This window comes from Burkholderia anthinoferrum (assembly GCF_002925705.1).
Classification (GTDB): Bacteria; Pseudomonadota; Gammaproteobacteria; order Burkholderiales; family Burkholderiaceae; genus Burkholderia; species Burkholderia semiarida.
The window spans coordinates 111,364-224,905 of the sequence record NZ_LFZP01000019.1 but is presented as its reverse complement, the minus strand read 5'-3'; the positions used below and the strand labels follow the sequence as shown (position 1 = coordinate 224,905).

Genomic DNA, 113,542 nt, shown 5'->3' with positions numbered 1-113,542 from the left:
CGCGGCCGCGCTGCTCGCGGGCATCCTGTTCGAGATCGGCATCGAGATCTTCCGCGCCGCGCAGTTCCAGACCGCGCTCGTGCTCGCGATGTTCTTCACCTACCTGATCGTCAAGCGGCTCGCGCCGCGCTATGCGATTCCGACGACGCTGATCGTCGGCACGGCGGTGGCCGGCGGCCTCGGGCTGCTCGACTTCAGCCGCTTCCACATCGCGCTCGCGCAGCCCGTGTTCACGATGCCCGCGTTCTCGATCGCGTCGATCGTCAGCATCGGCATTCCGCTGTTCGTCGTCGCGATGGCGTCGCAGAACGTGCCGGGCATCGCGGTGCTGCGCGCGGACGGCTATTCGACGCCGTCGTCGCCGCTGATCGCGACGACCGGCCTCGCGTCGCTGCTGCTCGCGCCGTTCGGCTCGCACGGCGTGAACCTCGCGGCGATCACGGCCGCCATCTGCACGGGCCCGGAAGCGCACGAGGATCACGCGAAGCGCTACACGGCCGCCGTGTGGTGCGGCACGTTCTACCTGATCGCCGGCGTCTTCGGCGCGACGATCGCCGCGCTGTTCGCGGCGCTGCCGAAGGCGCTCGTCGTGTCGGTCGCGGCGCTCGCGCTGTTCGGCTCGATCATGAGCGGGCTCGCGAACGCGATGCAGGACGTGAAGCAGCGCGAAGCGGCGCTCGTCACGTTCATGGTCACGGCTTCGGGCCTCACGCTGCTGTCGATCGGCTCCGCGTTCTGGGGGCTCGTCGCGGGCGTCGTCACGCAGGTGATCCTGAACGCGCGGCGCCCCGCGTGACGCGGCTCGCAGCCTGCCGCGGCGCGCGCCCGGCACGCCAAAACGTGCCCGACACGAATCGGGCCTAAAATGATGGATCGGAAGCGGCGCCCGGCGCCGCTTCGCTTCGCCGCCGCGCTCGCGCGGCCCGTGAGAACCCGGCGCCCCGCGCTCTTCTTCCGAATCGCCATGACTACCGCACTCGACCAGCTGAAGCAGTACACGACCGTCGTCGCCGACACGGGCGACTTCCAGCAGCTTGCGCAATACAAGCCGCAGGACGCGACCACGAACCCGTCGCTGATCCTGAAGGCCGTCCAGAAGGATGCGTACAAGCCGATCCTCGAGAAAACCGTCCGCGATCACCGCAACGAAAGCACCGATTTCATCATCGACCGCCTGCTGATCGCATTCGGCACCGAAATCCTGAAGCTGATCCCGGGCCGCGTGTCGACCGAGGTCGACGCACGCCTGTCGTTCGACACGCAGCGCTCGATCGACAAGGGTCGCGAGCTCATCAAGCTGTACGAAGCGGCCGGCGTCGGCCGCGAGCGCATCCTGATCAAGCTCGCGTCGACGTGGGAAGGCATCCGCGCGGCCGAGGTGCTGCAGAAGGAAGGGATCAAGTGCAACATGACCCTGCTTTTCTCGCTCGTGCAGGCCGCCGCGTGCGCGGAAGCCGGCGCGCAACTGATCTCGCCGTTCGTCGGCCGCATCTACGACTGGTACAAGAAGCAGGCCGGCGCGGAATGGAATGAAGCGAAGGACGGCGGCGCGAACGATCCGGGCGTGCAATCGGTGCGCCGCATCTATACGTACTACAAGACGTTCGGCTACAAGACCGAAGTGATGGGCGCGAGCTTCCGCACGACGAGCCAGATCACCGAGCTCGCCGGCTGCGACCTGCTGACGATCAGTCCCGATTTGCTGCAGAAGCTGCAGGAGAGCAACGAGACGGTCGCCCGCAAGCTGTCGCCGGACACGCTGCAGGACAAGCCGTCCGAGCGCGTCGCGATCGACGAGGCATCGTTCCGCTTCCAGTTGAACGACGAAGCGATGGCGACCGAAAAACTCGCCGAAGGCATCCGCGTGTTCGCCGCCGACGCGGTGAAGCTCGAGAAGCTGATCGACGCGCTGCGCTGAACCGCGCGTGCGTGACGGCTGTCGGTTGATCTGTCAGCAAGACTGACAACAGCCGTCAACAGACACGACGAACGGCCGCGAACTGCATGTTCGCGGCCGTTTTTATTTTTCATTCCATCGTCGAGCACGCGCACTACAATCCACGTCACGAGTGCGGCGGCCGCATCCCGTCGCGCCCGTCCCGGTCAATCCCCGCAGTACCCGAGCCGGCGCCGATCCGCCTGCCCGACCCACAGGAGACAACGATGCAAGTTCAACCGTACCTGACGTTCTACGGTCGTGCCGACGAAGCCCTTCAGTTCTACGAAAAGGCGCTCGGCGCGAAGACGGTGTTCAAGATGCACTTCAAGGACGCACCGCCGAATCCCGATTACCCGATGTCGCCGGAGATGGCCGACAAGGTGATGCACGCGAGCTTCACGATCGGCGACTCGATGATCATGTGCTCGGACGGGGACTGCAGCCAGCCGGCCGGCGCCGCGCATGCCGGCTACTCGCTGTCGCTGAACCCGGCGACGGTCGACGAAGGCCTGAAGCTGTTCAATGCGCTCGCGGACGGCGGCGAAGTGACGATGCCGTTCGGCAAGACGTTCTGGGCGCTCGGCTTCGGGATGGCGAAGGATCGTTTCGGCGTGCACTGGATGGTCAACGTCGAGGACCTGTCGCAGCGCGAGGAACTCGCGAAACGCGCACAAGGCTGACGCAAGAACGAACGCCCGCCACCTCCCGGTGGCGGGCGTTTTCGTTGCCGCGCGGCGCGAGCGCGGCACGCCGCCGCGCTCGGCCCGCATCAACCCTCGACGACGTCGAGATAATCCTCCGGCCGCGTGCGATCCTCCGCATGCGCCATGCCGATCGCGCGCACCAGCACGCTCACGACCACCGACACCACCAGGTTCACGACCAGCGACCACACGGCCGCGTAGCCGGGAATCGCGAGGCCGAACAGGTGGATCGTGAAGATCGAACTCGCCAGCTTCAGCGAGATCGCCATCCACGTGCCGCAGACGATGCCGGCCGCCCAGCCGGCGAGCAGCCCGCGATGGTCGAGCACGCGCGTGTACAGGCCGAGCACGATCGCCGGCAGCGTCTGGATGATCCAGATCCCGCCGAGCAGTTGCAGCTGGATCGCATAGGTCAGCGGCAATCCGAGAATGAACGCCACCGCGCCCACCTTCACGATCAGCGACACGAGCTTCGCGACGTGCGTTTCCTGGTCGTGCGACATGTTGCGGTTCACGAACTCGCGGTGGATGTTGCGCGTGTACAGGTTCGCGGCCGCGATCGACATGATCGCCGCCGGCACCAGCGCGCCGATGCCGATCGCCGCGAACGCGACGCCGACGAACCACGACGGGAAGTACTCGAGGAATAGCGCGGGCACCGCGAAGTTCGGGCCGAACGCCTTGAAGTACGGCGCGTATTGCGGCATGTCCTTCACGCCGGAGGCGAGCGCCATGTAGCCGAGCAGCGCGAGCAGGCCGAGCACGAACGAGTATGCGGGCAGCATCGCCATGTTGCGGCGGATCGAGTTGCCCGACGACGACGACAGGATCGCCGTGACCGAGTGCGGATACAGGAACAGCGCGAGCGCCGAGCCGACCGCGAGCGTCGCGTACGCGCTGTAGCCGTTCAGGCTCGCCGCGTCGGGCGCCTTCAGCAGCAGCTTCGCGGGCGGCACCGCGGAAAAGATGTGCCCGAAGCCGCCGAGCTTCGCGGGAATCACGATGACGGCGGCCGCGATCGTGATGTAGATCAGTACGTCCTTCACGATCGCGATCATCGCGGGCGCGCGCAGCCCCGACGTGTACGTGTACGCGGCGAGGATCGCGAACGCGATGATCAGCGGCAGGTCGCCGACGAAGCCGGTCGTGTCGAAACCGAGCGCGCCGATCACCACCTCGATGCCGACGAGCTGCAGCGCGATGTACGGCATCGTCGCGAGGATGCCCGTCACCGCGATCGCGAGCGCGAGCATCCGGCTGCCGTAGCGCGCGTTGACGAAATCGGCGGCCGTCACGTAGCCGTGCCGCTTCGCGATGCTCCACAGCTTCGGGAACACGACGAACGCGAACGGATAGATCAGGATCGTGTACGGCAGCGCGAAGAAGCCCATCGCGCCGGCGCCGAACACGAGCGCGGGCACCGCGACGAACGTATAGGCCGTGTAGAGATCGCCGCCGAGCAGGAACCACGTGACGATCGTGCCGAAGCGGCGTCCGCCGAGGCCCCATTCGTCGAGATGGGCGAGATCGCCGCGCCGCCAGTTCGCGGCCAGGAAACCGATGATCGTGACGCCGATGAACAGCAGGACGAAGACGAAGGTCGCGCCGAGATTCATTGCGCACCTCCTTGCGTGCCGCTCGCCTTCCACGCGTTCTTGGTCTTGAAGTACACGAACGCGGTGATCACCGCGCTGATGAAGACCCAAAGCAACTGGTACCAGTAGAAAAACGGAAAACCGAGCCATTGCGGCTCGATCTTGCTGTACGACGGCACCCAGACCATCGCGATCAGCGGCAGTACCAGCAGCCAGAGCCAGCGCTTGGCGGCCCGGTTGGCGTCGGCATCGTGAGCCATGACGTCTCCTCTTCTATCCCGGTTATCGATCTTGTTGAGCGGGTACGGCGCCGAGAGGAGCGGCAACACGGGTAGGCTGCGGCTCCCCTGGCTTCGCGCCAGTATAGGAGCCGCGAGCACGCGGTCAAGCGGGGGCGAACCCGAGGTGATCCGCCCCTTGTCGCGTGGCTGCACCGGCCCGCGCCGGTGCCTCCGGCGTCAGATCGCGAACGACGTGTCGCGTGCGCCGGTCGTTGCTTTCAAAGCTTTCACCCACTTGCGCGCGGGCAGCTTCAGCGTGTCCTCGATCAGCTTCGCGCGGGCGTCGAGCTGCGCGAACGGCACGTCGAGCGCCGGGCCCGAGAACGCGATCGCGATCCGGTTGCCGTCGTGCACTTCCGGCAGCGCGATCACGCGGTGATCGAACGCCGCGTTCAGGTGCTTCATGTTGCGCACGAAGCTCGGGTGATCGCCGAACAGGTTGATCGTCGCGATGCCGGCATCGGCCAGACAGCCGCGCACCGCGCGGTAGAACGCGACGCTGTCGAGCACGGGGCCGCGCGCGGTCGCGTCGTACAGGTCGATCTGGATCGCGCCGGTCGTGCCGCGGTTGGCCGCATCGTTGACGAAATCCCATGCGTCGGCTTCGTGCACGACGAGGCGTGCGTCGTCGGGCGGCAGCGCGAACATCGTGCGCGCGGCGACGATCACGGCCGGGTTCAGCTCGACGGCCTCGACCTTCGCGTGCGGCAGGAAACGATGCGCGAACTTCGTCAGCGCGCCGGTGCCGAGCCCGAGCTGGACGATCCGCTCGGGCGTTTCGAGGAACAGCAGCCACGCCATCATCTGCTGCGCGTATTCGAGCTCGATATGCAGCGGCTTCGAGATCCGCATCGCGCCCTGCACCCACTCGGTGCCGAAGTGCAGGAAGCGCACGCCGCCTTCTTCGGAGAACGTAACGGGCGCGAAGCGCGGCTTGCGCGGCGCTTCGAGCACCGGCACGTCGTCGTGTTCGTCGATGTCCGGGCGGCGCTTCACGCGCGGCGGCTGGAGTTTTTCGGAGCCGTTGTACGCGGACGGCTGGCGTTGCTTGAACGCGCGCGCCTCGGCGGACGCACGCTTGATCAGTCGGGTCATGATGGTTGAATCTCGCTGGGTGATGCTGGGTGATGCTGGATGAGCGGACGAGAGGATAGCATTGGTGGGGGTCAGGGCCGCCGGTGGCGAGAGCGGTCGGTCGACTGGCCATTCGGGCGACTTGCAGGCGACATGGGCGTACGGGATAATGTATCGCAATTGCGATGCAAAAGAGACCATCGCGATCGGCGTCATCGCGAGTGCCTGGCTCGTGCCGCCGCATCGGTCGCCGGTGGTGTACGCCACCTGCCTCGTGGTGCTGGTCGCGCTGCTGACTGCGGTGTGCTGGCTCAAGGGCGAGCAGCCCCGCTGGCGATGGGGCAACGACGACTGAGCGTCGACGCGACACGCAAGCCCATGCGTCGCGGTTCGTCAGCCACGCCCTTCCTTCCGCCATCGATGCGCCGCGACGGCGCTCTGTCGAACGGCTGAATTGTCTCGACTCTCCACGCGACGCAACAATGTGAAGCAACGGCCGCCCGGCCGGGCGTTCACATCGCATTTCCCGTCGGCAGCATCCGATTGCTGAACCGCCACCGCCCGTCGGTGGCCACTTCTCGCCTGCCCGCTCCTGACACCGCATTCGAACGGCCGCGCCGAATGCCTGCGCGGCCCTTGAAAATATACCCAAATAGGGATAAATTCATCGATGGATCCATACATCAAACCGCTGTACTGGCTCGGTTCGGCGCGCAAGGATTTGAAGGTCATGCCCGAAACCGTGCAGGACACGTTCGGCTATGCGCTGTATCTCGCGCAGACAGGGCGCAAGCACGATCAGGCCGAGCCCTTGACGGGATTCGGCTCGGCCGGCGTGCTGGAGATCGTGGAATCGGAAGACAACGGCACGTACCGCGCGGTCTACACGGTGAAGCTTGGAAACAGCGTCTACGTGCTGCACTGTTTCCAGAAGAAATCGCCGAGCGGCATCGCGACACCGAAGCCGGACAACGATCTGATCCGCGCGCGTCTGAAAGCAGCCGAAGCACACGCAACAGGAGAAAGGCGATGATCGAAATCGAACAGGGCAGCGGGAACGTCTACGCGGACCTGGGCATGCGCGATGCCGATGAAATGCGGGTGAAGGCCCAACTCGCCGCGAAGATCGCGGAAATCATCAAGGCACGCCAATGGACGCAGCAGCACGCGGCCCGGCTGCTCGGCATCACGCAGCCGAAGCTGTCGAACATGCTGCGCGGGCAGTTTCGCGGCGTGAGCGAAACGAAGATGCTCGAATGCCTGGCGAAGCTCGGACGCGACGTGCGGATCGTCGTCGGGCCCGACCGTCGGTCGGAAGCCGAAGGGCACATCGAAGTCGTATTCGCCACCTGACGACAGCGTCGTTTCGATCGCTCCGATGCGCGGGCCGTCCAGGCTACCGGCAGCGCCGGCCGATCAAAGCACGATTCGCCGCCAGTGTTCGAGCTTCTGCTCGAACGACAGCATCGCGTTCGCCGGGCTCGACGAAGGCAGCACGAGCGTCTCGTACCCGGCCCGGCCGATCACGTCGGCGAACCGCCCGGCCGTCTTGCCGTTGAAGCACACGCGCTTGAGCAACGGCGCATGCGCGCGCAGCGAATCGAAGTCGTTCGGCTTCGCGTTCCTGATCGCGGAATCCAGACTGCCCTGGCGATGGCACGCATCGAGGACGTCCCAGATGCCGATGCCGTGCGACAGCACGCGCTCGAGCCGCGCGTCGTACGGCAGTTCATGCAGCGTCGGTTCGCCGAGCACCGCGCCGAGCAGCCGCCAGAACTGGTTGGTATTTTGGTCAATTTGACATCTGGCCCATCACGGCTCGCCGTGGCCATCACCAACGTCTCGCGATATCCCTGCTATCTAGATCCGCCGAAACAGTCGCTCATCGAGCTAAAATTTGGCTCGATCGTGCTAAATTCTGGCTCGATCGTGCTATTCTCACGGCTTATGACAAAGCTCGGCGACGCCCTCTTTTCCAGTGCACAGCAACCCATTCTGGCCTGCCTGTTTGGGCAGCCCGAACAGTGGTTTCACGTCAAGGAGTTGATCCGGCTGACCAGTCTCGGTAGTGCCAGCGTCCAGCGTGAACTGAATCGTCTCGAAAAAGGTGGCCTCATCGAAACCAGACGCATCGCCAATCTCAAACAGGTGCGAGCGTTCGCCGGCAGCCCCATTTTCAGCGAGCTGCGTCTCATCATCCTCAAAACCTTCGGGGTCGTCGAAGTGCTCCGCGAAGCGCTGTCACCGCTGACCTCAGAGATACAACTCGCCTTTGTATACGGTTCGGTTGCCCAAGGCAGCGACCATGCCGGTAGCGACGTCGATGTTATGTTGGTCAGTGAGACGCTCAGCTATGGACAAATCATGGCCGCACTCGAATCGGCTGAAAGACAGCTCGGCCGCTCGGTCCAGATCACACAATACACTCACGAGGAATTTCTCGAACGGAAACGCAAAAGTCATCCGTTCCTCGCGGAAGTGCTGCGCCAACCGAAGCTGATGATTATAGGAACCGAGGACGACATTGACCGCATTGGATAACCTCGTACGCATCGGAAAACTCAAACCCCTTCCGGCGAACCGCGGCGAATTCGAGCATCTGCTCGGCTCGCTCGGACCTTGCTCGATACCGTCACAAGCAGCAACGGAATGGCAACGGAGAGCCAGTTCATCCTCGCCTACGATGCCGCTCACGCCGCGTTACGGGCTCACGGATACCGGAGCGACGAGCGATATCTGGTCTTTCAGTGTCTCGAACACACGATCGGCTGGCCGACCGAAAAATGGCGCGTGCTCGATACCTGCCATCGCAGGCGCAATGCGGCCGAATACGAGGGCAACATAGATCTTCCAGCGAGTCTGACCGCCGAGTTGGTTCGGCTCACTGCTGAACTCATTGAAACCGTATCTCTACTCGACCACCTGCTGCCGTCCACCTGATACTGCTTCACGGGATACTCTGAATCCAACGAGTTTCAGGGACGAATCCCGCGCCACTGCTCCAGCTTCTGCTCGAACGACAGCATCGCATTCGCCGGGCTCGACGAAGGCAGCACGAGCGTCTCGTACCCGGCCTGGCCGATCACGTCGGCGAACCGCCCGGCCGTCTTGCCGTTGAAGCACACGCGCTTGAGCAACGGCGCATGCGCGCGCAGCGAATCGAAGTCGTTCGGCTTCGCGTTCCTGATCGCGGAATCCAGACTGCCCTGGCGATGGCACGCATCGAGGACGTCCCAGATGCCGATGCCGTGCGACAGCACGCGCTCGAGCCGCGCGTCGTACGGCAGTTCATGCAGCGTCGGTTCGCCGAGCACCGCGCCGAGCAGCCGCCAGAACTGGTTGCGCGGATGCGCGTAATACTGCGCGGCGTCGAGCGACGCCTCGCCCGGAAAACTGCCGAGGATCATCGTGTGCGTATTCGCCGCGACGACCGGCGGAAAGCCTTGCAGCATCACGCGTCTCCGTACGACCCGACGGATCGCGGCCCGTCGCCGTGCGCGGCGAGATGGCACCACAGCGCCGGCAACATGCACTCGGTCACCATCAGCGGCTTGCCGTGACGCTGGAACACCGAGCGCCGCGCAACAAACGCATGCGGCGCGCGCGCACCCTGCAATGCATGGCTCGCGAGCGCATACAACGGATGACCGGCGATCACGCGCCGGCTGACGAGCGCCGAGCGCTCGACCTGCGGATCGCTGTACAGCAGTTCCGCGAGCGGCCGCGTGCGCAGCCGCCGCATGGCCTGCCACACACCCTTGCTGGCCGCGAGCGGCGCGATGCTGTGCGCGGCGACGTACGGCGTGCCGTCGACCGACAGGATCACCTCGCGCACCCACATCGGCGCGCGCGGCGAACTGGCGAGCGCGTCCGGCTCGTCGAACCACGGACAGTCGACGGCCTCGCGCGTCACGCGCACGTTCACGCGGCCGAGCCGCGCGAGATGCGCGGTCAGCGATCCGCCGCGCGTCAGCCAGTCGCGCTGGTCGAGCGTGCAGCCAGGCCGCGGCGTCTCGCGCCAGCCGGCCTGCGCGCCGTCGAATCGCATGCGCGCGTTCACGCGGCGCGCGACAGCAGCAGCGCGTTGGTCCGCTTCACGAAGCTCGCCGGATCGTCGAGCATGCCGCCTTCGGCCAGCAGCGCCTGATCGAACAGCAGATGGCACCAGTCGCCGAAATCGGCGCTGTCGGCATTCAACTGCTTCACGAGCGCGTGCTCCGGGTTGATCTCGAGGATCGGCTGCATCGCCGGCGCGTTCTGGCCGGCCGCCTTCAGCATCCGCTGCAGGTAGCCGCTCATGTCGTTGTCGTCCGCGACGAGGCACGACGGCGAATCGGTCAGGCGGAACGTGACGCGCACTTCCTTCACCTTGTCGCCGAGCGCTTCCTTCATCTTCTCGACGACCGGCTTGATCGCCTCGCCGGCCTGCTCCTGCGCCTTCTTCTCCTCGTCGTTCAGCTCGCCGAGATCGAGATCGCCGCGGGCCACGCTCGCGAGCGGCTTGCCGTCGAACTCATGCAGGAACGACAGCATCCATTCGTCGACGCGGTCGGTCAGCAGCAGCACCTCGACGCCCTTCTTGCGGAACACTTCCAGATGCGGGCTGTTCTTCGCGGCCTGCCACGTATCGGCGGTCACGTAGTAGATCTTGCTCTGCTCGGGCTTCATGCGCGACACGTAGTCGGCGAGCGACACGTCCTGCGCGTCGGTGTCGCCGTGCGTCGACGCGAAGCGCAGCAGCTTCGCGATGCGCTCGCGGTTCGCGTGATCCTCGCCGACGCCTTCCTTCAGCACCTGGCCGAACGCGCGCCAGAACGTCTTGTACTTCTCCTTGCCGGCGTCGTCTTCCGCGTTCGCGAGTTCCTCGAGCATCGACAGCGCGCGCTTGGTCACGCCTTCGCGGATCGCCTTCACGTCGCGGCTTTCCTGCAGGATCTCGCGCGACACGTTCAGCGGCAGGTCGGCCGAATCGACGACGCCCTTCACGAATCGCAGATATTGCGGCAGCAGCTGCTCGGCGTCGTCCATGATGAACACGCGCTTCACGTACAGCTTCAGGCCGCCGCGATAGTCGCGGTTCCACAGGTCGAACGGCGCGCGCGCCGGCACGAACAGCAGTTGCGTGTATTCGCTGCGGCCCTCGACGCGGTTGTGCGTCCACGTGAGCGGATCCTGGTGGTCGTGCGCGATGTGCTGGTAGAACTGCGTGTACTGCTCGTCGGTGACGTCGCTCTTCGAACGCGTCCACAGCGCGCTCGCCTGGTTGACGGTTTCGTCCTCGTCCTTCAGGACCATCTCGCCCTTTTCCTGATCCCACTCTTCCTTGCGCATCAGGATCGGCAGCGCGATGTGGTCGGAGTACTTCTGGATGATCGACTTCAGGCGGTGCGACGACAGCAGGTCGTCCTCGCCTTCGCGCAGGTGCAGCGTGATCGTCGTGCCGCGCTGCGCGCGCTCGATCGCGTCGATCGTGAAATCGCCCTCGCCGGCGCTTTCCCAGCGCACGGCCTCGTTCGCCGGCAGGCCGGCGCGGCGCGTTTCGACGGTGATCTTGTCCGCGACGATGAAGCCCGAGTAGAAGCCGACGCCGAACTGGCCGATGAGCGCCGCGTCCTTCTGCTGGTCGCCCGACAGCTTCGTGAAGAATTCCTTGGTGCCCGAACGCGCGATCGTGCCGAGGTTCGCGATCGCCTCGTCGCGGCTCATGCCGATGCCGTTGTCGTCGATCGTGATCGTGCGCGCGGCCTTGTCGAAGCCGATGCGGATGCGCAGGTTCGGATCGTTCTCGTACAGCGCGTTGTCCGCGAGCGCTTCGAAACGCAGCTTGTCGGCCGCGTCGGACGCGTTCGACACCAGTTCGCGCAGGAAGATTTCCTTGTTGCTGTAGAGCGAATGAATCATCAGGTGGAGGAGTTGCTTGACCTCTGCCTGAAAGCTCATCGTTTCGTGTGCCATGGATGCTGTTTCCTCTTACTTGAACGGGAAAGGGGTGACGCCGGCGCCCGGCGCGCGATGCCGGCGGACCCATGAAGGACGACCGCCTGGCGCCAGCGGTTTGCGCGCGTATCTGGGGACGGCACGCGGCATTTCAAGAGCCGGCCTGCCGCGCCGCGTCACGACGCGCGCCGCACCGCCGAGTCGATGTAGCCCGCCAGCAGCCCCGGCAACGCCGGATCGCCGCAATTCGCGACGTTGAAGCGCATCCACGTGGACGGCGACTGCTGCGGCGAGAACAGGCTGCCCGGCGTCAGCAGGAAGCCGGCCTCGTGCGCGACCGCCGCGAGCGCGTCCGAATCGACGCCCGTATCGGCCCACAGGAACATCCCGGCCGCCGGCATCGTGAAGAGCCCGAGCCCCGTGCGCTCGAGCATCCGCGCGGTCTTGTCGCGCACGCCGTCGAGCCGCGCGCGCAGCCGCTCGACGTGGCGCCGGTAATGCCCTTCGGTCAGGATCTTGTACAGCACGCGCTCGTTGAGCTCGGGCGTGGTCATCCCGACCAGCATCTTCTGGTCGGTCACCGCCTTCGCGATTTCCGGCGCGCAGGCCACGTAGCCGACCCGCAGGTTCGCCGCGAGCGTCTTCGAATAGCTGCCGAGATAGATCACGCGCTTCAACTGGTCGAGGCTCGCGAGGCGCGTGGCCGGATAGCTTGGCGGGCACAGGTCGCCGTACACGTCGTCCTCGACGACGAGGAAATCGTAGGCCTCCGCGAGCTTCAGGATCCGGAACGCCTGCGCGGCCGACAGCGACGTGCCGGTCGGGTTCTGCAGCACCGAGTTGATCACGAGCATCTTCGGCCGCCACATCTGCACCAGGGTTTCGAGCGCGTCGAGGTCGGGGCCGTCGGGCGTATACGGCATCCCGACGAGTTGCGCGCCCTGCGCCGCGAAACGGCCGAACATCTGGAACCATGCCGGATCGCCGACGATCACCGCGTCGCCCGGCCGCATGTAGATCCGCGAAATCAGGTCGATCGCCTGCGTGATGCCCGACACCAGCACGATCTGTTCGGGCTTCGCGCCGATCTCGACTTCGGCCAGACGCGTCTGCAGTTGCTGGCGCAGCGGCAGGAAGCCCTGCGCGGTGCCGAAGCCGAGCATCTGCGCGCCCGACTGGCGCCCGAGCGCGCGCAGCGCACCGGTGATCAGCTCGCCGTCGAGCCAGCGGCCCGGCAGGTAGCCGAGGCCCGGGCCCTTCTCCGGGCTGACGGTGTGCAGCATGTTGCGCAGCAGCCAGACGACGTCGATCGTGTTGTGCACGGGCGCGGCCTCGGCCACGCGCGCGACGCCGTCGGCCGGCTGCGGGCCGGCGCCCGTGCGCTCGCGCACGTAGAAGCCGGAGCCGCGCCGCGAGTCGAGGTAGCCCTGCGCGACGAGGCGCTCGTAGGCCTCGACGACGGTGAAGCGCGACACGCTCTTGTCGAGCGCGAGCTTGCGGATCGACGGCATGCGCATGCCGGGACGGAACACGCGTTCGTCGATCCGCCGCCGCGCCCACTGGACCAGCTGGTCGACGAGCGTGAGCGTGGCCGTGTCGTGCGGCGCGGGAATCTGGGCGAGTGGGACGGTGGACATGGGCGGCGGCTCCAACTGTACCGAAGGCTATCGCGCCGATTGTACCGTTACTGTGCCGGTAGCGACGATTACAGTTGACCGGAATGGCGATCGTGCGGCCGCCGTTCCGGCCGCGCCATACCAGGCGCCGCGCCCGCCGGCCCGCATCGCGGCCGGTGCGCCGGCCGGCCCGGCCCCCGCCCGGTACGTGGTCCGCCTACCATGACACTTTCGCTTCCCGACCGACGCTCATGCCAGCCCGCTCCCTGACACTCGACCATCTCGTGATTGCCGCGCGCACCCTCGACGAAGGCGTGCGCCATGTCGCCGACGCGCTCGGCATCGAACCGGCCGGCGGCGGCCGCCACCCGCTGATGCGGACCCACAATGCGCTGTTCGGCGCGTGGGGCGGGCTCTACCTCGAAGTGATCGCGATCGACCCCGATGCGCCCGCGCCGGGCGACGATGCGAAGCTGCCGCGCGCGCGGCTGTTCGGGCTCGACGATCCGGCGATTCAGGCTCGGCTCGCGCAGGGCCCGTTTCTCGCGCACTGGGTCGCCCGCGTCGACCGCCCGCGCCAGCTTGCGCTGTGGCAGCGCCAGTACCCGGCCCGCATCGCGCCCGTCGTCGCGATGCGGCGCGGCGACCTGAGCTGGGGCCTCACGGTGCCCGACGACGGCAGCTTCCCCGCATGGCAAGGGGCGGGCGACGGCCTCGTGCCGTCGCTGATCCAGTGGGACAGCCCGCGCCATCCGGCCGACTCGCTGCCGAACGACGGCGTCGCGCTGAAGGCGCTCAAGGGCGCCCATCCGCGTGCGGATACGATCCGCGAGCAACTCGACTGGCTCGGCGCCGCGCACCTGCTCGACGTCGAATCCACCGACGGCCCGCCCGCGCTCGTCGCCGAATTCGACACGCCGCAGGGCACGCGCACGCTGCGCTGAGCTCGCTGACGCCCGTTCCATTACACACACCCAGCAAGACGGAGACACCCACGAATGAATTCGCGCGAAACCCGCGGCATGCTGCTCGGCCTCATCGGCGTGATGATCTTCAGCCTGACGCTGCCGATGACGCGGATCGTCGTATCCGAACTCAATCCGCTGCTCAACGGCCTCGGCCGCGCGCTCGCCGCCGCCGTGCCGGCCGGCCTGCTGCTGTGGTGGCGCCGCGAGCCGCTGCCGACCCGCGCGCAACTGAAGAGCCTCGCGATCACGTCGGCCGGCGTGATCATCGCGTATCCGGTGTTCTCCGCCTGGGCGATGAAATCGGTGCCGGCCTCGCACGGCGCGGTGGTCAACGGGTTGCAACCGTTGTTCGTCGCGCTGTACGCGGCGTGGCTGTCGCACGAACGGCCGTCGAAGGCGTTCTGGGCCAGCGCGGTGGCCGGCAGCGCGCTCGTGATCGCGTTCGCGCTGCGCGACGGCGGCGGCACCGTGCAGGCCGGCGACGCGCTGATGCTCGTCGCAGTCGGCATCGGCGCGCTCGGCTATGCGGAAGGCGCGCGCCTCGCGCGCCAGATCGGCGGCTGGCAGGTGATCTGCTGGGCGCTCGTCGTGTCGGCGCCATTCCTCGTGCTGCCGGTCGGCTGGCTCGCGTGGACGCAGCACGCCGCGCATCCGGGCCCGCTCGCCCTGCGCACCTGGCTCGCGTTCGGGTACGTGACCCTCTTTTCGCAATTCATCGGCTTTTTCGCGTGGTACGCGGGGCTCGCGATGGGCGGCACCGCGCGCGTCGGCCAGGTGCAACTGCTGCAGATTTTCTTCACGATCGCCTTTTCCGCGCTGCTGTTCGGCGAAACGGTCACGCCGTCCACGTGGCTGTTCGCGGCGGCCGTGATCGCGACCGTGGTGCTCGGGCGCCGCTCGGCGGTGGCCACGGCACCGCGCCCCGCTCGCGCCGGCTGATGAGGTGCGCCATAATGGACGCTTTGCCTGATCGGTATTGCCTACCCAGCCGCGAAGGCTTCATCGTGCTCGCGCTCGCCCACCCGGCGGCGTCGAAGCGATCCGCCCGAACGACCTTTCTTGACTGACCACGATATCCGAACGAGGAGACTATGAATCCGAGCGACCTGCATCCGCCGCACTGGCAGCTTTCCGAACGCGCCCGCAAGCTGACGAGCTCTGCGATCCGCGAGATCCTGAAGGTCACGGAACGCCCCGAGGTCATCTCGTTCGCCGGCGGCCTGCCCGCTCCCGCGACGTTCCCGGCGGAACGCATGCGCGCCGCCGCCGACCGCGTGCTGCGCGACGCGCCGGCCGCGGCACTCCAGTACAGCGCGACCGAAGGCTACCTGCCGCTGCGCGAGTGGATCGCCGAGCGCTACAGCGTGCGCGTGTCGCAGGTGCTGATCACGACCGGTTCGCAGCAGGCGCTCGACCTGCTCGGCAAGGCGCTGATCGACCCGAACAGCCCGATCCTCGTCGAAACCCCGACCTACCTCGGCGCGCTGCAGTCGTTCTCGCTGTATGAGCCGCGCTACGTGCAGGTGCCCACCGACGAGCAGGGCCTGCTGCCGGCAGGTCTTACCCCCGAACTCACGCAAGGCGCGCGCCTGCTGTACGCGCAGCCGAACTTCCAGAACCCGACCGGCCGCCGCCTGCCCGTCGAGCGCCGCCGCGCGCTCGCCGCGTTCGCGCAGTCGAGCCCGTTCCCGGTGCTGGAGGACGATCCGTACGGCGCGCTGAACTACCAGGGCGAGCCGCTGCCGACGATGCTGTCGATGGCGCCCGACCACGTCGTGCACCTCGGCACGTTCTCGAAGGTGCTCGCGCCGGGCCTGCGGATCGGCTACATCATCGCGCCCGAGGAACTCCACTTCAAGCTCGTGCAGGCCAAGCAGGCCACCGACCTGCACACGCCGACGCTCACGCAGCGCATCGCGCACGAAGTGATCAAGGACGGCTTCCTCGACGAGCACATCCCGACGATCCGCGAGCTGTACAGCGCGCAGTGCGACGCGATGCTCGGCGCGCTCGCGCGCCACATGCCGGAAGGCGTCACGTGGAACCGCCCGGAAGGCGGGATGTTCATCTGGGTGAACCTGCCCGCGCAGATCGACAGCATGAAGCTGCTCGCCGCGGCCGTCGACAACCACGTCGCCTTCGTGCCGGGCGCGCCGTTCTTCGCGGAGAACGCGCAGCAGAACACGCTGCGCCTGTCGTTCGTGACGGTGCCGCCCGAGAAGATCGAGGAAGGCGTCGCGCGTCTCGGCAAGCTGCTGCGCGAGCGCCTCGGCGAGCGCCTCTGATCCCCCTTTTTCCCTGTCACGACTCTCTACGAGGAATCGAACGCATGGCTAACGTCTACGACAAACTGAAGTCGCTCGGCATCGAGCTCCCGACCGCCGGCGCGCCGGCCGCCGCCTACGTGATGAGCGCGCAAAGCGGCAACACGGTCTACCTGTCGGGCCACATCGCGAAGAAGGACGGCAAGGTCTGGGCCGGCAAGCTCGGCGCGGATCTGCAAACGGAAGACGGCAAGGCGGCCGCCCGCTCGATCGCGATCGACCTGCTCGCGACGCTGCACGCGCACACCGGCGACCTGAACAAGGTCACGCGCATCGTCAAGCTGATGAGCCTCGTCAACTCGACGCTCGACTTCACCGAACAGCACGTCGTGACGAACGGCGCATCGGAGCTGATCGCCGAAGTGTTCGGCGACGCGGGCAAGCATGCGCGCTCGGCGTTCGGCGTCGCGCAGATCCCGCTCGGCGCGTGCGTCGAGATCGAACTGATCGCCGAAGTCGCGTAACGCGCGCGTCGCGATGGCCGGCCGTCCGGTTCGCTTCAAGCAGGTCGACGTGTTCACGTCGGCGCCGTTCAAGGGCAATCCGCTCGCCGTGGTGTTCGACGCCGATTCGCTCGGCGACGACACCATGCTCGAGATCGCCCGCTGGACGAACCTGTCGGAAACGACGTTCCTCTGCACGCCGACCGATCCGGAAGCCGACTATCGCGTGCGGATCTTCACGACGGGCGGCGAACTGCCGTTCGCCGGCCACCCGACACTCGGCACCGCGCACGCGTTCCTCGAAAGCGGCGCGCGGCCGCGCACGCCGGGCCGGCTGATCCAGCAGTGCGGGGTCGGCCGGGTCGCGCTGCGCGAGCAGGCCGGCGGCTGGGCGTTCGCCGCGCCGCCGGCGCGCGTCACGCCGCTCGACCGTTCGGACTACGCGGCACTGGCCGCCGCGCTGCGCAGCGACGCGCTCGACCTCGATGCCGAGCCGTGCGCGGTGGACAACGGCGCGCCGTGGCTGGTCGTGCGGCTGAAGTCGGCCGACGCGTGCATCGGCCTGTCGCCCGATCCGGCCGCACTGGCGGCACTGACCCGCCGCTACGGCGTGGACGGCCTCGCCGCCTATGCACCGCACGCCGAAGGCGGCCCCGCGACGTTCGAGATCCGCTGCCTGATGACGGGCGGTACGTTCGGCACGCCCGGCGAGGATCCCGTCACCGGCAGCGCGAACGCCGCGCTGGCCGGGCTGCTGACGCGGCAGGAACGCCGCCCCGGCCCGTCGTATACGGCCCGCCAGGGCACGGCGATCGGCCGCGACGGCCGCGTCTTCGTCCGCTACGACGAAGACGGCACGACCTGGATCGGCGGCCAAGTCGTCACGGTCGTCGACGGCACGTTCCGTTCACCCCACTGACATTTCGCGATGTGCGATGGTACGGGCGCGTCCGGCGCCCCGCGCTTTGCCCAACTATCGCAAAAACGTTCCAACCAGTAATATCGGGCCTAATCCGTTGTTTCGGAGGTCTGTCCATGGTTGCGCGTCCCGCGAACGAACAGACGTCGGGACAATCCGAACCATAGCCGGCCATCCAGACGGATGGCGCACGCGAGCAGGACGCCACCCTCTTCGATGAGCTCCGCCCGGTCCAACCACACGCCGCCGAACCGGCCGCTGCGCGCGCCGCGCAAGTCGCGCCGGCGTGCGCTGTTTGCCATCCCGCTGCTCGGGATGCTGGCGCTCGCGCTGCTGTGGGCCGTGATCATCGCGCGCCTGTCCGTTGAAAAGGACAGTGCGTACAAGGAAGCGGCGGCTTCCGCGGCGATCCTGTCGTCCGCGCTCGAGCAGCATACGGTCAAGGCGATCCACCAGGTCGACCAGATCACCCGCTTCGTCAAGTTCGAATTCGAGAAATCGCCGGCGCGCTTCAATCTCGCGAGCGCCGTCGAGAAAGGCGTCGTGCCGAGCGATACGCTGATCCAGGTGTCGCTCGTCAACGCGAAAGGCATCCTGTTCGCGAACACCGCCGAACTCCATCCGCAGCCGATCAACCTGTCCGACCGCGAGCACTTCAAGGTCCACCTCGCGCACAACGACGATCGCCTCTTCATCAGCAAGCCCGTGCTCGGCCGCGTGTCGAGCCACTGGACGCTGCAGATGACGCGGCGCCTGAACAATCCGGACGGCAGCTTCGCCGGCATCGTCGTGGTGTCGGAGGACCCGAGCTACTTCACGAACGATTTCTACAACAACGCGGCCATCGGCAAGGAAGGCGTGATCGCGGTCGTGTCCGACACGGGCGCCGTGCTCGCGCGGCGCACGGGCTCGGTGAACAACGCGCCGGGCGCGTTCTCCGCGTCGGGCGTCTACCCGATCGCGGAGCGCGTGACCGGCACGATCATCGATCCGATCGACGGCGTGACGCGCATCGTGTCGTACCGCCACCTCGACGGCTACCCGCTCGCGGTGATGGTCGGGCTGTCGCAGACGGAAGAGTTCGCGGACTACACCCACACGCGCAACGTTTACCTGCTGATGACGAGCTTCATCACGCTCGCGATGCTCGCGTTCTTCGGCGTCGCGACCGGCCTGATCGGCAAGCTGCTCGGCCGCGAGCGCGAAATGACCCAGCTTGCCGAATACGACCTGCTCACCGGCCTCGCGAACCGCTATGCAACGCTGCGCGGGCTGCGCAACGACGTGTCGATGCCCGCGAGCATGTCGCGGCTCGGGCTGCTGTTCATCGATCTCGACAACTTCAAGACCGTCAACGACACGCTCGGCCACAACGCCGGCGACATCGTGCTGCAGATGACCGCGTCGCGCCTGGCCGATGCGGTCGGCGACGAAGGCTCGCTCGCGCGCATCGGCGGCGACGAGTTCGTCGTCGTGATGAAGGGCGACGACGTCGAGCGGCGCGCGGTGCGGCTCGCGGAAGCGATCATCCGGATGTTCAGCGAGCCGTTCGACGTACGCGGCAGCTCGTTCGTGCTGCATGCGAGCATCGGCATCGCGCTGCACACCGTCGCGAACGAAAGCGAGATCGACCTGCTGAAAAAGGCCGACCTCGCGATGTACAGCGCGAAGGACGCCGGCAAGAACTGCTACCAGTTCTATGCGCCGCACCTGTCGCATCGCGCCGACCACCTGATGCGCTGGGAACAGCAGTTGCGCGTCGCGCTCGCCGAGGGGCAGCTGTTCCTCGCGTACCAGCCGAAGATCGACCTCACGCACCGCATGATCACCGGCTTCGAGGCGCTCGCACGATGGGACCATCCCGAGCACGGCGTGATCTCCGCGAACGAATTCATTTCGATTGCCGAATCGACCGGCCTGATCGTGCCGATCGGCGACTTCGTGATCCGCACCGCATGCGAGCAGATCGCGCGCTGGCGCGACGAGGGCCACGACACGCTGACGCTCGCGGTCAACATCTCGCCCGTGCAGTTCTGGCGCGGCGACCTGATCGAGACGATCTCGCAGGCGCTGCACGACACCGGCATCGACGCGAACCGGCTCGAGATCGAGATCACCGAAACCGCGATGATGGAATATCCGGAACTCGTGTCCGAGAAGATCGTCGCGCTGAAGAAGCTCGGCATCCGGATCGCGCTCGACGATTTCGGCACCGGCTATTCGTCGCTGTCGTACCTGCACCGCTTCTCCGTCGACACGCTGAAGGTCGACCGCTCGTTCGTGCAGGCGATTCCGAACGATCGCAGCGTGTGCGTGATGGTGTCGTCGATCGTGCATCTCGCGCGCTCGCTCGGACTGACCGTCGTCGTCGAGGGCACGGAGACCGAGGAGCAGATCACGTGGCTGTCCGCGCTCGGCGAAATCGAGGCGCAGGGCTTCCTGTTCTCGCGCCCGGTGCCGGCCGACGCGATTCCCGCGCTGATCGCACGCTTCGGCGTGCGCGGCGAGCGCCTGAACGTCGTCGCGCAACGCGCGACCGGCAGCACGGGCAGCTGAACACCACACCGCTGCCGCCGCGACGCGGGTTGCGCGCCGCCGCAATTGTTACGTTTTCCGATCCGATCGTTTAGTTCATTAACTAGCGTTTTCGCGCATGGTAGTGTCACGATGCGCGGCGGACAATCGGGAGGGCCGACGTGTCGGCGGGCCGCCGGCGCGGCCATACGCGAGAGATCCGGCCCTGCGCCAACCACACAATCATGACAACCGTCGAAGTCGAAGCGACCGCGCGTGTCGAAGAGGCACCCGCATCCCTATGGGCCTTGTTCAAGGTCGTCGCCGGCATTTCGGCCGTCTCGTGGGGCGGACTTTCGATGATGGCGCAACTCGAACGCCACTACGTGGAGCGGCTGCAGCGCATCGAGCCGCACGTCTTCGGCGATCTCGTCGCGCTCGCATGGCTCGTACCGGGCCCCGTCGGCTGCAACGTCGCCGTGCAGGTCGGCCAGACGCTGCACGGTCGCGCCGGCGCATGGGTCGCCGGCATCGCGAGCGTGCTGCCGTTCTCGATCCTGATGACGCTGTTCGCGATCTTCTATCAGACGCCGCTCGTGCGCTCGCTCGCCGCGCCGATGCTGATCAATCACTTCGGGATGGTGCTCGCCGCGCTGATCGGCGTCACGTGGGTCAAGCAGGTGCGCTCGCTCGCGCGCACGCGGCTCGAACAGACGATCGCCGCGCTATCGACGATTCTGCTCGCTTTCGCGCATAGTCCGGCCGCTTTCGTCGGGATTCTGTTCGCCGCGTTTGCAGCAGGCTGGCTGACGGGGCCGTCGCAACGCGACGCGGTCGATTTCACGTTGTCGAAACGCGACCGCGGCCTGCTCGTGCTGCTCGGCGTGCTCGTCGTGCTGTTCGCGGTGCCGCTGCCGGGCGATTACCAGGCGGACCTGCTCTGGCCGCGCCTCGCGGGCGCCGGCATGACGCTGTTCGGCGGCGGCTTCTCCGCGCTGCCGGTGCTCAAGACGCTGTTCGTGTCGCCGGCGACGGGCATCTCCGATCACGACTTCACGCTCGCCTTCGCGCTGTCGCCGGTCGCGCCGGGGCCGCTGCTGAACGTCGTGCCGTTTCTCGGCTACCTGACCGACGGCTGGATCGGTGCGCTGCTCGCCACGGCCGCGCTGTTCATTCCGTCGGGATGCCTCGTCGTATTTGCGCAGAACCACCTGCTCCGGCTCAAGCGCCATTCGCGCTTCGAGCACGGGATGCGCCTGCTGCGCGCGGCGACGACGGGCTTTCTCGTCGTCGCCGTCGTGAAGATCCTGCATCGCGAGCCGGCCGATCCTGTTTACTGGCTGACGGGCGCTTTCGCGACGCTGTGCTTCACGCGCTTCAAGGTGCCCGTCTATGCCGTGTACGGCGCGGTCGCCGTCGCATGCAGCGTGTGGCTGTGGGCCGCGCACTGACGGGCGGCGGCCATCGCCCTGCCCGGCGCGGCCCGCGTTGCCGCTTCAACCGGCCTGCACGGCGACCCGGCGTGCCATCCAGCGGGCGCGCAGCGCGTCGTACGCGAGGTTGAAGCAGAACGTGTAGGGCAGGAAGAACAGCACGATGCCGAGGTCGAGCAGCAGCGCCTCGACGAGGCTCACGTTCAGCCACCACGCGGCAACCGGCACCACCATCGCGACGAGGCCGAGCTCGAACGTCACCGCGTGCGCGATCCGCATGCCGAGCGTGCGCGACAACCCGGCGCGCCGCTCGAAGCGGTCGAACAGCGCGTTGAAGGTCATGTTCCACGCCATCGCGATCAGCGACACCATCACCGTCAGCACGCCGACGTGCGACACCGGCATGTCGAGCAGCCACGCGCCGATCGGCGCGCACAGCGCGATCGCCACCAGTTCGAACGTCAGCGCGTGCAGCAGGCGCTCCGTCACCGTTTTGTTGATCTGTTTCATGATGCGCTCCCATGCGTTAGCTGATCCATGCCGGCCATTCTGATCGGCGATACCGTACCAATCCAGTTTGATATCATCGGTTTTACCGATATAACGCTGCCCGGAGCACCGCATGCACCACGCCCCCGAAGCCCTGCTCGCCTTCGTCGAAGCGGCGCTGCTCGGCTCGTTTACGGCCGCCGCCCGCAAGCTCGGCAAGCGTCAGTCGACGGTGTCGGAAGCGATCGCGAATCTCGAAATCGATCTCGGCGTGCAGTTGTTCGATCGCTCGACCCGCGCGCCGACGCTCACCGAGGCCGGCCGCGCGCTACTGCCGCAGGTGCAGCGCGCGCTCGAGGCCAGCGCGGCGATCGATCGCACGGCCGCCCGGCTCGCGCGCGGCGAGGAAGCGCGGCTCACGCTCGTCGTGTCCGATACGTACCAGTCGAAGCGCTACGAGGAAACGTTGATGGCGCTCGAACGGCGCTTTCCGGCGCTCGAACTCGAATGCCAGATCGCCGAGCACGACGACGTGCTCGACCTGATCCAGCAAGGCCGCGCGCAACTCGGGCTGATGGCCGCGCGAGCGGCCTACCCGGCCGATATCGGCGCGGCGACGGTGGCGGAGGAATCGGAGATCGGGCTGTTCGTCGGCCGCACGCATGCGCTCGCCGAATACGGCGACGCCGAAGTGCCGCATGCGGCGCTGCGCGACGTGCGCGAACTGCGCCTCAATACCTACGTGACGACCGAAGGCCGCGGCACCGACGACCGGATCGTCGTCGGCACGCAGCACTGGCTGGCGCCGAGCTACCTGATGCTGCTGGAGATGGCGGTGCTGGGGTTCGGCTGGGCGGAGCTGCCGCGCTGGATGGTCGAACACTTCGCGCGCGACCGCCTGTGCGAGCTGCGTGCACGCGGGTGGCCGCGCCGCGTGCGGGTGGATGCGGTCTGGTCGCGCAACCGGCCGCTCGGCCCGGCCGGTTCATGGCTGCTCGATGCGATGCTGGCCGCGTAGCGGCGCGTGCGCCGGGCCCGCGGCTGAAAGCAGCGGCCTGACGCCGGCCGGTCAGAAGCCGCGCGACAGCACGGCCGCGCCGATCGTGACGACGCCGAGCACGAGATTCACGACGACGAGCAGGCGCATCGCGTTCACCGCGCGCGCGCCGTCCGGCCAGTTTTGCGCCTGCACCGCACGGCGGATGCGCGGAAACAGCGCGAAGCGGATGTGCCCGAAGATCAGCATCATCACGACGCCGAGCCCCGCCATCGCATGCAGCGACCACGTCGCATGCGCGCCGCCGAAGCTCATCAGCAGGAAGCCGCCGGACAGCAGGATCACGATCACGGCCCCTGAAACCCAGTTGAAGAAGCGGCCGAACACGCCCTCGATCAGCGGCAAGCGCAGCTGCGGCGACAGGTCGGACAGCGCCGGGCGCAAGCAGAAGTGTGCGAAGACCATCCCGCCCACCCACACGGCGACGGCCAGCAGATGAAGAAACAGCGCGACGGCAACGGCGTGGGACATGAGGACGATCCTGTGATGAGTGGGGTGCAGCGAACGGCCGCGTCGCACGCGGCATCGAGCGACGTTCGACCCGCCAGCCGCGCGGCGGTTCAGGCCCTCGGCGCGATTTCACACTATTTTGCAAATTCCGCGTGACAGCGCCACGCTTGCTTACCCGAATCCCTCGCCCAAAAGAAAAAGCCGCACACCCGCCGAAGCGGACGTGCGGCCTGCGACCGCGGCCGAACCGGATGTTCCGGACGAACCGGACGACCGCGCGACGTCAGCCGAGCAGCGGACGCAGCTCGGTGACGACCTTGAGCTTCGTGTCCGGCGCGCGGCCCTTGCGAGCGCGCTTTCCGATGTGCGGCGCGAGCCCCGCGTACGACAGCGTCTCGTCCTGCACCTTGCCGCCGCGCCCCGTGCCAATCAGCACGACGCCGGCCGGATCGATCGCCAGCGCCTGCACGAGCGTTTCCTTGTCGTCGAGCGCCATCAGGATCACGCCGCGCCCGCCGCCGGACAGCGTCTTCATCTCGTCCATCCCGAACACGAGCAGCCGCCCGCCGCTCGACAGGCACGCGACCTGCGTCGCGTTCGGCAGCACCGGCATCGGCGCGAGCGGCACCGCACCTGCATCGATCGTCATGAACGACTTGCCGGCCTTCACGCGGCTCACCATGTCGCCGACCTTCGCGAGGAAGCCGAAGCCGTTGCTCGACGCGAGCAGCAGTTGCTGGTCGGCCGGCGCCGCGTAGTAGTGCATCAGGTGCGAGCCCGATTCGAGCTCGATCAGCGACGTGACCGGCACGCCGTCGCCGCGCCCGCCCGGCAGCACCGCCACGTCGACCGAGTACACGCGGCCGCTGCTGCCCCACGCGATCAGGCGATCCGGCGTGCGGCACTGGAACGCCGCGTACAGGTGATCGCCCGCCTTGAACGTGAAGCCGGCCGGATCGAGCCCGTGGCCCTTCAGCGCGCGCACCCAGCCCTTCTGCGACACGACCACCGTCACCGGCTCGTCGACCACCTTCGCCTCGAACGTCGCGCGCTTTTCCTGCTGGATCAGCGTGCGGCGATCGTCGCCATACTGCTTCGCATCGGCCTCGATCTCCTTGATCATCAGCCGCTTCATCGCGCTTTCGTTCGCGAGCAGTTCCTCGAGCTTCGCCTTCTCGTCGCGCAGCCCTTCGAGTTCCTTCTCGATCTTGATCTTCTCGAGCCGCGCGAGCTGGCGCAACCGGATTTCGAGGATGTCCTCGGCCTGCCGCTCGCTGAGGCCGAACGCACTCATCAGCGCGGCCTTCGGCTCGTCAGACTCGCGGATGATGCGGATCACCTCGTCGATGTTCAGGAAGACGATCATCCGCCCTTCGAGGATGTGGATGCGATCGTCGACCTTCGCGAGACGATGGCGGCAACGGCGCGTCATCGTCAACTGGCGGAACTTCACCCATTCGTCGAGGATCGTCAGCAGGCCCTTCTGGCCCGGCCGGCCGTCGGCGCCGATCATCACGAGGTTCAGCGTCGCGTTCGATTCGAGGCTCGTGTACGCGAGCAGCGTGTTCACGAATTCCGTCTGGTCGATCGTGCGCGACTTCGGCTCGAACACGAGCCGCACGGCCGCTTCCTTGCCCGACTCGTCGCGCACCGCGTCGAGCAGGTCGAGCATCGCCTTCTTCGTGTTCAGCTGCTCGGGCGTCAGCGTCTTCTTGCCGAGCTTGAGCTTCGGATTGGTCAGCTCCTCGATTTCCTCGAGCACCTTCTGGCCCGACGTGTTCGGCGGCAGCTCGGTCACGACGAGCTGCCACTGGCCGCGCGCGAGATCCTCGATCTTCCACTTCGCACGCACCTTCAGGCTGCCGCGGCCCGTTTCGTACGCCGCCGAGATTTCGGTGTCGCTCGAGATGATCTGGCCGCCGCCGGGGAAATCCGGGCCGGGAATCAGGTTCATCAGCTCCGCGTGCGTGAGCTTCGGATTGCGGATCAGCGCGACCGCCGCGGCCGCGACTTCGCGCAGGTTGTGCGACGGGATTTCGGTGGCGAGGCCGACCGCGATGCCCGATGCGCCGTTCAGCAGCACGAACGGCATGCGGCTCGGCAGTGTCTTCGGCTCCTCGAACGAACCGTCGTAGTTCGGCATGAAGTCGACCGTACCCTGGTCGATTTCGTCGAGCAGCAGCTTCGAGATCGGCGTGAGCCGCGCTTCGGTGTAACGCATCGCCGCCGCGCCGTCGCCGTCGCGCGAGCCGAAGTTGCCCTGCCCGTCGATCAGCGGATAGCGCAGCGAGAAATCCTGCGCGAGCCGCACGAGCGCGTCGTACGCCGACTGGTCGCCATGCGGGTGGTATTTACCGAGCACGTCGCCGACCACGCGCGCCGACTTCACCGGCTTCGCGTCGGGCCCCAGGCCCATTTCGTTCATCGCGAACAGGATCCGGCGCTGCACCGGCTTCTGGCCGTCGCACACGTCGGGCAGCGCGCGGCTTTTCACGACGCTGACCGCGTAGCTGAGATATGCCTGCTCCGCGTAGTTGCCGAGCGTCAGCGCGTCGCTCTCGGGCGCGTCGGGGCTGGCGAAGAGATCGGAAGTGTTGTCGTCCATCTGAATTCCGTATTCGTAAGTGGCGTGAGGCCGGGCCGGGCGTCATGCCCGGCCGCGCGGAAGCGGCGGTGCAGTGTTCGATGTCAAGCGGTGCTGATGCGCCAGCGGATGCGCGTTTGCGACGCCGCCACGGGCGCGAAGCCGCCGCGCATCAGTGCCGATTGGCGTCGAACACTGCACTAAATGTCCGCTTCGACTTCGTTGCCCTTTTCCTCGAGCCAGCCGCGCCGCGCGGCTGCCTCGCCCTTGCCCATCAGCATCGTCATCCGCGCGACCGTCGCCTCGTAGTCGAGCTCGCCGAGCTTCACCGGCATCAGGCGGCGCGTGTCGGGATTCATCGTCGTGTCCCACAGTTGCTCGGCGCTCATTTCGCCGAGGCCCTTGAAGCGGCTGATGCTCCACTGCGTGTCGCGCACGCCGTCCTTGCGCAGCTTGTCGAGGATCGCTTCGAGCTCGCCGTCGTCGAGCGCATAGAGCTTCTGCGCGGGCTTCTTGCCGCGCGCGGGCGCATCGACGCGAAACAGCGGCGGGCGCGCGACGTACACGTGGCCGCGCTCGATCAGTTGCGGGAAATGCTTGAAGAACAGCGTGAGCAGCAGCACCTGGATGTGCGAGCCGTCGACGTCCGCGTCCGACAGGATGCAGATCTTGCCGTAGCGCAGGTTCGACAGGTCGACGGTGTCGTCCGGGCTGTGCGGATCGACGCCGATCGCGACCGAGATGTCGTGCACCTCGTTGTTCGCGAACAGGCGGTCGCGCTCGGTTTCCCACGTGTTCAGCACCTTGCCGCGCAGCGGCAGGATCGCCTGGTATTCCTTGTCGCGGCCCATTTTCGCGGAGCCGCCCGCCGAGTCGCCCTCGACGAGAAACAGTTCGTTGCGCGCGATATCTTCCGTCTCGCAATCGGTCAGCTTGCCGGGCAGCACCGCGACGCCCGAGCTCTTGCGCTTCTCGACCTTCTGGCCCGCGCGCGTGCGCGCCTGCGCCTGCTTGATCACGAGCTCGGCGAGCTTCTTGCCGTGCTCGACGTGCTGGTTCAGCCACAGTTCGAGCGCCGGACGCGAGAACGACGACACGAGCTTCACCGCGTCGCGGCTGTTCAGCCGCTCCTTGATCTGCCCCTGGAACTGCGGATCGAGCACCTTCGCCGACAGCACGAACGACACGCGCGCGAACACATCTTCCGCGAGCAGCTTCACGCCCTTCGGCTGCAGGTTGTGCAGTTCGACGAAGCTCTTCACCGCCTGGTAGAGGCCGTCGCGCAGGCCCGACTCGTGCGTGCCGCCGGCGGGCGTCGGGATCAGGTTCACGTACGACTCGCGCACGAGCGAGCCTTCCTCGCTCCATGCGACGACCCACGACGCGCCCTCGCCCTCGGCGAAGGTTTCGTCGGTCGAACGCGAGTCGGCGAAGCGCTCGCCTTCGAACAGCGGGATCAACAGCTCGCTGCCGTTCATTTCGTCGAGCAGGTAGCCGCGCAGGCCGTCTTCATACTTCCAGGTCTGGCGCTCGCCCGTCTTTTCGTTGACGAGCACGACCTCGACGCCCGGCAGCAGCACGGCCTTCGAGCGCAGCAGGCGCTGCAGCTCGCCGAGCGGCAGGTTCGGCGAATCGAAGTACTTCGGATTCGGCCATACCTGCACGCGCGTGCCGGATTTCTTCTCGCCGCGGCTCGCCGCCTGCGTGGCGAGCGGCTTCACGACGTCGCCGTCGGCGAAGCCGAGCTCGGCGATCTTGCCGTCGCGCCAGACCGTCACGTCCAGACGCGTCGCAAGGGCGTTCGTCACCGACACGCCGACGCCGTGCAAGCCGCCCGAGAACGTATAGGCGCCGCCCGCGGCCTTGTCGAACTTGCCGCCCGCGTGCAGGCGCGTGAACACGATCTCGACGACCGGCACGCCTTCTTCGGGATGCATGCCGAACGGGATACCGCGGCCGTCGTCCTCGACCGAGACCGACTGGTCCGCATGCAGCGTGACCGTGATCTGCTTGCCGTAGCCGCCGAGCGCCTCGTCGGACGCGTTGTCGATGACTTCCTGGATGATGTGCAGCGGATTCTCGGTACGGGTGTACATGCCGGGCCGCTGCTTGACCGGCTCGAGACCCTTGAGCACCTTGATCGATGCTTCGCTATAGGCCGCGCTGGGTTTCTTCGTTGACATAGGCGCTGAATTTCGTCATTCATCGGGACGTTGTCCACACCTCGTGTGGATAACGTCGTGGACAAAACGTTGAGTTCCGTAAAAAAGCGAATCGAAACAACGGTGTGCTTGGACTGCTCCGAAAGCGGGCGCGCGGCGTGCGCGGCGCGACCCTGGACGCGCGGTATTTTACTGGTTCCGCGTGGCGCGCCAATCTCGGGATCGGCACCCGCCGTGCGCGTCACGCCGGCTTGCGCTTCGCCTCGAGCGTTTCCCACCGTTCGAGCGCGGCGAGCAATTCGTCGTCGATCGCCGCGAACCGCTCGGTCAGGCGCGTGCCTTCCTGCGGATCCTTCGCGAAAATCGCGCCGTCCTCGAGCTGCGCATTGATCGTCTTCTGCTCCGCTTCGAGCGCGGCGATCTTCTCCGGCAGCGAATCGAGTTCGCGCTGCTCGTTGAACGACAGCTTCACCGTGCGCTGCGCGTTGCGGCCGGCCGCGCTCTTCGCCGGTTCGTCCTTCGCGGGCGCCGCCTCCTTGACCGCGCGCTTCGCCGCTTCCTGCTGCGCGAGCTGCTCCGAGCGCTCGCTCTGGATCTGCCAGTCGGTGAAGCCGCCGACGTATTCGCGCCACTTGCCGTCGCCCTCCGCCGCGATCACCGAGGTCACGACGTTGTCGAGGAACGCGCGATCGTGGCTGACCAGCAGCACCGTGCCGTCGTAGTCGGCCAGCAGCTCTTCGAGCAGTTCGAGCGTCGGGATGTCGAGGTCGTTGGTCGGTTCGTCGAGCACCAGCACGTTGGCCGGACGCGCGAACAGGCGCGCGAGCAGCAGCCGGTTGCGCTCGCCGCCCGACAGCGACTTCACCGGCGAACGCGCGCGTTCCGGCGCGAACAGGAAATCGCCGAGATAGCTCATCACGTGCTTGCGCACGCCGCCGATCTCGACCCATTCGCTGCCGGGGCTGATCGTATCGGCCAGGCTCTTTTCCTGGTCGAGCTGCGCGCGCATCTGGTCGAAATACGCGACCTGCAGGTTCGTGCCGGTGCGCACCGTGCCTTCGTCGGGCTTCAGGTCGCCGAGGATCAGCTTCAGCAACGTGGTCTTGCCGGCGCCGTTCGGGCCGACGAAGCCGATCTTGTCGCCGCGCATCACCGTCGTCGAGAAGCGGTCGACCACCGTGCGGCCGCCGTAGCGCTTCGTCACGTCGGTCAGCTCCGCGACGATCTTGCCGGACTTCTCGCCCTGCGCGACGTCGAGCTTCACGTTGCCCTGCGCATTGCGGCGCTCCGCGCGCTCGTTGCGCATCTGCACGAGCCGCGCGATGCGCCCGACGCTGCGCGTACGGCGCGCTTCGACGCCCTTGCGGATCCACACTTCTTCCTGCGCGAGCAGCTTGTCGAACTTCTCGTTTTCCACGCGCTCGACTTCGAGCTGCTGCGCCTTGCGCGTCTGGTATGCCGAGAAATTACCCGGATACGACAGCAGCCGGCCGCGATCGAGCTCGACGATGCGCGTCGCGACGCGATCGAGAAACGCGCGATCGTGGGTGATGAACAGCAGGCCCGCGCGCTGCGCGACGAGCAACTCCTCGAGCCAGCGGATGCCGTCGAAATCGAGGTGGTTGGTCGGTTCGTCGAGCAGCAGCACGTCGGGCTGCAGCACCAGCGCACGCGCCAGCGCGACACGCTTCTGCATCCCGCCCGACAGCGCGTCGACGCTGGCGTCGCCGTCCTGCAGGCCGATCTGCGCGAGCGTCATCGACACGCGCGTGCGCCAGTTCCATGCGTCGTGCGCATCAAGCGACGACTGCAGCGCGTTCATCCGCGCGAGCAGCGCATCGTGCTCGGCGCCTTCCGGTATCTCCGCGAGGCGGTGCGCGATCGAATCGTATTCTTCGAGCAGTTCGCGCGTATGCGTGAGCCCCGACGCGACCGCGTCGAACACCGTCGCGCCCGGCTCGAACTCGGGCTCCTGCGGCACGTAGACGGTCACGAGCTCCTGCTGGCGCGTGATCAGCCCGTCGTCGGGCTTGGCAAGACCGGCGACGATCTTCAGCAGCGACGACTTGCCCGCGCCGTTACGGCCGATCAGGCCGACCCGCTCGCCGGCTTCCAGCGAGAAATCCGCGTGATCGAGCAACGCGACGTGACCGAACGCGAGCTGCGCGCCGGTAATGGAATAGAGCGACATGGGGAAACGGCGAAGAGAGAAATCGGAAGCGCCCATTGTACCGGGCGCGGAGGCTGGCATCGGCTCGGCTGGATGGACGAGCGCCGCGGGGCGCGCTTGAAGCGTGTCGGCGCGGTGCCGTGAGCAAGGCGCGGCCGGCTTCCGGTGCGGAGGCGGGCCGCGGTTTGCATGCCCGCGGAAACGGGCGAATGCCGGCCGGATGCCCGCGGCCGGCCGATCGGCGGACCCCGCACGCGGCGCCGTGGGCGCCAGCGCGGAATCCGCGGTTATTTCACGTTGACCGTGATCGTCGAGCTCAATTCGGGACCGTAGGAACGGTGCGCGCCGTCACCGAGCTGGAGCGTCAGCGTGTGCTGGCCGGGCGGCAGCTTTACGTCGGTTTCGGTCTGGGCCTTGCCGAAATGCAGCGAATGGTCGGTCGCCGGAATCACGTCGCCCTTCGGCACCGGCTTGCCGTCGATCAGCAGGTGATGATGACCGGTATCCGGCGTCATGTCGCCGGCCGGCTTGAGCGCCATCCCTTCGAGACCGAACTTCACGTGCACGGGGCTCGACACCGTCGCGCCGTCCTTCGGCTCGACGAAGAACACACGCGCCTCGGCGCGCGCGAGCGTCGATACGGCCATCGCCGCGACACAGACTGCACCCGCGATCCACTTTCTGTTGAGCATCGTTTCCTCCTTCAGATTGACAGGCCCACGAAGCATACACCGCATGCCCGGCCGACGCGATGGCGCCGGTTGTTCGCGATGCGTACGTTTAAAACGACGTTACGCTGGCGTTCGGCGAAATTCCGGTACCATGGCGCGTTTCGTCCGCTGGCGAGGGCTGCGGACGGCATCGCCGAATTCCATTATCCCGAGCGCAACATGAGTGAAGTAACCGAATACCAGAGCTGGGTCTGCCTGATTTGCGGGTGGGTCTATAACGAAGCAGAAGGGCTGCCCGACGAAGGCATCGCGGCCGGCACCCGTTTCGCCGACATTCCCGCCGACTGGCGCTGCCCGCTGTGCGACGTGGGCAAGGAAGATTTCGTCGTCGTCGATTTCTGATTTCCCGTTCCGATCGCGGGTGATTACGCGATACGCGCGTCGCGGGTGCATTCCGCCCCGCCGACGCGCCGCGCGTTTGCTATACTCTGCGCGCTGTCCACTCCGCCGTCCGGTTCGCGTTTTTCGCGCGATTGTCCGGACTTGGCTCTCCCCGTAGTTCAATGGATAGAACAAGCGCCTCCTAAGCGCTAGATACAGGTTCGATTCCTGTCGGGGGGACCAGCCCAGTTCCCAATCCTTCCCAAGTCTGCCAAATAAATCGCGCACTGCCTTGTCTCTTCTAGGCTTTTGCTGCGATCATTGCCCACGGTTGCCCAGAACAAGCAACCAAACTTGGGGGCATTTTTTGGGACATGCTTCCGTGCCCCCAAACTCGATGCCCCCACGCCATGCCAAAGCGCGCTACGCCGCTGACCGAGATGCAGATCCGCAAGGCCAAGCCGGCGGACAAGCCCTATCGCCTGGCAGACGGCAAGGGGCTATATCTGGAGGTGATGCCGAACGGGTCACGCTACTGGCGCATGAAGTACCGCTTCGACGGCAAGGAGAAGCGCGCCGCCTTTGGCGTCTATCCGGAGGTGGCACTGGCCGAGGCTCGGCAAGCCTGCCTCAATGCACGGAAGCTCTTGGCCGCCGGCACCGATCCAACCGAGCAGAAACGGGAAGTCAAACGCACCCGAGCGATCGAAGCCACATCGACATTTGAAGCCGTCGCGCGCGAGTGGTTTGCGACCCAGAAGGATGGCTGGACCGAGGTATATGCGGCCAAGGTGATCAGTTCGCTCGAGGTCGATGTCTTTCCTAAAATCGGCCATCGTCCGATCCGAGACATCGAGGCGCCCGACATGCTCGAGATCCTAAGGGCTGTCGAATCCCGCGGCGTGCGAGAGACAGCAAAGCGCATCCTCCAGCGCTCACGGGCAGTGTTCCAATACGGAATCATGACCGGACGATGCTCCCGCAATCCGGCCGCCGACATCGACGCCGAGACCGTTCTCAAGAAGGGAACCGGCGTTCAACACATGGCGCGGGTCAAACCCATCGAAATTCCCCAGCTCATGCGGGACATCGCCGCCTACCAAGGCGACCTCGTCACGCGGCTGGCGCTTCGCTTCATGGCCCTGACGTTCACTCGGACAACCGAGATGATCAACGCGGAGTGGGACGAGTTCGACGAGCGCGCCGCCGAGTGGCGGATTCCGCCCGAGCGAATGAAGATGCGCGACCCGCACATCGTCCCGTTGTCGCGTCAGGCGCTCGACACATTGGCCGCCTTGCGTGAGCTGAACGGCGGCCACCGGCATGTCTTCTATAGCATCCAAGGCCGAAGCCACATCTCGAACAACACGATGCTCTATGCGCTCTACCGAATGGGCTACAAGTCGCGAATGACCGGCCACGGGTTCCGCGGCTTGGCCGCGACCGTTCTTCGCGAGCTCGGCTATAGCCGCGATGTCGTCGATCGACAGCTGGCCCATGCCGAACGCAATCAAGTCACTGCAGCGTACGTGCACGCCGAGTTCCTGCCCGAGCGCCGGAAGATGATGCAGCACTGGGCGGATCATCTGGATGCACTGGAGGCTGGTGCTGCAGTCATTCCGATCAACGCCGGACGCTAGGCGATCGCATCATCAGCGCTGCACTCAATCGAGACACTCATCCATCGAGCCATCCGACAGCGTCACGGAGTATTCAATGACAACAGCAACAGAATTTTGGCGCGAACACGAGCAAAAGGTTGAGGCAACATGGCGCTCCATCGCGTGCTTGCTTGCGTTGGCCGCCCTCCTGCTGATTGCACTACCGTGTGCTAATGCTCTACGGCCGGCGAGTGACTCGATGGCCCAATGGTTCCAACGGGCTGGCGCGCCGGTCACGGTATTTGCGTTCCTAGCTCAGAATAAAGCAAGCCATCTAGGTGAACTGCTCACCCCTGGATCATTCGGTAGCCCGGAGATTATGGCGCTGAGATTGCGGTATCTTCCCAAACAAAAGCGCGGCCTATGGTTTGCCACCTGCCTCACAATCATAGGAACGATTGTGTGGGCCTACGGCGATATCCTATTCAACAACGTTGCACGCATAGCCTCCGCAGCCGCATAAATTCGCCAGGCTCCCATGATCCAGATCATCCTTGACACAAACATCTATGATTGCATCGAACAGGATGCGGAAAGCGCCGAGCTGTTGCTCAACCTAATAGAACAGCAAGCGGTCGCGATTCTGATGCCGCGCCAAGTTGCTGAAGAGCTACATCGGCGCGAGGCTGGCTTCCCGGATCAATTCCCAGTCGAAATCATCGGCCACGCCGTCGCACGGGTCGGCATCATGCGCGCCGGTGACCACTTGGGCTCAGGCGAAATCTATGACGCTCACCGCGGCACATCCAACAGCGAAGCAGATGCCTTTATCGTTGATGTTGCGGCTATGGTTGCTGATTGGTTCATCTCCGAGGACCGTCGCAGTCTACGGCGCTTTCCTGCCGGGACGCGCTGCATCCCTATGCGTTACGGAGACTTTTGCGAAAAACTTCGTAGCCTCGTCGAGGAAGACGATCTTGCGCGTTAACGATTCTGCTCAAGCCTTGCATTTGCCATGCAGATTGCCTCACCGAGCCATGTATAGAACTGCTCGAACGTAGTCAGGATAATTGCGAGATGCACTTCTACCGGGGGAATACCTCTCGCGGGCGTTCCAAACACTACGCGATGCGCGTGTTCATGCTCGCCGAAAGAGCCTAGCACCCCGCTCAAGTTTGGATGCGTGAACTCACAAAGCGACTCGTAAACCGCCATCAAACCCGGAACACCGATGCGCCGTTCCGTCTCCTCGATCGCCTTCAACATATGAACTGCAGGAGGCGCCTCGTCCTGCATGTTTCTGGCGCCCACAACCGCCTTTGCTATCCGGTCGAACAGGACCTTCTCGTCCCCAGTGGCTTCAAATTTCTCAAATATGCCTCGGAGGTACCCGAGTACCGACATCGTCTCTAACATCGAACGTGCGATGATGGCGGCACCTAGCGAACGTGAGGCGTCATGGAGTGCAAAAGCATCCTCCGCAAGCGCAACGATTCGATGCAACAACGCCTCTCGGACTACCAAGGCGTAAAACAACGACTTGAACATGATGCCCTGCTGCGCGGCATCGACTGATGAGGGCAACGACGCCTTCAATCGAGACGCCACTTCCTTTGCCTCTTGCAACGCGGCATCCGTCTCGGTCCGATTAGTCATTCAGCCACCTCGCCAGACCTCAGCTCCATGTGCTCAACCCGAACATGTTTGCACATCTTGCCCTCAATCCAATTTTCCATAGTGCATCTCTCGATGGCAGTTCGGACAGAGAGCAATTGCGTTCTCGACCGTGTCCTCACCTCCGTCGGCCAACCTCGAGCGGTGATGTACCTCGAGATACGGTGTGCAATCGGTGCGTCGGATGAACGGTGCTGGCTTCGCGCACCGCTCACAACTGCCCTTCGCTCGCTCCAACACCTCTGCAGCAACGTCAGGATTCCGGACGTAAGCCTCGGTCACGACCTGCACCTTATTGGGCACCTTAGCAGCAGCGAGAAGCCGGCTCCGGCGTACAGCAGGCGCGTCCGCTCGAGCCTGCTGTACCGCCTCCGCAAATTCCGACTGCATCACGCCGAGATCGCTAGGCAACAGGCGCTTCGCCGCCCACGCATCGACTATCCGGCGCTTTGCATGTTGAGGTCCGCCCTTCGAAAGCTTCGCGTAGTAGTCTAGATGCGCGTAGTTCGCGGCGATCGCTTTTTCCAGTTCGGCGCCGCCCCGTTCAATCGCAATTTGGCAGAGAAAATAGTTGGTTGCCTCGACGCTCAGTGTGCGATGGAACTCTTGTCCCATCAGCATCAAGCGGAGATCATCGATGAAATGGGTTGCCGTCGTGTCGTTGAGCCGGTACTCGCGGTAAAGCTTGTCTATACCCTCCAGCTTCGATAGCTTGCCATCATAGACGGCACTTGCCACTTCGTAAGCGGCTTTGATCTGGTCAGTCGTAATTTTGGTCATGGCGGCTCAGCACGTGGGTCGTTGAGAGGCTAGCACGACGGCCGTATAGCCGGCGCGCCGCGCACCTCATTCGCCCTGTACCCCAACGGATCAGCCAGATACGCGTGCACCTGGTCGTTCCGCCAGACTGTACAGCGCTGCGAGAGTTGGATCGGTCGCGGCGCCCGCCCCGCAAGGCACAGCTTTCGCCAAGTCTCCCTTGAGACACCGACGAATGGCTCGATCTGCTTCCACCTCGAGTGGCCGACGAGCGGCAATGCGCCACCGTGCTTATGCATGGTGAGCCCCCTCTTCGGTCAACACCTCACGCCCGTAGACCCGCGTCACCCATGTTCCGCGTCCGTCCCCGTGGCCAAGCCATGTCGACACCCCAGCAGCCGCCTCACGGCGCGATATGCCGGCTGCCTTCTGCCGCTCCAGATGTTCGGTCGCATACGCGTACCGGAGGCTACCGCTTACCGGGATGGGCTTCTATCCACTCAAAGCGCTTCTTCGCAACCATTGCATCTGCTGCCCTCGCGTCGAGATCTTCCTTGATAGATTGCACCGATCTATGCCACTTGTACCCATGCGGCAGTAAAACGACCTGATCTTCCGGTTTCGGTTGCTTTGCACCAAATAGCCTTTCGACTAACGAAGGCCTGTGCATAGATTGACCGCGCCTCCGACTACGCGGCGCGTCTTTCTCGATCAAAGCTGCAACGCTCAGAGTGGTAACTTTATTGGCCTGCAGTGGTGGCAACGCCGGGCGTTCCATAACCTTTCCCGCCGCCAGTGCGCCCCAGTACCCTTGAGGTGGCAAAGGTACGTTCAGTTGTAGGCACGCCCATCGGATCGCGTCTCGGGACACTCCGTACTTCTTCCCCAGTTCGATCATCGGAACCTGCCACACGAGGTTGTAAAGCTCGACACGTTCAAGCGTCTGCATTGGACACTCCCAACGTCACCTTGACGCACGCAGGCATCGAACTAGCGCGTCGTATTCGTCTACGCTTGCGACTGCTCTCTCCGTCGCCGACTGAAAAATAGCTTGCACGAGCGCATGAACAACTGCAGTTGGACCGGCCACGCGATGGCGCAAGCACCTCGATATCGTTGAATGCCAGGCCTCACTTTCCATCGCCCGGGCTGTGGCATGAAGTCCGCCGGGATATGCTCGACCCCATCGAACATCGATGGCTGGGTTAATTCGACACGCGATGCTCGTGCCACGCGACGATCGAGCGCCCGCGGGCCAATTGCTAGATACTGCGCCACACCAACCCTGTCGCCATCAAATCGCTCGAATGTCCGCAGGTATGCGACTGCTTCGGAAAAGCGCTCCCCGATCCTGCGTGCCGCCGCAGCCGCTTCTTCGCGCATCTCGATCGATGCCAACGGTTCGTATTTCTCGGGCGCCGAGAGTCGGGCAGCAACAGCATTTGGCATGAAGTCGCCGTCGTCATCGATATCATCTCGGTCGATACGGGTGGCGAAGCGCTCCTGACGATTGACGAACCTGCCGAACTCTCGCTGCAGACGCGTGACGATCAGCTCACGCACACTTTCGTCTTCAGGGTCCGGGTTCGCATCCGGCTCGACGTGCAGTTCGTCAACGATCAGCCAAGCCTCGTTCGTCAGATCCTCCACGGAATGATCGCCCTGGGACGATCCAGCGATCCGCTCGAGCTGCTTGCGAATTAGGCCGATGACTCGCTGGAAGAATGCGAAGGCCCGGTTCAACGGCCCTCCCAGTCAGTCAGGGACGCATTACCCGCTACCGCATCGGAAGCGCAGCAATTCCTCGGCAACGATAGCCGGGCACCGCGCCCGGTACTCGATCTGGAGTGCATCGTGCGATGCTAGATCATTCGTGTGACAGATCAAAGCATCGCGACAACTATCGTAGGAGCAGTGCTTCTGAAATCGTCGGGCGACAGAATGAGAAAAAGCCCGCAACTGGGCGGGCTTTCATCATGTCCGGGTTACGCTCATTACCGCTTATCACCGAGGCCGAGGAGAGGACGAATGCGATCGCCGGACAGTGGCACTACACTAAGGACGCTTGCGGTGAGACAGAGCGAAAAACGGCAACAGGTGTGACGCCATAATCTCGCGACTGGCGCCCAAAAAATACTCGAAGGCCGATCAGCATCTGTAGCATCCCGCTCTCGATGTCACTCAACGCATCAGGAACCGCAAAATTGTCGTCATCTGCGGGCCTTGCGTCAAGCAAAGCTAAAGTCCACCATTCGCCCGGCATGCTCGCGCCATGCTTAAACGCAAGGTCTTCCGCATTGATCGTTAGCGATGAAGGGCTCAGTGTAGACCAAGCTTGGTATTCGTCATTGAAGAGCCGCATTTGCATCGTATGCGGAAGCTTGGAAATGACCTTGATCATCTGCTTATTGGTTGCCGCCTCGGTCGCCGCTGTTTTTCGTTCAAGAGCCGTCTTCGCAGATGACTTTGCCTCTTCAGTCTGCGCAGCAATAATCGGCTCCCAGAGTTCCTGCACCATTCGGAGATCGATGATTTGAAGACGACCGCGAAGCAATACTAGCTGCCCCAATTGAGCAGTCGAAATGTTCTTCGCAATGAACCCTCTCGAATCAAGCTCATTGATTACTTCAATGGGGATTGTCCACGAGGCATCAAACTGAGTCTCGATTCCGTTCGATGCAGTTTCGGAACTCCTTGCTTCGCCGCCCAGAAGAAGTTTGGGGGCACCAACACCGAGCGATCTTGCCGATAGATCTTGAGTCGAAGCCGTGCGCTTAACGGACGAAAGCACCCCGTCATCAAACAGTTGCGCGTAATACGATCCTAGTTTGTTTCGATCGAGGTAGATGAAGTCAAAGAGGTAGTTTGTGGTTGGTGCGTTTTGCTCCGCGCCGGATTTCATTCTCAATTTCCTTTTTTTTGTCTTCAAATTCCGCGCGGGCCTTCAACATGCCATCAAGCATCTGTTGCGCCCCTTTTTGCATACGCTCGTTCCCTTGCTTTGCGGAAAGCAAGGCTCGCGCACCTTTCAAAAAGTTGCCCATCACGATCTCCAACGGATGTGTGAATACCCAACGACCATAGTAGCACGCCTGGCCGGAATGAACCCACGTAGGGCCTACCTACCTAATGCCTACCTAATGCCGCGCACTGACGTCGCTTGCAGGGCTCGTCGGCGCGAGTGCTCTTGCACTTTAGTGCGCCAAGATCCGTGACCAGCAGCGTAACGACCGCCTCATGTGAGCACGACCGTTGGGTCGCCACGGAGGTACCAAGCAGAGTCTCGACGAGACTTTTCATATAGTGGAATCGCACCGAGGCCGAGGCTCTTGGTCTTGAACCGTCCAGAAGGCGTACAGGCTTGCCGACCATCTGAATACTCGGAACATCGCTCCCCGATTTAGCACTGCACCATTCGGGGCATTTTTGGGGGCACAAATCCAAAAGACACCCACAAAATCCAATGTCATATTGGAAGCATGAATTCTGTCGGGACCAGCCAAGCCGATACTGCCCCGGCTTCGCAAGAAACTTCCCTCAAGCCACAACGACCGTAAACTCCACCCCCGACTCAAAATCCAGCGTCGTGGTCGAAAACCGCGGATCCTCGTCGAGGTAGTGCTTGTACGGTCGAACGGCTTCCTCGGCCGTGTACATGTTGTCGGCCAGCACGACCGTTCCGGGCCGCAGCAAGCGCTCGATCTGTCTGAACAGCGTCAAGTACGCGTCTGCCCATACGTCGATAAACACCATGTCGACGCCCCCTTCGAGCTCGGCAACCGTCTCGAATACATCGCCCTCCCGCACGTCGACATAGGCATCCAGGCCCGCCGCTTCGACATGAGCCCGCAAACGCGCACACTTGAGCGCATCGCATTCGGTTGCAATGACCACGCCACGGCCCAGCGTGCGCAGCGCATCGGCGAAATACAGCGTCGACACGCCGCAGGAACTGCCCAGCTCGAGGATTCTGCTCGGCCGTTGCGACAGCACCATGTTGCGCAAAAACCTTCCCGTTTCCGCCGACACGGCCAACGATAGCGCACTGCCTCCCGATGATTCGAAATCCTCGGTGAACAGGCCGAACGTTTCGAGAAACCGTCCTCGCAACCTCGGGGCGAGCGCTTCGTATTCGTCGACGAGCGTCGGAAACGCCTCGTTCGGCCCCTGGAACTGCGCGCGTGCGCGGGCGATGATTTCGCTCCGGCTTTCTTCATGAAGCCGTTGCAAAAGAGCGTTGGTGGTCGAAGCCAAGTCCATTCCTTCACGAAGTTGATGACGTAGACGGCGTATCCATCGACTGCCAGTCCGCCGTCAGGCTCCCTGCGCTGCCGTTCGATCGTCGGCAAGCACGAGCGATGCTATGCCCGTCGGGCAAGCGTGATCGCCCGTTCAGGGCACGCCGTCACACAAAGCCCGCATGATCTGCACGCGTCCGCATTCGGCGTGTACGCGACTTTCATTCCGTGCACGCGCAGCTTCAAGCGATGCATCAGGCCAAGATCGAGATAATCGGCCTGATCGATGCGCCGGACCTCGAACACGTTTTCAGGGCAGACGGCGACGCAATCGCCCTTGCCTTCACAACGTTTCAGATCGACGACAGGCGCAATCACGCCCGCCTTCTGCTTGCAGTCGGCCGTTGATTTCTCGCGCATGTTCACTCCTCGGTAGGCCGCTTGCCACGCGACCGCCATGCGGCCCGGAATTGCTCGCGTTCTTCGGGCGTCATGGCTTCCCACTTGCGCCAGTGGCGCCGGCCGTGCCAGCCGCGGTGTCCGCGGAATCCGCCGAACAGGATGCGGCTCAACACGAGCAGGCCCAGCGCATGGGCGAAGTCGATCGTCCGGGCGCCGACGAATAACCCCGGCATCACCCAGTTCCACAGCATCATGACGACCCATCCGAGCACGCCGATGGCGACCACCACGAGCAGCGCCTTGCCCGCACATCTGATTCGAAAATTCATCCGTCGACTCCTCTAGATATCCAGTTCGTCATAAATGGGTTGCAGTCGAGCACGCAGATGCAGGACCGCGTAGCGTTTGCGCGCGAGCAGCGTATTGAGCGTGACGCCGCTCTGCGCGGCCAGCTCCTTGAAGGACAGCCCTTCCAGTTCGTGTGCGATGAAAACCTCGCGCTGATTCGCCGGCAACTCGTCGAGCGCATCCTGCAACGCCTTGAGCAGCAGCGTGCGAGCGTAGAGCGCTTCAGGGCCGGCATCGTGTGCCGGTAGCGCGAGATCCAGGCGATACTCGCTATCCGCTTCGTCGTCGGCATCGAGTAGATCGGTCAGCGGCTGCTCCTTCTTCTTGCGGAAACGATCAATGATGCGGTTGCGCGCGGTACGGAACAGCCACGCGCTCGCCTGTTCGATCGGCGCCGGAAGCCGATAAGCCTGCACGAATTCGTGAAGCACATCCTGCAGAACGTCCTCGGCGTCGTCCGGGTCGCGGATCCGGCGCCGAATGAAGTTCCCTAGCCTCGTTCGTTCACGCATCACTGTCGCAGTGATGTCGCGGTCTGGGTCGGTCATCGATTGCGAAGTGGGTGGCGGTTCCATGCGTCTGAAGACGTTTCAGGCGCGCGAATATTGTGGCGAACGTAAAAAATTTGCGGCTGCACGCATCGGCTTCCCTGCGTGGCAGGGGTTTCAAGGAACAGGCCCGATATGACATCAGCCCGTCTTTGCACGAATCGTTTGACTCCGCGCACCGACCCAAGTACACTTCGCGCCGCGGGGTGGAGCAGTCTGGCAGCTCGTCGGGCTCATAACCCGAAGGTCGTAGGTTCAAATCCTACCCCCGCAACCAAATACCGAAGCCCGCTTTGCGAAAGCAAGCGGGCTTTTTGCTGTCTGGGGAATATTGCTTGCGCGCGCGGCGCGGTACACGAAGATGGTGCAATCGAGCGCTCGCCACGACGTGCGACACACGATCGCACCTCGCCCGTTCGCCGCGGACATGCACCGAACGTTGCGTAGAATTCCGAACCTTCTTCGGTTCAACACAAGGAATTCTCGAATGATTCGAACGATCGCGGCGCTCGCCGCGCTTTCAGCGATGACCGCCGCGGCAAACGCCGCCGACACCGGCTCGGCTCCCGCCAAACAGCGCTACGTCAGCCCCGGCATCGCCAACGTCACGGCTTCGGCAGCCCCGCACCCGGAAAGCACCTCCCCCGACGCCCGCTGCCGGGAACTCGCCGCCGGCATCGACGCGGTCACGCATTCGCCCGACCGCGGCCAGAAGGTCGTGCGAGGAACAGGCCCGGACGGCAAGCCGCGCAACGAACTGCGCGCCTACGACAAACGAGCCGACCTGGAAGCCGAGCACCAGCGCCTCGGCTGCCAGTAACGGGCACACGAACACACGCCTCCCACCCGGCCAACTCACGCCGGGCATCGGCCTTTACGCGTTCGCGCCGCCGTCGATCGTCAGCCCCGTCCCGTTGATCGACCGCCCTTCCGGCCCGACGACGAACGCCACGAGCGCGGCCACGTCGTCGGCCTTGCCGTACTGCTGAATCGCCATCCGCGCACGCTGCGCATCGGCATGCTCGCCGTCGGCCGGGTTCATGTCGGTATCGGTCGACCCCGGATGCACGACGTTGACCGTGATGCCGCGCGAGCCGAGATCACGCGCGAGCCCCTGCGTCCAGCCGATCAACGCGGCCTTGCTCGCCGCATAAAGGCTCATCCCGGCATCGGGCACGCGCGTCGCGAGGCAACTGCCGGTCGATACGATGCGCCCGCCCTCCCCGAGATGCCGCGCCGCCGCCTGCGACGCGACGATCACCGCGCGCACGTTCACGTTCAGCGTCGCGTCGATATCGTCGAGCGTGAGGTCGTCCAGCGCGCCGGCCCGGAAAATCCCCGCGTTGTTGACAAGAATGTCGAGGCCGCCCAACGCCTGCGCCGCACGATCGACCGCGTCGCGCACGGCAACCGGATCGGCGCTGTCGGCCTGGATCGCAATGGCCTTGCGGCCCAGCGCCTCGATGCCGGCGACCACGGCCTGCGCCCGTTCGGCGGATTTTTCATACGTGATCGCCACGTCCGCGCCATCGGCCGCCAGCCGTTTCGCGATCGCCGCGCCGATGCCGCGGCTGCCGCCCGTGATGAGTGCACGCTTGCCTTGAAGTCGATTCATGTCGGTTCCTTTCCCAATTTATGTAATGACCGACACAGAATGTGGCACGTTGCACCGCGCAGTCAATTGATTTATTTTATCGATCGATACAGATATCGACGAAGGAACGGACACAATGGCTGAACGAGGCCGACCGAGAAGCTTCGACAAGGAAGCGGCGCTGGATCGCGCGATGGAGGTGTTCTGGCGTCTCGGCTACGAAGGGGCGTCGATGACGGACCTGACGGCCGCGATGGGCATCGCGTCGCCGAGCCTGTATGCGGCCTTCGGCAGCAAGGAAGCGTTGTTCCGGCAAGCGCTCGAGCATTACCGCGCAACCGAGGGGCGGGAAATCTGGGGCGGCGTCGAACGGGCGGCCAGCGCGTACGAGGCCGTGCGCAGCTACCTGATGGATACGGCACGCGTGTTCACGCGGCGCTCGAAGCCGGCCGGCTGCCTGATCGTGCTGTCGGCGCTGCATCCGGCCGAACGTTCCGATATGGTCCGGCAAACGCTGATCGCGATGCGCGAGGGCACGGTCGACGCGCTGCGGGAACGCTTCGTGCAAGGCGTCGCGGCAGGCGAAATATCAACGCACGCGAACCTCGACGCAATCGCCCGCTACTACGTGACGGTTCAGCAAGGCATGTCGATCCAGGCGCGCGACGGCGCGAGCCGCCGCGATCTGGAGGCCGTCGCGCAGGCCGCGCTGGCCGCATGGCCGGCGCTCGTCGGCACGAGCAGCGCGGCCGGTGCATAGATAGCGGCAGGACACCGCCGAAAGAAAGGTTACTGCTTCGCAGCCTGCTGCACGTCCTTCGACGCATGCCACACGCGATAGCGCACGTCGAAGCCGTCCGGCACATAGACGACGAGCGGCAGGCGGCTGTTGTAGCGCAGCAGCTGACCGTCGCCGCGCACCTGTACGAACCGTTGCTGCGGCGCCTGGCCCGGGCACGCCATCAACGTCGATGCCGGCCCCTTCACGTCGGTGAGCCGGTAATACGTGTAGCCCCACCCCTTCACATCCTCGGCGGTCAGCTCGCCGCCGAACCAATGCTGGTTGCAGTCGGTCTGCAACGTCTTGCCGATCATCAGCTCGACGCGCGCATCGCCTTCGTTCTCGAGCGCGGGCAGCGCGATCACGGCGCGCTGCTGGCCGGCCGCTGCCTGCGGAAACATCTTGATCGACTCGGCGGATACGGCAGGCGCGGAGGCAGGCGCGGCCACGCTTGCGGCGGCGGTCGTCACGCAGAAGGCGGCCAGCGCGGCCCGGATCGCGAATTTCATCGATGTGCTCCTGAAAAACCAATGAGCCCCGGATGCTAACACTTTCGTCGCAAGACCTTACGGAGCTGTAATTTGGCGACACAATTGCAAACAGCCGGCAATCCCCGAGCGCGGTACTTATAGCGGAATCAACGGAGAACATCATGCTCAAGCTCATTGCTGCCGCCGGCGTCGCTACCCTGCTGGCCGGCTGCGTCGTCGCCCCGGACGCCGGATACGGCTACGGGCAGCCCTACTATTCCGATCCCGGCTATGCGTACGCCCCGTCCCCGGTGTACGGCACGGTCAACATCTGGGGCGGTGGCGGCGGACGCGACTGGGATCGCGGCCGGCGCGACTATCATCGCTGGGACGGCGACCGCGGCAACCGCGGCAACGGCTGGTGGCGCGGCGGCGGACGCCGTGGCGACTGGAACGAAGGCGGTGGCGGCGGACACGGTCGCGGCGACGGCGGCGGTCATCGCCACTGACGTTCAATTGCAACCGTTTGTATCCACGCACGGCCCGCCGATGGGCGGCGGCGCATCACTCCGGCCACAGAATGGCCACGCAAACGACGAAAGGCCCTCGCATCGAGCGAGGGCCTTTCGTCGTCCGGCCCGGCAAAGCCAACGCCGGCGGGCGCCGGCCCGACCGGCCCGGAACCGCGCTCGCGCGCGGCCCGCTTACCAGCCGGCCGGCCGCGCGTAGCCGCCGGACACGGGCGCACCGCACACGTACGCGCGCTGGTAGCGGTCGTAGCAATAGTTCGAGCCGTCGTCCTGGTACTGCGCCTGCTGGTAGGTCGGATAGGCCGGCTGCTGGTATGCGGGCGCCTGGTAGTACGTCGGCGGCTGATAGGCCGGCGCCTGGTACACGGGCGCCTGATACGCGACGGGCGGATTCATCGCGGACGTCACGATCGCGCCGAGCACCGCGCCGCCGATCAATGCGCCGATGACGGCGCCGCCGTCGCGGCCATGCGCGGACGCCGGCCCCGCGACGGCGAGCGAACCGGCGAGGACACACACTGCGGCAATCTTTTTCATGATGGACTCCCACGCGAAGTGGTACTGGATGCGATGCATTGTGGCGGGACGCGGCCGTAATAGATGCAGCAAGTGGTAACGCGCGATTACCGGTATCGCCCACGCCGAAACGCGTCGTCGCCGTGCTACGATTTTCGGCACACAGGAGACGCCTTCATGCAGCCCGAAACCGCCCGCCGTTTCGATACCGAATTCGCGCCGCGCATCGCGCAGGCGATCGCCGCGTTCTTCGCCGACCACGTGCGGGCCGACGTCGTCCCCTATGGCGGGCACGGGCACCCGACGCGCGTGCAGATCCGCAGCGCGCCGCACGAGCACGTGAGCGGCTTCGTGCATCCGCTGAATCTCGAACTGACGTGGGACACCGACGAGATCGAGCGGCTGATGGAACCCGACGGCCCGCAACGCTTCGAGCATTACCTCGCCGCGCTGCCAAGAAAGCTCGGCGCATGGCAAAGCGCGCGCGACATCGATCTCGCGTCGCGCACGCAGGCCGAGCCGCTCGTGCGGCTCGGCGGCCTCGACTTCGAAGGCTGAATGCGCGCGCCAGCCGGCCACCGCGCGGCTTGGCGTCGCGCGATGCGGCCCGGTGATACACTCGACCGGCCCCGTCCCGGTGCAGCCGCGCCGGCCGGGCCGTTCATCGCCGCCCCCCGCGTACATGGTTGCGCACGCAACCGGCAAGCGGGTGCGCGGACAACCCTGCTCTCGCTCCCGCCATGAACGCCGATACCGGCCTGCCGCTTCCGCAACGCTACTGGGCGATCGTCTGCGTCGCCCTGGGCATCACGCTCGCCGTGCTCGACGGCGCCATCGCGAACGTCGCATTGCCGACCATCGCGCGCGACCTGCACGCGTCCGACGCCGCGTCGATCTGGATCGTCAACGCGTACCAGCTCGCGGTCACGATCACGCTGCTGCCGCTCGCGTCGCTCGGCGAGCGCATCGGCTATCGCCGCATCTACATCGCCGGGCTCGCGCTGTTCACCGCGGCGTCGCTCGGCTGCGCGCTGGCCGGCTCGCTGCCGATGCTGGCGGTGATGCGCGTGATCCAGGGGTTCGGCGCGGCCGGCATCATGAGCGTCAACGCGGCGCTCGTGAGGATGATCTACCCGTCGTCGATGCTCGGGCGCGGGCTGTCGATCAACGCGATGGTGGTCGCGCTGTCGTCGGCGATCGGGCCGACGGTCGCGTCCGCGATCCTGTCGTTCGCGTCGTGGCCGTGGCTCTTCGCGGTCAACGTGCCGATCGGCATCGCGGCCGTGCTCGGCAGCCTGCGCGCGCTGCCGGCCAACCCGCTGCACGACGCGCCGTACGACTTCCCGAGCGCGCTGATGAACGCGTGCGTGTTCGGCCTCCTGATCACGGCCGTCGACGGGCTCGGTCACGGCGAAGGTCATGCGTACGTCGCGGCCGAACTGGCCATCGCGGGCGTGGTCGGCTACTTCTTCGTGAAGCGTCAGTTGTCGCAGCCGGCGCCGCTGCTACCCGTCGACCTGATGCGCATCCCGATGTTCGCGCTGTCGATCTATACGTCGATGGCGTCGTTCACGTCGCAGATGCTCGCGTTCGTCGCGCTGCCGTTCTGGCTGCAGCATTCGCTCGGCTTCTCGCAGGTCGAGACGGGCCTCTACATGACGCCGTGGCCGCTCGTGATCGTGTTCGCCGCGCCGCTCGCGGGCGTGCTGTCGGACCGCTATTCGGCCGGCATGCTCGGCGGGATCGGGCTTGCGCTGTTTGCAGCCGGGCTGCTGTCGCTCGCGACGATCGGCGCGCACCCGGGCACGGTCGACATCGTGTGGCGGATGGCGCTGTGCGGCGCGGGCTTCGGACTGTTTCAGTCGCCGAACAACCGCGCGATGCTGTCGTCGGCGCCGCGCGAGCGCAGCGGCGGCGCCGGCGGCATGCTGAGCACCGCGCGCCTGACGGGCCAGACGTTCGGCGCCGCGCTCGTCGCGCTGATTTTCGGGCTCGCGCCCGATCGCGGGCCGACGATCGCACTCTATGTCGCCACGGTGTTCGCGGCGGTGGCCGCGGTCGTCAGCCTGCTGCGCATCGCGTCGCCGCCGCCGGACCCGGCGGCCTGACACCGTCGCGCGCCGCACCCGCGGCGGGTGTCATGCGGCGTCGAGCGTGTCCATCACGAAGCGCACGCGCGCCTTCACGCTCGCGCGCGGCAATTCGATCAGCCGATAGCCGTACGACGTATAGCAATCGACCATCGCGTCATGGGTCCGCACCGCTTCCGCGAAATCCTGCCGGCGCTCGGTGTCCTGCGCATAGATGTCGGGCAACGGCGGCGCGATGAACACGCGCCGGTGATAACGAAAACGCCGCGCCGCCGCTTCCGCGTGCGCGGGTACCGCCAAGCCGGTCAGCTTCAGGTAGCCGATCACGTCCGGCACGCCGCGGTCGAAGAACACCGGCCCGCGCGCGTGCCGCGCGAGATGGTACGACCGCATCTCCCAGCTCAGCATCAACTCGGCGAACGCAGCCGGGTCGCGCCACGGCAGCGCCGGACCGTCGACGGCCATCTGGTCGCGGATCACGCCGCGCCCGGCTTCCTGCGAACGTGCGAACCCGGCGCGCTCGAGCGCATCGAGCAACGTGCTCTTGCCCGAACCCGGGCCGCCCGTCACGACGAAGAAGCGGCCGGTTGCGTCGTCGGCTTCTTCGTCGTCACTCGCCGCACGCTGCGCGAACTCACGCATGCGCGGCCCGCTGGCCCGCGCGCCGCGTGACCGACGCCGCCGCCGCGACACTGCGCAGGTCGGCGACGAACGTGTCGCGCCAGACCGACAGATCGTTCTCGCGCAGCCGCGCGAGGTTCTCCTCGTGACGCGCCTGCCGCTCCGCGAGCGGCATCGACAGCGCGCGTTCGAGCGCCTCGGCCATCTGCGACAGATCGTACGGATTGACGAGCAGCGCGCCGGTCAGCTCGGCCGCCGCGCCCGCGAACTCCGACAGCACGAGCACGCCCGGATCGGCCGGATCCTGCGACGCGACGTATTCCTTCGCGACGAGATTCATCCCGTCGCGCAGCGGCGTCACGTAGCCGACCTGCGACATCCGGAAGAACGCCATCAGCAGGTTGCGCTCGTACTTGCGGTTCAGATACTGGATCGGCGTCCAGTCGAGCTGCGAGAAGCGGCCGTTGATGCGGCCGGCCTCGCCTTCCAGCGTCTCGCGGATCTGCTGGTAGGTCTGCACGTCGGAACGCGTCGGCGGCGCGATCTGCAGCAGCGACACGCGCCCTTGCCAGCCCGGCGCATTCGCGAGCATCCGCTCGAACGACTGGAAGCGCTCGACGAGCCCCTTCGAATAATCGAGGCGATCGACGCTCATCACCAGCTTGCGGTCGCCCAGCGCCTCGCGCAGCATCTTCACCGGCCTGCGAGCGCCGTACTGGATAGCCGCCTGCGCGATCGCGTCGGGATGCACGCCGATCGGATAGGCCGCGACCTTCACGACCCGGCCATGCGCATGCAGCATCCCGTCGTCGCTCGCCGCGCCGATGCCGCGCCGCTCGATGTAGTCGGTGAAGGCCTGCTTGTCGGCCTCGGTCTGGAAGCCCGCGACATCGTACGCGCACATGAACTTGACGAGTTCCTCATGCGGCGGCACGAGGCGCAGCACGTCGGGCGACGGAAACGGGATATGCAGGAAGAAGCCGATCGGGTTCTTCACGCCGAGCTCGCGCAGGCAGTGCGCGAACGGCAGCAGGTGGTAGTCGTGCACCCAGATCAGGTCATCCGGGCGCAACAGCGCCGCGAGCTGCTTCGCGAGCATCGCGTTCACGCGCAGGTAGCCGGCGTACTCCTGCCGGTCGAAGCGCGCGAGATCGCCGCGGTAATGGAACACCGGCCACAGCGTCGCGTTCGAGAAGCCGCGGTAGTACTGGTCGTAGTCGCGCCGGGTCAGCCCGACCGTCGCGTAGGTCACGTTGCCGTCGCGCTGGATCGCGGGCTCGGCGTCCGGCGCACCGACGATCTCGCCGTTCCAGCCGAACCAGACGCCGCCCGTTTCCCGCAGCGCGTCCATCACGCCGACGGCCAGGCCGCCCGCGCTCGGGCGCGTGTCCTCGCCGGCGGCGACACGATTCGATACCACGATCAATCTGCTCATGCGATTTCCCCTCCTCGATTCGAATGGCTGACGCGCGACGCGCGCCAAAGCAGGCGCGGCGGCCCGAAGGCGGCCGCGCGGCGACTCAGTTCCGAGAATTGCAATGAAATACGGCGGTGGAATGCGGCGACGACCGTATCAAGCGTCCTGCTCCTGACCGAGGTCGCGTTGATAGTCGAGCCCTTCCGGGCGAGCACCACCCTGGTTGTGGTCGCCGTCCGACGGCGCCTCGTCCGGCGCGCCCGCGGGCGGGGCCGATGGCGCGTCGGTCCGCGGACGCGGGCGGCCTTCCGGATGGCCGGCCGCCGCGTCGGGTGGCCGGTGTGACAACCGTTTCGAACGGCGCATGGCTGAGTGTCTCATATGCGGCGCGGCTCGAGGCCGTCGTAGAAACATTCCATAACAAAACACTCTAGGTCGCGCGATCGCATCCGAAGGTAACAATTACCTTCAATTTGTAACGTTTCGACCCCTCGTCGTTCATCTATTCGACAATAACGCCGCCCGCGCGCACGCGGCCCGCCGCACGGCGATTTGTCAAAGCTTTGCAGTTTTCCCATGACAATTGCGAAACAATGACGCGGCATCAGGAGCGTGCGTGCGTCGCCGCTCACCCAGACAGGACTTGCACTCAGGGATGAACATTCGCTTCGAATCGCCGCGCCGGGCCACGCCGGCGCGCGTCGTGCTGGCCGTGATCGCCGCGGCCGCACTGCTGTCCGGCTGCAATTCGCTGTACAGCGAAGGCGCGACGGCCGGTGCCGGTATCGCGGGCGCCGCGATCGCCTCCAAGGTCACCAACAACGCCGCCGTCGCCACCGGCATCGGCCTCGGCGCCGTCGCCGGCGCACGGGCGGGCGTCCAGTACACGCAACGCGTCGCGCACCGCTACACGCAAGACCAGATCGCGAAGGCGGCCGGCCCGCTCGACGTCGGCGGCGTCGCGCCGTGGTCGACGCACCATTCGTTCCCGATCGAGGACGACGAGCAGGGCCGCGTGACGGTCAGCCGGATGATCAGCGTCGGCCCGCTCGACTGCAAGGAAATCGTGTTCGCGGTCGATACGCCGGCGAAGGCCGACAAGCCCGCGCAATCGGCGTTCTACGTCGCCACCATCTGCCGCGACGGCCCCGTGTGGAAATGGGCGTCGGCGGAACCGGCGACCGAGCGCTGGGGCGCGCTGCAATGAGCGTGGCGATCCGTATCGCGGCGATCGGCGCGCTGTGCGCGGCGACGCTCGCGCTGTCGGGCTGCGGCTCGGTCGGCGCGGCGAGCGGTGCGCTGGCCGGCGCGGCGACGGGCCTCGTCACCGCGAATCCGGCGGTCGGCGTGGGCGTCGGGATTGCCGTGCAGGCCGCGACCGACGAAGCCGTCAACCGCACGATGAAGCAGCTTCATCAGAACCAGCAGGACGCGATCGCGAAGACGGCCGGCAGCCTGGCCGTCGGCGAAGTGAAGCCGTGGAAGGTGAAGAACACGCTGCCGCTGGAAAACGGCGAAGGCGAAGTGCGCGTCACGCGCGCGTACTCGTCGGCGCTCGCGCTGTGCAAGGAATTCGCGTTCTCGGTGAAGGACGGCGACAAGGCCGACTGGTATTTCGCGAATGCGTGCCAGCAAGGCACGCACTGGAAGTGGGCGTCGGCGGAACCGGCAGTCGATCGGTGGGGGAATTTGCAGTAACGACGCGATGCGCCGCGCATCGTGCGTGGCGCCCCTGCCGTTTTGCGTACTCGCGAGCTACGGTGATTATAGACGCGTGCGAAGCTGCGCCACCCTTTCCTTGATCTTCGCGGACAGCGCATCGTCCGGGTTGTAGGTCAGGCACCGCTCCAGATCGGCGATCGACGCTTTGATATCACCCAGCGTCTCGTATGCCCTGGCGCGATTGAAATAGACGAAAGGCTGGTCGGGATTGAGCTTCAGCGCCCGGTCGAAGTAATCGAGCGACTTCTGGTAGGCGCCGCCTTCGAGATAAATCGTCGCGAGCGTGCAATACGCCGACGGATCCGTATAGCCCAGTTCGATGGCCCGGTTCAGATCGTTCAGCGCGAGATCGGTCTTCTTGATCATCGCGAAGGTCGTGCCACGATCGGCATACGTCGCCGCGTCTTCCGGCGCTAGTTTCAGGATGTCGCCGTACAACCCGAGCGCGTCCTCGATACGGCCCTGCGACACGAATCCGCGTGCCCGCATGCGCATCGGTGAAAAATCGGGATTCTTATCGGTCATTCGATTCAGCTCCAAAAACTTCGCACTTGCATTATCCGCTTCGCTGTCCGGAAACCGCCCCGGCTCAACGCCCGGCCCTCGCGATCAAGCCGTTCAGATAAGTTTCCAGCACACTGAACTTGACGATCGACGCATTCCGCCATGTTGGATGCTGACTCGCCGCAGCCTTCACCGCCTCCGGCACATCCTCACGCAGCCACAGCTCCGGAACATGCAATCTGGCGCCCAATTCACCGTCCATGTCTTCCAGGACCATGTGCCCGCGCGACGGATACTCGTTCAACGCACCGGCCTGCGCTCTCACGAACAGAAGAGCACGCTCGCCGGCTTGAAGTGCCACGTTGCCCCAAGTCGGCGGACCGCCGTTGAACACGATTTCCGCCCCGAGATTATCCGGCGTGATGCCCTTTCCGCTGGAATAGATGCGCTCTACCTTCGCCCGAAAAACATGCGGACTCGGAGAATCGATGACGGATACGAGCACCAGATCGTACGATTCCACTGCTACGGTATAGAGACCCTTTTTCTCACTCATAGAATCTGATGTCACGGCTTCCACGGTGTCCCGACTTTCTCGAGTTCGGGCATGTAGTACTGCAATTTTCCGGTCGTTTCCGGAATCGGGATACCCAGGCGGCCGGGGAACGTCGCACAGTTATAGTTGTTTTCCGGCCATGCGCCGCCAGACTTGGGCGGCCATTGATACCGGATGTCGTCCATGGGCCCGCGCGCCACCAGTTCCTCGTGTGCCGCCAGAATTGATTCGTACTGCTCCTGCGTGACAGGTATCTTCTGCTCATACACGGTCTGTAGCGTGCCGGCCCCGCCACGGGCAGGCAGTGGATTTTCCGCAATCAGCGAGAATGCTGCCTGGTCCTGGGTCAGTTGCCCCGGATAACTGCCGGATGACTTCAGATTGGCGAATACATCCGCCGCGGTCGCATCCCCGACTGCCGGTCCAAAACCCCAAATCGTCTTGCCGCCGTCGAATGAATACCCGACGTGGCCAGTGTACTGATACTCGTGCAGAACGCCTTCTGCGTCGGGCGTCCGGCCGCCGCCACGCACACCGAACAGCGAAATCGTCGGCTGCTCCGTCGCCCCTGCCGCACCTTCGGCCGCTTCCAGCGCCGACAGTTCGCCAGCCGCGGAGCCCGCTCCTCTCGCGCCGCCGACGAGCCTGGCGCCCTTCCCCGCGCCGAATCCGCCCAGCAAGCTTCCTCCAAGCATCGACCACTTCTGCCCGTCCGAACCCTCGCCGAAGATCTTCCCGCCCAGCCATCCGCCGACTTCGCCGCCGAGAAAGCCGCCGGCCGCACCGAGCAGCGCCAGCGCGGGCCCCGCAAGAACGGCCGCAGCAGCAATGCCCACCGCGGCCATCGTCCAGTTCACCCACGCCGGGATCTCGGGATTGAACTCGCCGACCGCCGGGCCACCGATGAACACGTTGGGCGATCCGTCGTTGATCAACGCGCCGCACATCATCCGGTCTTCCTTGCGGCTCGCCGGCTGGCTGTTGATGAACACCGTCGACGAACCCTGCGCGACCACCTGCGGCGGCCCCGCATGGTCGCTGCACAGGCCCTGGCTCAGGATGGCCCGCATCGCCGCGCGACTGTTGATGAACACGTTGGGCGAACCCTTTATGAGACTTCCGGTGACATGTCGCGGCGCCCACGACATCGTGCCCAGCACTTCGCCGAGACCGCCGCCCGCGGCAGCGCCCGCCGCGATTGCAGCGACGACCGTCAACGCAGCACCTCCCGTCGCGACCACCGCGACGGCGCCGATCACCGCACCCGCGATCAGCCCGGCGATCATCCATCCCTTGGATGCCGTATGCGCGATCGGATCGCCCAACCGCGCAGCCGCCAGTAATGTATCCACGCCCGCTCCCCGTCAGCCCGCATTCGTAACCGCGGTCAGATAAGCACGCACGGCCTCGACGCTCTGCATGCCGGTCATGCCCTTCACCGCCGTCACACCGTCAAGTCGATCGCTCAGCGATGCGTGCTCGCGCACATCCGCCGTCCACAGCGCGAATTGACGGCCGTCCATCGCGCGCCACGCCGCTTGCCCGTCCGGGGCGGGCTGCAGCGCCAGCGGCTCACCGCCCGGGCCGAAGAACGCGGTGTCGTCGAACATTTCGGTGACGTCGTGCCGGTACAGTTCGGCCATGCCCGTGAGCGCGTACAGCGTCGCGCTCGGCTCGTGCAGCACGAACACGATGCCGGCCTCGTCCTGGCCGAGCGCCCTCGGCGCGAAGGCCGCCCGATCGGGCCGGGCCAGCACGACACTCGCGAGCAGGCGCTTGTATTCCTTGCTCTTGTCCTCCGTGAACGACTTCGGACAGGTGCCGATGAAACTGATCGCCACGCGTTCGCGCCCGCCCTTCGGCGACATCACGACCGTCTGGCGCTGATGCAGCGGCGCGCCTTCCGACACCCAGCGATAATCGATTTCGCGCGCGGTTTCGCCGTCGATTTCCCGGTTTTCCAGATGCTTCAATTCGAAACGCGGCAGCGACTTGCGCATCTCCGAGACCAGCCGCGTCACGAACGTGTCGACCGTATCGTCCGGCTCCATCGGCGCGCGGGACACCACGAAAGTGAATCCGCTACTACCGCTCCCCGTTTCATCGACCGTAAACAGGTGAATCGTCTTGTCTTTGAAGTGCGCCGGCAACTGAATGACGGCATCGTTCATCTGATATTCGGACATGCTCTTCTCGGTTCGGCGTGCCCGCCGCGGCAGGCGCCGGATTGAAACTGTGCGCCGGCTGCACGGTCGCAGCCGACGCAACCGTCACGGGGCAACGTTACTGCACGCCGGCCGCGACCAGACGCTTGTGGATGGCTTCGATGCGACCCAGCTGCGGCGAGCCTTTCGGCGTCTGTTGCAACTCGTCGCCGAGGACCTTCGCGTACGCGAGACCGTTGTCGTTCTTCACCGACGGATCGGCGCCGTGCGCGAGCAGATAATCGACGACGTCCCATTGCCGCAGGCGCGTCGCTTCGTAGAGCGCGGTTTCCTTCATCGAATCCCGCACATTGACGTTCGCCTTGTGCTCGACCAGCAGGCGCATTTGCGGCAACAGTGTGTCCTTGCAGGTGGCGAAGAGCAGCGGCGTATCGCCGTCGTACTTGAGATCGGGATTCATGCCGCCGGCCAGCAACGCCTTGAGCAGGTTCGGCGTGTCGGCCCGCGCGGCCAGATACGCGACGTTCGCGCCATTCTCGCCGAACGGCTGTTCGGGCTTCGCGCCGTCCCGGACCAGTTCGCTGACGATCTGAAGGCGCACGTTGGCGGCATCCGCCTTCACCGGCACGGCTTCCTGCACCGCGAACGACAGCAGGCTGGCCTTCTTGTTGCCCAGCGCAGCGAGATCGGCATGCGGCGCGAGCGCCTTGACCTGCGCCAGATTCCCGTCGCGAATGGCACGCGCCAGCTCGAGTTGCTGTCCCGTGAAAAAGTCTTCGGGCGGGTAACGTTTGAAGTCTGCCATTTTTGTTTCCTGTGCTTGAGTCGGCCACCAGAACGGCGACGACAAACCGATGACCGCGACAACCGCGCCTGCGGCGATGACCTTGCTGTATTTCATCAATGTCCCTGAAGTTGACTCAGCAGCGACGATTGCTGCTCGGCGACGGTCGTATTCAGCCCGCTCGTCACCTGGCCCATCATGTGCCGCTGGACCGTCGTCACGCTGGTGCCCGGAATGGTGATCTGCTCGCCGACCGCCTTGGGCATCAGGTGGGACGTCACCTCGCTGATCGGGCCGAGCCCGCCCTCCTGCGAGCCCGTCAGGATGTCGCCGTCGACGCGATAGTTCGTGATCGACGACGCCCGCGGCGTGGCGCCGTACAGCGGCAACGTTTCAGGATTGAGGCCTGCCGCGTTGAAAGTGGTCGCGCCCGCGCCGCTCGCCTGCGATGCAGCCGACGCCAACCCGCCGCCGAGCGAATGGCCTGTGAGGTCGAGGCCGCCCGCATTGCCGGAACCATGGATCTTCTTGCCGAGGGTCACGGCGCGATCGTAGTACGGCGAATTGTCGCCCAGCCCCTGGCTGAGGTTGTTCGACCAGTCCTCCTTGACCGTCGGCTGCGTGCCCTTGAAGGCCAGCGTCGGCTTCATGCTGTCGCCGAACACCGCAGGATCGGGCGCATAGACCTGCGCGCCGAAATTGCTGCCGGGAATCTTCAGATCCTGCGGCCGCATGCCGAACTTCTTCAGCGCTTCGGGGTCGTTCGACACGTTCTTCCATCCCGGCGGCGCCGTCCCGGGCGTGTACACCGCTTCCGCGAGCTTCGCCAGTTGTTGCGCCTTGACCGTCGCCTGAAGCTTGCGTGCCGCGGCCTGCACCTTCGGATCGGCTGACGCGAGACCCGCCGCGATGACCGCCTGCTGATTGGCCCACTCGATCGCCATCGCCTGCTCGGGCGTGACGAACAGCCCCTGGTTCAGATGGATCACCGGGCCATCGAGGAAAATGCCGCTCTGATTGATCAGGATGCTCGAGGCGCCGTGGGACAGCTTGATGCTGTCCGGCTTCAGCGTCACGATGCTCGCGCCGACCCGATGCTCGATCTCGTCCGTCGCCTGATAGCTCTGCTTGCCCGGCCCGGCATCGCCCGCGAGCGCCTGCACGCCGACGGTGTTGGCCGTCGTGAAGCGCGCCTTCGCGATCTTTTCCGACAGGCTGCCTTCCGCGATGTGCTTGCTCTCGTCGCCTTTGAGCACCGACACGTTCCGCGCGCCGGATTCGACCGTATGCGATTCGCTATCCTTGACGATGGTCTTCATGTCCTTCTGCGCATGCAGAAAAACTTCCTGGGCGCCGTTCACATCCGAGAACCGCAGTTCGTTGAAACCCTCGCCCTTGTGCGTCTGGCTGCGCATCCCCATCGTCTGGCCGCCGCTGCCGTGATACGGGTTGCCCGATTCGCCGTTGAACACGCGGCCGACGACGATGGGGTTGTCCGGATCGCCCTGATTGAACGAGACGAGCACCTCCTGGCCGATCCGCGGAATCGCCGAACCGCCCCAGCCCTTGCCTGCCCACGGTTGCGATACGCGCACCCACATCGAATCGGAACCGTCGAGCTTGCCGCGGCGGTCCCACATGAAATGCAGCTTGACCCGGCTGCCGTCGGTGTGGATTTCCTCGCCCTTCGGCCCGACCACGATCGCGGACTGGGTGCCCTGCATGTGCGGCTTGGGCGTACGCCGCTCCGGCCTGAACGGAATGTCGATCGGCAGGCACGTAAACGTGTTGTGGTACGGCAGTTTCGAGGTCTGCTGGGTATAGTCGTTCGCCACCTGGTGACGAACGCGCAGGATCACGAAGTCCTTGTTGTTGTAGGCGGACGTGCCGTGATTGACCAGCGTGAAGCGGCCGCTCGTCGTCATCCCGTGCGCGTGACCGGCGCCGTTGAAACGGTGCGCGAGCGCTTCTTCCGCTTCCATCGCGTAGCACGCGTAACGCTGCCCGTCATCGCCGTGGTCATACAACGAATGGAACTGGTAACGCTCGGTCGTCTGGATGTTCGGGTGCTTCAGATTGACGGTCGGCACCTCGACATGCATTAGTTGCGACGACGGCTGGTTGTAGTTGAAATCCCGGTACGTGATCTTGCCGACCCGGAAACTGAACGCCTCATCCCATCGATCGATGCCGTTCTGCTCGCTGGCGGCACTGTTGGCTTCGTACGGAATCGTCTTCAGGTTCGGAATCGGCTGGAACACCGCGTTGGTGTCGCCGATCACGAGGATGTGCTTGTCCTGTTCGTAGCGAATCGTCCAGATCAGCCCTTCCTGCTCCATCAGGCGCGAGCAGAAACTGTAGTAGGACTCGTCGTACATGACGATGTACTCGAGTTTCGGACGTTCGCCCTGCATCGCGAACTCGAAATCCGAGAAACCCATCTCGCGGAAAATGTCGCTCAGGATGTCCTGCGGCGTCTGGTTCTGGAAAATCCGGCAATCGGTCGAGCGCGTGAGAAACCAGAACCACGGAACGACGGACATTTCATAGCGGGTGACCGAACCCGACTTTCCGACGCGGCCGAACGATGCGACGTAACCGTCGAAATATCGCTTCGTCTCGATATCGGCCGCCGACGTCACGACACGCGTCAGACTGAAGTTGCGGCTCTGCGGCTCGAGCGTGATCTTGACCCGCTGCCCGACGATTTCCTGCGGTTCGATATTGTTGCGATGGGAAAGCAGGTCGAGATGTGTTTCGGTCAGTTGATTGACGTGTTCATCGATGACCGCCGCGCTGACCAGCAGCACGTCCGGGCCGAGCGGCGTTTCGATCGTGATGAAGCGATTGTCCTGGGTCAGGCGCGGGAGCGCGCCCGTCAGGCTGTTGATGGCCTCGGCGATCGACTCCGGAGCCTTGCCCATCAGCGACAAGCCTGTTTGCGCCAGTTGCACCGCGCTCGCGGCACCGCCCAGCAGCCCCGCGCCCGGCATGCCGGTCAGCGCCCCCAGTTGGCCCGCCATGCCGGCAAGCGAACCCAGGTTCGTCAAACCGCCGGCCAAGGCCGCGCCGCCCCCGCTCATCCCGGCGGGGTTTCCGTTTCCTGCGAAACTCATCATTGACCTCGTTCTTTTTGTCGGGCGAACCCGCCGCGATCTGGACGCTATCGCACCAACAAGGCGCTCTCAGCCGCCTTGAAGGCGCCAAATATATCAAACCGTAGGGAAATTCATAACCACTTGTCAGTATTTAGTATTCCGCGCCGAAATCCCCTCCGGTCGATCGGTTGATCGATCCCTGATATTTATTGCCGATGGACGCGCGTGATCGCGCGGCGATCGAGGCACTCCGCACCAATGCGGCAGGCATTCAACGCGTGGTGAAGGGGAAAAAGGCGGCGGAAGTGAACGAAGCGTTGCGGCCGAAGAGCGAAGCCGGCCGCGGCATCCTCGGCGAATGCCATCCGCGGCGCTTCCAGCAGGAGCGCGATCCGACAATTGGGTGATCCCTCGTCCGGCGCTCGTTGCGAATGCCGAGGGCGGTCGCGGCAGCCGAATCACGCTGCCGGGAGCATCGGGGCGATTCCAGCGGGACGCGTCGGAATCACCCCGATCGCATCAGGACTCGACGTCCTCGAGGCTGAAGATCTCGGTCTGGTCGTTGTACGAGAAGATCTCGCCGTACCGCCCCCAGTCGATCACCGCGTCGAGCGTTTCCTCGGCCGCGCCGTCCGACAGGAAATCCTCGAGCTCCTGCTCGAAGCGCACGCGCGGCGCGCGATGGCCCGGGCGCTCGTTCAGCACCTTCTTGATCCGCGCGGCGAGCGGCACGTGCTTCAGCAAGTGATCGGCGAACATCAGCTTGCGTTCCTGCGTACCGAATTCCGCGAACACGCGCCCCGGCGGCGTCAGGAACACGTCGCCTTCGCGCACGTCCGCGAAGCCGAGGTACTGCAGTACTTCCGCGATCGGGAACAGGTCGTCGACCTCGAGGTGCAGCGTGCGCGCGATTTCCGGCATGTCCGCGCGGCCGTGGTACGGCGCCATCGCGAGCGTCTCGATCAGGCCGGCCATCAGGTTGGTCGACACCTGCGGCAGCCAGCTGCCGAGCTCGAGCCCCTTCTTCGTCGCCTCGCCGGTCTGGCGGGCCGTCATCTTCGCGTAGATGTCGTCGACGAGCTTGCGGAACGCCGGATCCAGACGATTGCGCGGGTGCTTGAACGGCACCTTGATCTCCGCGATCACGCGGCCCGGGTTCGACGACAGCACGAGAATGCGGTCGCACATGAACACCGCTTCCTCGATGTTGTGCGTGACGATCAGCACCGACTTGATCGGCATGCGGCCTTGCGTCCACAGATCGAGCAAATCGGTACGCAGCGTCTCGGCGGTCAGCACGTCGAGCGCGGAGAACGGCTCGTCCATCAGCAGGATCGTCGGGTCGACGACGAGCGCGCGCGCGAAGCCCACGCGCTGACGCATGCCGCCCGACAACTCGCGCGGGTACGCGTTCTCGAAGCCGTCGAGACCGATCAGGTCGATCGCCGCGAGCGCGCGCTCGCGCCGCTCGCGCGCGCCGACGCCGAGCGCTTCGAGCCCGGCTTCCACGTTCTGCAGCACGGTCAACCACGGGAACAGCGCGAACGTCTGGAACACCATCGCGACACCCTCGGCCGGCCCGCGCAGCGGCTTGCCGAGGTACGTCACTTCGCCGCCGGTCGGCTCGATCAGCCCGGCGATGATGCGCAGCAGTGTCGACTTGCCCGAGCCCGACCGGCCGAGCAGCCCGACGATCTCGCCTTCGCGCAGCGACAGGTTCGCGTCGTCGAGCACGAGCAGCTCGCCCTGTGTCTTGTTGAAACCGCGGCAGACGTGCTCGACGCGCAGGATTTCTTCACCGGGGCGCGGCGGCTGGGACGTCTGGACGGGGGCGTTTACAGCATTCGGATTGTGCATCGCGTTTCGCTCTCAATCGGTCTCAGTCGAGCCGCAGCTTCGCTTCGGCGAAGGCATACAGCGGGCGCCACAGCAGGCGGTTGAACAGGGTGACGAACAGGGACATCACGGCGATGCCCAGGATGATCTTCGGAAAATCGCCGGCGGCGGTGGTCTGCGCGATGTAGGCGCCGAGGCCGTGCGCCTCGATCCGGGTGCTGCCCCACTGCACGGCTTCGGACACGATGCTCGCGTTCCACGCGCCGCCCGATGCGGTGATCGCGCCCGTCACGTAGTACGGGAAGATGCCGGGCAGGATCGCCTGGCGCCACCACTGCCAGCCGCGGATGCGGAAGTTGGTCGCCGCTTCGCGATAGTCGTTCGGGTAGGACGTCGCACCGGCGATCACGTTGAACAGGATATACCACTGCGTGCCGAGCACGATCAGCGGCGACAGCCAGATGTCCGGGTTCAGGTGGAAGCGCGCGATCACGATCACGAACACCGGGAACAGCAGGTTCGCCGGGAACGCGGCGAGGAACTGCGCGAGCGGCTGCAGCTTCTCGGCCAGCTTCGGGCGCAGCCCGACCCACACGCCGATCGGCACCCAGATCACCGACGCGATCGAGATCAGCACGACCACGCGCAGCAGCGTGATGAGCCCGAGCACGAGCACGTGGCCGACTTCGGCCATCGTCACGCCGGTGGCGACGAAGCTGACGACGCGCCACACGATATAGGCAGTGCCGATCAGCACGAGCCCGGCCCACGCGATGTCGACCGTGCGCGACGCCTTCTTCTCGACTTTCGGCAGCGTGAAGCGCATCGCGCCCGACAGCGGCAGGCGCAGCGGAATCCGCGCGGCCTTCGCGAAGAACCAGCCGGCCGGCACGAGCAGCTGATGAATCAGCCGCGTGCGGCGCACGAGGTCCAGCAGCCACGATTGCGGCGCATCGCCCGACGCGGTGTTCTCCATCCGGAACTTGTCGGCCCACGCGATGAGCGGGCGGAACAGGAACTGGTCGTACGCGAGGATCACGACCGTCATCGTCAGGATCACCCAGCCGATCGCGCCGAAGTTCTTGTCCGAGATCGCCTGTGCAAGATACGCGCCGATGCCCGGCAGCGTGATCGTCTGGTTGCCGACGGTGATCGCCTCCGACGCGACGACGAAGAACCAGCCGCCCGACATCGACATCATCATGTTCCAGATCAGGCCCGGCATCGAGAACGGCACCTCGAGCTTCCAGAAGCGCTGCCAGGACGTCAGGTGGAAGCCGCGCGACACTTCGTCCAGGTCGCGCGGCACCGTGCGCAGCGACTGGTAGAAGCTGAACGTCATGTTCCACGCCTGGCTCGTGAAGATCGCGAAGATCGCGGCCAGCTCGGCGCCGAGCACGCGGCTCGGGAACAGCGCGAGGAAGAACGTGACCGTAAACGAGATGAAGCCGAGCACCGGCACCGACTGCAGGATGTCGAGGATCGGGATCAGCACCATGCCCGCGCGGCGGCTCTTGGCCGCGAGCGTGCCGTAGACGAGCGTGAACGCGAGCGACGCGACCATCGCGGCGAGCATCCGCAGCGTGGTGCGCAGCGCGTATTCGGGCAGGTTCGACGGATCGAGCGAGATCTTCTGCGTCTGCAGCACGCCGATCGGCGCCATCGTTTCGTGGAAGCCGACCACCGCCATCGCGATCAGGCAGATGATCAGCGGAAAGGCGATGAAGTCCCACCGATTCGGCAGCACGCGCCACGCGGATGCGTTGGCGGTCCGGTTCGGATTGAAGAATCCGACGTTCATCAGGCGCCCTCCCCGGTAAGGCCGAACGAAGCCGGCAGTCGATGTTGATTCATGGCAAAGCGCACGGGCGCGGTAATTCGATTGACTGGCGATTTCGCGCGCGCGGCGCGCCGTGCGCGCACACGCGGCCGCAGCCGGTCGAGCCGGGCCGCGACGGCACGACACTACACCAACCTGTATTTCAGGCACAACCGTCCGGGACGGCGCGGGCAACGCAGGGATCGTGCCCGGCGCATGGGCGGATGGCGGGCGCGCGGTACGGAACGGCCCGGCCGCGGTCCTGCGGCCGGCACGCAGGCCCGAATTATGCCGTGATCCGGCCCGGCCGTGAACCCGCCACCCGCATGCGGCCACAAACCCTGTGCGGCATCAGCAGCCGGATACGGCGAAGCAGGTATGATCGGGGCTAGCCCCCGGGTCCGGTTCGGCCGTGTCGCGGCAATGTGCACGGCCCTCTGTCAGCAGGCCACGGGGATCGACCGACGAGCGGGAGGAAGGGAATGGCAGGAAACTTGGTGATCGTCTGTCGCGATCAGGATGCCGACGCGTTCTATGAACTGATGCAGGAGTACGGGTCGTTCCAGACGCGGCTGTCGTCCACGGCATGGTACCTGAACATGAACGTCGTGCCGGAATCGCTGCAGGAGGAAATCCTGGAGCGCCTCGGCCGGTATACGACCGTCTATATCTTCGAGGCCACCACGGTGACCTACAACACGATCGACAGCAATGCGGCCGAGACGCTCGGCACGCTGTTCGGCGAATGAAGCCGCGCGGCGCCTGCCCGGCCGGGCAGGCGCCGCAGCCGCTCATGCGGCTTGTTCGTGAGGTTCGTCCTTCGGCACGGCCTCGAACGGGAACGTCATCGACACACGCAGGCCGCCTTCGGGGCGATTGCCGATGTCGCATGCGCCACCCAGCCTGAGCACGAGCCGCTCGACGATCGCGAGCCCGAGCCCGCTGTGGCCGTTGCCGCCGCGCGCGGGATCGAGCCGCACGAACGGCCGCGTGGCGGCCGCGAGGTCGCGCGGCGCGATGCCGCCGCCGCTGTCGCTGACCGACAGCACGTAGCCGGCCGGCGTGCGCGCCGTCTCGACGAATACGGGCGGTGCACCGTACGCATGCGCGTTGTCCAGCAGGTTCGACAGGATCCGGTCGAGCGTCGCCGTCGGCAGCCGGAAGCCGGGATCGGCTTCCAGCCGCGTCTGGACCGTCGGCGCGTTCGGCGCGACCGCACGATAGCTGCGCGCGATCCGCTCGCAGGCCTGATCGACCGGCACCGGCTCGCTGCGGTCGGCCCCGCCGTGTGCGAATACCAGGAACTGGTCGACGATGTGCGACATCGAGTCGACGTCGCGCACGACGCCGTCGCGCAGCCGCGCGTCGTCCATCATTTCGGCCCGCAGGCGCATCCGCGCGAGCGGCGTGCGCAGGTCGTGCGCGACGCCGGCCAGCATCACCGCGCGATCGCTCTCGGCCTGCGACACCTGCTCCACCATCTGATTGAAGCCGCGCGTGAGCTGGCGCAGCTCGCGCGGGCCGCGTTCGCGCAGCGGCGGCACCGGCTGCCCGCGGCCGAAACGCGCGACCGCGCGCGCGAGCGAGCGCAGCGGCTGCTGCAACTGCCAGGCGGCGAACAGCGCGGCGATCACGCCGGCCGAGAAGATCGTGCCGAGCCACAGCAGCATCCGGTCGAGCGAGCGCGGCGGCCGCAGCGGCTGCACGGGCACCACGATCCAGTTGCGGTCGGCCGGCTCCTTCACCCACAGCACCGGCGGATGGCCGGGCGCGCCGATCTCGACCTGCGTGCCGGGCGGCATGCGCTCGCTCACGTCGTCGCGAAACCGCTTCAGCGGCGGCGGCAGCCCCGAATCGCCGCCTTTCGGCACGTCGGCGCTGTCCGGCGACACGAGCCTCACGCGCGACGGCAGCGGCTGGTCGGGCGTGCGCGCGACGTGCTGGCGCACCGCATCGACGAGGAACGCGGCCTCCTCGACCGCATAACGCGTCTGCATCTGGTTGCGCTCGAGCCGCATCGCGAAGAACCATGCGAAGTGCGACAGCAGCAGGACGCCGACGACGAGCAGCGCCAGCCGCCCGAACAGTGAATCAATGGGTTTGCGCATGGGCCTCGCCGTCGGGCACGAACACGTAGCCGCGCCCGCGGACCGTCTGGATGAAGCGCGGCGTCGACGGATCCGTTTCGAGGATGCGGCGCAGGCGCCATACCTGGACGTCGATGCCGCGGTCGGTGCCGTCGTACTCGGGCCCGTGCAGCAGCTCGAGCAGCCGCTCGCGCGTGAGCGTGCGCAGCGCATGGTTCACGAAGATCTTCAGCAGCGCGAATTCGCTGCTCGACAGCGTGGCCGGCTTGCCGTCGACCGACAGCGTGCGCGCCTGGAAGTCGAGCAGGAAGCGGCCGAACGCGAACGGCTCGCGCTGCTCGGGCGCGGCGGCCGACGGCGTCGCGCGGCGGCGGCGCAGCACGGCCTGCACGCGCGCGAGCAGCTCGCGCGGGTTGAACGGCTTGCCGAGGTAGTCGTCCGCGCCGAGCTCGAGCCCGACGATGCGGTCGACGTCGTCCGCCCGCGCGGTCAGCATGATCACGGGGATGTCGTCGCCGGCCGCGCGCAACTGGCGCAGCGCGGTCAGGCCGTCCACGCCCGGCATCATCAGGTCCAGCACGATGAGGTCGGGCCGCTCGCGCTCGAGGCGCTTCTCGAGCGTCGCCGCGTCGTGCAGCACGGACACTTCCATCCCCTGGCGCACGAGATAGTCGCGCAGCAGGTCTCGGAGTTCTTGGTCGTCGTCGACGATGAGGATCTGGGTAGTCATGGCTCGAAGTTTACCGCGCGAGGGTGGAGTCGAAGAACGAAACAAAGGGACGAAAGGGTTACTGCGGGTTACCGCGCAAGGGAACTGTAATGCACGGTAACCGGGCCGCCACCCCGCGTAACACCCGCCGGGGCCTGCATCGCTAACCTGCGTCTTACCGGATGCGGTACCCGGCTTCCCCGGCACCGCATCGTCGGACCCTTTGGATTCAAGGAGTTTCTGAAATGTATAAGAAGACTTCCCGCGTGGCCATCGCGGCCGCCGCCTTGCTCGCTCTCGCATTCGGCACCGCGCATGCCGCGCAGCCCAACGACATGCCGCCGCCGGGCGGCCCCGGCATGCACCGGATGCACGGCGAGCATGAAGGCGGCCCGTTCGGCGCGATCATGAAACTGCACGACCAGCTGAAGCTCAATGCGTCGCAAGAGCAGCAATGGCAGGCGGCCGTCAACACGATGAAGCAGAACCGTGACGCGATGCGCAAGAGCCACGAGCAGATGCGCGAGCAGTTCAAGGCGCAGCAGAACCAGCCGATCCTCGACCTGAGCGCGATGCATTCGGCGCGCCAGCAGGCGGAGGCGCAGAACGCGCAACTGCGCGAGCAGACGTCCGCCGCGTGGCTCACGTTCTACAACGGGCTGAACGACCAGCAGAAGACGATGGTCAGCACGGCGCTCAAGCAGCAGTTCGCGAACATGGAGCAGCGCCACGAGAAGATGAAGGCGCGCTGGGAGCAGCATCGCGCGGCCGCCAAGGGCGCGTCGGCGCCGGCGCAGTAAGCGGGCGGGCCGCGTTGCGCAGCGGCGCCGAAGGGGACGCAGGCATCGGCCTGCGTCCCCTTTTTCGTTTCAGGCGACGTCGAACAGCAGCACCTCGGCCAGCCGGCCGCGCGCGAACGCCACCGCGTCCGCCCCGCCGATCCGCGCGCCGTCGCCGGCCGCCAGCGCGCGGCCGTTGACCTCGACCTCGCCGCGCGCCACGTGCACGTAGATGCTGCGCCCGGCCGGCACGTCGAACGCCGTCGTCTCGTCGCCGTCGATCAGCCCCGCGAAGATGCGCGCGTCCGCCCGTATCGACAGCGCGCCGTCGCCGCCGTCGGGCGCCGCGACGAGCCTCAACCGGCCGCGCTTCTCGTCGTCGGCGAAACGCCGCGCCTCGTAATCGGGCCGCCCGCCCCGCCCGGCCGGCTGCAGCCAGATCTGCAACAGGTGCAGCGGCCGGTCGCGCGACGCGTTGGTTTCGCTGTGCACAAGCCCCGTGCCGGCGCTCATCCGCTGGATTCCGCCGGTTCGAACGATCGCGCCGCAGCCGAGGCTGTCGCGGTGCGCAAGCACGCCATCCAGTACGTAAGTGACGATCTCCACGTCGCGGCGCGGCTGCATCCCGAAACCGCGCGTCGGCGCGATCAGGTCCTCGCTCAGCACGCACAACGCGCCGACGGGCGGACGCACCGGCGCGGGCTCATGCCCGGTGCGGCAGGCGGATGAAAAGCTGTGACTCGATTCGAGCCAGCCGTGGCGCGTGTGCCAGCGGTCTTCGGCGCGCAGGATCTGGAACATGGAGGTGGACGCTCGGGGGCGCAGGTGTTCTGTTCGGGTTTACCTCCACTGTAGGGGGACGCCGAACGCGCCACAATCCGCCGCCAATGCACCTCATTGTTGCAAGCACGCCACCAATTGCCCGAATATTCGTTGCGAATGCCACGACTGCCGCAACAGCCGAATCGAGGAATCGGTCGATCGCGCCGGATTGCCGTTTTCCGGGTATCGCGTTCGGGTAAAATACCGCCCTTTTGGCGTTCGCCCTCGAGGCGGCCGCCCACGCCAGAGCGCCTATCGGCGATTTTTGGCCGTCTAGAATACGCCGCGGCGCCCGGTCCGACCGGCCGCGAGCGCCCCCGGAAAGTCAGCAACAGAAGGATGGAAATGAAGAAGGCCGCCCTGTGCGCCGCCCTCGCCCTCGTGGCGGGCAGCGCCTTCGCGAAGGAGTGGAAGACCGTGCGGATCGGCGTCGACGCCAGCTACCCGCCGTTCGAGTCGACCGCGCCGAGCGGCGAGATCGTCGGTTTCGACGTCGATCTCACCAAGGAAATCTGCAAGCGGATCAACGTGAAATGCGTGTGGGTGGCGCAGGATCTCGACGGGATCATCCCGGCGCTGAAAGCGAAGAAGTACGACGTCATCGTGTCGTCGCTGACGGTCACGGACAAGCGCCGCGAGCAGATCGACTTCTCCGACAAGGTGTATGACGCGCCCGCACGGATGATCGCGAAGGCCGGCTCGCCGCTGCGGCCGACGGTCGCGTCGCTGAAAGGCAAGCGCGTCGGCGTCGAGCAGGGTTCGACGCAGGAATCGTACGCGAAGGCGTACTGGGAACCGCAGGGCGTGACGATCGTTCCTTACCAGAACCAGGACCAGGTCTATGCCGATCTCGGCACGGGCCGCCTCGACGCGACGCTGCAGGACGAACTGCAGGCCGACTACGGCTTCCTGCGCACGCCGCGCGGCAAGGGTTTCGCGTTCGCCGGGCCGGAAGTGAAGGATCCGAAGACGATCGGCGACGGCACCGCGATCGGCCTGCGCAAGGAAGATACCGACCTGAAGCTCAGGATCAACCAGGCGCTGGCCGACATGCACAAGGACGGCACGTACGACCGGCTGTCGCACAAGTACTTCTCGTTCAGCGTCTATTCGGCGCCGGCCCGCTGAACGCGGACAAGAAGAAGCAGCGGATGCGGGGGCGGCCTCGCGTCCGCGCAGTACAGGCAGTCAACCACGCGCCGCCCGCCCCCTTGCCCGCCGCTCGCGCGACGGGCGAGCCCGGTACCGTTGCCGGGGCGGACGGTCATGATACGCACGGGGCGTTCCGCGCAGCTTGGCGGGCGCGTCTTTCGCGGCGCACGGCGTGCGCCCCCAGGGACCACACCAGGGACCCCATATGTTTCTACAAGGCTACGGCCCGCTGATCCTCGCCGGCACCTGGCAAACCGTCAAACTGGCGGTGCTTTCGCTTGCGCTGTCGTTCCTGCTGGGGCTGCTCGGCGCCGGCGCGAAGCTGTCGCGCAACCGCGTCACGAACGGCGTCGGCACCGTCTACACGACGCTGATCCGCGGCGTTCCCGATCTCGTGCTGATGCTGCTGCTGTTCTACAGCCTGCAGATCTGGCTGAACATGGCGACCGACGCGCTCGGCTGGGACCAGATCGACATCGACCCGTTCCTCGCCGGCGTGCTCGTGCTCGGCTTCATCTACGGCGCGTACTTCACCGAGACGTTCCGCGGCGCGTTCCTGTCCGTGCCGCGCGGCCAGCTCGAGGCCGGCAGCGCCTACGGGATGACGAACTGGCAGGTATTCACGCGGATCATGTTCCCGCAGATGATGCGCTTCGCGCTGCCGGGCATCGGCAACAACTGGCAGGTGCTCGTGAAGTCGACCGCGCTCGTGTCGATCATCGGCCTGGCCGACGTCGTGAAGGCGTCGCAGGACGCCGGCAAGGGCACGCTGCGGTTCTTCTTCTTCACGCTGATCGCGGGCGCCGTCTACCTCGCCATCACGACGATCTCGAACTTCGTGCTGATGTGGCTCGAAAAGCGCTACTCGACCGGTGTCCGCAAGGCTGACCTATGATCGAACTCATCCAAGAATACTGGCGCAACTATCTGTACACCGACGGCTATCGCATCACCGGTGTCGCGATCACGCTGTGGCTGCTGGTCGTGTCGATCGGCCTCGGCTTCTGCCTGTCGGTGCCGCTCGCGGTCGCGCGCGTGTCGAAGAAGAAATGGCTGTCGGGCGCCGTGTGGCTGTACACGTACGTGTTCCGCGGCACGCCGCTCTACGTGCAGCTGCTGCTCTGCTACACGGGCCTCTACAGCCTGCAGGCCGTGCGCGGCACGCCGATGCTCGATGCGTTCTTCCGCGACGGGATGCACTGCACGCTGCTCGCGTTCACGCTGAACACCTGCGCGTACACCACCGAAATCTTCGCGGGCGCGATCAAGGCGACGTCGTACGGCGAGATCGAGGCCGCGCGCGCGTACGGGATGTCCCCGTTCACGATGTATCGCCGCGTGATCCTGCCGTCGGCGCTGCGCCGCGCGCTGCCGCTGTACAGCAACGAAGTGATCCTGATGCTGCACGCGACGACGGTGGCCTTCACCGCGACCGTGCCGGACATCCTGAAGATCGCGCGCGACGTGAACTCGGCGACCTACATGTCGTTCCACGCGTTCGGCATCGCCGCCCTGCTCTACCTCGTGATCTCGTTCACGCTCGTGTGGCTGTTCCGCCAGGCCGAGCGCCGCTGGCTCGCGTATCTGCGCCCGCAAGGCAAGTAAGTTTTCGCAGGATTACTGATGAACTCCCAGACCCAGAAGCTTTTCGTCGACGATCTCCACAAGCGGTACGGCGACAACGAGGTGCTCAAAGGCGTGTCGCTGAAGGCGAACTCGGGCGACGTGATCAGCGTGATCGGCTCGTCCGGCTCCGGCAAGAGCACGATGCTGCGCTGTATCAACTTCCTCGAGCAGCCGAACGCGGGCCGCATCTTCGTCGATCGCGAGGAAGTGCGCACCGCGCTCGACAAGACGGGCGCGCTGCGCGCGGCCGATCCGAAGCAGCTGCAGCGCGTGCGCACCAAGCTGTCGATGGTGTTCCAGCACTTCAACCTGTGGTCGCACATGAACGTGATCGAGAACGTGATGGAAGCGCCGGTGAACGTGCTCGGTATCCCGAAGAAGGAAGCCGAGGAGCGTGCGCGCGAGTATCTCGAGAAGGTCGGCCTCGCGCCGCGCGTCGAGAAGCAGTATCCGTCGCATTTGTCGGGCGGCCAGCAGCAGCGGGTGGCGATCGCGCGCGCGCTCGCGATGCATCCGGACGTGATGCTGTTCGACGAGCCGACCTCCGCGCTCGACCCGGAGCTGGTGGGTGAAGTGCTGAAGGTGATGCAGAAGCTCGCCGAGGAAGGCCGCACGATGATCGTCGTCACGCACGAGATGGGCTTCGCGCGCAACGTGTCGAATCACGTGATGTTCCTGCACCAGGGCCGCGTCGAGGAGGAAGGCGTGCCGGCCGAGGTGCTCGCGAATCCGAAGAGCGAGCGTCTGCGCGCGTTCCTGTCGGGCAGCCTCAAGTAACGCCCGTCACCCGCCACGCCCGAACGGGCGCCCCGCGGTTCGCCGCGCGGCGCCCGTTTTGCGTTTACCCGTCACGCGGCGCTCACCGGCGCGCCGTCGGCGAACGCGCGCAGCTCGTCGCCCGCCAGCCGGTAGCGCACCCATTCGCTCTGCGGCGCCGCGCCGACGCGCTCGTAGAAGCGGATCGCCGGCTCGTTCCAGTCGAGCACGCTCCATTCGAAACGCCCGCAGCCCGACTCGACCGCGACCCGCGCGAGCGCCTTCAGCAATTGCAGCCCCGCACCGGCGCCGCGAAAACGCGGCGACACGTACAGATCCTCCAGATACAGCCCCTGCCGCGCGAGCCACGTCGAATACGAGAAGAAATACACGGCGAACCCGGCCGGCTCGCCGTCGACCTCGCAGATCAGCGCACGCGCCGGCGAGCCTTCGCCGAACAGGCTGCGTTCGAGCGATTCGGGCGTGGCGACGACTTCGTGCTCGGCCTTCTCGTAGACGGCGAGTTCGGTGATGAAGCGCAGGATCAGCGGCACGTCGGCGACGGTCGCGGAGCGAATATCGATTTGCACGGGTTGAGCCCTCCTCCGGCCCGGATGGGAAACGGACAAGCGGCGCCGCGCAACCGCACTGGCGCCGTTCGAACCGTCATGCTACGTTCGCGCCGTGCCTGCAGGAAGTGCAGTTTCTTCATCCAGACCTGAACATGATGCATCCCGATCTGCGCCGCCTCGACCTGAACCTGCTGCTCGTGTTCGACGCGTTGTACCGCCACCGGTCGGTCGCGGCGGCCGCGCACGAACTCGCGCTGAGCCCGTCGGCGTTGAGCCACGCGCTCGCGCGGCTGCGCGACGCGATCGGCGATGCGCTGTTCGTGCGCCTCGGCAACGAGATGCAGCCGACCGTGCGCGCCGACGACATCGCCACGTGGGTCGGCGACGCGCTCGATGCGATGTCGAAGGGGCTCGCCCGCGCGCGCCGCTTCGATCCGGCGCACAGCGACCGCACGTTCGTGTTCGCCGCGACCGACTACACGGCGTTCGCGGTACTGCCGGCGTTCCTGGCCCGCATCCAGCACGTGGCGCCGCACCTGCGGATTCGCGTCGTCCATTCGGACCGCAAGATTTCCGTCGACGAGCTCGCGGCCGGCCGTATCGACTTCGCGCTCGGCTACCACGAGGAATCGGCGGCCGACGCGCCGGGCATCGAGGATTTCGACTGGTTCTCCGACGACTACGTCGTGATCGCGAGCGCCGCGCATCCGGACATCCGCCGCCGGCTGACGCTCGACCAGTATCTGGCGGCTCGCCACGTCGTCGTCACGCCGTGGAACGAGTCGCGCGGCGTCGTCGACTACGTGCTCGATCGCCTCGGCCTCGCGCGGCACGTGGCCGTGCAATTGCCGACCGTGCTGGCCGCGCCGTTCGTGATCGCGGAGTCGGCACTCCTGATGACCGTGCCGAACCGCGCCGCGCAGGCGCTGCGGCACGCGGCGCCGATCCGCATCTTCCCCGCGCCGTTCGAGATCCCCCGCTACACGGTGAAGGTCTACTCACACGCGAAGCATGCGCGCACCGATGCGCACCGCTGGATTCGCGCGCAGTTGCTCGACGCGCGACCGAGCCCGGACTGAGCGCGGCACGCGGCAGCACGGGCGTTCCCGGCGTCGACCGGCGATGGCGGCAATCGCCCGAATCATTACGAAATACTTACCAATTTCGCGACTTTCGCGCTTACGCCGGCGCCCTGGCAACGTCAATAGTGGCAATCCTTGACCCACGCCCGCGGAAACCACGTTTCCCTTGTGGCACAAGGGTTTTCCGGTAATCGAGCACCCTTGGGACACTTGTCGCGCACCGTGTTGCATGGCAATTTGGCGACAGCGGTTAGTCAAACAACGATTTCCGTCGCCACAAAATTGTATTTTTGCTAAATTAGTAACCAAAGTAGCAAAACGAAGTTCGTGAAATGTAGTTTAGCTTCACGACACAACAAGGAGACCCCGCAGGCCGACCCGGCTGCGCGGGACCGCTCAACGGTTTTCCGTCTGCTTGCCCGCGTGCCGCGCTTACCGGCCCTGCACGAGGTCTCCCTGGTTATCCCGCTTTTGCCCGGCGCTCGCGCTCCGGGCATCTCGTGCAGTCTGGGTTGACTTTTTGACAGGGTATGGAGGAGATGATGAAGAAAGCTTTGGTCGCGGCCGCGCTGATGGCTGCTGGGGTGGTGACGGCGCACGCGCAGAGCAGCGTCACGCTGTATGGCCGCCTGGATGCCGGCCTCGAGTACATGAACGGCCTGCAGGACGGCCATCGCTACCGTGCGGAGAGCGGCGACTGGGGCACGAGCCTGTGGGGCTTGAAGGGTAGCGAGGACATCGGCGGCGGCAACAAGATCCTGTTCCACCTCGAAGGCGCGTTCAACACGATGAACGGCGGCCTCGGCACGAGCGGCTCGATCTGGGATCGTTTCGCGACCGTCGGTATCTCGAACGACCGCTACGGTACGCTGCTGCTGGGTCGCGAACTCGCGATCGCCAACGGCGTGTGGGACTTCGACCCGTTCGGCCAGTCGGCCTGGTCGACGGCCTCGCTGGTGCGCGGCCGCAACTGGAACAAGACCAGCAACAACGTGTCGTACCAGTCGCCGTCGGTCTACGGCCTCGACTTCTACGGCCAGTTCTCGTTCTCGAACTCGACCAGCTTCAACGGCAACACGACGGCCGGCGCGCCGGGCCGTGCCATGGGCGGTCAGGTCACCTATACGAACTCGCTGTTCCAGTTGCGCGGCATCTACGACGAAACGCGCGACAGCAACGGCCGCTTCTCGGACGTGTTCAACTACTCGCGTGAATACTTCGCGGGCGTGAACGTGTTCCTCGGCCAGTTCAAGGTTCAGGCGGCTTACCAGGCATCGCGCGCCGACGGCAGCGGCGGCCCGGCAGCGAACGCTGGCGTGACCGGTACGCAACAGGTGTGGGGCGGCGTAACGTGGCAAGCCACGCCGGCAGCGGCGCTGATCGCGGCCGTGTATCACGTGAACGCGAACCACGGCGGCGGCAACGCGAACATCTACACGGTCGGCGGCTCGTACAACATCTCGAAGCGCACGCTGTTCGACGTCCAGGTCGCCACGGTGCGCAACAGCTCGACGGCCAACTTCGGCCTGAACGCGAACAATGCAGGCACCGCCGTGTCGACCGGCAACCCGCATCCGGGCGGCAGCCAGACCGGCGTCTACGCCGGTATCCAGCACCTGTTCTGATCAGGCGCCGTCAAAGAACGATTCGACAACGTTTTCCACGCTGCTGCGAGAGGCGCGTATCGGTGCGGTACCCAACCGGGTATCCGCACCGTTTTTTCTTGAGCGGCGGATGCGTGCGACCCGCTGCCCGATCGGCCGAAGCGGCCGGGAAGTGATCGAACGGCGCGGACGCGGCGCTCAAACGGCCGCTTCGTTCTCTTCGCCGGTGCGGATGCGGATCACGCGCTCGACGTCCGACACGAAGATCTTGCCGTCGCCGATCTTGCCGGTGCGCGCCGCGCCGATCACCGCGTCGATCACCTGATCGACCTGCGCTTCCGCGACGACCACCTCGATCTTCATCTTCGGCAGGAAATCGACGACGTATTCCGCGCCGCGATACAGCTCGGTATGGCCCTTCTGGCGGCCGAAGCCTTTCACTTCCGTCACGGTCAGGCCCGTGAGACCCACTTCGGCGAGCGCTTCGCGGACTTCGTCCAGCTTGAACGGCTTGATGATGGCGGTGATGCGTTTCATGATGGTTGTCCCTCAATGCTCGTTTGGGTGAAAAATCGCGATCCCGATTGTAAGCCGGCGGGCCGCATCCGGCCCAGCACCGCTCAATCGAGCCGTTCGGTGAAGCGCGAGGTGATCGGGTAGCGCCAGTCGCGCCCGAATGCGCGGTGCGTGACGCGGATGCCGATCGGCGCCTGACGGCGCTTGTATTCGTTGATCTTGATGAGCCGCGTTACGCGCTCGACGTCGGCCTGCGCGTAGCCGGCCGCGACGATCTCGGCGAGCGGCCGGTCTTCTTCCATGTACATCCGCATGATCGCGTCGAGCACGTCGTACGGCGGCAGGCTGTCCTGGTCGGTCTGGTTCTCGCGCAGTTCGGCCGACGGCGCGCGTGTCAGGATCCGCTCGGGGATCACGTCGCGCCGCCCGTAGTCGGTCGTTTCGTTGCGATAGCGGCAGAGCCGGTACACGAGCGTCTTCGCGATGTCCTTGATCACCGCGAAGCCGCCGGCCATGTCGCCGTACAGCGTGCAGTAGCCGACCGCCATCTCGCTCTTGTTGCCGGTCGTCAACACGATCGAGCCGAACTTGTTCGACAGCGCCATCAGCAGCGTGCCGCGGATGCGCGCCTGGATGTTCTCCTCCGTCGCGTCTTCGGGGCGGCCCGCGAATTCATCGGCAAGCGCGGCGCGGAAGGCATCGAACATCGGGGCGATCGCGATCTCGTCGTAACGCACGCCGACGCGCCGCGCCATCTCCGCCGCATCGGTGGTCGAGATGTCGGCCGTGAAGCGCGACGGCATCATCACCGCGCGCACGCGCTCGGGCCCGAGCGCATCGCACGCGACGGCCAGCACCAACGCCGAATCGACGCCGCCCGACAACCCGATCAGCACGCCGGGAAAGCCGTTCTTGCCGATGTAGTCGCGCACGCCCGTCACGAGCGCGCGATACACCTGCGCATGCGTCGACAGCTCGGGCGCGATCGCGCCGGGCAGCGGCCGCGCGCCGTCGAATTCGACGATCGCGTGCCCCTCGTCGAACTGCGGCATCTTCGCGACGAGCGCGCCCTCGCCGTCGAGCACGAACGACCCGCCGTCGAACACGAGCTCGTCCTGGCCGCCGACCAGGTTCACGTACACCATCGGCAGCCCGGTCTCGCGAATCCGCGCGCGCAGGATGTCGATGCGCACCGCTTCCTTGTTCATGTGGTACGGCGAGCCGTTCGGGATCAGCAGCACCTGCGCGCCGGCCGCCTTCGCGATCTGCGCGGCCGACGCATGCCATGCGTCCTCGCAGATGATCACGCCGTATTTCACGCCGTTCAGCTCGAACACGAGCGGCTCGGTATCGGTCGCGAAGTAGCGCTTCTCGTCGAACACCTCGGCGTTCGGCAGATCCTGCTTGCGGTAGGTGCCGACGATCTCGCCGCCGACGATCAGCGACACCGCGTTGAAGGTATCGGTGGGCGGCACGCCGCGCTCGATCGGGCGGTTTGCATTACCATCGACGGCTGACGCGCTGCCCGGTCCGCTGCCCGCACCCCTGCCCGCACCGCGCAACGGATGCCCGACCAGCACCGCGAGCCCGTCGAACGCCTTCAGCGCGTCGGCGAGCGCATCGAGTGCGGCGGCCGCCGCCGCGTAGAACGCGGGCCGCAGCAGCAGGTCTTCCGGCGGATAGCCGGACAGCGCGAGTTCGGGAGCGACCATCAGTTGCGCACCATCGTTGTGCGCGGCGCGCGCGGCCGCGACGATGCGCGCGACGTTGCCGGCGAAATCGCCGACGGTGACGTTGATCTGGGCGAGAGCGAGTCGGGTCTTCATGGCGGGAGCGGCGCAGCCCGGCGGCGCGCCTTGAACGGCTGACGAAATCGATCCGGGCGCGGGCCGCGACGGCCCGCATCCGGCAACATCCAACGGTACGGATTCACGCTTGAAACACGAACGCATCGATTATCGCACGGGCATCCTGTCGTCCCCCGCCGAGGTGCCGGCCGACGAATGGAACGCGCTGCTCGCGCGCGACGCACAGCCCACGCCGTTCCTGCGCCACGAATTCCTCCACGCGCTGCACGTCGCGCGCTGCGCGGTGGACGACACCGGCTGGTCGCCGCACTTCGTCACGCTGACCGACACGCACACGGGCCGGCTCGCGGCCGCCGCGCCCGTCTACGCGAAACAGCATTCGTACGGCGAATACGTGTTCGACTGGGCATGGGCCGACGCGTACCAGCGCAACAACCTGCCCTATTACCCGAAGCTGCTGTGCGCGGTGCCGTTCACGCCGGTGCAGGGCACGCGGCTGCTCGCGGCCAGCGACGACGCGCGCCGCCGGCTCGCGGCCACGCTGCTCGCGTTCGCCGAGCAGAGCGACGTGTCGTCGCTGCACGTGCTGTTCCCGACCGGCGATGAAGCGCGGCTGCTGGAATCGATGGGCATGATGCTGCGCGAGGGCGTGCAGTTTCACTGGCTCAACGACGGGTACCGCCACTTCGACGATTTCCTCGGCACGCTCGAGCAGAAGAAGCGCAAAAACATCCGCGCGGAACGGCGCAAGGTACACGACGCGGGCGTGACGTTCCGGCGGCTCGCCGGCGATCAAATCACCGACGCCGACTGGCGCTTCTTCTCGCGCTGCTATCGGCAGACCTACCGCGAGCACTATTCGAGCCCGTACCTGAACCTCGACTTCTTTCGCACGATCGGCGCGACGATGCCCGAGAACCTGCTGCTCGTGATTGCGGAAGCCGACGGCCAGCCGATCGCGAGCGCGCTCGCGGTGTACCGGCGCGGCGAGCACGGCGGCGGCACGCTGTATGGCCGCTACTGGGGCGCGATCGAGCACGTGCCCTGCCTGCATTTCGAAACGGCCTACTACCAGTTGCTCGAATTCTGCATCGAGGCCGGGCTCGACACGTTCGAAGGCGGCGCGCAGGGTGAGCACAAGCTCGCGCGCGGCTTCCTTCCCACCGTCACGCATTCCGCGCACTGGCTCGCGCATCCGGCGTTTTCCGATGCGGTCGCGCGCTTTCTCGAACGCGAGACCGAGCATATCCACGCGTACGTCGACGAACTGCGCGAACACGATCCGTTCCGGCGCGGTACCTGACGGCGAGCCGTATCACGTCGCCCCACGTCGCGCACCGGAGCACGCGCAAATTCTGAGACACTGGCGGCTTCGCATCCCGCCGCCCCGCCATGTCCTGGTTTCTGTATCTGATCGAATGCGCCGACGACAGCGTCTACACGGGCATCACGACCGATGTCGCCGCGCGCTTCGACGAACACGCGTCCGGCAAGGGCGCGCGCTACACGCGCTCGCGCAAGCCGCGCGCGGTGCTCGCGTCGTTTCCGCTGCCCGACCGGTCGAGCGCGTCGCGCGCCGAATACTGGGTGAAGCGGCTCACGCCCGCGAAAAAGCGCGAGTTGGCGGCTGGGTTGCGGACGCTCGAATCGGTGGTGCCGGTGGTGATCACGCTCGAGGAGAGCGGCGACACGGCGGGGACGAAGGCGACGGCGCGCGGGCGGAAGAAGGGAAAGGCGGAAAACGTCGACGATGCGGCGCAAACGACTGCAACGGAACAGGTTGCCGGGAAAAAGGTGAAGGCCGGGAAAGTTGTCGGGTCTGCAAACACCGCGAAGACGGCGAAGCCTGCGAAGGGCAAACAAGCGTCGAAGTCGACGAAAGCAAATCAAGCCGCTCCGGACGCGAAACGCGCAAAAACCGACGGCGCAGCCGCTGAAAGGACCTCGGCGCGTGGCACACCGGTCAAGAAAACCGGCCAGCCGCCTTCCGCGTCGTCAAACGGGAAGGCGCCAGCCGCCGCCGGCAAACCCGCCGCGAAGACACGCGAAGACGCCGCCGCACCGGCCCGCCGCCGTTCCTCGGCCACGAAAACCGCCGAAGCGATCCCTCCGTCCATTGCCCCGCCCCGCGCGAAACGCGCGAAGAAAGCACCGGCCACGCCCTCGCCTGTCTCCGCGTCCGCCAGCCGGAAAACCGCCCGCGCAAAACAAAACCGCGCGGCCTCCTGACGAGACACGCGCGGTTTGCGCTCCGTACGCACCGGCCAGCGGCCGGCACGCCGCTTACTTCTTGTAGTTCGCGGCGCCGTCGGTGATTTCCTTGTGCGCGGCTTCGATGCCGGCCCAGCCTTCGACCTTCACCCACTTGCCCTTCTCGAGCGCCTTGTATTGCTCGAAGAAGTGCTTGATCTGGTCTTTCAGGTACTCGGGCACGTCGTCGATCGTCTTCAGGTTCGCCGTCATCGGGCAGATCTTGTCGTGCGGCACCGCGACCAGCTTCGCGTCGACGCCCGACTCGTCGGTCATCTGCAGCATGCCGAGCACGCGCGAACGCACGATCGAGCCGGCCAGCAGCGGGAACGGCGTGATCACCAGCACGTCGACCGGATCGCCATCGCCCGACAGCGTCTGCGGGATGTAGCCGTAGTTCACCGGGTAGCGCATGCCCGTGCCGATGAAGCGGTCGACGACGAGGAGGCCCAGTTCCTTGTCCGCCTCGTACTTCACCGGATCGCTTTGCGCGGGAATCTCGATGATCACGTTGAAATCTTGCGGCAGGTCCTTGCCGGCCGGAACATGATTGAAGCTCATGAGCACTCTCTGTAGGTCGATGGGAATTCGGGACAGGGCGCCGCGGCCGATGCACCGCCGCAGCGCCCCCCAAAAAGGAATGCGCCATTATAGCCAATCGACCGGTGGCGTCCGGATGACGATCGGCGCGATAATCGTTCCGGATGTCCGGCCGTCGAGCCGGCGGCGGTGTGCGTGGACCACACGGCACGGAAGCCGGGTAAAGTGCCGAAGCGCAAACGGCTTTGCATGGGATCCACGTAGGCGCTGAAGCGCTAACTCCACCCAACCACGCCATGGGACCCGAGTAAGCGCTAAAGCGCTAACTCGGGTCGACCGCCGTGGGGGTGGAGTAAGCGCTGAAGCGCTAACTCCACCCAACCACGCCATGGGACCCGAGTAAGCGCTAAAGCGCTAACTCGGGTCGACCGCCGTGGGGGTGGAGTAAGCGCTGAAGCGCTAACTCCACCCAACCACGCCATGGGACCCGAGTAAGCGCTAAAGCGCTAACTCGGGTCGACAGGAGGAGACATGGAAGAAGCGAAGCACTTCATCGCGGGCGAATGGACGTTGCCCGCGCAACTGGAAACCATCGCGGTCGTCGATCCGTCCGACGGCCAGCCATTCGCGACGATCGCGCGCGGCACGGCGCCCGACATCGAGCGCGCAGTCGCCGCGGCCCGCGACGCGTTCGCAGGCCCGTGGGGCGCGGCGAGCGCCGCCGAACGCGGACGCGTGCTGATGCGGCTGTCGGCACGCGTGGCCGACCATCTCGAGGAACTCGCCGCGATCGAGGCGCGCGACACCGGCAAGCCGCTGAAGCAGGCGCGCGCCGATGCAGCCGCGCTCGCGCGCTACTTCGAGTTCTACGCGGGCGCCGCCGACAAGCTGCACGGCGAAACCCTCCCCTACCAGGCCGGCTACACGGTGCTGACCGTGCGCGAGCCGCACGGCGTCACCGGCCATATCGTGCCGTGGAACTACCCGATGCAGATCTTCGGGCGCAGCGTCGGCGCGGCGCTCGCGGCCGGCAACGCATGCGTGGTCAAGCCGGCCGAGGACGCGTGCCTGTCCGTGCTGCGCGTCGCCGAGCTGGCCGCCGAGGCCGGGCTGCCGGCCGGCGCGCTCAACATCGTCACCGGCTACGGCCACGAAGCGGGCGCCGCGCTCGCGCGCCATCCGGGCATCGACCATATCTCGTTTACGGGTTCGCCGGCCACCGGCAAGCTGGTCGCGCAGATGGCGGCCGAGAACCACGTGCCGGTCACGCTCGAACTCGGCGGCAAGTCGCCGCAACTCGTGTTCGCCGATGCCGATCTCGACGCGGCGCTGCCCGTGCTCGTGTCCGCGATCGTGCAGAACGGCGGGCAGACCTGCTCGGCCGGCAGCCGCGTGCTGATCGAGCGCGCGGTGTACGAGCCGCTCGTCGAGCGCCTCGCCACCGCGTTCAACGGGCTGCGCGTCGGCCCGAGCCGCGCCGATCTCGATTGCGGCCCGCTGATCAACGCGAAGCAGCAGCAACGCGTGTGGGATTTCCTGTCCGACGCACAGCACGACGGCATTCCGATGGCCGCGCACGGGCAGGTCGTCGCCGACGCGCCCGAAACCGGCTTCTACCAGGCGCCCGCGCTGTTGCGCGACGTGCCGCCGTCGCACCGGCTCGCGCAGGAAGAAGTGTTCGGTCCCGTGCTCGCGGCGATGCGTTTCGTCGACGAGGACGAAGCCGTCTCGCTCGCCAACGGCACGCCGTACGGCCTCGTCGCGGGCATCTGGACACGCGACGGCGCACGCCAGATGCGGCTGGCGCGGCGTCTGCGCGCGGGGCAGGTGTTCATCAACAACTATGGCGCGGGCGGCGGCGTCGAGCTGCCGTTCGGCGGCGTCGGCCATTCGGGCCATGGCCGCGAGAAAGGCTTCGAGGCGCTGTACGGCTTCACCGCGCTGAAGACGATCGCGATCCGGCACGGCTGAACGCGCGGCACGCGGCACACGACGACTCTCATGACAAACACAGGAGACACACCATGCGGTTGAGCGGCAAGACGGCCATCGTCACGGGCGGCGGCTCGGGGTTCGGCGAAGGCATCGCGAAGACCTATGCGCGCGAAGGCGCGAACGTCGTCGTCAACGATCTCAACGGCGCGGCGGCCGAGCGCGTCGCGAGCGAGATCGCGCTCGCGGGCGGCAAGGCGATCGCGGTGGCCGGCGACGTGTCGAAGGAGGACGACTGGCGCGCGCTGCTGCAGGCCGCCCTCGACGATTTCCATGCGGTGCAGATCGTCGTGAACAACGCGGGCACCACGCACCGCAACAAGCCCGTGCTCGACGTGACGGAAGCCGAATTCGACCGCGTGTACGCGGTCAACATGAAGAGCCTGTTCTGGTGCGTGCAGACCTTCGTCCCGTATTTCCGCGCACAGGGCGGCGGCGTGTTCGTGAACGTCGCGTCGACGGCCGGCGTGCGGCCGCGCCCGGGCCTCGTCTGGTACAACAGCACGAAGGGCGCGATGATCACTGCGAGCAAATCGCTCGCGGCCGAGCTCGGCGCCGATCGCATCCGCGTGAACTGCATCAACCCGGTGCTCGGCGAAACCGCGCTGATGACCGAGTTCATGGGCTGCGAGGACACCCCGGAAAATCGCCGCCGCTTTCTCGCGACGATTCCGCTCGGCCGTTTCTCGACGCCGCAGGACATCGCGAACGCCGCGCTGTACCTCGCGTCCGACGAAGCCGAATTCATCACCGGCGTGTGCCTCGAAGTCGACGGCGGGCGCTGCATCTAGTCGCACCGGGCCATACGGTTAGCCCGTATTGCTTCGCACGAAACCGGATCGGGCACCACCGCGCCTGCTCCGGCCCACTACAAGGACAGCGGTGCATCGAATCCAGGCACGCGCCCGAGCGCGGCCTTCGATCGACCGCACGGCATGGGATCCAGGTAACCGCTCAAGCGTCAGCCCGGGTCGACAGGAGACAACATGGCAACATCGACGCAGTCGCTGCCGGGATCGTCCGGCGCATTCGAGGAAGCAACCTACCGCAAGGTGTCGTGGCGGCTCGTGCCGCTCCTGCTGCTGTGCTACGTGGTTGCGTATCTCGACCGCGTGAACGTCGGGTTCGCGAAGCTGCAGATGGCGAGCGACCTGAACCTCAGCGATACCGTGTACGGGCTCGGCGCCGGCATCTTCTTCTTCGGCTATTTCCTGTTCGAGGTGCCGAGCAACATCATCCTGCACCGGGTGGGCGCCCGCGTGTGGATCGCCCGCATCATGGCGACGTGGGGCGTGATCTCGATCCTGACGATGTTCGTCACGACGCCCGCGATGTTCTACGTGATGCGCTTCCTGCTCGGCGTCGCCGAAGCGGGCTTCTTCCCCGGCGTGATCCTCTACCTCACCTACTGGTATCCCGCGCACCGGCGCGGCCGGATGACCACGTTCTTCATGACGGCAGTCGCGCTGTCCGGCGTGATCGGCGGGCCGATCTCGGGCTTCATCCTGAAGGCGTTCGACGGCGTGAGCGGCTGGCACGGCTGGCAATGGCTGTTCCTGCTCGAAGGCATTCCGTCGGTGCTCGCCGGCGTGCTCGTGTTCTTCACGCTCGACGAGCGGATCGCGAAGGCGACGTGGCTGACCGACGAAGAAAAGGCGCTGCTCGCCCGCAACGTCGACGCGGAGGAAGCCACCAAGGAGGACCTGCCGCTCGGCGCCGTGATGTCGAGCCCGCGTGTCTGGCTGATGGCGCTGATCTATTTCTCGTTCGTGATGGGGCTCTACGGCGTCGGCTTCTGGCTGCCGACGATCATCAAGGCAACCGGCGTGACCGACACGGTCATGATCGGCCTGCTGTCGGCGGTGCCGTATGCGGCCGCGGTGGTCGCGATGATCCTGATCGCGCGCAGCGCGGACAAGCGCCGCGAACGCCGCTGGCACCTCGCGATTCCGGCCGCGATCGGCGCGCTCGGCCTCGTGCTGTCGGTGATCTGGGCGCACCAAACCGCGCTCGCGATGCTCGGCCTCACGCTCGCGACGATCGGCATCCTGACGACGCTGCCGCTGTTCTGGAGCCTGCCGACCGCATTCCTCGGCGGCACGGCCGCCGCCGCCGGCATCGCGATGATCAACTCGATCGGCAACCTCGCGGGCTTCCTGAGCCCGTACCTGATGGGCTGGCTCAAGCAGGCGACGAGCACCAACGATGCGGGCATGTACATGCTGGCCGGGTTCCTCGTGCTCGGCGGGCTGCTTGCGCTGTCGGTGCCGAAGCGGCTCGTCGACAAGTGATGCGCGGCGTGTAACGGCGCACCGCGAACGACCGAATACGCCGATCGATGGCCGGTGCTCGCGAGATCGCCCCGACGGCCGGCATCGTCCGGCCGCCGGGGCGTTTTCGATTCCGGGCAGGCCAGGCCCGCACCGGCCGGATGACGGCATCCTGCGTCCCGGCGGCCCCACGACGGACGAAAAAAAGCCCCGAATGCCGATCGGCATTCGGGGCGTGTACCGCAGCGCCGCATCACACCACGGTGATCGCCAGCGCGCTTTCGCGGTAGTGCTTCGCGGCCTTGTCGGTTTCGCCGAGCTGCTCGAACAGGCGGGCGAGCGCACGATGCGCACGCACTCTCAGCGCCTCGTTGTCGGCCAGCTTCAATGCCGATTCGAGGAACGACTGCGCCTTGCCCCACAGCTGCTGCTGCTGGCAGAGCCTGCCGAGCGCGAACAGCAGGTCGGCATCTTCCGGATGATCCTTCTTCCAGCCCTCGGCCTTCTGGATCAGCGGCAGCGCATCGGCGCCGGCCGTGTCCGGGTAACGGCGCAGCAGGCGCGCATCCCAGTTGTGCGCGAGCGCGTCCTCGACGATGCGGCGCGCTTCGTTGCGGCGCTCGAGCGGCACGAGCAGCTCGGCCGCGAGATCGGCCAGGCGCGGCGACTGGCGCTCGACCGTCGACAGCGACTGCCATACCTCGAGCAGCGCGTCCGCGTCGTGCCGGCGTTCGCGCAGCAGGTTTTCCGCCGCCTGCTGGCGCAGCCGCACGGCCGCGGCCGGATGCAGCGCCTCGCGCTTTTCGAGCGCCTTCGCGAGCTTCAGCACCTCGGCCCAGTTCTTCAGTTGCTGCTGCGCCCGCAGCGCGACCTGCTGCGCATGAATGCGCTTGCCGCCGGCCTGCATGTCGGCCAGCGCGGCAAGCGCGCCGTCCGCGTCGCGGGCGTCCGCGCGCATGTCGGCCGCGGCGAGCAGCCGTGCATCCTGCCATTCGGGCGCGTCGACCTTCGACAGCCACTCGTCGCGGCGCGTGTACTCGTGCATGCGGTGCGCGGCCGTGGCCCCGACGAGACTCGCGGCGCCCAGGTTCGCGTCGACCGCCAGCGCTTCGCGCGCGGCCTTCTCCGCACGCGAGAAGCGGCCCGCGTACAGGTTCGAGATTGCATCGCGCAGCGACGCCTGCGCCTTCTCGTTGCGCGAACGCGCCCGATACGCGGCGACCCGCTGCGGCATGCGCCAGATGTTGCGCACGATGCGCAGCAGCGCGTACACGACGATGAACAGCACGACGATGGCGATCACGAACAGGTTCAGCGACACGTCGACCCGGTACGGCGGATAGACGAGCAGCACCTGCCCCGCGTCGAAACGGCCGACGGTGGCGAGCGCCGCGGCGATCGCGAACAGGATCGCGAGCCAGACGATTCCTCGAAGCGTCATCGTTACCCCCGGCTCTTGAACTGCTGAACGGCGTTCAGGCTCGTGTTCAGGTTCGGCACCGCGACCGTCAGCGCTGCGCCGTCAACCTGCTTGAGCAGATCCTCGACGGTCTGCGTGTCCTTCGACGCCTGATCGAAATACTTCGCGAGCGACGCCTGCGCGGCGTGCAGGTCGGCCTTCATCGCGCCGTCGTTGCGCGCGAGCAGCGACAGCCGCGCGGTGAGCAGGCGCAGCTTCACGTTCTCGCGCACGAAGTAGCCCTGGTCGGGCGACGCGAGCATCGCGTCCGCGTTGTCGATCCGGCGCACCTGCACGAGGCCCTTCAATTGCTGGCCGAGGCTGGCCGAGAAGCCGTGCCACCACACCTTCCAGCGCGGCTCGCCGGCGGCGGCAGACGACGCGGCGTCGGCCGGCGCGGCCTTCGGCGCCGCGTGCGGCACGATCGCCTCGCCGGACAGCGGCAGCGCGTCGATCCTGGCGATCGCGTCGTCGAGCTTGATCGCGAGCCCGGTGAGATCGGCCGCCGGCGCGGCCTTCAGCTTCTCGATGTCCTGCGCGAGCGCCTTGCGCACCGTGACGGCCTGCGCGCTCTGCGACGTCGCGAGACGCGCGTCGGCGTTCTGCAGCGCGATCAGCGCGAGCTGCGTGTTGCCGGTCAGTTGAAGCTGCTGGCTCGCGCTCGACAGCATCTGGTCGACTTCCTCGAGCATCCACGCATCGCGGTTGCGCGACAGGTCCTGGTATTGCTGCTGCAGCGCCTGCTGCGCGCTCTGCGCATCGGCGAGCTTGCCGTCGAGCTGCGCGAGCTGCGTGTCGACCTGGTGCGTGCTGGCGAGCGCCTGCTCGGTCTTCGTCCGTGTTTCGGCCGCTTGCGCGTCGAGCGCCTTCTGACGGACGACGAACGTGCCGTCGAGCCGGTCGATCTTGCGGTTCAGCGCGTAGCCGCCGACACCCGCCGCGCAGCCGAGCACGACGACGACGAGCCACAGCACCGCGCTGCCGCCGCGGCGCGCACGCGGCTCGGACGCGAGATAAGGAGGGCTGGACGGCGGTGCGGATGCAGCGGCCGGCTGGGAAGCGACGCTTTTGGAATCGTTGGTATCTGTCATGCGTTTAGTCACCGGTACGGCTGTCGCCGGTTGGACGGCCTCGTCGGCCATCGTTCGAAACGCGCGGACGATGCGCTCATCGCCCGCGCCGGTCAGCGTAATCCTATCAAAACCCAATGCGCGCGCGGTCTGCTCGATCCGCGGGTGCGGCGTCACGAGCGGCGCATGCTTCAGCGCGTCGATCTCGGCATCGTTCAGATGGGCCCGCGCGAGCTCGTGCAGGTTGCGCACGCCTTCCGAGCTCGTGACGAGCCATGCGTGCGGCTGGCCGTCGAGCAGCGCGTGCACGCGCTCCCACGCGCCGACGCGCGGCTCGGGCACGACGCGCCGGTAGGCCGCGACGAGCGTGACGTCCGCACCGGCCTCGCGCAAGCGCTCGGCGAGCCATTCGCGCCCGCCGTCGCCGCGCACGATCAGCACGCGCTTGCCCGCCAGCGCCTGCGCGCCGCCGAACGCGGCCTCGATGCTCGCGAACAGGCTTTCCGAATCGTAATGGGGCATGCCGCCATCGGCCGGCGCTTGCGGCGCGATCACGCGATGCGCGGGCGCCGCGATGCCGTGACGCGCGAGCGCCGCGACGCTGCCGGGCCCGACCACGCCGACCGGCAGCGCGTTCGGCCAGATCGTGTCGTACCGCGCGAGCGCGCGGTCGATCGCGTTCGGCGACACGAAAATCACCAGCGCGTAGTCGGCCAGCGCCGCGAATGCGGCGTCGAGCAGCGCCGGATCGTCGACCGGCGCGATATCGATCAGCGGGAATTCGAGCACGTCGCAGCCGGCGTCGGCCAGTTGCGACGCCAGCGCATCGGACTGCCCGTCCGGACGCGTCAGGACAGCGGTGAACGCGCGCGCGCCGCCCGCCATCAGGCGTCGCCCTTGCCCGCGGCCTGCGAGCTCGCGAGCAGCGCCTGGACGATGTCGAGCGCACCTTGCGCCTCGAGTTCGTCGGATACCGCGCGGCCGAGCGCGAGCGCATCGGCGACGGTCACGACCGCGCCGCACTCCTCGGCCGTCAGCACGCGCTTGCCGTCGGTGGTCGACACGCGGCCCGTCAGGTACAGCTCGCCCGCGCGCCACACCGCGTGCGCGGCGAGCGGCACCTCGCAACTGCCGCCGAGCGCGCGCGACACCATCCGCTCGGCCTCGACCGCGAGCGCGGTCTGCGTGTCGTGCAGCGGCGCGAGCCACGCGGCGACGTCGTCGCGATGCGCGGCAATCTCGATGCCGAGCGCGCCCTGGCCGGCCGCGGGCGGGCTCGCCTCGACGTCGAGCAGCGCGCGGATCCGCGCTTCGAGGCCGAGGCGCTTCAGGCCAGCGGCCGCGAGGATGATCGCCGCGTAGTCGCCGCGGTCGAGCTTCGCTAGGCGCGTGTCGAGGTTGCCGCGCAGCGGCAGGACCTCGAGATGCGGATAGCGCGAACGCAGCATCGCTTCGCGGCGCAGGCTCGACGTACCGACGACCGCGCCGGCCGGCAGCGCGTCGAGCGACGCGTAGTCGTTCGACACGAAGGCGTCGCGCGGGTCTTCGCGCGCCATGATCGCGGCGAGCGAGAAGCCGTCGGGCAGCGCCATCGGCACGTCCTTCAGCGAATGCACCGCGAGATCGGCGCGGCCGTCGGCCAGCGCGGCTTCCAGTTCCTTCACGAACAGGCCCTTGCCGCCGACCTTCGACAGCGTGCGATCGAGAATCTGATCGCCGCGCGTCGTCATCCCGAGGATTTTCACGTCACAAGCTGGATATAATTTGCGCAGCGCATCACGCACATGTTCGGCTTGCCACATCGCCAGGCGGCTCTCGCGCGAAGCAATCGTCAACGTCGCGGGCGGTCGTGGTTGTTGCGGCCCGGCCGCGGGGGTCTCGGAATTCATTGCTGGAACATCGAAGGACGGGATTGAAGATCGAACAATGGTAGCACGCACGCTCCGGCCCGCCCGGGCCCGGAGCCTGCGCCCGGCCTGCTTCCGTGCGGGTCGCGGCGCCGTTGCGCGGATGTGCCGCACGTAGCTGGTTGCTTGACCGCAGTTCCCGCAGTTTCCGCAGTTCCTTTTGACTCGAGCTTTCCCAAGGAAACCCATCGTGAAGTCTTCCGGATCGGCGCGTACGGCGCGCCGCAATGCTGCCCTGTCCTCCTCCGACGCCTCGACGGACACCGTCGCCACCGCCGCGAACGGCCGTGCGAAAGCGGCAACGAAACCAACGGCAACGAAACCGAAAGACGCGATACGTCAGACAAAACGCACGACGAAAGCCGCCGGCCCCGCGGCCCGCGACGCCGTCGCGCCGAAGGCCGGCACCCGCGCGCGCGACGACAAGGACCGCCCGCTGTTCGAGGACATCCGCTTCCTCGGCCGCCTGCTCGGCGACGTCGTGCGCGAACAGGAAGGCGATACGGTGTTCGACGTCGTCGAGACGATCCGCCAGACCGCGGTCAAGTTCCGCCGCGAGGACGACAGCGAAGCCGCGCAGACGCTCGAGAAGAAGCTGCGCAAGCTGACGCCGGAGCAGACGGTGAGCGTTGTACGCGCGTTCAGCTATTTCTCGCACCTCGCGAACATCGCGGAAGACCGCCACCACAACCGCCGCCGCCGCATCCACGCGCTGGCCGGCTCCGCGCCGCAGCCCGGCACGGTCGCATACGCGCTCGACCAGCTGAAAACCACCGGCAACGCGTCGAAGCGCCTGCTGCAGCGCTTCTTCGACGATGCGCTGATCGTGCCGGTGCTGACCGCGCATCCGACCGAAGTGCAGCGCAAGAGCATCCTCGACGCGCAGCACGACATCGCGCGCCTGCTCGCCGAGCGCGACCAGGAGCTGACCGCGCGCGAGCGCCAGTACAACGAGGCGATGCTGCGCGCGCGCGTGACCGCGCTGTGGCAGACGCGCATGCTGCGCGACGCGCGCCTGACGGTCGGCGACGAGATCGAGAACGCGCTGTCGTACTACCGCGCGACGTTCCTCGACGAACTGCCCGCGCTGTACGGCGACATCGAGGCCGCGCTCGCCGAGCACGGCCTGTCGGCCCGCGTGCCCGCGTTCTTCCAGATGGGCAGCTGGATCGGCGGCGACCGCGACGGCAACCCGAACGTGACCGCCGCGACGCTCGACGAGGCGATCAACCGTCAGGCCGCGGTGATCCTCGAACACTATCTGGAACAGGTGCACAAGCTGGGCGCCGAGCTGTCGGTGTCGAACCTGCTGGTCGGCGCGAACGACGCGGTGAAGGCGCTCGCGGCCGCGTCGCCCGACCAGTCGCCGCACCGCGTCGACGAACCGTATCGCCGCGCGCTGATCGGCATCTATACGCGGCTCGCCGCGAGCGCGCGCGTGCGTCTCGGCGAAGGTACGGTGCCGGTGCGCAGCGCCGGCCGCGGCGCGCCGCCCGTGCGTGCGGTCCCGTATGAAGATTCGGAAGCGTTCGTCGCCGACCTGAAGGTGCTGACCGCATCGCTCGACGAACACCACGGCGCGTCGCTCGCCGCGCCGCGCCTCGCGCCGCTCGTGCGCGCGGCCGAAGTGTTCGGCTTCCATCTCGCGAGCATCGACCTGCGCCAAAGTTCCGACATCCACGAGGCGGTGGTCGCCGAGCTGTTCGCGCGCGCGGGCGTCGAGGCCGACTATGCGGCGCTCGCCGAGGAAGACAAGCTGCGCGTGCTGCTCGCCGCGCTCGCCGATCCGCGCCCGCTGCGCTCGCCGTACATCGAATACTCGGCGCTCGCGCAAAGCGAGCTCGGCGTGTTCGAGAAGGCGCGCGAGGTCCGCGCGCAATTCGGCGCGCGTGCGGTGCGCAACTACATCATTTCGCATACGGAAACCGTCAGCGACCTCGTCGAAGTCCTGCTGCTGCAGAAGGAGACGGGCCTGCTCGAAGGCACGCTCGGCGTGCCGGGCAGCGACGCGAAGAACAGCCTGATGGTGATCCCGCTGTTCGAGACGATCCCCGACCTGCGCGACGCGTCGCGCATCATGCGCGACTACTTCGCGCTGCCGGGCATCGACGCGCTGATCGCGCACCAGGGCGCCGAGCAGGAAGTGATGCTCGGCTACTCGGACAGCAACAAGGACGGCGGCTTCCTCACGTCGAACTGGGAGCTGTATCGCGCGGAACTCGCGCTCGTCGACCTGTTCCGCGAGCGCAAGATCACGCTGCGGCTGTTCCACGGGCGCGGCGGTACGGTCGGCCGCGGAGGCGGCCCGACCTACCAGGCGATCCTGTCGCAGCCGCCGGGCACCGTCAACGGCCAGATCCGCCTGACCGAACAGGGCGAGGTGATCGCGAGCAAGTTCTCGAACCCGTCGATCGGCCGGCGCAACCTCGAGACGGTCGTCGCCGCGACGCTCGAGGCGTCGCTGCTGCCGCAGTCGAACGCACCGGCGCAACTGCCGGCGTTCGAGGCCGCGATGCAGACGCTGTCCGACTCGGCGATGGCCGCGTACCGCGCGCTCGTCTACGAAACGCCGGGCTTCACCGATTACTTCTTCGCGTCGACGCCGATCACCGAGATCGCCGAGCTGAATATCGGCAGCCGCCCGGCGTCGCGCAAGCTGCAGGATCCGAAGCAGCGCAAGATCGAGGATCTGCGCGCGATTCCGTGGGGCTTCTCGTGGGGCCAGTGCCGGCTGCTGCTGACCGGCTGGTACGGCTTCGGCAGCGCGGTGAGCGCGTATCTCGACGGCGCCGGGGACGACGCCGAACGCGCGAAACGCGTCACGCTGCTGAAGAAGATGAACAAGACCTGGCCGTTCTTCTCGAACCTGCTGTCGAACATGGACATGGTGCTCGCGAAGACGGATCTCGCGGTCGCGTCGCGCTATGCGCAGCTCGTGCCCGATCGCAAGCTGCGCAAGCACGTGTTCGAGCGGATCGTCGCGGAATGGGAGCGCACGTCGCGGGCGCTCGCTGAAATCACCGGGCACGAAGGCCGCCTCGCGACCAACCCGCTGCTCGCGCGCTCGATCAAGAACCGCTTCCCGTATCTCGATCCGCTGAACCACCTGCAGGTCGAGCTGATCAAGCGTCACCGCGCGGGCGACACGAACGCGCGGCTGCGCCGCGGGATTCACCTGACGATCAACGGGATCGCGGCCGGCCTGCGCAACACCGGCTGATCCGCGGGCGGCGCGGGCGCGGTTTCGCGCCGGCCGGGATAACGAAAGCCGCGATACGCGTTCGTGCGTATCGCGGCTTTTTTCATGCGATCGCGAAACGGCGCGGCGCGCGCCGCCCGCTCAGTGCGCGTCGATCAGCAACGCGTCGTGCTCGAACGACCCGTCGGCCTGCACCGCGTAGTAGCCGCGCACCTCGTCCGGCGCATGCGCCCACAGCGCGCGAATGCCGGCGACGCTGTCGGCCGGCGTGCGGATGCGCGCGACCCACGTGTCGAAATCGATCGGCAGACGCCAGCGGCTGTGCACCCGCGCGTCGAAACCGGCGGCGCGGAACATCGCGAGCCATTCGTCCGCGCGGTAGTCGCGCACGTGCGACGCGTCGCGCAGCACTTCCGCGGCCTGCAGGTACGTATCGAGGAGCGGATGGTCGTTGCCCGCGATGTCGATCATCAGCACGCGGCCGCCCGGCTTCAGCACGCGGCGCACTTCGGCGAGCGCCGCGCGCAGGTCGTGCCAGTGGTGCGCGCTCATCCGGCTCACGACCCAGTCGAACGTCGCGGTGTCGAACGGCAGCCGCTCGGCCGGGCCCTGCTGCGTGCGGATGTTCGCGAGCCCGCGCTCGCGCGCGGCCGCATCGACGGTCGCAAGCATCGGCGCGGCGAGATCGTACGCGACCACCTCGCGCACGTGCGGCGCGACCGCGAAGCTCGCGTGGCCGGCACCGCAACCGAGGTCGAGCACCGCGGCGTCGGGCGTCGCGCGCACCGCGTCGGCGAGCGCCCGCAGGTCGGCGCCCGTCGCATGAACCGTGCTCGTCAGATAGGCGGCGGCCGTCGTGCCGAACGCGTCGGCGACCTGCTCGTGGTGTTTCATCGTTCGCTCCTTTCCTTGATGCCGTCGGCCGAACCCCACGCTTGCGCGCGCGATCCGGCCCCGTGCAACGTATTGTGGGGGACGCCCGCTGCCCTGCCAGCGCGCGAGCCGCTACAATAGGCCTGCATTTGTACCAGTACAAGTTAAGCAGTTATTCTGGTATTCGATCCACCTGTCTGATCGTTCGATCGTTGCCGCGTCTTCGCTTCCACTTCGCCGTTTCCGCATGAACCAGCCGTCCTCCGCCCTCGTCCCGCCGCTCGACGCCACGCCCGCCCGCGCGCTCGGCGAATTCATCCGCGCCCATCGCGAGCGGCTGTCGCCACAGGCCGTCGGCCTGCCGCCCGGCCCGCGCCGCCGCACGCCGGGGCTGCGGCGCGAGGAAGTCGCGCAACTGTGCGGCGTAAGCCCGACCTGGTACACGTGGATCGAACAGGGCCGGCCCGTGTCGGCCTCCGCCGACGCGCTCGCCCGGATCGCCGTCGCGCTGCAGTTGTCGAAGGCCGAACGCGCCTACCTGTTCGAGCTGGCCGCGCAGCGCGACCCGGCCGAGCCCGACGTCGCGGGCGGCGACCTGCCGCCGACGCTCGCCGCGACCGTCGCCGCGATCGCGACGCCCGCCTACGTGCTCGACCGCCAATGGAACGCGCTCGCGTGGAACCCGCCGGCCGCCGCGCTCTTTTCCGGCTGGCTCGATGGCGAGCACGACCGCAACCTGCTGCGCTTCACGTTCATGTCGCCGGCTGCACGCACGCTGATCGTCGACTGGGAAACCCGCGCGCGGCGGCTCGCGGCCGAATTCCGCGCCGACGCGATCCGCCACCTGACCGACGCGCCGACGCGCGCGCTGATCGACGCGCTGACGGCCGGCAGCGACGCGTTCGCGCAGTACTGGGCGTCGCAGGACGTGTTCGAGCGCGAAGGCGGGCGGCGCGAATTCGACCATCCGGCCGACGGCCGCCTCGTGTACCAGCAGATCACGCTGAAACCCGCGCACCGCGAGGACCTGAAGCTCGTCGTGCTGGTGCGCGACTGAGCGCGGCTCAGAAGCTGATCGTCGCGGTAATCGTGTCGCTGTAGTTGCCGGGCGCCGGCGTCGCTTGCGCGGGCACGCGGCCGTACACGGTGATCGCCTGCGCGAACCCGCTGCCGGTGCCGGTCGCCATCGACGTGCCGGCGGTGCCGTCGCCCCATGGTTGCGTGAAGCCGCTGTCCTGATAGAGCTGGTAGCTGACCGACCCGCCGCCCGCGCGCTGCATCGTGCGTGCGGCGACGTTGCCGCTGCCGCCGCCGTTCAACGCGATCCGGAATGCGTCGCCGTTCGTGCAGCGCGCGCTGATCGAGCCGCTGGCGGTCAGCGCGGACGCCAGCACGCCTGCGGGCGGAAACGCGACGCCGGTCGCGCTGATGATGCAGTTGTTGATGACGGTGGCGGTCGTGGTAACCGTCATCGTGCCGGCCGTCGACTGCGACACACACGGTGTCGGCAGCACGCCAAGCAGCGAAAAACTGTAGCTGTATGCGGCCTGGTTGCCGCTGAAACTCTGTGTATAGACGGTGCTGCCGTTGTTCACGGTCGGCACGGTTGGCTGGTTCGGCGCGATGCGGCCATAGATGGTCACGTTCGCACTCGCGGACGTGCCGAGCGCCGGTTTCGTCAACGTCAGCGATATCGGCGTCGTGCCGCTGCTCACGGCGCCCCAGGCCTGCGAATAGCCGGCGTCCTGATACAGGTCGTACTGCATCTGGTTCGCCCCGTTGCTCAGGTAGCGCGGGCTGGTGCCGCCGAGGTTCACGCACACGAGCACGCCGGTGTTCAGGCTCAGCGCGTCCCACGTGCAGTTCACGGTCATCGTGGCGGTCGTCGTGTAGGCCTGTTGCGTGATCGGACTGACCGAGCCGAAGCTCGGCACCGGCGGCGTCACCGTGCACGTATCCGCACGCGCCGGCATCCAGGGCATGCCGAGCAGCGCCGCCAGCAGCAGGGACGCGAGCGCGCGCATCCAGCGGCGCGCCAGATCGAAGCCGTCAGCCTCCATGCATCTCCCCCGAAAAAAACGTCCGGACGATCGGGTTCGCGGATCCGGCCGCGCCCTCATCGTATCCATCCGCGCATCGATCGTTCGCACTGTTACTTGATCCGTGTCAAATAGGCCGATGGAATCCGTCCGCCCCCCGGGCAATGCATGCCAGGTCGGCGTTTTCTCCATTGCGCGCGACCAAAGCCGTGGAGTAGTCTTCCACCAACGACAGAGCGGTAACGGCGACCGGCAACAGACCACGCGGCAGGCACTCCGCGGCCGGGCGACCCCTTGAACGGCAGGAGACAATCATAATGATAGATTCCCGACGTCGTGTTTTTTCAGCCATGCTCGCAGCCACGTTCGCATTCGCGCCGGTGCTGCAGCCCGTCACCGTTGCCGCAGTCTATTCGAACGGCACGGCCACCGCGCAATTCAACGTCACGCTCACGATCCAGGCGAACTGCACGATCGCCGCGAACCCGCTTGCATTCGGCACCACCGGCGTGCTCGCGTCGACGGTCAACCAGCAGACGACGGTCTCCGTCACCTGCACGAACTCGACACCCTACAACATCGGACTCGACGCCGGCGCGGTAACCGGCTCGACCGTCGCCAGCCGGCTGATGGGCGGCACCACGACGGGCAATACCGGCACGACGGTCGGCTACCAGCTCTACCAGGACTCCGGCCACTCGACGATCTGGGGCAACACGCAAGGCACCGACACGGTCGGCGGCACCGGCACCGGTTCCGCGCAGGTGCTGAACGTGTACGGCCAGGTACCCGCGCAAGCGACGCCGAAGCCCGACACCTACCAGGCCTCGGTCACCGCCACCGTCTATTTCTGACGGGCCGTGCGATTGTTCCCGCGCGCCTTTGCCGCGCTGTGCGTCGGGTGGGCGGCGGCGGTTTCGCATGCCGCCACGCTGCAGATCACGCCCGTGACGATCGAGCTGCCGCCTTCGGCGGCAGCCGCGAGCATGACGCTCAGCAACCCGGGCGGGCGGCCGATCTACGGCCAGGTCCGCACCTATCGCTGGACGCAGGAAAACGGCACCGACGTGATGACGCCGAGCGACGCGCTCGCCGCGTCGCCGCCGCTGCTGCAGATCGACGCGAACGCCGAGCAGTTGATCCGGCTCGTGCGCACGAGCCGCGGCACGCCGGCCGCAGAAGAGAGCTATCGCGTGCTGATCGACGAACTGCCCGCGCCGGGCGCGCCGGTCGACAACGGCGTGACGATCCGGCTGCGCTATTCCGTGCCCGTATTCGTCGAGCCCGACGCCGCGCAAGCGTCCCCGCGCCTCGACTGGCGCATCGAATCCGACGGGACCGGCATGCGGCTCGCGGTCGACAATCGCGGCGGACGGCGGGCGCAGATTTCCGCGGTCCGGCTGGTCGATGCGCGAGGCGGCGTCCACGAGATCACGCGCGGGCTACTCGGCTATGCGCTCGCGGGCAGCACGCGACGCTGGCCGCTCAAGCTCGACGCCGGCGCGCCCTTCGTCTAGATCCAGGCGACCGTCAACGCGCAGCCGGTCGAAGCCCGGCTGCCGGTGCCCTGAGCCACCCGGGCAGGATCGCACGACGTTGCCCGTGCCGACGCCGAGCAAGATCCTCCGGGCCGACTGCCCCGTGCGACACGCCGGGCCGGCCCGACCCACCGCCGCGCTGCTCGCGCTGGCGCTGATACTCGCGCTGCGCGCGCCCGCCGTATGCGCGCAGCCGGCGCCGATGCCGGCCGCCGCCGTGTCCGAAGCCGCGGCGCAAGCCGACGGGCTGTATCTCGACGTGTCGCTCAACGGCGAACCGACGCACCGGATCGCCCGGTTCCGGCAGATCGACGGGCGGCTGTACGCGGGCTCCGCCGACCTGAACGATCTGGGCATCGCGACCGGCGGCCCCGCGAACGCACCGTCGAACACGCTCGTCGCGCTCGATACGCTCGCGGGGCTGCACTACGATTACGACGCCGGGCGGCAGACGCTCGACCTGCGCGTGCCCGATGCACTGCGCATTCCGCACACGTTCGATACGCGCGCGCTCGCCGCCGCGCCGCCGGCGACGTCCGGCCGCGGCTTCGTGCTGAACTACGATGCCTACGCGCAAACCGTCGCACGCGCGCCGCTCGCGGTCTGGAGCGAGGCGCGCTATTTCGATCCGGCCGGCGTACTCAGCAGCACCGGCATCGCGTACCTGTACGACGACCGCCGGCGCTACGTGCGCTACGACACGTCCTGGACCCGCTCGAATCCCCGCACGCTCACGACGACCCAGGTCGGCGACACGATTTCGTCGTCGCTGTCCTGGACGCGCTCGCTGCGCCTGGGCGGCGTGCAGTGGCGCAGCAATTTCGGCCTGCGCCCCGACCTCGTCACGTTTCCGGTGCCCGCGCTGTCCGGCAGCGCGGTCGTGCCGACGTCGGTCGACCTGTACGTCAACAACGTGCGCCAGTTCAGCGGCGACGTGCCGAGCGGGCCATTCGTGATCAACAGCGTGCCGGGCATCACCGGCGCGGGCAACGCGACGGTCGTCACGCGCGACGCGCTCGGCCGCTCGATCGCGACGTCGATTCCGCTGTACGTCGATACGCGCCTGCTGGCCCCCGGCCTCGCCAGCTATTCGGTCGAAGCCGGTTTCCTGCGCCGCGCGTACGGCACCGATTCGTTCGACTACGCGCGCACGCCGGCGGCGAGCGGCTCGCTGCGCTACGGGATCAGCGAGCGGCTGACCGTCGAAGCGCACGGGGAAGCGACGGCCGGCGTCTACAACGCCGGCGCCGGCGTGCTCGCACGCCTCGGCGAGCGCGGCGTGGCGAACGCGTCGCTGGCGCTCAGCGCGCCGGGCAGCACCGGCGTGCAGGCGGGCGTCGGCTACCAGTACGTGACGCCGCGCTTCTCGATCGACGCGCAGACCCTGCGCGCATTCGGCGACTACGTCGACCTGGGCAGCCGCGAAGGCGTGCCGGTCTCGCGCGCCACCGATCGCGTGACGGTGTCGTTCCCGTTCCTGCGCGCGCAAACGCTGTCGTTCAGCTATCTGGCCCTCGAGTATCCGGGCGTCGCCGCGTCGCGGATCGGCTCGATCGCTTACCTCGTCAATCTGGGCGGGCTGACCTCGATCACGTTCAGCGGCTTCCAGGACTTCCGGCAACGCGATGCGCGCGGCTTCTTCGTGAGCCTGAGCATCGGGCTGGGCGGCAACACGTCTGTCTCCGCGAACGCCGGGCGGCAGAACGGCGAATCGACCTACACGCTCAATGCATCGCGGCCGCCCGACTACGGCGGCGGCTTCGGCTGGAACGTGCAGGCCGGCACCCAAGCGGGCACGCGCTACGGGCAGGGCCAGCTGCAGTATCTCGGCCGCGCCGGCCAGCTCACGCTGCTCGCGCAATCGTTCGACGGGCGCGCCAACGCGGCGGTCGACGTCACCGGCGCGTTCGTGCTGATGGATGGCCGGGTGATGACGGCGCGCCGCGTCGACGACGGCTTCGCGCTCGTCTCGACCGACACGGGGCGCGTGCCCGTGCTACACCAGAACCGGCTGATCGGCGCGACGGACCACGCCGGCTACCTGCTGGTGCCCGACCTGAATGCGTACCAGAACAATCGCATCGCGATCGACGGCAGCGCGCTGCCGGCCGACGCGCGGATCGCCGACACGACGCTCGACGTCGTGCCGCAGGCCCGCTCCGGCGTGCTCGCGCACTTCGCCATCACGCGCTACAGCGCCGCGTCGATCGCGCTGCGCGCGTCGGACGGCACGCCGCTTCCGCCGGGGCTCGAGGTCCGCCACGTCGAAAGCGGCCAGCGCACGATCGTCGGCTACGACGGCCTGACCTTCGTCGACGGCCTCGTCGCGAACAACCACCTGGAGATCTCCGGCGGCGGCCGCGACTGCACCGTCGAATTCGCGTACCGGCGGCCGGACGACGGCACGCTGCCGCGCATCGGCCCGCTGACCTGCAGCCCGCGCTAGCGCGCGCCGGCCGCCCGCTTCGCGAATGTTAGAATCGCGGGATTCCCTCGGCGGCGCACGGCCGCCCAACTCCCCTTCGAAGAATCGCCATGACGTCCCAACTGCACAAAAAGGGCGAGGCCTGGTCGGCCCGCTTCTCGGAACCGATGTCGGAGCTGGTCAAGCGCTACACGTCGTCGGTGTTTTTCGACAAGCGCCTCGCGCTCGTCGACATCGCCGGCTCGCTCGCGCACGCGAACATGCTCGCCGCGCAGAAGATCATCAGCGCCGACGACCTGGCCGCGATCGAGCGCGGGATGGCGCAGATCAAGGGCGAGATCGAGCGTGGCGAATTCGAATGGCAGCTCGACCTGGAAGACGTCCACCTGAACATCGAGGCGCGCCTGACCGCGCTGATCGGCGATGCCGGCAAGCGCCTGCATACGGGCCGCTCGCGCAACGACCAGGTCGCGACCGACATCCGCCTGTGGCTGCGCGGCGAGATCGACCGCATCGGCGGCCTGCTGAACGACCTGCGCGGCGCGCTGATCGACCTCGCGGAACAGAACGCCGACACGATCATGCCGGGCTTCACGCACCTGCAGGTCGCGCAGCCGGTCACGTTCGGCCACCACCTGCTCGCGTACGTCGAGATGTTCACGCGCGACGCGGAACGCATGCGCGACTGCCGCACCCGCGTGAACCGCCTGCCGCTCGGCGCGGCCGCGCTCGCCGGCACCAGCTATCCGATCGATCGCCACGCGGTCGCGAAGACGCTCGGCTTCGACGGCATCTGCGCGAACTCGCTCGACGCGGTGTCCGATCGCGACTTCGCGATCGAATTCACGGCGGCGTCGGCGCTCGTGATGACGCACGTGTCGCGTTTCTCCGAAGAGCTCGTGCTGTGGATGAGCCCGCGCGTCGGCTTCATCGACATCGCGGACCGCTTCTGCACCGGCAGCTCGATCATGCCGCAGAAGAAGAACCCCGACGTGCCCGAGCTCGCGCGCGGCAAGACCGGCCGCGTGAACGGCCACCTGATGGCGCTCCTCACGCTGATGAAGGGCCAGCCGCTCGCGTACAACAAGGACAACCAGGAAGACAAGGAACCGCTGTTCGACACGGTCGACACCGTCGCCGACACGCTGCGGATCTTCGCCGAGATGGTCGCCGGCATCACCGTGAAGCCGGATGCGATGCGCGCGGCCGCGCTGCAGGGCTTCTCGACCGCCACCGACCTCGCCGACTACCTGGTCAAGCGCGGCCTGCCGTTCCGCGACGCGCACGAAGCCGTCGCGCACGCGGTGAAGATCTGCGACGACCGAGGCATCGACCTCGCCGACCTGACGCTCGACGAAATGAAGCAGGAACTGCCGAACGTCGCGCACCTGATCGGCGACGACGTGTTCGGCTACCTGACGCTCGAAGGGTCGGTCGCGAGCCGCAACCACCCGGGCGGCACCGCGCCCGACCAGGTGCGTGCGGCCGTCAAGGCTGCCCGCGCCGCGCTGGGCCAGTAACGGCCCGCGGTTCCGGACGGACGCCCGCGGCGTCCGTTTTTCATTCGGGCGGCCATCGTGCCGCTCGTCGCCTTCCCCGCTTCACCGCTTCACGGATGCTCCCGATGACCTTCTCCGCCGCGCTCTTCGACATGGACGGCCTGCTCGTCGATTCCGAGCGGACTATCATGAACACGTGGATCGACGTGTCGAACGCGCACGGCGTCGTGCTGACCGAGATCGATTACCTGCAGATCGTCGGCCGCTCGTTCGCCGAAGGCCAGGTGATCCTCGCGCGGCTGATCGGCGACCCCGCTACGTTCGACGCGGTGCGCATCCGCGTGCGCGAGCAGCTCGCCGCCCCGGAGCCCCATCCGAAGTTTCCGCTGAAGCCGGGCGCGCTTGCGCTGCTCGACACGCTCGCGCAGGCCGGCATTCCGTGCGCGGTCGCGTCGTCGTCCGCGGGCGACGTGATCCGCGCGCGGCTCGACGCGGTCGGCGTGCTGCCGTTCTTCCGCGCGGTCGCGGGCGGCGACGAAGTCGCGCGCGGCAAGCCCGACCCTGCCGTCTACCGGCTCGCGGCCGAACGCCTCGGCGTGCCAGCCCACGCGTGCATCGCGTTCGAGGACAGCGACTTCGGCGCGCTGTCGGCCGCCGGCGCCGGCGCGGCGGTCGTCACCGTGCCCGACCTGAAGGCGCCGACGCCGGAGATCGTCGCGCTGAGCCTGCACGTGCTCGCGTCGCTCGACGATGCGCTCGCGCTCGTGCCGTCGTGGTTCGGGCTGCAGGGCATGTCGCAGCCGGCGTAGGCGATACACCGCGCCATGCAAAACGGGCACCCTCGGGTGCCCGTTTTGTCGTGTCGCCGGCTCGGCAGCGGCGCGGCAGCCGTTACCGATTGCCGGCCGTCTCCGACAGCCGCTTCATCGTCGCGATGCGCGCGCCGATCAGGTCGACGCGCCCGTCCTCGCCGACGAGCGGCGCCGTCGCATCGCGGAACGCCACCCACGCGCGCTGCGCGCGCACGAGCGTCGCGGCCGAATGCGCGGGCATCTTGCGGCGCAACTTCTGGTAATAGCGGTTCAGGTCGAACAGCGCGTGCTCGCACGCGGCATCCTGCGCACACGGCCGCACGCGGCGCAGCGCCGGCTCGCGGGGCGCGTTCGCCGGCTTGGCGCCGCCCTGCGCACCGCTCGTCGCCGCCACCGGCACGGCAGCGGGCGGCGGCGCATAGCGATCGGCCGCCCCGCGCAGCGCCAGCGCGCGATCGCGCACCGGCTGCAGTTGCAGGTCGGCGCTCGACATCGCATACGCGGTGCCGCGCGTCGTGTCGTACACGGCCTTCAGCAGCAGCACCTCGTCCTTGCGCCACGTGAGCCAGCGGCGCTGGCTGTCCTGCCAGCCGCGCTTCGCGTCGGCCGGCGCATCCTTCAACAAGCGCTGGTACGCGCCGTCCATCACTGCCTGCCACTGCTGCTGCGCCTCGCCCATGCACTGGATCTGCCCGGCCGGCGACGACCGGTCGCGCCGCGCGAGGCATTGCCGCATCGCGACGTCGATCGGGTCGGCCGCCGCGACCTCCGCATGGGCGGCACCCGCGCCGGCGAGCCCCGCCGCGCCTGCCGCCCAGACGACGAGCGCGGCCAGCGCCGCGCGCATCGTCCGGATTCGTCCATGCGTCGCCATCAGTCGCGCACGCAGTCGACGAAGTACTCGACGCGGCCGTTCACCTCTTCCGCGACGAGGCCATGGATGTCGGTATGGAAGCCCGGGAAGCGCTCGTTGAAGTCGCGCGCGAACCGCAGGTAGTTCACGATCGTCTTGTTGAAGCGCTCGCCCGGGATCAGCAGCGGAATGCCCGGCGGGTACGGCGTGAGCAGGATGCTCGTCACGCGGCCTTCGAGCTCGTCGAGCGGCACGCGGTCGATCTTGCGGTGCGCGAGCTTCGCGAACGCGTCCGACGGCTTCATCGCCGGCTCCATGTCCGACAGGTACATCTCGGTCGTCAGGCGCGCGATGTCGTTCGCGCGGTACACGTCGTGGATCTGCGTGCACAGGTCGCGCAGGCCGACGCGCTCGTAGCGCGGATGCTGCGCGACGAATTCCGGCAGCACGCGCCACAGCGGCTGGTTGTTGTCGTAGTCGTCCTTGAACTGCTGCAGCTCGGTCACCATCGAGTTCCAGCGGCCCTTCGTGATGCCGATCGTGAACATGATGAAGAACGAGTACAGGCCGGTCTTCTCGACGATGATCCCGTGCTCGGCCAGGTACTTCGTGACGATCGCGGCCGGAATGCCGGTCTCGCCGAACTCGCCGTCGACGTCGAGCCCCGGCGTGATGATCGTCGCCTTGATCGGGTCGAGCATGTTGAAGCCTTCCGCGAGCGGGCCGAAGCCGTGCCAGTGGTCGTTCGGCTTCAGCATCCAGTCCTCGCGCGAACCGATGCCTTCCTCGGACAGGTTGTCCGGGCCCCACACGCTGAAGAACCAGTCGTCGCCGTATTCGGCGTCGACCTTGCGCATCGCGCGGCGGAAGTCGATCGCCTCGGCGATCGACTCCTCGACGAGCGCGGTGCCGCCCGGCGGCTCCATCATCGCGGCCGCGACGTCGCACGACGCGATGATCGCGTACTGCGGGCTCGTCGACGTGTGCATCAGGTACGCCTCGTTGAAGCGGTGCTTGTCGAACGTGCGGTTCTCCGAATCCTGCACGACGATCTGCGACGCCTGCGAGATGCCCGCGAGCAGCTTGTGCGTCGAGTGCGTCGCGAACACGAGCGCGCCGGTGCGCGGACGACCGTCGCCGATTGCGTGCATGTCGCGGTAGAACGGGTGGAACGTCGCGTGCGGCAGCCACGCTTCGTCGAAGTGCAGCGTGTCGAGCAGGTCGCCGAGCAGGTCCTTGATCATCTCGACGTTGTAGACGACGCCGTCGTACGTGCTCTGCGTGATCGTCAGAATGCGCGGCTTCATGTCCGGGTTCTGGCGCATCGCCTCGCGCGCGAACGGGTTCGCCTCGATCTTCCTGCGGATGTTCTCCGGCTTGAATTCGTCGCGCGGGATCGGCCCGATGATGCCGAAATGGTTGCGCGTCGGCGTGAGGAACACGGGGATCGCGCCCGTCATCGTGATCGCGTGCAGGATCGACTTGTGGCAGTTGCGGTCGACCAGCACGATGTCGCCGGGTGCGACCGTCGCGTGCCAGACGATCTTGTTCGACGTCGACGTGCCGTTGGTCACGAAGAACAGGTGGTCGGCGCTGAAGATGCGCGCCGCATTGCGCTCGGACGCCGCGACCGGGCCCGTGTGGTCGAGCAGCTGGCCGAGCTCGTCCACCGCGTTGCAGACGTCCGCGCGCAGCATGTTCTCGCCGAAGAACTGGTGGAACATCTGGCCGAGCGGGTTCTTCAGGAACGCGACGCCGCCCGAGTGACCGGGGCAGTGCCACGAGTACGAGCCTTCGTCCGCGTACTTGACCAGTTCCTTGAAGAACGGCGGCGCGAGCGAATCGAGATAGACCTTCGCCTCGCGGATGATGTGGCGCGCGACGAACTCCGGCGTGTCCTCGAACATGTGGATGAAGCCGTGCAGTTCGCGCAGGATGTCGTTCGGCAGATGGCGCGACGTGCGCGTCTCGCCGTACAGGAAGATCGGGATGTCCGCGTTGCGGCGGCGCACTTCGGTGACGAACGCGCGCAGCTCGATGATCGCGGTCGCGAGCTCGGGCAGCTCGCCGTCCGGGCCGGTTTCGCCGAGCATGAGTTCGTCGTCGTCGATCGACAGGATGAAGCACGACGCGCGGCTCGATTGCTGCGCGAACGACGTCAGATCGCCGTAGCTCGTGAGGCCGAGGACTTCGACGCCCTCCTTCTCGATCGCTTCGGCCAACGCCCGGATGCCGGAGCCCGAGATGTTCTCGGAGCGGAAATCTTCGTCGATGATGACGACGGGGAAACGAAACTTCATGGGCGATTCTCCAAAAAGAACGACCGCGGCGCGTCACGCGCAGCGGTCACCCGGAAACTGGTGAGACGTTATGCAACCAGATCAGGTTTTCGGCAGCGTGACACCGCGCTGCCCCTGATACTTGCCGCCGCGATCGGCGTACGACACGTCGCACACCTCGTCGCTTTCGAAGAAGAGCACCTGCGCGACGCCTTCGTTCGCGTAGATCTTCGCGGGCAACGGCGTGGTGTTCGAGAATTCCAGCGTGACGTAGCCTTCCCATTCTGGTTCGAACGGCGTCACGTTGACGATGATCCCGCAGCGCGCGTAGGTCGACTTGCCGAGGCAGACGGTGAGCACGGTGCGCGGGATGCGGAAATATTCGACGGTGCGGGCCAGCGCGAACGAGTTCGGCGGGATGATGCACACGTCGCCCTTGAAATCGACAAACGAACCCTCGTCGAAGTTCTTCGGATCGACGATCGTCGAGTTGATGTTCGTGAAGATCTTGAATTCGTCCGCGCAGCGGATGTCGTAGCCGTAGCTCGACGTGCCGTAGCTGACGATCCGGCGGCCGTCCTCGGACGCGCGGACCTGATCGGGCACGAACGGCTCGATCATCTTGTGCTCTTCGGCCATGCGCCGAATCCATTTGTCGGACTTGATGCTCATGCCAGCCTCCGCCGGGCCGTCCCAAGGGCGTAGCAGGGAATTCGCAGAGCACCGCTCTGCGCCTGCGCAGCCGGCCGGCTTTGCAAAGCCGGCCGTGGGCGGCTGGCCGTCCCGTCGGGGGACAACGAACGAAGTGAGCGTTGGGGTCGTTGCATATTCAGGGCGCCTGGAAACGCTGCGTGACAGTCGGTGGGGGCCTTACCCGCGAAGCGGCGGCCGGGAAAGGCGCACATTTTACGCGATCATCGGGCCACGCACGCGGCGGCCGTCAACGGATCACGCCGCACGCCAGCGCGGGCCCCGCGCCATGCTGCGCGAACGCCGGGTCGCTCGAGTCGCGGTGCACCAGCGCCGCCCGGTTCATCGCAGAGCGCACGCCATCGAGGGCCAGATCGGGCGCGACGATGAAGCCGGCCGCGACGCCGTTCGCGTCCGCATGGATGTTGCCGAGATCGCCGGCGACGCGCGCCCCGGCGCGCAGCCGGTCGGCGGCCGGCGCGAACACGGGGCCTGCGCTCGAGCCGTCGCCGGCGTTGCAGTCGCCGCGTTCGTGCACCTGCAGCGCGTGATCGCTGTTCGGCGGCAGGCCGACCAGGTTGTAGGTGACCTGCACGCCGTCCGGGCGCTCGACGAATGTCACCGCGCCGCGCGCCTGCGAGCCGACCGTCGGCTGCAGTTGCGCGTCGGCCCGTTTTTCGTGCGACGAGGAAAAGGAGGTACAGCCGGCCAGCAGGCCCAGCGCGGCGGCGGCCAGCAGCGCGCGCCGCGCGCGGCCGGCGCGCACGCCGTGATGTCGTTGTTTCATTCGATCCTCATGCCGGCTGGCGGCCGTTTGACACGGCGGCCGCGCCGGGCGGGTAAAGGGACCCGGGAAAAGTCGCCATGATACCGCGCCTCGCGGCGCCGTAAACAGCGTAAGGCCCCGCCCCGCAAGGGTTTTACGTATTTTGAACAACGATCGACGGGAACTTCGACGTCATGTCGCGCGATCGCTCGGCAATCGCCAGCGCGACCCCGCGCGCGATGTCGCGGTAGCGACGCGCGAGCGCGCCTTCGGGATCGGCCGCGACCGTCGGCGTGCCGCTGTCGGCGCGCTCGCGGATCGCGATGTCGAGCGGCAGGCTGCCGAGCACGTTCACGTCGTAATCCTTCGCCATCCGCTCGGCCCCGCCGGCGCCGAAGATGTGCTCCTCGTGGCCGCAGTTCGAGCAGATGTGGATGCTCATGTTCTCGACGATGCCGAGGATCGGAATCCCGACCTTCTCGAACATCTTCAGTCCCTTCTTCGCGTCGAGCAGCGCGATGTCCTGCGGCGTCGTGACGATCACCGCGCCGGTGACGGGCACGCGCTGCGCGAGCGTGAGCTGGATGTCGCCGGTGCCCGGCGGCATGTCGACGATCAGGTAGTCGAGCTCGCGCCAGTTGGTCTGGCGCAGCAGTTGCTCGAGCGCGGACGTCGCCATCGGGCCGCGCCACACCATCGGGTTGTCTTCCTCGATCAGGAAGCCGATCGAGTTCGCCTGCAAGCCGTGGCCGACGAGCGGGTTCATCGATTGATTGTCGGGCGACTCGGGGCGCTGGCCGTGGATGCCGAGCATCGTCGGCAGCGACGGGCCGTAGATGTCGGCGTCGAGTATGCCGACCGACGCGCCTTCCGCGGCAAGCGCGAGCGCGAGGTTCACGGCCGTCGTGCTCTTGCCGACGCCGCCCTTGCCCGACGCGACCGCGACGATGTTCTTCACATTCGGCAACAACTTCACGCCGCGCTGCACCGTATGCGCGACGATTTCCTGCGACACGGCGACGCGCGCGTCGCGCACGCCCGGCACGCCCTGGAGCGCCGCGGCGACGCGCGCGCGCACGTCGTCGTGCTGGCTGCGCGCGGGATAACCGAGCACCACGTCGAGCGCCACGACGTCGCCGTCGATCGCGACGTTGCGCACGCCCTTGTTCGCCGCATACGGGCGGCCGGTATTGGGGTCGACGACTGCCGCCAGCGCGGCGTCGACTTGTGCCCGGTCAATGCTCATCAAGACTCCGTGAAAACGTTTTTCTCGCGCGCAAACGTCAAAAAATATCAAATTACGCTGCGAAAATCGGGAAAAGTGAAAGAATCTGTTGCACGCCATTGCGCGAACGCGCGACCCGGCGCACTCTTCGCGTGCGGCATGCTATAGGGCCAAATCGGCCATTCACCGCCTATATTGTAGAGGCTGACGCGTCGCCCCGCCCGAACAGCCCCGCTGACGGACAGGGCATGCGAGCGCCTCGGCGGCTGCCGCGAGCGCAGGCCGGCCCTCCTTTTTCGGACGGCCCGCGCAGGGAGCCATAACTGTTGTTTGTCGTCGTTGTCGACTCGTTCAACCAAGAGAGGAATCCAAGATGAACATGAAAATCGCGACTCGCCTGTCCGTCTTCGCACTCGCCGGCGCACTGCTCGCAGGCTGCGCCACGCAGCAAGGCAACAATACGGCCGTCGGCACCGGCACGGGCGCGGCGCTGGGCGCAGGGATCGGCGCACTGGCCGGCGGCGGCAAGGGCGCGGCGATCGGCGCGGGCGTCGGCGCACTGGTTGGCGGCGTGACGGGTTACAACTGGCAAGCGATCAAGAACAAGCTCGCGCCGTCGGCGGCGCAGACGGGCACGCAGGTCACCGAGCAGCCGGACGGCTCGCTGAAGCTGAACGTGCCGAGCTCGGTCACGTTCGCGACGAACCAGTACGCGATCACGCCGGCGTTCACGCCGCTGCTGAACGACCTCGCGACGACGCTGAACCAGAACCCGCAACTGACGGCGTCGATCGTCGGCTACACGGACAGCACGGGCTCGGCGCAGTTGAACCAGACGCTGTCGCAGAACCGTGCGCAAAGCGTCGTGAACGCGCTCGTGCAGCGCGGCGTGAACGGCGGTCGTCTGTCGGCGCAAGGCATGGGCCCGTCGAACCCGATCGCGGACAACGCGACCGAAGCCGGTCGCGCCCAGAACCGCCGCGTCGAGATCTACCTGCGCGCGCCGCAACAGCATCAGTAAGCACGACCACGAGGGGAAACGTGCGGGCGCCCTGCCCACACAGCCCCGCCCGGCAAGGCTTTGGGCGGGGCCGGTAACAAATCGAAAAAATTTTCGAACTTCTGTCGCAGGCCGTGGTCAGTATTTACGGTACGCGGCTGGTGTTGCCGGCGCGTCACCATTCTCCTCTTGTCGTTGTTGCTCCGGGGCCGTATCCGCCCCGGTTTTTTTTGCCCGCCGAATTCGTGCTGCAGCGCAGCACAACACGGCCGGGCACGCCGCACGTGCGGCCTCGTCCCCGCTGCCGCCCCGTCGCGGCGCGTGCTCGCCGCGCTGGTCCGCGCCCCTGCTAGAATCGCAGTTTCCCGTCGTTTTTCCCGCTGTTCTTCTCCAGACCCTATGTCCGCATCCGACCTCACTTCCGTGCAGGCTGCGGCGCCGCAAGGCGGCCGCCAGATCCTCGTTACGTCCGCCCTGCCCTATGCAAACGGGCAGATCCACATCGGCCACCTGGTCGAGTACATCCAGACCGACATCTGGGTGCGGACGCTGCGAATGCATGGCCATGAGGTCTACTACATCGGCGCCGACGATACGCACGGCACGCCGATCATGCTGCGCGCGGAGGCGGAAGGCCTGACCCCGAAGCAGCTGATCGACCGCGTGTGGGCCGAGCACAAGCGCGACTTCGACAGCTTCGGCGTGTCGTTCGACAACTTCTACTCGACCGATTCGGACGAGAACCGCGTGCTGAGCGAGAAGATCTATCTCGCGCTGCGGGAAGCCGGCCTGATCGCCGAACGCGAAATCGAGCAGGCCTACGATCCGGTCAAGGAAATGTTCCTGCCGGACCGCTTCATCAAGGGCGAGTGCCCGAAGTGCCACGCGAAGGACCAGTACGGCGACAGCTGCGAAGTGTGCGGCTCCACCTACCTGCCGACCGAGCTGCTGAACCCGTATTCGGTCGTGTCGGGCGCGACGCCGGTGCGCAAGACCTCGAAGCACTACTTCTTCCGCCTGTCCGACCCGCGCTGCGAATCGTTCCTGCGCGAATGGGTGAGCGGCCTCGCGCAGCCCGAGGCGACCAACAAGATGCGCGAATGGCTCGGCGACGCCGGCGAAGCCAAGCTCGCCGACTGGGACATCTCGCGTGACGCGCCGTACTTCGGCTTCGAGATCCCGGGCGCGCCCGGCAAGTATTTCTACGTGTGGCTCGACGCGCCGGTCGGCTACTACGCGAGCTTCAAGAACCTGTGCGCGCGCAACGGCGTCGATTTCGATGCGTGGATCCGCCCCGGCTCGAAGGCCGAGCAGTACCACTTCATCGGCAAGGACATCCTGTACTTCCACACGCTGTTCTGGCCCGCGATGCTCGAGTTCTCGGGCCACCGCACGCCGACCAACGTGTTCGCGCACGGCTTCCTGACGGTCGACGGCGCGAAGATGTCGAAGTCGCGCGGCACGTTCATCACCGCGCAGAGCTACATCGACACGGGCCTGAACCCCGAGTGGCTGCGCTACTACTTCGCCGCGAAGCTGAACGCGACGATGGAAGACATCGACCTGAACCTCGACGACTTCCAGGCGCGCGTGAACAGCGATCTCGTCGGCAAGTACGTGAACATCGCGAGCCGCGCGGCCGGCTTCCTGATCAAGCGTTTCGACGGTCGCGTGCAGGACAGCGCGATGAACCATCCGCTCGTCGCGAAGCTGCGCGATGCGATTGCGCAGATCGCCGCGAGCTACGAAGCACGCGAATACGGCCGCGCGCTGCGCCACACGATGGAGCTCGCGGACGAAGTGAACGCGTACGTCGACGGCGCGAAGCCGTGGGATCTCGCGAAGGATCCGGCCAACGCGGTCGCGCTGCACGAAACCTGCAGCGTGAGCCTCGAGGCGTTCCGCCTGCTGTCGCTCGCGCTGAAGCCGGTGATACCGCGCGTCGCCGAAGCGGTCGAAGCGTTCTTCGGGATCGCGCCGCTCGCGTGGGCCGATGCCGCGAAGCCGCTGTCGTCGGCGCAGCCGATCAAGGCGTACCAGCATCTGATGACGCGCGTCGATGCGAAGCAGATCGAAGCGCTGCTGGCCGCGAACCGCGATTCACTGCAGGCCGGGGCAACGGGTGCGGCCGCCGCGAGCGCGAACGCCGCGAAGGATGCGAAGAACAACGCGAAGGCGAACGCGAAGCCGGCCGCCGCGAATGGCGCCGACGACGCGCCGATCTCGATCGACGATTTCGCGAAGATCGACCTGCGCATCGCGAAGATCGTCGCGTGCCAGGCCGTCGAAGGCTCGGACAAGCTGCTGCAGCTCACGCTCGACGTCGGCGAGGAAAAGACCCGCAACGTGTTCTCGGGCATCAAGTCCGCGTACCAGCCCGAGCAGCTCGTCGGCAAGCTGACGGTCATGGTGGCGAACCTCGCGCCGCGCAAGATGAAGTTCGGCCTGTCCGAAGGGATGGTGCTCGCCGCATCGGCCACCGACGAGAAGGCGGAACCGGGCCTCTACATCCTCGAGCCGCACAGCGGCGCGAAGCCGGGCATGCGCGTGAAGTAAGCGCAACGCGCTGCTGCCGGCGCGAAAAGGCCCCGCACGATGCGAATCGTGCGGGGCTTTTTTATCGTCGCCCGGTACGCCTTGCCCGCCCTCACCGCTGCCCGAACCACCGATCGAAGCGCCGCGTGTAGTTCAGGTCGACACCCTGGAACGTGCCGCCGTACGCCGACACCGACCAGAAGCGCGTCAGGTTGATCGTCGCCTTGAACGCGTTGCTCGCCGATTGCAGCCCCTGCTCGAAGCCGAGCACGAAGCGCTCGTTGATCGCCTTTGACACCAGCACGACCTGCGGATCGGTCAGGCCGACTTCGCTGCGGCCGACCGACACCTCGTCGAGACCGAAAGTCTGTGCGACACGCTTGCCGGTCACGCTGCCGAGCAGCCCGAGCGCCGCCGTCATCGCGCCCTGCTGGCCGACGTTGTTGCCCTGGTCGGTACCGTGCCCGAACAGCAGCCACGACAGCTTTTCGTTGTCGGTGACGTTCGGCTCCGACACGAGCTTGACCGTCGGCGACTGGATCGTGCCGACCACCTGCACGCCGGCCTCGACCTCCTGGTTGCGCCGCATCGCGAGGATGTTGACGCCCGGGTTCGACACCGGGCCGTTGAACGTGAAGAAACCGTTCTCGATCGCGAGCTTGCGGCCGAACGTCGTGTACGTCGAACCTTCCGTCACGCGCACGTTGCCGACCGCGCGCAGCGGCACGCCCGGCGCGCTCATCACGGTGATCGTGCCGCGCAGCCCGAGATCCGCGCCGTGGCCCTTGAAGCGGAAGTTGTTGCCGAGGCCGACGTCGATGTTCGCGCGCGGCGCCAGCGATGGCGCGGGCTTGTTCTCGACCGGCTTCGGCTTCGCGGCCGCGGTGCCGGTCGGCGTCTCGCCACGCACCGTGCCGTCCGGCTGCACGATCACGACGTCGTCGGACAGGTGCGGCGCCGATTGCTCGGGCAGGTCGAACAGCGCGCGATCGACCATGAACTTGCCGTCGATCGACAGCGCGCCGCGCGGCCCGTCGTTCGCGACGGTGGCCTTGCCCGACAGCGACAGCTTGCGGTCGGGCGCCGCGAACAGTTCGAGCTTGTCCGCGACGATGCTCGCGGTCAGGTCCGGCGCCTCGCCGTCGAGGCGCACGCGGCCGAGCGCGCGCAGCGTGCCGTCGCCGCCGTGGAACTCGACCTGCTGGAATTCGACGAGGTTGTCCGACAGCTTCACGCGCACGATGCCGTCCTTCAACTGCACGCCCTGATCGATCAGCGTCGCGGACAGCTCGTCGCCGGTCAGCGTCCCCGACAGGTTCGGTTTCACCGGCGTGCCGGAGACGGTCAATTTCAGCGCCGCGCGCCCGCCGAGCAGGTAGCTCGGCCCGAACAGGTTGCCGGTCGTCTTCAGCGCCGGGATGTCGGCGTCGATGCGGCCCGACAGCGGGCCGTCGTCGACGATGCCGAACACGCCGTCGCGCAGCGCGAACGGCACCGCGACGTTCGCGTCGAGCGTGCCGATCCGGCTCGCCTTCGCGAGCGCCGTCACGTTGAGCCGGTTGCCGGGCGCGAAGCTCGCGCGTGCGGACAGGTCGGTCAGGCCGAGCGACGCGATGCCGCGCCCGGTCTCGATCGTCACGTCGCCGCCGCGGCGCTTCACCTGCACGTAGCCCGTCGCGTTCGCGCCGAGCGAGAAATCCCAGTCGGCATCGAGCACGACGTCGGTCCGCACCGGCGGCCGCTGGCCGGTCAGCGCCTGGCGCACCTCGAGGAAACGCGCGACCGACGCGCCCGTCACGGCGCCCGCCGAGCGCATCTGGCCGCGATCGAACACGAACGATTTCAGGTCGATCGCCGCGCCTTCGAGCGTCAGCCGCGTCGCGCCGAGCGTCACGCGCCCGGCGCCGGCCGATATCGTCAGCGGCGCCTGCAGCGCGAGCGCCGGCGTGCCGCGATTCGCGAGCCGCGTGACGGTGCCGTCCCAGCGCATGCCGTCGCGGGTCTCGACCACACCGCCGTTCGCCGCGAGCGTCAGGTCGATCACGCGGCCGCCGGCCGCCCCGAGCGCCGATGCGTCGAGCGTGTGCTTCGCGCGCGTGCCGTCGAGGTTCGCGCGCAACGACTTCAACTGGAACGACCCGAGCGCGATGTCGGCCGCGTCGGCCGTGAACACGAGGGCGCCGTGCGCGCCGTCGCGGATGTCCGCGCGGCCCTGCGCGGTGCCGATCCGGTTCGAGCCGACGACGACGTGCTCGGCCTTGTAGGTGGCCGTCACGTTCGGATGCGCGAAGCTGCCGGTCAGGTCGCCCTGCGCCTGCACGAGCCCTTCGACACCGAAGCCGAGCCGGTCGAGCTGCGGCGCGTCGACGACGAAGCGCAGCCGGTCGCCGGGTGCGCCGAAGCTGCCGCGCAGGTCGACGTGGTTGCCGGCGATCGACAGGTTCGCGTTGCTCGGCAGGATCCGCGAGCCGGCGAGCTGCACGACGCCGGCGCCCGTCAGCGGCACGCCGTCGTACAGGCTGTCGGCGAGCTTGAAGGTGGCCTTCGTCGACACTTGCGGCGCAAACGCGCCCGACGCGGTCAGCGTGCCCGACACGCGCGTCTCGCCGCGCTTGGCCGGCGCCTTGGCGGCCTTCGCCGGCGCCTTGCCGCCGCCCGCCTTCGGCGCGCTCGCCGCGGCGAGCAGCAGCGGATCGAACGCGGTCAGCGTCGCCTTCGCGTCATAGGTCGAATGCGCGTCGTGGCGGAACACGCCCGTCAGGTCGATGCGCCCCTTGCCGGCCGTCACGCGCGTGTCGGTCAGCACGGTCTGCTGCCGCGTCAGCGCGACCTTGGCGCGCGCGCCGAGCGCGAGCTTCGGGTCGTTCAGGTTGAAATCGACGGTCGTCACGTCGCCCGCGAGCGTCACGCCAAGCGGGCCGCCGAGGCGCATCGGCCGCAGCTCGGCGACGAACGCGTTCAGGTCGAGGTTCGCGACCTTCAGGTCGAAGCGGCCCTTGCCGCCCGCGAGCGTACCGCCGCCGGTCACGCTGCCGTCGCGGATCAGCTTCAGCGCGAGGCCGTCGATGCGCTGCGCGTGCGCGTCGAGATGCACGGTCGCGTGCGCGTCGATCACCGGCAGCAGATGGTCGCCGAGCGTGCCCGGCTTCGCGTTGACGATCGACACCGGGCCCGTCACCGCGAAACCCTTCGCGGGCGCGGAGCCCGCCGACGCGCTCACCGGCGCGAGTGCCGCGCGCACCGCGAGATCGGCCGCGGGCGCGCCGGGCGACAGCGCCTGCGGGTTCACGTGGTCGAACGCGAGCGACGCACGCGTGAGCGGCACCGGGCCGAACGGCGCGGCCTCGACGTGCGCGCGCCCGTTCAGCTTCATCCCGCTCGCGTCGACGTCGGCGACGAGCGCCTCGAGCGAGCCCGACACACGGGCCCGCGCGTCGACCGGTTCGTCGGACAGCTTGCCGGCGTAGGTCGCCTCGCCCGTCAGCGCGAACGGCTTCACGCCGTCGAGCTTCGCGCGCGCAGTCAGCGCGCCGTACGGCGTATCGACGCCGTCGAGCACGAGTTCATGATGACGGCCGTCGCTGCGGCCGTTCAGCGCGAGATGGTCGAGCTGCGTCGTCGAGCCGCCGTCGTGAATGGCGAGGCGATCGACGCGCAGGTCGTCGATCCGCACCTGCAGCGGCAGGCTCAGGTTCTGCGGCGTCGTACTCGGCGTCGACGGCCCCGGCGCGATCCGCACGTCGATCGTGCCGGCGCGCAGATACGCGATGGACAGCCGCCACGGCGCGCGCGTCAGCGCCCAGCGGCCGTCGAGCCGGTCGATGCGAACCTCGGTGCCGGTGCCGTCGGGGCTCGTCCACGCGAACCCGCGCAAGCGCACGCCGGTCGCGAGCGAGCCGCCGTCGAGCGTGCCCGCGAGCCGCGTGCCGAGCACCTTGCCGGCCGCCTGCCACGCGAGCCGCGTGCCGCGCTCCGTCGTCACCGCCCCCACCACGAGCCCCGCCGCCAGCACGACGAGCAGCACGAGCGACGCGAACGTCCACGCGAGAACGCGCCACGCGCGGCCGCGACGCGGCGCGCGCGGCGGCCGCGGCGGCGTATCGGGCGCGCCGTCGGGCGAATCCGGATCGTGAGGCGGCGGCGTGTCGTTCGGGTCCTTCGTCATGCGGTTCGTCGTGCGTGTCGTCGTGAACAGGGCGACAGGTTCAGAAAGCGATGCCGAGTGTCAGGTACGGGCGCACGCTATGGTTGCGCAAGCCGTACGCGACGTCGACGTTGATCGGGCCCACCGGGCTGCGCCAGCGCGCACCGACGCCCACGCCCGGATAAAACACGCGCTCGCCCCACGCATCGGTCGCGGTGCCGATGTCGAAGAACGTCGCGGCGCCCCAGTCGCGGTTGAACCAGTGCTGGTATTCGGCCGTCCCCGTCATCAGGTACTTGGTCGGCAAAACGGAGCCGGCGACGCTGTTACCGATGCTCTGGTAACCGTAGCCGCGCACCGAATTCGAGCCGCCCGCGCGGAACAGCAGCGACGCCGGCACGCCCGACGAGCTGCCGCTCGTAAACACGCCGCCGAGCTCCGCGCGGAACACGAACAGGTCGCGCTTGCCGATAGGCAGGTATTGCTGCCCGCGCGCGTAGCCGCGAATGAAGGTTTCGTCGGCCAGCACGTGCTTGACCGCGAAGCCGGCCTCCGCGTGAATCAGGTTGCCCGAGCGCGGGAACAGCGGATCGTCGACGTTGCGGCGGGTCCACGCCCACTGCGGCACCAGCGCGCGGCTCGTGGTCGGCCCCGCGCCGTTCTGGTCGAGCCGGTCCTGGTAGTACATCAGCGAATACGCATAGTCGATGAACTGGCCGGTGCGCGTGCGCTGCACGCCGACCCGCGCGCTGTAGATGCGCGTATCCGACACGTTGGTGTTCGTGTACGACGCGAGCACGCTGTTGGTCCAGCCCTTCTCGCCCGGCGGCATCGACAGCTGCACCTGCCCGTACTGCTGGATCTGGTCGACCCGGCCCGA

At 66.9% G+C, this 113,542-nt stretch carries 105 protein-coding genes, 2 tRNA genes and 1 pseudogene (2 of these 108 running past the window's edge); 51 read left to right on the top strand and 57 right to left on the bottom strand.

The window, feature by feature from the left end:
• The 3 genes from C5F75_RS06185 to C5F75_RS06175 form a co-directional block, all read left to right on the top strand.
• Positions 1-796 carry the 3' portion of a benzoate/H(+) symporter BenE family transporter gene (locus C5F75_RS06185; RefSeq protein ID WP_099316677.1) on the top strand. Its footprint begins 416 nt before the window's first position, so 796 of the gene's 1,212 nt are visible here — the last part of the coding sequence; its start codon lies off the left edge, out of view; it ends in the stop codon at positions 794-796.
• Positions 797-964: 168 nt separating this feature from the next.
• The gene (gene tal / locus C5F75_RS06180; protein ID WP_059583766.1) at positions 965-1,918 is read left to right on the top strand and encodes a transaldolase; all 954 of its coding nucleotides are present in this window, start codon (positions 965-967) and stop codon (positions 1,916-1,918) included.
• 245 nt (positions 1,919-2,163) lie between these two features.
• Complete coding sequence (locus tag C5F75_RS06175; RefSeq protein ID WP_104011978.1) at positions 2,164-2,619, top strand: VOC family protein; 456 nt, start codon at positions 2,164-2,166, stop codon at positions 2,617-2,619.
• Between the two features lie 89 nt (positions 2,620-2,708).
• Here C5F75_RS06175 and mctP read toward each other — a convergent pair whose 3' ends face one another.
• The 3 genes from mctP to C5F75_RS06160 all read right to left on the bottom strand — a co-directional run bounded on the left by mctP (position 2,709) and on the right by C5F75_RS06160 (position 5,614).
• On the bottom strand, positions 2,709-4,259 hold the full coding sequence (gene mctP, locus C5F75_RS06170; protein WP_060010270.1) for a monocarboxylate uptake permease MctP: 1,551 nt from the start codon (positions 4,257-4,259) through the stop codon (positions 2,709-2,711).
• Complete coding sequence (locus tag C5F75_RS06165) at positions 4,256-4,498, bottom strand: DUF3311 domain-containing protein (RefSeq protein WP_006490660.1); 243 nt, start codon at positions 4,496-4,498, stop codon at positions 4,256-4,258. Before C5F75_RS06165 ends, mctP begins: the two co-directional genes overlap by 4 nt.
• Before the next feature lie 198 nt (positions 4,499-4,696).
• The gene (locus C5F75_RS06160) at positions 4,697-5,614 is read right to left on the bottom strand and encodes a class I SAM-dependent methyltransferase (protein WP_059583726.1); all 918 of its coding nucleotides are present in this window, start codon (positions 5,612-5,614) and stop codon (positions 4,697-4,699) included.
• Between the two features lie 148 nt (positions 5,615-5,762).
• On the opposite strand from C5F75_RS06160, the gene C5F75_RS06155 reads away from it, so the two are divergent.
• The 3 genes from C5F75_RS06155 (at position 5,763) to C5F75_RS06145 (ending at position 6,946) form a co-directional block, all read left to right on the top strand.
• Positions 5,763-5,948, top strand: coding sequence for a hypothetical protein (locus tag C5F75_RS06155; RefSeq protein ID WP_104011977.1), 186 nt, complete (start codon positions 5,763-5,765; stop codon positions 5,946-5,948).
• Positions 5,949-6,263: 315 nt separating this feature from the next.
• Complete coding sequence (locus tag C5F75_RS06150) at positions 6,264-6,626, top strand: type II toxin-antitoxin system RelE/ParE family toxin (RefSeq protein ID WP_104011976.1); 363 nt, start codon at positions 6,264-6,266, stop codon at positions 6,624-6,626.
• Positions 6,623-6,946 carry a helix-turn-helix domain-containing protein gene (locus tag C5F75_RS06145; RefSeq protein ID WP_060966820.1) on the top strand — a complete coding sequence of 108 codons (324 nt, stop codon included), beginning with the start codon at positions 6,623-6,625 and terminating at the stop codon, positions 6,944-6,946. The genes C5F75_RS06150 and C5F75_RS06145 overlap by 4 nt, the downstream gene beginning before the upstream one ends.
• A 63-nt stretch (positions 6,947-7,009) precedes the next feature.
• Here C5F75_RS06145 and C5F75_RS06140 read toward each other — a convergent pair.
• Positions 7,010-7,375: pseudogene (locus tag C5F75_RS06140) on the bottom strand (DNA-deoxyinosine glycosylase); the annotation flags it as partial.
• Here C5F75_RS06140 and C5F75_RS06135 point away from each other — a divergent pair.
• Together C5F75_RS06135 and C5F75_RS06130 are read left to right on the top strand one after the other, a co-directional pair.
• Positions 7,325-8,134 carry a nucleotidyltransferase domain-containing protein gene (locus C5F75_RS06135; protein WP_316252110.1) on the top strand — a complete coding sequence of 270 codons (810 nt, stop codon included), beginning with the start codon at positions 7,325-7,327 and terminating at the stop codon, positions 8,132-8,134. The pseudogene C5F75_RS06140 and the gene C5F75_RS06135 overlap by 51 nt on opposite strands.
• A gap of 78 nt (positions 8,135-8,212) precedes the next feature.
• A complete protein-coding gene (locus C5F75_RS06130) occupies positions 8,213-8,533 on the top strand; it encodes a hypothetical protein (protein WP_258048543.1) in 321 nt (106 codons plus the stop codon).
• A gap of 35 nt (positions 8,534-8,568) precedes the next feature.
• Here C5F75_RS06130 and C5F75_RS06125 read toward each other — a convergent pair whose 3' ends face one another.
• The 4 genes from C5F75_RS06125 to C5F75_RS06110 form a co-directional block, all read right to left on the bottom strand.
• The gene (locus C5F75_RS06125; protein WP_104011975.1) at positions 8,569-9,045 is read right to left on the bottom strand and encodes a DNA-deoxyinosine glycosylase; all 477 of its coding nucleotides are present in this window, start codon (positions 9,043-9,045) and stop codon (positions 8,569-8,571) included.
• On the bottom strand, positions 9,045-9,641 hold the full coding sequence (locus C5F75_RS06120; RefSeq protein WP_104011994.1) for a chorismate--pyruvate lyase family protein: 597 nt from the start codon (positions 9,639-9,641) through the stop codon (positions 9,045-9,047). The genes C5F75_RS06125 and C5F75_RS06120 overlap by 1 nt, the downstream gene beginning before the upstream one ends.
• 8 nt (positions 9,642-9,649) lie before the next feature.
• Entirely contained in the window at positions 9,650-11,548 is a 1,899-nt protein-coding gene (gene htpG, locus C5F75_RS06115; protein ID WP_059583737.1) for a molecular chaperone HtpG, read from the bottom strand.
• 158 nt (positions 11,549-11,706) lie between these two features.
• Positions 11,707-13,167: an aminotransferase-like domain-containing protein gene (locus C5F75_RS06110; RefSeq protein ID WP_011545884.1), complete on the bottom strand. Its 1,461-nt coding sequence runs from the start codon at positions 13,165-13,167 to the stop codon at positions 11,707-11,709.
• Between the two features lie 230 nt (positions 13,168-13,397).
• On the opposite strand from C5F75_RS06110, the gene C5F75_RS06105 reads away from it, so the two are divergent.
• The 7 genes from C5F75_RS06105 to C5F75_RS06070 all read left to right on the top strand — a co-directional run bounded on the left by C5F75_RS06105 (position 13,398) and on the right by C5F75_RS06070 (position 21,765).
• Positions 13,398-14,090 (top strand): VOC family protein, encoded by a 693-nt coding sequence (locus C5F75_RS06105; protein ID WP_059583745.1) that lies wholly within the window; start codon positions 13,398-13,400, stop codon positions 14,088-14,090.
• Positions 14,091-14,144: 54 nt separating this feature from the next.
• Complete coding sequence (locus C5F75_RS06100; protein ID WP_059646429.1) at positions 14,145-15,053, top strand: DMT family transporter; 909 nt, start codon at positions 14,145-14,147, stop codon at positions 15,051-15,053.
• Positions 15,054-15,205: 152 nt separating this feature from the next.
• Positions 15,206-16,399 carry an aminotransferase-like domain-containing protein gene (locus tag C5F75_RS06095; protein WP_104011974.1) on the top strand — a complete coding sequence of 398 codons (1,194 nt, stop codon included), beginning with the start codon at positions 15,206-15,208 and terminating at the stop codon, positions 16,397-16,399.
• Positions 16,400-16,443: 44 nt separating this feature from the next.
• Positions 16,444-16,902 carry a RidA family protein gene (locus C5F75_RS06090; protein ID WP_006478174.1) on the top strand — a complete coding sequence of 153 codons (459 nt, stop codon included), beginning with the start codon at positions 16,444-16,446 and terminating at the stop codon, positions 16,900-16,902.
• Positions 16,903-16,915: 13 nt separating this feature from the next.
• Positions 16,916-17,800 (top strand): PhzF family phenazine biosynthesis protein, encoded by an 885-nt coding sequence (locus C5F75_RS06085; RefSeq protein WP_059583750.1) that lies wholly within the window; start codon positions 16,916-16,918, stop codon positions 17,798-17,800.
• Between the two features lie 216 nt (positions 17,801-18,016).
• Positions 18,017-20,356, top strand: a complete 2,340-nt coding sequence (locus tag C5F75_RS06075; protein ID WP_104011973.1) for a bifunctional diguanylate cyclase/phosphodiesterase — start codon at positions 18,017-18,019, stop codon at positions 20,354-20,356.
• 203 nt (positions 20,357-20,559) lie between these two features.
• The gene (locus C5F75_RS06070; RefSeq protein WP_060966811.1) at positions 20,560-21,765 is read left to right on the top strand and encodes a chromate transporter; all 1,206 of its coding nucleotides are present in this window, start codon (positions 20,560-20,562) and stop codon (positions 21,763-21,765) included.
• Positions 21,766-21,810: 45 nt separating this feature from the next.
• Here the strand turns inward: C5F75_RS06070 and C5F75_RS06065 are convergent, their stop codons facing one another.
• Positions 21,811-22,257, bottom strand: a complete 447-nt coding sequence (locus C5F75_RS06065; protein WP_059583771.1) for a multidrug/biocide efflux PACE transporter — start codon at positions 22,255-22,257, stop codon at positions 21,811-21,813.
• A gap of 112 nt (positions 22,258-22,369) precedes the next feature.
• On the opposite strand from C5F75_RS06065, the gene C5F75_RS06060 reads away from it, so the two are divergent.
• Positions 22,370-23,254: a LysR family transcriptional regulator gene (locus tag C5F75_RS06060; protein WP_059583754.1), complete on the top strand. Its 885-nt coding sequence runs from the start codon at positions 22,370-22,372 to the stop codon at positions 23,252-23,254.
• Positions 23,255-23,305: 51 nt separating this feature from the next.
• Here C5F75_RS06060 and C5F75_RS06055 read toward each other — a convergent pair whose 3' ends face one another.
• From C5F75_RS06055 to C5F75_RS06035, 5 genes are all read right to left on the bottom strand, one after another.
• A complete protein-coding gene (locus tag C5F75_RS06055) occupies positions 23,306-23,764 on the bottom strand; it encodes a CopD family protein (RefSeq protein ID WP_059583755.1) in 459 nt (152 codons plus the stop codon).
• A gap of 262 nt (positions 23,765-24,026) precedes the next feature.
• A complete protein-coding gene (gene parC / locus C5F75_RS06050) occupies positions 24,027-26,348 on the bottom strand; it encodes a DNA topoisomerase IV subunit A (protein WP_059583757.1) in 2,322 nt (773 codons plus the stop codon).
• A 179-nt stretch (positions 26,349-26,527) separates the two neighbouring features.
• On the bottom strand, positions 26,528-28,510 hold the full coding sequence (parE, locus tag C5F75_RS06045) for a DNA topoisomerase IV subunit B (RefSeq protein ID WP_104011972.1): 1,983 nt from the start codon (positions 28,508-28,510) through the stop codon (positions 26,528-26,530).
• Positions 28,511-28,730: 220 nt separating this feature from the next.
• Positions 28,731-30,680, bottom strand: a complete 1,950-nt coding sequence (locus C5F75_RS06040; RefSeq protein ID WP_104011971.1) for an ATP-binding cassette domain-containing protein — start codon at positions 30,678-30,680, stop codon at positions 28,731-28,733.
• 266 nt (positions 30,681-30,946) lie between these two features.
• Positions 30,947-31,351 carry a DUF4399 domain-containing protein gene (locus tag C5F75_RS06035; protein WP_059583762.1) on the bottom strand — a complete coding sequence of 135 codons (405 nt, stop codon included), beginning with the start codon at positions 31,349-31,351 and terminating at the stop codon, positions 30,947-30,949.
• Positions 31,352-31,549: 198 nt separating this feature from the next.
• On the opposite strand from C5F75_RS06035, the gene C5F75_RS06030 reads away from it, so the two are divergent.
• The 4 genes from C5F75_RS06030 (at position 31,550) to C5F75_RS06015 (ending at position 34,300) form a co-directional block, all read left to right on the top strand.
• Positions 31,550-31,732, top strand: coding sequence for a rubredoxin (locus C5F75_RS06030; RefSeq protein WP_034190709.1), 183 nt, complete (start codon positions 31,550-31,552; stop codon positions 31,730-31,732).
• Positions 31,733-31,879: 147 nt separating this feature from the next.
• Positions 31,880-31,954: transfer RNA gene (locus C5F75_RS06025), tRNA-Arg, on the top strand.
• A 167-nt stretch (positions 31,955-32,121) separates the two neighbouring features.
• Complete coding sequence (locus tag C5F75_RS06020) at positions 32,122-33,351, top strand: tyrosine-type recombinase/integrase (RefSeq protein ID WP_060010257.1); 1,230 nt, start codon at positions 32,122-32,124, stop codon at positions 33,349-33,351.
• Positions 33,352-33,850: 499 nt separating this feature from the next.
• Positions 33,851-34,300, top strand: a complete 450-nt coding sequence (locus C5F75_RS06015) for a hypothetical protein (protein ID WP_006751403.1) — start codon at positions 33,851-33,853, stop codon at positions 34,298-34,300.
• Here C5F75_RS06015 and C5F75_RS06010 read toward each other — a convergent pair.
• The 10 genes from C5F75_RS06010 to C5F75_RS05965 form a co-directional block, all read right to left on the bottom strand.
• Positions 34,297-34,968, bottom strand: a complete 672-nt coding sequence (locus C5F75_RS06010; RefSeq protein ID WP_104011970.1) for a hypothetical protein — start codon at positions 34,966-34,968, stop codon at positions 34,297-34,299. The genes C5F75_RS06015 and C5F75_RS06010 overlap by 4 nt on opposite strands.
• Positions 34,969-35,031: 63 nt before the next feature.
• Positions 35,032-35,766, bottom strand: a complete 735-nt coding sequence (locus tag C5F75_RS06005) for an HNH endonuclease (protein ID WP_060010246.1) — start codon at positions 35,764-35,766, stop codon at positions 35,032-35,034.
• 448 nt (positions 35,767-36,214) lie between these two features.
• Positions 36,215-36,694, bottom strand: a complete 480-nt coding sequence (locus tag C5F75_RS36195) for a hypothetical protein (RefSeq protein WP_143328715.1) — start codon at positions 36,692-36,694, stop codon at positions 36,215-36,217.
• Positions 36,695-36,753: 59 nt separating this feature from the next.
• Positions 36,754-37,488 (bottom strand): hypothetical protein, encoded by a 735-nt coding sequence (locus C5F75_RS05990; RefSeq protein ID WP_060010244.1) that lies wholly within the window; start codon positions 37,486-37,488, stop codon positions 36,754-36,756.
• A gap of 307 nt (positions 37,489-37,795) precedes the next feature.
• Positions 37,796-38,647 carry a DUF6414 family protein gene (locus C5F75_RS36190; RefSeq protein WP_143328716.1) on the bottom strand — a complete coding sequence of 284 codons (852 nt, stop codon included), beginning with the start codon at positions 38,645-38,647 and terminating at the stop codon, positions 37,796-37,798.
• Positions 38,598-38,789, bottom strand: coding sequence for a hypothetical protein (locus tag C5F75_RS36185; RefSeq protein ID WP_143328717.1), 192 nt, complete (start codon positions 38,787-38,789; stop codon positions 38,598-38,600). Before C5F75_RS36185 ends, C5F75_RS36190 begins: the two co-directional genes overlap by 50 nt.
• A gap of 493 nt (positions 38,790-39,282) precedes the next feature.
• Positions 39,283-40,005: an O-methyltransferase gene (locus C5F75_RS05980; RefSeq protein ID WP_373453010.1), complete on the bottom strand. Its 723-nt coding sequence runs from the start codon at positions 40,003-40,005 to the stop codon at positions 39,283-39,285.
• Between the two features lie 101 nt (positions 40,006-40,106).
• Complete coding sequence (locus tag C5F75_RS05975) at positions 40,107-40,403, bottom strand: 4Fe-4S dicluster domain-containing protein (RefSeq protein ID WP_081066492.1); 297 nt, start codon at positions 40,401-40,403, stop codon at positions 40,107-40,109.
• Between the two features lie 2 nt (positions 40,404-40,405).
• The gene (locus C5F75_RS05970; RefSeq protein ID WP_059576549.1) at positions 40,406-40,714 is read right to left on the bottom strand and encodes a hypothetical protein; all 309 of its coding nucleotides are present in this window, start codon (positions 40,712-40,714) and stop codon (positions 40,406-40,408) included.
• A 12-nt stretch (positions 40,715-40,726) separates the two neighbouring features.
• Positions 40,727-41,308 carry an RNA polymerase sigma factor gene (locus C5F75_RS05965; RefSeq protein ID WP_081066493.1) on the bottom strand — a complete coding sequence of 194 codons (582 nt, stop codon included), beginning with the start codon at positions 41,306-41,308 and terminating at the stop codon, positions 40,727-40,729.
• Positions 41,309-41,481: 173 nt separating this feature from the next.
• Between C5F75_RS05965 and C5F75_RS05960 the strand changes: the two genes are divergently transcribed.
• Positions 41,482-41,558: transfer RNA gene (locus C5F75_RS05960), tRNA-Met, on the top strand.
• Between the two features lie 210 nt (positions 41,559-41,768).
• Entirely contained in the window at positions 41,769-42,101 is a 333-nt protein-coding gene (locus C5F75_RS05955) for a hypothetical protein (protein WP_059576556.1), read from the top strand.
• 54 nt (positions 42,102-42,155) lie between these two features.
• Here the strand turns inward: C5F75_RS05955 and C5F75_RS05950 are convergent, their stop codons facing one another.
• Positions 42,156-42,896, bottom strand: coding sequence for an SDR family NAD(P)-dependent oxidoreductase (locus C5F75_RS05950; protein WP_059576558.1), 741 nt, complete (start codon positions 42,894-42,896; stop codon positions 42,156-42,158).
• Between the two features lie 115 nt (positions 42,897-43,011).
• On the opposite strand from C5F75_RS05950, the gene C5F75_RS05945 reads away from it, so the two are divergent.
• Complete coding sequence (locus C5F75_RS05945; protein ID WP_059576561.1) at positions 43,012-43,635, top strand: TetR/AcrR family transcriptional regulator; 624 nt, start codon at positions 43,012-43,014, stop codon at positions 43,633-43,635.
• A gap of 29 nt (positions 43,636-43,664) precedes the next feature.
• Here C5F75_RS05945 and eco read toward each other — a convergent pair whose 3' ends face one another.
• Entirely contained in the window at positions 43,665-44,165 is a 501-nt protein-coding gene (gene eco / locus C5F75_RS05940; RefSeq protein WP_059576564.1) for a serine protease inhibitor ecotin, read from the bottom strand.
• Positions 44,166-44,308: 143 nt separating this feature from the next.
• Here eco and C5F75_RS05935 point away from each other — a divergent pair, with 143 nt between their 5' ends.
• Positions 44,309-44,635, top strand: coding sequence for a hypothetical protein (locus tag C5F75_RS05935; protein ID WP_059576567.1), 327 nt, complete (start codon positions 44,309-44,311; stop codon positions 44,633-44,635).
• Between the two features lie 195 nt (positions 44,636-44,830).
• Here C5F75_RS05935 and C5F75_RS05930 read toward each other — a convergent pair whose 3' ends face one another.
• Positions 44,831-45,232 carry a hypothetical protein gene (locus C5F75_RS05930; RefSeq protein WP_059576569.1) on the bottom strand — a complete coding sequence of 134 codons (402 nt, stop codon included), beginning with the start codon at positions 45,230-45,232 and terminating at the stop codon, positions 44,831-44,833.
• Between the two features lie 117 nt (positions 45,233-45,349).
• On the opposite strand from C5F75_RS05930, the gene C5F75_RS05925 reads away from it, so the two are divergent.
• Positions 45,350-45,730 (top strand): DUF5594 family protein, encoded by a 381-nt coding sequence (locus C5F75_RS05925; RefSeq protein ID WP_059576572.1) that lies wholly within the window; start codon positions 45,350-45,352, stop codon positions 45,728-45,730.
• A 182-nt stretch (positions 45,731-45,912) separates the two neighbouring features.
• Positions 45,913-47,280, top strand: a complete 1,368-nt coding sequence (locus tag C5F75_RS05920; RefSeq protein ID WP_059576575.1) for an MFS transporter — start codon at positions 45,913-45,915, stop codon at positions 47,278-47,280.
• A gap of 30 nt (positions 47,281-47,310) precedes the next feature.
• Here the strand turns inward: C5F75_RS05920 and C5F75_RS05915 are convergent, their stop codons facing one another.
• The 3 genes from C5F75_RS05915 to C5F75_RS05905 form a co-directional block, all read right to left on the bottom strand.
• A complete protein-coding gene (locus tag C5F75_RS05915) occupies positions 47,311-47,904 on the bottom strand; it encodes an AAA family ATPase (protein WP_059576897.1) in 594 nt (197 codons plus the stop codon).
• Positions 47,897-49,318 (bottom strand): alpha,alpha-trehalose-phosphate synthase (UDP-forming), encoded by a 1,422-nt coding sequence (otsA, locus tag C5F75_RS05910; protein ID WP_059576577.1) that lies wholly within the window; start codon positions 49,316-49,318, stop codon positions 47,897-47,899. The genes C5F75_RS05915 and otsA overlap by 8 nt, the downstream gene beginning before the upstream one ends.
• Positions 49,319-49,456: 138 nt before the next feature.
• Positions 49,457-49,666: a hypothetical protein gene (locus C5F75_RS05905; RefSeq protein ID WP_081066494.1), complete on the bottom strand. Its 210-nt coding sequence runs from the start codon at positions 49,664-49,666 to the stop codon at positions 49,457-49,459.
• Positions 49,667-49,955: 289 nt separating this feature from the next.
• Between C5F75_RS05905 and C5F75_RS05900 the strand changes: the two genes are divergently transcribed.
• Positions 49,956-50,507 carry a hypothetical protein gene (locus C5F75_RS05900; RefSeq protein WP_059576580.1) on the top strand — a complete coding sequence of 184 codons (552 nt, stop codon included), beginning with the start codon at positions 49,956-49,958 and terminating at the stop codon, positions 50,505-50,507.
• On the top strand, positions 50,504-50,998 hold the full coding sequence (locus C5F75_RS05895) for a hypothetical protein (protein WP_059576585.1): 495 nt from the start codon (positions 50,504-50,506) through the stop codon (positions 50,996-50,998). The genes C5F75_RS05900 and C5F75_RS05895 overlap by 4 nt, the downstream gene beginning before the upstream one ends.
• Positions 50,999-51,064: 66 nt before the next feature.
• Here C5F75_RS05895 and C5F75_RS05890 read toward each other — a convergent pair whose 3' ends face one another.
• From C5F75_RS05890 to tssI, 6 genes are all read right to left on the bottom strand, one after another.
• Positions 51,065-51,562 (bottom strand): tetratricopeptide repeat protein, encoded by a 498-nt coding sequence (locus C5F75_RS05890; protein ID WP_124659348.1) that lies wholly within the window; start codon positions 51,560-51,562, stop codon positions 51,065-51,067.
• A 49-nt stretch (positions 51,563-51,611) separates the two neighbouring features.
• The gene (locus C5F75_RS05885) at positions 51,612-52,082 is read right to left on the bottom strand and encodes a hypothetical protein (protein WP_089465043.1); all 471 of its coding nucleotides are present in this window, start codon (positions 52,080-52,082) and stop codon (positions 51,612-51,614) included.
• An 11-nt stretch (positions 52,083-52,093) separates the two neighbouring features.
• Entirely contained in the window at positions 52,094-53,434 is a 1,341-nt protein-coding gene (locus C5F75_RS05880; protein ID WP_196485245.1) for a PAAR domain-containing protein, read from the bottom strand.
• Between the two features lie 12 nt (positions 53,435-53,446).
• Positions 53,447-54,268, bottom strand: a complete 822-nt coding sequence (locus C5F75_RS05875) for a DcrB-related protein (RefSeq protein ID WP_059576595.1) — start codon at positions 54,266-54,268, stop codon at positions 53,447-53,449.
• A gap of 97 nt (positions 54,269-54,365) precedes the next feature.
• Positions 54,366-55,052 carry an ankyrin repeat domain-containing protein gene (locus C5F75_RS05870; RefSeq protein ID WP_226094006.1) on the bottom strand — a complete coding sequence of 229 codons (687 nt, stop codon included), beginning with the start codon at positions 55,050-55,052 and terminating at the stop codon, positions 54,366-54,368.
• 95 nt (positions 55,053-55,147) lie between these two features.
• Positions 55,148-58,147, bottom strand: coding sequence for a type VI secretion system Vgr family protein (gene tssI, locus C5F75_RS05865; RefSeq protein WP_059576899.1), 3,000 nt, complete (start codon positions 58,145-58,147; stop codon positions 55,148-55,150).
• A 191-nt stretch (positions 58,148-58,338) separates the two neighbouring features.
• On the opposite strand from tssI, the gene C5F75_RS05860 reads away from it, so the two are divergent.
• Complete coding sequence (locus C5F75_RS05860; protein ID WP_124659349.1) at positions 58,339-58,536, top strand: hypothetical protein; 198 nt, start codon at positions 58,339-58,341, stop codon at positions 58,534-58,536.
• Positions 58,537-58,648: 112 nt separating this feature from the next.
• Here the strand turns inward: C5F75_RS05860 and C5F75_RS05855 are convergent, their stop codons facing one another.
• Together C5F75_RS05855 and C5F75_RS05850 are read right to left on the bottom strand one after the other, a co-directional pair.
• A complete protein-coding gene (locus C5F75_RS05855; RefSeq protein ID WP_059576606.1) occupies positions 58,649-59,986 on the bottom strand; it encodes an ABC transporter ATP-binding protein in 1,338 nt (445 codons plus the stop codon).
• Between the two features lie 22 nt (positions 59,987-60,008).
• Positions 60,009-61,766 carry an ABC transporter permease gene (locus C5F75_RS05850; RefSeq protein ID WP_060966801.1) on the bottom strand — a complete coding sequence of 586 codons (1,758 nt, stop codon included), beginning with the start codon at positions 61,764-61,766 and terminating at the stop codon, positions 60,009-60,011.
• Positions 61,767-62,266: 500 nt separating this feature from the next.
• Here C5F75_RS05850 and C5F75_RS05845 point away from each other — a divergent pair, with 500 nt between their 5' ends.
• The gene (locus tag C5F75_RS05845; protein ID WP_011545926.1) at positions 62,267-62,533 is read left to right on the top strand and encodes a double-stranded DNA-specific endonuclease; all 267 of its coding nucleotides are present in this window, start codon (positions 62,267-62,269) and stop codon (positions 62,531-62,533) included.
• A 42-nt stretch (positions 62,534-62,575) separates the two neighbouring features.
• On the opposite strand, the gene C5F75_RS05840 is transcribed toward C5F75_RS05845, so the two are convergent.
• Together C5F75_RS05840 and C5F75_RS05835 are read right to left on the bottom strand one after the other, a co-directional pair.
• Positions 62,576-63,892 (bottom strand): ATP-binding protein, encoded by a 1,317-nt coding sequence (locus C5F75_RS05840; RefSeq protein ID WP_059576612.1) that lies wholly within the window; start codon positions 63,890-63,892, stop codon positions 62,576-62,578.
• The gene (locus C5F75_RS05835; RefSeq protein WP_006493394.1) at positions 63,876-64,601 is read right to left on the bottom strand and encodes a response regulator; all 726 of its coding nucleotides are present in this window, start codon (positions 64,599-64,601) and stop codon (positions 63,876-63,878) included. Before C5F75_RS05835 ends, C5F75_RS05840 begins: the two co-directional genes overlap by 17 nt.
• A 224-nt stretch (positions 64,602-64,825) precedes the next feature.
• Between C5F75_RS05835 and C5F75_RS05830 the strand changes: the two genes are divergently transcribed.
• Positions 64,826-65,380: a periplasmic heavy metal sensor gene (locus C5F75_RS05830; protein ID WP_059576616.1), complete on the top strand. Its 555-nt coding sequence runs from the start codon at positions 64,826-64,828 to the stop codon at positions 65,378-65,380.
• A gap of 69 nt (positions 65,381-65,449) precedes the next feature.
• Here C5F75_RS05830 and C5F75_RS05825 read toward each other — a convergent pair whose 3' ends face one another.
• A complete protein-coding gene (locus tag C5F75_RS05825) occupies positions 65,450-66,160 on the bottom strand; it encodes a pirin family protein (protein ID WP_060311938.1) in 711 nt (236 codons plus the stop codon).
• A 366-nt stretch (positions 66,161-66,526) separates the two neighbouring features.
• Here C5F75_RS05825 and C5F75_RS05820 point away from each other — a divergent pair, with 366 nt between their 5' ends.
• From C5F75_RS05820 to C5F75_RS05805, 4 genes are all read left to right on the top strand, one after another.
• Entirely contained in the window at positions 66,527-67,309 is a 783-nt protein-coding gene (locus C5F75_RS05820) for an ABC transporter substrate-binding protein (protein WP_059576902.1), read from the top strand.
• A 229-nt stretch (positions 67,310-67,538) separates the two neighbouring features.
• Positions 67,539-68,228, top strand: a complete 690-nt coding sequence (locus tag C5F75_RS05815; protein WP_006489645.1) for an ABC transporter permease — start codon at positions 67,539-67,541, stop codon at positions 68,226-68,228.
• Entirely contained in the window at positions 68,225-68,938 is a 714-nt protein-coding gene (locus C5F75_RS05810) for an ABC transporter permease (RefSeq protein ID WP_059576621.1), read from the top strand. Before C5F75_RS05815 ends, C5F75_RS05810 begins: the two co-directional genes overlap by 4 nt.
• 18 nt (positions 68,939-68,956) lie before the next feature.
• Positions 68,957-69,736 carry an ABC transporter ATP-binding protein gene (locus C5F75_RS05805; protein WP_059576624.1) on the top strand — a complete coding sequence of 260 codons (780 nt, stop codon included), beginning with the start codon at positions 68,957-68,959 and terminating at the stop codon, positions 69,734-69,736.
• Between the two features lie 71 nt (positions 69,737-69,807).
• Here the strand turns inward: C5F75_RS05805 and C5F75_RS05800 are convergent, their stop codons facing one another.
• A complete protein-coding gene (locus tag C5F75_RS05800; protein WP_059646352.1) occupies positions 69,808-70,305 on the bottom strand; it encodes a GNAT family N-acetyltransferase in 498 nt (165 codons plus the stop codon).
• Positions 70,306-70,439: 134 nt separating this feature from the next.
• Here C5F75_RS05800 and C5F75_RS05795 point away from each other — a divergent pair, with 134 nt between their 5' ends.
• Positions 70,440-71,366: a LysR family transcriptional regulator gene (locus C5F75_RS05795; RefSeq protein WP_060312129.1), complete on the top strand. Its 927-nt coding sequence runs from the start codon at positions 70,440-70,442 to the stop codon at positions 71,364-71,366.
• 542 nt (positions 71,367-71,908) lie between these two features.
• Positions 71,909-72,994, top strand: a complete 1,086-nt coding sequence (locus C5F75_RS05790) for a porin (RefSeq protein WP_059576905.1) — start codon at positions 71,909-71,911, stop codon at positions 72,992-72,994.
• A gap of 177 nt (positions 72,995-73,171) precedes the next feature.
• Here C5F75_RS05790 and C5F75_RS05785 read toward each other — a convergent pair whose 3' ends face one another.
• Positions 73,172-73,510 (bottom strand): P-II family nitrogen regulator, encoded by a 339-nt coding sequence (locus C5F75_RS05785; protein ID WP_006398637.1) that lies wholly within the window; start codon positions 73,508-73,510, stop codon positions 73,172-73,174.
• An 83-nt stretch (positions 73,511-73,593) separates the two neighbouring features.
• Positions 73,594-75,315, bottom strand: a complete 1,722-nt coding sequence (locus C5F75_RS05780) for an NAD+ synthase (RefSeq protein ID WP_104011968.1) — start codon at positions 75,313-75,315, stop codon at positions 73,594-73,596.
• A 109-nt stretch (positions 75,316-75,424) separates the two neighbouring features.
• On the opposite strand from C5F75_RS05780, the gene C5F75_RS05775 reads away from it, so the two are divergent.
• Complete coding sequence (locus C5F75_RS05775; protein WP_104011967.1) at positions 75,425-76,600, top strand: GNAT family N-acetyltransferase; 1,176 nt, start codon at positions 75,425-75,427, stop codon at positions 76,598-76,600.
• An 89-nt stretch (positions 76,601-76,689) separates the two neighbouring features.
• On the top strand, positions 76,690-77,526 hold the full coding sequence (locus tag C5F75_RS05770; RefSeq protein ID WP_104011966.1) for a GIY-YIG nuclease family protein: 837 nt from the start codon (positions 76,690-76,692) through the stop codon (positions 77,524-77,526).
• A gap of 54 nt (positions 77,527-77,580) precedes the next feature.
• Here the strand turns inward: C5F75_RS05770 and ppa are convergent, their stop codons facing one another.
• Positions 77,581-78,108, bottom strand: coding sequence for an inorganic diphosphatase (ppa, locus tag C5F75_RS05765; RefSeq protein WP_006489643.1), 528 nt, complete (start codon positions 78,106-78,108; stop codon positions 77,581-77,583).
• A 510-nt stretch (positions 78,109-78,618) separates the two neighbouring features.
• Between ppa and C5F75_RS05760 the strand changes: the two genes are divergently transcribed.
• The 3 genes from C5F75_RS05760 (at position 78,619) to C5F75_RS05750 (ending at position 82,370) form a co-directional block, all read left to right on the top strand.
• A complete protein-coding gene (locus tag C5F75_RS05760) occupies positions 78,619-80,058 on the top strand; it encodes an aldehyde dehydrogenase family protein (RefSeq protein ID WP_104011965.1) in 1,440 nt (479 codons plus the stop codon).
• 53 nt (positions 80,059-80,111) lie between these two features.
• Complete coding sequence (locus C5F75_RS05755) at positions 80,112-80,870, top strand: SDR family oxidoreductase (RefSeq protein WP_034208109.1); 759 nt, start codon at positions 80,112-80,114, stop codon at positions 80,868-80,870.
• A 195-nt stretch (positions 80,871-81,065) separates the two neighbouring features.
• Positions 81,066-82,370, top strand: coding sequence for an MFS transporter (locus tag C5F75_RS05750; protein ID WP_059576642.1), 1,305 nt, complete (start codon positions 81,066-81,068; stop codon positions 82,368-82,370).
• 232 nt (positions 82,371-82,602) lie between these two features.
• Here C5F75_RS05750 and C5F75_RS05745 read toward each other — a convergent pair whose 3' ends face one another.
• From C5F75_RS05745 to hemC, 3 genes are read right to left on the bottom strand one after another with little or no spacing between them, the layout of a single operon-like run.
• Complete coding sequence (locus C5F75_RS05745) at positions 82,603-83,790, bottom strand: heme biosynthesis protein HemY (protein WP_104011964.1); 1,188 nt, start codon at positions 83,788-83,790, stop codon at positions 82,603-82,605.
• 2 nt (positions 83,791-83,792) lie between these two features.
• Entirely contained in the window at positions 83,793-85,763 is a 1,971-nt protein-coding gene (gene hemDX / locus C5F75_RS05740) for a fused uroporphyrinogen-III synthase HemD/membrane protein HemX (RefSeq protein ID WP_104011963.1), read from the bottom strand.
• Positions 85,763-86,767, bottom strand: a complete 1,005-nt coding sequence (hemC, locus tag C5F75_RS05735; protein ID WP_104011962.1) for a hydroxymethylbilane synthase — start codon at positions 86,765-86,767, stop codon at positions 85,763-85,765. The genes hemDX and hemC overlap by 1 nt, the downstream gene beginning before the upstream one ends.
• Before the next feature lie 208 nt (positions 86,768-86,975).
• Between hemC and ppc the strand changes: the two genes are divergently transcribed.
• A complete protein-coding gene (gene ppc / locus C5F75_RS05730; RefSeq protein ID WP_099316710.1) occupies positions 86,976-90,005 on the top strand; it encodes a phosphoenolpyruvate carboxylase in 3,030 nt (1,009 codons plus the stop codon).
• Positions 90,006-90,125: 120 nt separating this feature from the next.
• Here the strand turns inward: ppc and C5F75_RS05725 are convergent, their stop codons facing one another.
• Positions 90,126-90,878, bottom strand: coding sequence for a class I SAM-dependent methyltransferase (locus C5F75_RS05725; protein ID WP_099316711.1), 753 nt, complete (start codon positions 90,876-90,878; stop codon positions 90,126-90,128).
• A gap of 226 nt (positions 90,879-91,104) precedes the next feature.
• Here C5F75_RS05725 and C5F75_RS05720 point away from each other — a divergent pair, with 226 nt between their 5' ends.
• Positions 91,105-91,914 carry a helix-turn-helix transcriptional regulator gene (locus C5F75_RS05720; protein WP_059576659.1) on the top strand — a complete coding sequence of 270 codons (810 nt, stop codon included), beginning with the start codon at positions 91,105-91,107 and terminating at the stop codon, positions 91,912-91,914.
• Between the two features lie 7 nt (positions 91,915-91,921).
• On the opposite strand, the gene C5F75_RS05715 is transcribed toward C5F75_RS05720, so the two are convergent.
• Positions 91,922-92,917: a Csu type fimbrial protein gene (locus tag C5F75_RS05715; protein ID WP_059576663.1), complete on the bottom strand. Its 996-nt coding sequence runs from the start codon at positions 92,915-92,917 to the stop codon at positions 91,922-91,924.
• Between the two features lie 296 nt (positions 92,918-93,213).
• On the opposite strand from C5F75_RS05715, the gene C5F75_RS05710 reads away from it, so the two are divergent.
• The 5 genes from C5F75_RS05710 to C5F75_RS05690 all read left to right on the top strand — a co-directional run bounded on the left by C5F75_RS05710 (position 93,214) and on the right by C5F75_RS05690 (position 99,167).
• Positions 93,214-93,750 carry a Csu type fimbrial protein gene (locus tag C5F75_RS05710; RefSeq protein ID WP_059576666.1) on the top strand — a complete coding sequence of 179 codons (537 nt, stop codon included), beginning with the start codon at positions 93,214-93,216 and terminating at the stop codon, positions 93,748-93,750.
• Positions 93,751-93,756: 6 nt separating this feature from the next.
• Positions 93,757-94,413 carry a fimbrial biogenesis chaperone gene (locus C5F75_RS05705; protein WP_104011961.1) on the top strand — a complete coding sequence of 219 codons (657 nt, stop codon included), beginning with the start codon at positions 93,757-93,759 and terminating at the stop codon, positions 94,411-94,413.
• Between the two features lie 124 nt (positions 94,414-94,537).
• Positions 94,538-96,880: a fimbria/pilus outer membrane usher protein gene (locus C5F75_RS05700; protein ID WP_104011993.1), complete on the top strand. Its 2,343-nt coding sequence runs from the start codon at positions 94,538-94,540 to the stop codon at positions 96,878-96,880.
• Between the two features lie 89 nt (positions 96,881-96,969).
• Positions 96,970-98,379: an argininosuccinate lyase gene (gene argH, locus C5F75_RS05695; protein ID WP_060966789.1), complete on the top strand. Its 1,410-nt coding sequence runs from the start codon at positions 96,970-96,972 to the stop codon at positions 98,377-98,379.
• 104 nt (positions 98,380-98,483) lie between these two features.
• Entirely contained in the window at positions 98,484-99,167 is a 684-nt protein-coding gene (locus tag C5F75_RS05690; protein WP_104011992.1) for an HAD family hydrolase, read from the top strand.
• Positions 99,168-99,249: 82 nt separating this feature from the next.
• On the opposite strand, the gene C5F75_RS05685 is transcribed toward C5F75_RS05690, so the two are convergent.
• The 5 genes from C5F75_RS05685 to apbC all read right to left on the bottom strand — a co-directional run bounded on the left by C5F75_RS05685 (position 99,250) and on the right by apbC (position 105,004).
• Positions 99,250-100,044 (bottom strand): lysozyme inhibitor LprI family protein, encoded by a 795-nt coding sequence (locus tag C5F75_RS05685; protein ID WP_104011960.1) that lies wholly within the window; start codon positions 100,042-100,044, stop codon positions 99,250-99,252.
• The gene (locus C5F75_RS05680) at positions 100,044-102,323 is read right to left on the bottom strand and encodes an arginine/lysine/ornithine decarboxylase (RefSeq protein ID WP_059576678.1); all 2,280 of its coding nucleotides are present in this window, start codon (positions 102,321-102,323) and stop codon (positions 100,044-100,046) included. Before C5F75_RS05680 ends, C5F75_RS05685 begins: the two co-directional genes overlap by 1 nt.
• Positions 102,324-102,404: 81 nt before the next feature.
• Entirely contained in the window at positions 102,405-102,974 is a 570-nt protein-coding gene (gene dcd, locus C5F75_RS05675) for a dCTP deaminase (protein ID WP_006398615.1), read from the bottom strand.
• A gap of 268 nt (positions 102,975-103,242) precedes the next feature.
• Positions 103,243-103,779, bottom strand: coding sequence for a superoxide dismutase [Cu-Zn] (gene sodC, locus C5F75_RS05670; RefSeq protein ID WP_059576681.1), 537 nt, complete (start codon positions 103,777-103,779; stop codon positions 103,243-103,245).
• Positions 103,780-103,912: 133 nt separating this feature from the next.
• Complete coding sequence (gene apbC / locus C5F75_RS05665; RefSeq protein ID WP_059646323.1) at positions 103,913-105,004, bottom strand: iron-sulfur cluster carrier protein ApbC; 1,092 nt, start codon at positions 105,002-105,004, stop codon at positions 103,913-103,915.
• Between the two features lie 352 nt (positions 105,005-105,356).
• On the opposite strand from apbC, the gene C5F75_RS05660 reads away from it, so the two are divergent.
• Complete coding sequence (locus tag C5F75_RS05660) at positions 105,357-106,004, top strand: OmpA family protein (RefSeq protein ID WP_059576687.1); 648 nt, start codon at positions 105,357-105,359, stop codon at positions 106,002-106,004.
• A gap of 378 nt (positions 106,005-106,382) precedes the next feature.
• Positions 106,383-108,539, top strand: a complete 2,157-nt coding sequence (gene metG, locus C5F75_RS05645) for a methionine--tRNA ligase (RefSeq protein WP_059576690.1) — start codon at positions 106,383-106,385, stop codon at positions 108,537-108,539.
• A gap of 91 nt (positions 108,540-108,630) precedes the next feature.
• Here the strand turns inward: metG and C5F75_RS05640 are convergent, their stop codons facing one another.
• Complete coding sequence (locus C5F75_RS05640; protein ID WP_104011959.1) at positions 108,631-112,683, bottom strand: translocation/assembly module TamB domain-containing protein; 4,053 nt, start codon at positions 112,681-112,683, stop codon at positions 108,631-108,633.
• 40 nt (positions 112,684-112,723) lie between these two features.
• Positions 112,724-113,542, bottom strand: the 3' portion of a protein-coding gene (locus C5F75_RS05635) for an autotransporter assembly complex protein TamA (protein ID WP_059576695.1). The gene runs 996 nt beyond the window's last position; 819 of the gene's 1,815 nt are visible here — the last part of the coding sequence; its start codon lies beyond the right edge, outside the window; it ends in the stop codon at positions 112,724-112,726.

Bases quoted from the DNA above. Each gene is read 5' to 3' on its own strand.
- C5F75_RS05825 (WP_060311938.1), bottom strand. From the start codon at position 66,160: ATGTTCCAGATCCTGCGCGCCGAAGACCGCTGGCACACGCGCCACGGC.
- C5F75_RS05815 (WP_006489645.1), top strand. From the start codon at position 67,539: ATGTTTCTACAAGGCTACGGCCCGCTGATCCTCGCCGGCACCTGGCAA.
- C5F75_RS06030 (WP_034190709.1), top strand. From the start codon at position 31,550: ATGAGTGAAGTAACCGAATACCAGAGCTGGGTCTGCCTGATTTGCGGG.
- C5F75_RS05660 (WP_059576687.1), top strand. From the start codon at position 105,357: ATGAACATGAAAATCGCGACTCGCCTGTCCGTCTTCGCACTCGCCGGC.
- argH (WP_060966789.1), top strand. From the start codon at position 96,970: ATGACGTCCCAACTGCACAAAAAGGGCGAGGCCTGGTCGGCCCGCTTC.
- C5F75_RS06125 (WP_104011975.1), bottom strand. From the start codon at position 9,045: ATGCTGCAAGGCTTTCCGCCGGTCGTCGCGGCGAATACGCACACGATG.
- C5F75_RS05725 (WP_099316711.1), bottom strand. From the start codon at position 90,878: ATGAAACACCACGAGCAGGTCGCCGACGCGTTCGGCACGACGGCCGCC.
- C5F75_RS06010 (WP_104011970.1), bottom strand. From the start codon at position 34,968: ATGACTAATCGGACCGAGACGGATGCCGCGTTGCAAGAGGCAAAGGAA.
- tal (WP_059583766.1), top strand. From the start codon at position 965: ATGACTACCGCACTCGACCAGCTGAAGCAGTACACGACCGTCGTCGCC.
- C5F75_RS06150 (WP_104011976.1), top strand. From the start codon at position 6,264: ATGGATCCATACATCAAACCGCTGTACTGGCTCGGTTCGGCGCGCAAG.
- C5F75_RS05810 (WP_059576621.1), top strand. From the start codon at position 68,225: ATGATCGAACTCATCCAAGAATACTGGCGCAACTATCTGTACACCGAC.
- C5F75_RS05640 (WP_104011959.1), bottom strand. From the start codon at position 112,683: ATGACGAAGGACCCGAACGACACGCCGCCGCCTCACGATCCGGATTCG.
- otsA (WP_059576577.1), bottom strand. From the start codon at position 49,318: ATGAGCAGATTGATCGTGGTATCGAATCGTGTCGCCGCCGGCGAGGAC.
- C5F75_RS05795 (WP_060312129.1), top strand. From the start codon at position 70,440: ATGATGCATCCCGATCTGCGCCGCCTCGACCTGAACCTGCTGCTCGTG.
- C5F75_RS05840 (WP_059576612.1), bottom strand. From the start codon at position 63,892: ATGCGCAAACCCATTGATTCACTGTTCGGGCGGCTGGCGCTGCTCGTC.
- tssI (WP_059576899.1), bottom strand. From the start codon at position 58,147: ATGAGTTTCGCAGGAAACGGAAACCCCGCCGGGATGAGCGGGGGCGGC.
- apbC (WP_059646323.1), bottom strand. From the start codon at position 105,004: ATGAGCATTGACCGGGCACAAGTCGACGCCGCGCTGGCGGCAGTCGTC.
- C5F75_RS06120 (WP_104011994.1), bottom strand. From the start codon at position 9,641: ATGCGATTCGACGGCGCGCAGGCCGGCTGGCGCGAGACGCCGCGGCCT.
- C5F75_RS05845 (WP_011545926.1), top strand. From the start codon at position 62,267: ATGGCAGGAAACTTGGTGATCGTCTGTCGCGATCAGGATGCCGACGCG.
- dcd (WP_006398615.1), bottom strand. From the start codon at position 102,974: ATGAGCATCAAGTCCGACAAATGGATTCGGCGCATGGCCGAAGAGCAC.
- C5F75_RS05935 (WP_059576567.1), top strand. From the start codon at position 44,309: ATGCTCAAGCTCATTGCTGCCGCCGGCGTCGCTACCCTGCTGGCCGGC.
- C5F75_RS05965 (WP_081066493.1), bottom strand. From the start codon at position 41,308: ATGGAACCGCCACCCACTTCGCAATCGATGACCGACCCAGACCGCGAC.
- C5F75_RS06165 (WP_006490660.1), bottom strand. From the start codon at position 4,498: ATGGCTCACGATGCCGACGCCAACCGGGCCGCCAAGCGCTGGCTCTGG.
- C5F75_RS05715 (WP_059576663.1), bottom strand. From the start codon at position 92,917: ATGGAGGCTGACGGCTTCGATCTGGCGCGCCGCTGGATGCGCGCGCTC.
- C5F75_RS06155 (WP_104011977.1), top strand. From the start codon at position 5,763: ATGTATCGCAATTGCGATGCAAAAGAGACCATCGCGATCGGCGTCATC.
- C5F75_RS05930 (WP_059576569.1), bottom strand. From the start codon at position 45,232: ATGCATCGCATCCAGTACCACTTCGCGTGGGAGTCCATCATGAAAAAG.
- C5F75_RS05790 (WP_059576905.1), top strand. From the start codon at position 71,909: ATGATGAAGAAAGCTTTGGTCGCGGCCGCGCTGATGGCTGCTGGGGTG.
- C5F75_RS06105 (WP_059583745.1), top strand. From the start codon at position 13,398: ATGCCAGCCCGCTCCCTGACACTCGACCATCTCGTGATTGCCGCGCGC.
- C5F75_RS06070 (WP_060966811.1), top strand. From the start codon at position 20,560: ATGACAACCGTCGAAGTCGAAGCGACCGCGCGTGTCGAAGAGGCACCC.
- C5F75_RS05905 (WP_081066494.1), bottom strand. From the start codon at position 49,666: ATGCGCCGTTCGAAACGGTTGTCACACCGGCCACCCGACGCGGCGGCC.
- C5F75_RS06005 (WP_060010246.1), bottom strand. From the start codon at position 35,766: ATGACCAAAATTACGACTGACCAGATCAAAGCCGCTTACGAAGTGGCA.
- C5F75_RS05830 (WP_059576616.1), top strand. From the start codon at position 64,826: ATGTATAAGAAGACTTCCCGCGTGGCCATCGCGGCCGCCGCCTTGCTC.
- C5F75_RS06100 (WP_059646429.1), top strand. From the start codon at position 14,145: ATGAATTCGCGCGAAACCCGCGGCATGCTGCTCGGCCTCATCGGCGTG.
- parC (WP_059583757.1), bottom strand. From the start codon at position 26,348: ATGGACGACAACACTTCCGATCTCTTCGCCAGCCCCGACGCGCCCGAG.
- C5F75_RS06135 (WP_316252110.1), top strand. From the start codon at position 7,325: ATGCAGCGTCGGTTCGCCGAGCACCGCGCCGAGCAGCCGCCAGAACTG.
- sodC (WP_059576681.1), bottom strand. From the start codon at position 103,779: ATGAAACAACGACATCACGGCGTGCGCGCCGGCCGCGCGCGGCGCGCG.
- C5F75_RS06075 (WP_104011973.1), top strand. From the start codon at position 18,017: ATGAGCTCCGCCCGGTCCAACCACACGCCGCCGAACCGGCCGCTGCGC.
- C5F75_RS05805 (WP_059576624.1), top strand. From the start codon at position 68,957: ATGAACTCCCAGACCCAGAAGCTTTTCGTCGACGATCTCCACAAGCGG.
- mctP (WP_060010270.1), bottom strand. From the start codon at position 4,259: ATGAATCTCGGCGCGACCTTCGTCTTCGTCCTGCTGTTCATCGGCGTC.
- C5F75_RS05780 (WP_104011968.1), bottom strand. From the start codon at position 75,315: ATGAAGACCCGACTCGCTCTCGCCCAGATCAACGTCACCGTCGGCGAT.
- C5F75_RS05680 (WP_059576678.1), bottom strand. From the start codon at position 102,323: ATGAAGTTTCGTTTCCCCGTCGTCATCATCGACGAAGATTTCCGCTCC.
- C5F75_RS05755 (WP_034208109.1), top strand. From the start codon at position 80,112: ATGCGGTTGAGCGGCAAGACGGCCATCGTCACGGGCGGCGGCTCGGGG.
- C5F75_RS06095 (WP_104011974.1), top strand. From the start codon at position 15,206: ATGAATCCGAGCGACCTGCATCCGCCGCACTGGCAGCTTTCCGAACGC.
- C5F75_RS05955 (WP_059576556.1), top strand. From the start codon at position 41,769: ATGATTCGAACGATCGCGGCGCTCGCCGCGCTTTCAGCGATGACCGCC.
- C5F75_RS06090 (WP_006478174.1), top strand. From the start codon at position 16,444: ATGGCTAACGTCTACGACAAACTGAAGTCGCTCGGCATCGAGCTCCCG.
- C5F75_RS06015 (WP_006751403.1), top strand. From the start codon at position 33,851: ATGATCCAGATCATCCTTGACACAAACATCTATGATTGCATCGAACAG.
- C5F75_RS06145 (WP_060966820.1), top strand. From the start codon at position 6,623: ATGATCGAAATCGAACAGGGCAGCGGGAACGTCTACGCGGACCTGGGC.
- C5F75_RS06175 (WP_104011978.1), top strand. From the start codon at position 2,164: ATGCAAGTTCAACCGTACCTGACGTTCTACGGTCGTGCCGACGAAGCC.
- eco (WP_059576564.1), bottom strand. From the start codon at position 44,165: ATGAAATTCGCGATCCGGGCCGCGCTGGCCGCCTTCTGCGTGACGACC.
- C5F75_RS05855 (WP_059576606.1), bottom strand. From the start codon at position 59,986: ATGCACAATCCGAATGCTGTAAACGCCCCCGTCCAGACGTCCCAGCCG.
- C5F75_RS05710 (WP_059576666.1), top strand. From the start codon at position 93,214: ATGATAGATTCCCGACGTCGTGTTTTTTCAGCCATGCTCGCAGCCACG.
- C5F75_RS06085 (WP_059583750.1), top strand. From the start codon at position 16,916: ATGGCCGGCCGTCCGGTTCGCTTCAAGCAGGTCGACGTGTTCACGTCG.
- C5F75_RS05850 (WP_060966801.1), bottom strand. From the start codon at position 61,766: ATGAACGTCGGATTCTTCAATCCGAACCGGACCGCCAACGCATCCGCG.
- C5F75_RS06020 (WP_060010257.1), top strand. From the start codon at position 32,122: ATGCCAAAGCGCGCTACGCCGCTGACCGAGATGCAGATCCGCAAGGCC.
- C5F75_RS05820 (WP_059576902.1), top strand. From the start codon at position 66,527: ATGAAGAAGGCCGCCCTGTGCGCCGCCCTCGCCCTCGTGGCGGGCAGC.
- C5F75_RS05970 (WP_059576549.1), bottom strand. From the start codon at position 40,714: ATGAATTTTCGAATCAGATGTGCGGGCAAGGCGCTGCTCGTGGTGGTC.
- C5F75_RS05975 (WP_081066492.1), bottom strand. From the start codon at position 40,403: ATGCGCGAGAAATCAACGGCCGACTGCAAGCAGAAGGCGGGCGTGATT.
- C5F75_RS05950 (WP_059576558.1), bottom strand. From the start codon at position 42,896: ATGAATCGACTTCAAGGCAAGCGTGCACTCATCACGGGCGGCAGCCGC.
- hemC (WP_104011962.1), bottom strand. From the start codon at position 86,767: ATGAATTCCGAGACCCCCGCGGCCGGGCCGCAACAACCACGACCGCCC.
- C5F75_RS05760 (WP_104011965.1), top strand. From the start codon at position 78,619: ATGGAAGAAGCGAAGCACTTCATCGCGGGCGAATGGACGTTGCCCGCG.
- C5F75_RS05720 (WP_059576659.1), top strand. From the start codon at position 91,105: ATGAACCAGCCGTCCTCCGCCCTCGTCCCGCCGCTCGACGCCACGCCC.
- metG (WP_059576690.1), top strand. From the start codon at position 106,383: ATGTCCGCATCCGACCTCACTTCCGTGCAGGCTGCGGCGCCGCAAGGC.
- C5F75_RS05770 (WP_104011966.1), top strand. From the start codon at position 76,690: ATGTCCTGGTTTCTGTATCTGATCGAATGCGCCGACGACAGCGTCTAC.
- C5F75_RS05870 (WP_226094006.1), bottom strand. From the start codon at position 55,052: ATGGCAGACTTCAAACGTTACCCGCCCGAAGACTTTTTCACGGGACAG.
- C5F75_RS06055 (WP_059583755.1), bottom strand. From the start codon at position 23,764: ATGTCCCACGCCGTTGCCGTCGCGCTGTTTCTTCATCTGCTGGCCGTC.
- C5F75_RS05900 (WP_059576580.1), top strand. From the start codon at position 49,956: ATGAACATTCGCTTCGAATCGCCGCGCCGGGCCACGCCGGCGCGCGTC.
- C5F75_RS06065 (WP_059583771.1), bottom strand. From the start codon at position 22,257: ATGAAACAGATCAACAAAACGGTGACGGAGCGCCTGCTGCACGCGCTG.
- C5F75_RS06040 (WP_104011971.1), bottom strand. From the start codon at position 30,680: ATGTCGCTCTATTCCATTACCGGCGCGCAGCTCGCGTTCGGTCACGTC.
- C5F75_RS05785 (WP_006398637.1), bottom strand. From the start codon at position 73,510: ATGAAACGCATCACCGCCATCATCAAGCCGTTCAAGCTGGACGAAGTC.
- C5F75_RS05885 (WP_089465043.1), bottom strand. From the start codon at position 52,082: ATGAGTGAGAAAAAGGGTCTCTATACCGTAGCAGTGGAATCGTACGAT.
- ppa (WP_006489643.1), bottom strand. From the start codon at position 78,108: ATGAGCTTCAATCATGTTCCGGCCGGCAAGGACCTGCCGCAAGATTTC.
- C5F75_RS05835 (WP_006493394.1), bottom strand. From the start codon at position 64,601: ATGACTACCCAGATCCTCATCGTCGACGACGACCAAGAACTCCGAGAC.
- C5F75_RS06160 (WP_059583726.1), bottom strand. From the start codon at position 5,614: ATGACCCGACTGATCAAGCGTGCGTCCGCCGAGGCGCGCGCGTTCAAG.
- C5F75_RS06110 (WP_011545884.1), bottom strand. From the start codon at position 13,167: ATGTCCACCGTCCCACTCGCCCAGATTCCCGCGCCGCACGACACGGCC.
- C5F75_RS05925 (WP_059576572.1), top strand. From the start codon at position 45,350: ATGCAGCCCGAAACCGCCCGCCGTTTCGATACCGAATTCGCGCCGCGC.
- C5F75_RS05920 (WP_059576575.1), top strand. From the start codon at position 45,913: ATGAACGCCGATACCGGCCTGCCGCTTCCGCAACGCTACTGGGCGATC.
- C5F75_RS05875 (WP_059576595.1), bottom strand. From the start codon at position 54,268: ATGTCCGAATATCAGATGAACGATGCCGTCATTCAGTTGCCGGCGCAC.
- C5F75_RS05690 (WP_104011992.1), top strand. From the start codon at position 98,484: ATGACCTTCTCCGCCGCGCTCTTCGACATGGACGGCCTGCTCGTCGAT.
- C5F75_RS05685 (WP_104011960.1), bottom strand. From the start codon at position 100,044: ATGGCGACGCATGGACGAATCCGGACGATGCGCGCGGCGCTGGCCGCG.
- C5F75_RS36190 (WP_143328716.1), bottom strand. From the start codon at position 38,647: ATGAAATCCGGCGCGGAGCAAAACGCACCAACCACAAACTACCTCTTT.
- C5F75_RS06035 (WP_059583762.1), bottom strand. From the start codon at position 31,351: ATGCTCAACAGAAAGTGGATCGCGGGTGCAGTCTGTGTCGCGGCGATG.
- htpG (WP_059583737.1), bottom strand. From the start codon at position 11,548: ATGGCACACGAAACGATGAGCTTTCAGGCAGAGGTCAAGCAACTCCTC.
- C5F75_RS05745 (WP_104011964.1), bottom strand. From the start codon at position 83,790: ATGACGCTTCGAGGAATCGTCTGGCTCGCGATCCTGTTCGCGATCGCC.
- C5F75_RS06060 (WP_059583754.1), top strand. From the start codon at position 22,370: ATGCACCACGCCCCCGAAGCCCTGCTCGCCTTCGTCGAAGCGGCGCTG.
- C5F75_RS05895 (WP_059576585.1), top strand. From the start codon at position 50,504: ATGAGCGTGGCGATCCGTATCGCGGCGATCGGCGCGCTGTGCGCGGCG.
- C5F75_RS05945 (WP_059576561.1), top strand. From the start codon at position 43,012: ATGGCTGAACGAGGCCGACCGAGAAGCTTCGACAAGGAAGCGGCGCTG.
- hemDX (WP_104011963.1), bottom strand. From the start codon at position 85,763: ATGGCGGGCGGCGCGCGCGCGTTCACCGCTGTCCTGACGCGTCCGGAC.
- C5F75_RS36185 (WP_143328717.1), bottom strand. From the start codon at position 38,789: ATGGGCAACTTTTTGAAAGGTGCGCGAGCCTTGCTTTCCGCAAAGCAA.
- parE (WP_104011972.1), bottom strand. From the start codon at position 28,510: ATGTCAACGAAGAAACCCAGCGCGGCCTATAGCGAAGCATCGATCAAG.
- C5F75_RS36195 (WP_143328715.1), bottom strand. From the start codon at position 36,694: ATGCAGACGCTTGAACGTGTCGAGCTTTACAACCTCGTGTGGCAGGTT.
- C5F75_RS05980 (WP_373453010.1), bottom strand. From the start codon at position 40,005: ATGGACTTGGCTTCGACCACCAACGCTCTTTTGCAACGGCTTCATGAA.
- C5F75_RS05915 (WP_059576897.1), bottom strand. From the start codon at position 47,904: ATGCGTGAGTTCGCGCAGCGTGCGGCGAGTGACGACGAAGAAGCCGAC.
- C5F75_RS05750 (WP_059576642.1), top strand. From the start codon at position 81,066: ATGGCAACATCGACGCAGTCGCTGCCGGGATCGTCCGGCGCATTCGAG.